Source organism: Flavobacterium sp. RSSB_23 (genome assembly GCF_051547145.1).
Lineage (GTDB): Bacteria > Bacteroidota > Bacteroidia > Flavobacteriales > Flavobacteriaceae > Flavobacterium.
Map to the genome: position 1 here is coordinate 1 of NZ_JBPTTO010000011.1, position 94,231 is coordinate 94,231.

The window sequence follows — 94,231 nt, forward strand, 5'->3', positions numbered from 1 at the left end:
CTATCGGTGGTGGTAAAACACGAATGTTTATTAAAGCAACATCACAATTGGTAGGATTCAGTTTTTCACACAATTGGTATTGAATAGAATAATCATCTGCTGGTGTGCCTGCTGGAACGCTAACTATCCCTGTGGCAACATCTAAAACAGGGACTGGAGCGCCTGGACGAACTGGTATTGCTGTATTTAAAATAGTTGGTGTTACCAAAGATAAATCAACAACTTTACCATTAAAAGTATCATTTATAAAATACGCATTTACCACATTCGGATTTCCTACATACCCATTAATTGGTCCTAAAGTATCATCATTGGCAATTAAAGTTGCTGCAACTACGGTAATAGTAACAACAGCATCATCACAATTGGATGGATTTAATTTTTCGCAAATTTGATAATTAATAGCATAGGTTCCTGCTGGTGTCCCAACTGGAACACTTACAATTCCATTGGCTAAATTCAGAACTGGAACTAAAGCTCCTGGAGTGTTTGGAGTCGCACCTGAAATTTGAGTTAAATTTACTTTGCTAATGGCAAATGAGCTTCCGTTTAAAGTATCATTTGTCAATACATCTATCAAATTTGGATTCCCATTGGCACCGTTTACAGGACTTGTAGAATCATTAACCGCATCAATAACTGGTGCTACAACTGGAATTATAATAATAGCTTTATCGCAATTGGATGGGTTTAATTTTTCGCAAATTTGATATTCAATTGTGTATGTACCTTCTGGTGTTCCAGCTGCTATGGTAACAAACCCATCATTTATATTTAAAGTTGGAACTGGACCTCCACCTATTGAAATAGCAGGAGTAATAAGTGTCATATTCACTTGCGAAATCAAGGCTGATGCTCCGTTCAATTTATCATTGGTCAACGCATTTATAGCTCTATATCTACCTACAAAACCATTAACATTTGGAACCACAACATCCGCAACAGCATCAATAATTGATTGTGTTACTTGAACAGTTTCCGTAGTAGTAGAACAATTAGAGAGGTTTGCTTTTTCACAAATAGTGTAACTTACGGTGTAAGTACCTGCTGGCGTATTTGGAGCAATCGTAATTAATCCGTTGCTAGTGTCCAAACTTATTTGTGAAGATGATGTTGAATTAACAGTTATATTGACAGTTGACAACAATGCTGGACTTCCGTTTAAGGTATCAGACCCTAAAACACTAGTTGTAGTTCCTCCTGAAGCGCCATTAATCGAAGTAAAAACTTCTGGATTGGCACAAATTCTATTATTAATTGTGAAATTAGTTCCTTGAGAAACACAAGTAGTAGCGCTAATTTTTCGGACTGTAATTGTTTTTACACCATTGGTTAACCCACTAAAAGTACTACTAGCTTGATAACTAGCCCCTCCATTTATTGAATACTCAAAACCAGTTCCTTCCGCTGGAGAAGTGATAGTAATTATTCCTGTAGCATTGGTACAACTTGGTTGTTGTGTAACACTTCCTATAGGTTTTACTGGTTGAGCAGAAATGTTTAAAACTACAGTATTGGACAAAGTCTCACAACCAGAAGCGCCTTGTTTAATAGAAACTCTCAAATATCTTGTGGTAGTTGTATTTAAAATTGGAGTAGTATAATTTGCTGTAGTACCGCCAGTTCCACTTGTCACATTAGTAAATGGTCCACTTATAGCAGTTGCAGTTTGCCACTGGTAGGTTAGGGTTCCTAAACCTGCATTACCTGAAGCCACTACATTAAATGAATAACTATTACCAACACAAATTGCTCCATCTTGCGGCTGAGTCGAAATAACTGGATCAGCTACAACAGTAACTGTAGCAGGATTGGAAATTAGTGTTGTGCAACCATTTCCACTTGCACTCACTACTACTCTGTAATAAGAAGTCGCTGTTAAGGCCGGCGTACTATAATTGGCACTTGTAGCTCCAGAAATATCGGTATAAGTTCCCCCTAAAGAAGCGCTGGATTGCCATTGATAAGTTAATGATGGAGTCCCATTTGTGGCAACAACAGATAAATTATAAGAACCGCCTGTACAAATTGTACCATCTGATGGTTGGGTTGTGATAGATGGGTCTGGAATAACTTCCACTTTTACAGCATTGGATGTTAAAGTACAATTTGGTGTTGCCGAAGTAACAATACATCTATAATAAGTAGTACTTAATAATGCTGGAGAGGAATAGGTATTTGATGTTGCCCCTCCTATTGAAGACCAACCAGAAGTTCCATTTGTAGAGCTTTCCCATTGATAGGTAAAGGTCGCAGTTCCTCCATTAGCGGAAGCCGTTACCGAAACCGTTGCAGAACCACCCGTACATATTGGCGCTGGCGCAACAGGTTGAACTGAAATATCACCAACGAAAACAGTTGCTTCAGTAGAAGTTAAAGTATTACATCCCGAGCCTGAATTAGTAATAACGACTCTAAAATAACTCGTAGCTGAGAGACTTGAAGTAGTAAAGGTGTTAGAAGTGGCACCACTAATGTTAGTGTAAGATCCTCCTAAAGAGGTTGCCGATTGCCATTGATAAGAGAAAATTCCTGAACCTCCTGTTGCAACTACCGAAAGTGTTGCTGTTCCATTTTTACATATAGTTGTGTTAGCTGTAGGTTGTGTTACAATTATTGGATCAGGAATAACGAGAACTGCAACTTCAGATGAAGTTATGGTGTTACAACCATTTCCAGAAGCCGAGATATTTACTCTGTAATAGGTGGTTTGTGTTAATGAAGTAATACTCAAATTAGGATTTGTAGCACCAGAAATATTTGTAAATCCAGAACCCGAAGTAGTACTTGATTGCCATTGATAAGTTAATGAAGGCGTTCCATTTGAAGCTTGAACACTTAAATTGAAATTTCCTCCAGTACAGATCGTTCCCCCTACAGGTTGCGTATCGATTGTTGGGTCTGGAACTACAGTAACCTTTACTCCATTCGAAAACAAATCACAAGAAGTGGTGCTTAAAGTTATTTTACATCTAAACCAAGTACTTATGTTTAAGTTATCAGTTACAAAATTTGACGTATTTATTCCTGTTCCAGAGGTTACATCCGTCCAAGAAGAACTACCATCAGGTGATGACTGCCATTGGTAAGTTAATGTTCCTGGGCCACCATTCAAAGATGCATTAGCTGATAGTGAGGCTACTCCTCCTACACAAATTGGTGCTGGTGTTGTAGGTTGAACCGAAATTTTAGCGACACTAACTTTAGCTGAATTTGAAATAGTTTGGCATCCGTTTTCGATTTGTGTAATGATAACTTTGTAATATGTATCAGTCGTTAAATTAGAAGTTGTGTAAGTTGAACTAGTTGCTCCTGCTATAGAAGAAAAGGTAACATTATCTGTGGATGACTCCCACAAATACTGAAGTGATCCAGCTAAAGGATCTCCCGTCGCAACAACAGACAATGTAGTATTGGTTCCATTACAAACAGTCGTATTAGCCGGTTGGCTAGTAATAATAGGATCTGCAACTATTGTAACTGTGGCTTCATTCGACACTATCGTATTACAACCATTACCCGATGCAGAAACAATTACTTGGTAATAAATTACGCCTGTTGTATTAATTGTTCCTGTATTATAACTATTTGATGTGGCTCCTGGAATATCCGTAAATCCCGAACCTGAAGTGGTACTAGACTGCCATTGATAGTTTAATGAAGGTGTTCCGTTAGTCGCCGTTACGCTCAGGCTATAATTACCTCCAACGCAAATCACTCCACTTACAGGCTGAACTGTGATAGTTGGATCAGGAACAACTGTTGCTGTTACCGCTGAAGAAGTTAAAATACAATTTGGATTAGTTGATGTCACCACACATCTAAATTGAGTAGTTGCATTTAAAGCATCGGAAGTAAAATTAGCAGTTATTGCAGACGCATTCGTCTCATTATTCCACACTGTTCCGTTGGTTGAACTTTGCCATTGGTAAGCATAAGTAGCACCAGGAACAACTGTTGTAGTTACTGATACAGAAACAACACCCCCAACGCAAATCGCAACTGGTGTAGATGGTTGAACAGAAATTTTAGCAACACTTACTTTGGCATTAGTGGATTGTACACGACAACCACTTGGGCTTTGTGTAATTATCACTCGATAAAAAGTATCCGAAGAAAGAACGGGGGTAGTATAAGTGTCACTAGTAGCTCCAGTAATATTAGAAAAATTGGATCCATTAGTAGAACTCTGCCATTGATAAATTAAGGGACCTGTGCTACTGTCTCCTGTAGCTGTTACTGCCAAGGTCGTAGTAGTACTATCACAAATTGTAACGTTATCTGGCTGGTCTGTAATGATTGGATCAGGAACTACGGTTACCACAGCTTCATTAGAGGTAACAGGATTACAACCAAAACCATCAGCTCCAACAATTACTCGATAATAACGAGTTTCTACAGTATTTATCACACCTGTATTATATGTTCTTCCTCGAGCTCCCGATATGTCTGTAAATCCTAAACCTGAGGTTGAACTCACTTGCCATTGATAAGTAAGACTAGGTGTTCCACCCGTAGCATTTACACTTAAATTTTCCGAACCACCCACACATATTGCTCTACCCACTGGTTGGGTTGTTATAGTTGGGTCTGGAACAACAGTCACTCGAGCTGCATTAGTAAACAAAGAACAAGCAGTTTCGGTTGAAGTTATTTTACATCTAAACCAAGTGGTCACTGTTAAATTATCTGTTACATAATTTGGTGTATTTATTCCACTACCAACACTTACATCTGCCCAAGAATTGTTACCATTTGGAGAAGATTGCCATTGATAATTTAAAGTACCTGTTCCTCCGTTTAATGAAGCTGCAGCGGTCAAAGTTTCAAAACCTCCTACACAAATAGTGGGTGGATTAGTAGGTTGCTCTACAATTGTAGCTACATAAACAGGAACCGAGTTAGAAATTACTTCACAACCACTTGCGGCTTGAGTAATTTTTACCCTATAAAACTTATTATCAGTTAATGAAACCGTGGTATAAGAAGCACTATTGGCTCCTGAAATATCACTAAAACTAGTATTGTTAGAAGATTCCTGCCATTGGTACAACAAAGTTCCAGTTCCGCCAGAAGCCACCACATTCATTGTATGTGTATTCCCTGAGCAAATGGTACTCCCTAAAGGTTGAGTAGTTACAATAGGATCATTTACAATATTTAATGTTGCGACATTCGAATATATTGTCGAACAGCTATTACTTACCTGAACTCTGTAATAATAAGTGCCAACTGCTAAATTATTAGGTGCAACATATTGATTAGTATTTTGACCGCTTATGGCATTCCAATTTACATTATCCGATGAAGACTGCCATTCATAAGTATAAGGAACTGCTCCACCAGAAGCTGTTGTTGTAAAAGTAGTTGTACCCCCTAAACATATAGTTTGATTAGGAGTAATAGCAGTAGTTACTAAATCAGATATTCTCTCAACGTTTACTTCTGAAGAATTACTCCCACAAGCATTGGAAATTGTCCATCGCAGGCGATAAACACCAACTGTTATTCCAGTTATTGTTGATGTAGGACTTGTTGGATCTGTGATAATTGCTCCTCCAGGATTAATTACAAAGCTCCACAAACCAGTTCCTTCGACAGGAACATTTGCAGACATAGTTGCAGTTGTTGTGTTACAAATGGTCTGATTACTACCCGCATTTGCTAAAGTTGCTTCAGGATCAATTGTAACTCTCAAATTATCTACACTTGGATTGCAAGCGCCATTTTCAATTTCCCAAGAAAAAAAATACTCCCCTACATCTAAGCCTAAAACTTGAGTAGTTGGTGAATTAGGATTTACAAATACGGGATTTGTAGGACCTCCTTTTGATTTCCAAGTACCTATTCCTACCACTGGAGTATTCGCATTCATAAACAAGGACGTTGCTTTACACACCTTTATTTCTGGTCCTGCATCGGCAACTGTTGGTTGAGCATCGATAATGATATCAACATAATCTACCAGAGAACATGGGGAATTTGTAGCTGTCCACGCTAAAATATAGGTCCCTGGTCCACTAGGAGTAAAATTAGCGTTTGGATTCGAATCATCACTGAAAGTACCTGCTGGTCCACTATAAATAGACCATTTACCAGTTCCAACAGTTATAGTGTTTCCTCCAAGTTGCAAAAACGGTACAATCTCGCACACACGCTGATTTGGTCCGGCATCAGGTGTTGTCGGAGCGGTAAACACTTTTACAGCTACCTGATCTCGCTCTATAGGGCAAACTGTTCCATTACTTATACTCCATTCAAAAACATAGTCCCCTGCAACAAGATTTGAAACTATTGGGTTGGGCAATATAACAGAACTAAAAACAGCCGTACTTGGGCCCGAAATTTGCGTCCAATTACCAACACCAAACACTGGTGTATTGGCGGCTAAAACAGTTGAACTACCACATACTTGATTTTGGTCTGGACCTGCATCTGGATTGGTTGGAGTTTCATTGTTTTCTACTCTTACTTGATCGGTATTGCTACAACCAGCATCTGAAATAGTCCATTGAAAAACATATACTCCCGAAGGTGCATTTGTATAAGTTGCATTTGGTGCTGTATCACTTGGTACAAAAGTTCCTGTAGTTGGTCCCGATAAAATTGACCATTTTCCATTTCCGATAGCCGGAATATTTCCGTTTAACTGAATAATACCATTATTACATAAAACTTGATCTGGACCCGCATCTGCTGATGAAGGTTCTCCAACTATTATTACACTAACATCATCTATTGATTCTGGACAAGAACCAACTGCTGGAATTGTATATCTAAATATGGTTTCTCCTTTGCTTAAATTGGTAGCCGAAGCCGAGTTAACACCTGTAGAAGTTATGGTTGGGTTTCCTGGTCCACTAACAACGGACCATGTACCTATTGTTCCAATAGTACCCGTTAAAGGCACTGCTCCAACATCACAACTAACTACATCATTACCCGCATTAGATATATCTCTAACAATAACTTGAACTGTATCAAAATTATCTGGGCATAATCCGGCTGATACAGTCCATCTAAAAATATACGTTCCAGAAATTAAATTTTCAATAACAGTGGTGGGAGAATTAAAATCTGAAAATGTTGGGTTATTTGGTCCACTTACTAAACTCCAAGTACCAAGACCAATTCTTGGTTTAATTGCATTCATAATTACGGGCGAATTATCACATTTCTCTTGATCAAATCCTGCAAAAGCAATTGAAGGCTTATCTTCAACCGTAACTTGCATACTAGATACTGAGGTGCCACAATTTCCATTCGTAATTGTCCATGAAAAAACCCAAGTCCCAACAGGTAAATTTTCAACGACTGTTTTTGGATTAGTCGGCTCTTTAATAATAATAGTTCTATTAGCTGAAACCAAAGTCCATACACCTTGGCCAACTAATGGTACGTTCGCATCTAAAGTAGTTGTAGCTGAACAAATAGTTTGATTTGGACCTGCTATCGAAGGTGTAACGTCATTGGTAACATTAATTATTACTGTATCTTTTGTTGGTTCACAGCTACCACTTACAATCGCCCATTCGAATTCATAGACTCCATCTATTACATTCGTTACAGTAGTATTAAATGAATTAGGGTTATCTATAATAACTGTTGGTCCTTTAATTTGTCTCCAAAAACCTGCTCCTGGAAAAGGATCAGTAGCTTTCAAATTAAATGTACTGGTCCCACTAGGATAACACACATCATCTTCGGCTATGGCTATAGGCCCCTGTTTATCATTTGTAGTTATTAAAACTTCATCATAAAGACTAGCACAAGAGTTACTAACTGTCCATCTCAAAGTATATACTGTACCTGGGTCATAGCCAATAAAAATGGCTTTTGGATTTTCAATGTCACTTATATTAAAACTCCCATTTATTGGTGAGATCACGGTCCATTTTCCTTTCTCATTTAATTTTGGAATAGATCCATCTAACTGAATAGGAGAACCATAACAAACGGTTTGATCGTTACCAGCTATAGGTATATCAGGGTCAATTTCTGAAACTAAAACTCTTGCTAGGCCAATTGTCTCGATACATTGTGGCCCTCCTAAAATAGCCCATTCAAAAGTATATTCTCCATTTATTAATCCGGAAACTTCTGTTGAAGCATCAAATGGATCTGCAATTATTGCCTGATTAGGTCCTGAAGCTTGTGTCCACTTTCCTACTCCCGACTTGGGGATATTACCCGCCAAAACTGCGGTAGTTGCTGAACAATCTAAAACTTCTGCAGTACCAGCATTTACTAAGGATGGCTCAATTGACACTACAACTTTGATATCATCACTAACACTTGAACATAAATTTCCTGTGGGAGCCGTTTTTACAACCCTAAAATCATATGCTCCACCAGTAATTAGTCCTTCTATTTTCAATACATTCCCTGAAAACTTAACTAAACTTGTTGGATAACTTGGAAAATTGGGATTGACTGGACCATTAACTATTTGCCAACTTGTTTCTCCATCACCCGATTGATTGATTGGTATATTAACTTGAGTAATGTTACATCCTAAATTTAAATCCGGTCCTGCACTAATTGTTGGAGTATTCGCAAAAACAATTTTATAAACTGCACTAGACAAACAGCCCGTAATACTATTGGATATAGTATATCTAAAAGAATAGGTTCCTACTCCTAACAAACCAGAAACATTGGTAGAAGAACTATTTGGCGTAGCTATTACAGCCAAAGAAGGGCCACTTACTTGTGTCCATGAAACAGTTTCGTTAATAAAATTAGGAACTTTACCTGTTAGTAATGCGGTAGTTCTTTTGTCACAATAAGTCAACGTTACATCATCTAAAGGTGTAATATCAGCAGTAGGAGCTGGAACTGTAATAGCTACTTCATCAAAGCCATTGGCACAAGGCCCTGAAACGGTCCATCTAAAAACATATGTTCCTTGTTTAAGCCCATTTACATCCGTTGAACTGCTATTTGGATTACTAAATAAAGGTACTGAGGGTCCGCTAACTACTGTCCAAGTTCCCTGTTGTCCTCCTAATCCATTTCCTCCAAAAGAACCTGATAAACTTGTGCTTTGAGTACTGGAATAGCATTTTGATAGATTTTGATCTGATCCAGCAGTCACTGGGCTAATCCCTCCTGGTGATGTAATTACGACTTCATCATACGAATTACACCCACTTGCGATATTTGTAATTGTCCAGCGTAAAGTAGTCGATCCAGCTGAAGTGCCTGAAATAGAATAAGAAGAATTTGGTGAAAAAACATTGGAGATAGCGATACCTGCTCCATTATTTCCAACAATAGACCATTCGCCATTTTCACCAACTCCTTGAGTATTCGCTGTCAAAGAATAATTTCCGGGACAATGTGTTACATCAGCTCCTGCATTAGCAATAGTAATTGGTCTAACAACAACTGTAACGTCATCACTTACTGTAGATTTATCTGTACAAAGAGCGCTCAAACGAAAAACATAAGTGTTTCCAGCTGTGAAGCCAGTTACAGTAGTTTGCAAATTTAAAGGAGTTGTAATACTTACCGATGGCCCACTGATTTGTTTCCATCCAAGAAACGTAAAGCCAGGAAGCCCATTGTCATTTCCTTGTAAAGTCAGCGTTTCATTTGAACAAATTGTTTGAGAAACATTAGCATTTACAGTACAGTTTTGAGCTTGCAATGAAAATTGAAACAAAATAAAAAGTAATCCAAGAAGGGAAGTTTTTGTAAAAAAATTCATAGTGCCAAATTTTTAGTTACAATTCTAAAAATAAATTTAACACTTTTTTTTTACAAAACACAATAAATCACTTATAATCAGTTATTTAAACGATTAACTTCACGAATTTTCAATATTTCTTAAAAGTCCATTCCATTTGGTTCGCTTCAGAGGAGAATTTTTGAATACTGCATTAAAAGTTTCTGATGTGATTTCTTCCCAGTCTTTTTTGGACCATCCGAGCATTTCAGGATTGGGGTTAAACAAAGGTTCTTGATGGGGTTTCGAGAATCGATTCCAAGGACATACGTCTTGACAAACATCACATCCAAAAATCCAATCCTCAAATTTACCTCTGAATTCTGTTGGAATATTATCCTTTAATTCAATCGTAAAATAAGAAATACATTTACTCCCGTCTACTACGTAAGGAGCAACAATAGCTTGAGTAGGACATGCGTCAAGACAAGCAGTACAAGTACCACAATGATCTGTAGTTGTATGATCATACACTAAATCAAGATCAACAATCAACTCCGCAATAAAATAAAATGAGCCGACCTTTTGTGTTATTAAATTACTGTTTTTCCCAATCCATCCTAAACCGCTTTTCGCAGCCCAAGCTTTATCTAGAACAGGTGCCGAATCAACGAATGCTCTTCCTGAAACTTCACCAATTTCAGTTTGAATCGAAAACAATAACTCCTTTAATTTGTCTTTAATTACAAAATGATAATCTTGCCCAAAAGCGTATTTTGAAATCTTATAAGAATCTGGATTTTGTACTTCAGAAGGATAATAGTTCAATAACAAAGATATTACGCTCTTTGCACCATCAACTAAAAGGGTAGGGTCGAGTCTTTTGTCAAAATGGTTCTCCATATAACTCATTTGACCATTCATTTGATGATTCAACCACTTTTCCAATCTTGGTGCTTCACTTTCTAAAAAACCAGCTTTAGATATACCACAAGATAAAAAGCCGAGTCTTTTGGATTCGGCTTTTATAAATTGAGTATATTTTTCTTTGTTATTAATCATTACTAAAACAATCCTCCTTGAACATTCATTCTAACTTTACCTAGATGTTGATAGGCTTTTTCAGTTACTTCTCTTCCACGTGGTGTTCTCATAATAAACCCTTCTTGAATTAAAAAAGGCTCATATACCTCTTCAATAGTTTCACTACTCTCAGATACAGCAGTTGCTAAAGTAGTTAAGCCTACAGGACCACCTTTGAATTTATCGATAATTGTGGTTAGGATTTTATTATCCATTTCATCCAGCCCGTGTGCATCAACATTAAGTGCTTTAAGCGCAAAACGAGCAATTTCTATGTCTATTGTACCATTACCTTTAATCTGAGCAAAATCACGAACTCTACGCAACAAAGCATTCGCAATTCGTGGTGTTCCTCTACTTCTCCCTGCAATTTCAATTGCGGCTTCCATAGTAATAGGCATTTTAAATATCGATGAACTGCGTTCAACGATAGTAGTAAGCAACTCAGTCGAATAATATTGTAAACGAGATGAAATACCAAAACGAGCACGCATTGGTGCGGTCAAAAGACCAGAGCGTGTTGTCGCGCCAATCAATGTAAAAGGATTCAAATTGATTTGAACGGTCCTTGCATTAGGTCCAGATTCAATCATAATATCAATTTTAAAGTCTTCCATCGCCGAATAAAGGTATTCTTCAACAATAGGACTTAACCGATGAATCTCATCGATAAATAAAACATCACGTTCCTCTAAATTGGTCAATAACCCAGCTAAATCACCTGGCTTGTCTAGAACAGGTCCAGAAGTAATTTTGATACCTACTTGTAGTTCATTTGCCAAAATATTAGCCAAAGTAGTTTTTCCTAAACCTGGTGGTCCATGAAAAAGAGTGTGATCTAATGCTTCTTTCCTTTGATTAGCAGCAGCCACAAAAACTTTAAGATTCTCTAAAACTTGATCTTGACCAGCAAAGTCATCAAAACTAAGAGGTCTTAATCTTTTCTCAATATCAAGTTCATCAGAATTATAATTACTATTGGTTGGGTCTAAATGTTCATTCATTCGATAAAGGTAAAAAAAGGGACTGCAATAAAAAAGCCTTTCTTAACGAAAGGCTTTATATGAATTTTGAAATTAATGATGAAGTACTTCTTCACCTTCTTTCATAGGAACATTTTGAGGAACAAAATCTACATCATGACCTGGCTTACTGTAATCATAAGGCCATCTGTGTACTTCCGGAATTTCACCTGGCCAGTTACCGTGTATGTGTTCTACAGGTGCAGTCCACTCAAGAGTGTTAGATTTCCATGGGTTTTGTTCTGCTTTTTTGCCGTAAAAAATACTTACAAAGAAGTTATACAAAAATACCAATTGAAATGCACCACCAATTAAAGCGAAAGTAGTAATCAATACATTCACATTTTGTAAATCATCAAAAAGTGGGAAGTTAGTATTAGTATAATAACGTCTTGGTAGACCAGCTAAACCAATAAAGTGCATTGGGAAGAAAACACCATAAGCACAAACCGCTGTTACCCAAAAGTGAACGTAGCCTAAATTTTTATTTAACATTCTTCCAAACATTCTTGGAAACCAGTGATAAACCCCAGCAAACATACCATAAAGTGCAGAAATACCCATTACCAAGTGGAAGTGAGCTACCACAAAGTAAGTATCGTGTACATTAATATCTAGTGTACTATCACCAAGGATAATTCCAGTTAAACCACCAGTAATGAATGTAGAAACCAAACCAATTGAAAACAACATAGCTGGGTTCAATTGCAAGTTACCTTTCCATAAAGTAGTAATATAGTTAAATGCTTTTACAGCAGATGGAATTGCAATCAATAAGGTTGTGAATGTAAACACAGAACCTAAGAAAGGATTCATTCCTGAAATAAACATATGGTGACCCCATACAATTGTTGACAAGAACGCAATTGCTAGTATAGACATAATCATCGCACGGTAACCAAAGATTGGTTTACGAGAATTAGTTGCAATAATTTCAGAAGTGATACCCAAAGCAGGTAACAATACAATGTAAACCTCTGGGTGTCCTAAGAACCAGAACAAGTGCTCAAAAAGTACTGGAGAACCACCTTGATAATGTAAAACTTCACCAGCAATATAAATATCAGATAAGAAGAAAGAAGTACCAAAACTTCTGTCAAAAATTAATAATAAAGCTGCAGAAAGTAAAACAGGGAAAGAAATAATACCAATAATAGCAGTAACAAAGAAAGCCCAAATAGTAAGTGGCAATCTAGTCATTGACATCCCTTTTGTTCTCAAGTTAATTACAGTAACTACATAATTCAATGAACCCATCAAAGATGAAGCAATGAAAATAGCCATTGAAACCAACCACAATGTCATACCTGTACCAGATCCTGGTATTGCCTGAGGTAAGGCACTTAATGGAGGATAGATTGTCCAACCTGAAGAAGCTGGTCCAGCTTCAACGAAAAGAGAACAAATCATAATTACACTTGATAAGAAAAATAGCCAATATGAAATCATATTCATAAATCCTGAAGCCATATCTCTTGCTCCAATTTGAAGTGGAATCAATAAATTACTAAATGTACCACTCAAACCAGCCGTCAATACAAAGAATACCATAATGGTTCCATGAATTGTAACTAAAGCCAAATAAATATCATTAGCCATAACTCCTTCTGGAGCGAATTTATCACCTAATAAAATATTGAAAATTTTAAAAGATTCTTCTGGCCAAGCCAATTGCATTCTAAAAAGCAATGACATTCCAACACCAATAATTCCCATAACAATACCTGTAATCAAGTACTGCTTTGCAATCATTTTATGGTCAATACTAAAAATGTATTTAGTAATGAATGTATCCTTATGGTGGTGTTCGTGTTCGTGATCGTGTCCGTGATCGTGACCTTCTGCTGACATATATATACTTTTAAATATTCTTAAATAATTATTTCATTTCTACTTTCATAGCAGCTGGCTCATTTGCAACTTTAGAACTATCACTAGGAGTAGCACCTTCTGCAGCTGGAGCTTCTTTAGAAGCTTTAAATTCTTTAGCTAAAGCTACTTTATCGCTTAACCATTTTTTATAATCTTCTGGAGAATCAACAATAACTTTCATTTGCATATTATAGTGAGACGCTCCACATATTTTATTACAAAGTAATAAGTAGTCAAATGTATAAGGATCAAGAGCTGTACCGCCTTTAGCAACTAATTCAGCACTCTTTTTTGCACGCAAATCATTAATTCTTGCAACTTTTTCTACCATAAATGGTAATTCTCTATATTCTGCTGTAGTGTAAATAGGAGTAAAAGCAAATTCTGTAACCATACCAGGAACACAATTCATTTGAGCTCTAAAATGAGGCATATAAGCTGAATGCAATACATCTTGTGAACGCATTTTAAAATGAACTTTTTTTCCTTTTGGAATATGTATTTCTGTAGCTAAGAAATCATCTTGTGCATTTTTGTCAGATAAATCAACACCAACTGAATTTACACCATCAATCAAACGAACGTTAGCTTTACCAAGTACTTGATCAGCTCCTGCATATCTAGCTGTCCATTTAAATTGCTGAGCATATAACTCAATAACTACAGTATCCTCTTCATCATCAATGAACATAATGTTAGTCCAAGCATACAAACCGTATAGAATCAAACCAGCCAAAACAACAGCAGGGATTACACTCCAAATAGCTTCTAATTTATTGTTATCAGCAAAATAAAGAGCTTTTTTATCTTTATTACCACGGTATTTGAATGCAAAATAGTGCAATAAAACTTGAGTAATTGCCTGAACAGTAAAGATTAAAACCCAAGTAATATTCATCAAACTATCTACTGTAGCTCCGTGCTCAGAAGCAGGAGTATGCAAAGGTAAATCACCCCATTTTAATAAACCAAATATTGTGAATACATAAATGAAAGCTAAAAAGCCAAACATTAAATATCCTTGAACATTGTTATCATTATCGGTTGCTATTTGAGAATCATCAGATTTTGAACCTACTTGCGTAAGATCAAATATCTTAGTCAATTGCCAAAGTGCAACAGCTAATAAAACTAAAACTATAATTACCAACAAACTTGTCATCTGTTTTTCTGTTTAAAATATTAATAATGGAAGTGCTTACTTTCCTCAATGAAAGGATTTCTTTTTGGCAATAAAGGTGCTTTTGTAAGTGCAGTAAATACAACATAAATAAACAACCCAAGGAAAAATAGAACTGATGCAATTTCAGGAATTCCAATGAACCATTGATCTCCTACAGTACCAGGCATAATCATATTGAAGAAATCAATATAGTGACCTAAAAGTATCACTGTACCAGCCATAACCAATACCCATGTAATTCGTTTAAAATCAGTATTAATTAAAATTAAAACTGGGAATAAGAAGTTCATAGCTACTGCACCAAAGAATGGTAAATTAAATTCTTGAATTCTAGTAACAAAATAGGTAACCTCTTCAGGAATATTAGCATACCAAATCAACATAAATTGAGAGAACCATAAGTAAGTCCAAAATACACTGATACCAAACATAAATTTAGCTAAATCATGAATATGACTAGTATTTACGTGCTCCAAGTAACCTTTAGATTTCAAATATAAAGTAACCATACAAATAGTAGTAATACCACTTACAAAGAAACTAGCAAAAACATACCATGCGAATAAAGTACTGAACCAGTGAGGATCAATAGACATAATCCAATCCCAAGACATAATAGACTCAGTAACAATAAAGAAAACTAAAAAGCCCGCTGACATTTTGAAATTCTTTTTGTAGAAAGAATTATCATCAGCCTCATCTTGTGCTAAACAGTTTTTTCTTGAAAAATATCTATAAGCATTCCATCCTAACAAGAAGATACCTGCTCTGATTATCCAGAATGGAAAATTCAAATAACCAGATTTAGTTTGTATCAACTTATCGTGAGCAACAACTTCAGGGTCTAACCAAATGAATAAATGATTAAAGTGAAGACCACACAAAACCAATATAATAAAGAAAATAACAGAACCAAATGGCAAATAAGCAGTTATTCCTTGCATTACTCTGAATAAAACAGGAGACCATCCTGCTTGTGCTACTTGTTGAATAGCATAAAAAGCAAGTGTTCCTAAAGATAAAAGCATGAAAAAGATACAAGCAACATACACTGCAGCCCATGGCTTATTGCTTAATTGATGTAAAACATGCTCTAAATGTTCTTTGTGTTCAGCGTCTTCCTTTACATTATGACCAGCTTTTTCAGCTTTTTCAGAATGAGAAGAAGCAGATGCATGTTCATTATGAGCTACAGCTGGAGCAGTATGAGAAGACTCTCCATGGCTTCCGTGTGAATCAGCAGCAAGAAGTGCTTCAACTTCTTGAATATCTTTTGGTGCACTATAAAAACCATAACCAATACCTAATAACCCTACCGCCATTAGAATAAGAGAAAAAGTTTTTAATCTACTTGAAAATGTATACATATCTATTACGATCAGTTTGTTCAACAATTATAATTCGCTTTTTAGTTTAAGAACATAGTCTACAACTAACCAACGCTCATGGGCACTCAATTGATTTGCGTGTGACCCCATAGAATTCAATCCATAAGTAATTACATGGAAAACACTTCCCTCAGTAATTGGACGGTCAGCATAACTAGGTACACCAAGAAACTTTTCTCTTTCAACTAATTTTCCTTTACCATTTCCAGTAGCTCCATGACAACTGATACAATAAATTTCAAAAAGCTCTTTTCCTTTTTCAGAATTTCTTTCTAATGAATCCAAAGGAGACTTCAAATTCGCCTTAGCTAATTCATAACCAGCAGTAGAATTCTCATATTCGTAAACATCAAATCCTCTTTTAATAGTTCCTTTAGCAGGCAATTGACCTTCCTTACCATCTTTAAAAGCATTTGATTCGGAGTAGGTTTCATAACCTACTGATTCATACATATTTGGAAAATATTGGTAATTAGGAGCCAATTTATCGTGACAAGATGAAACTAGCAGAGCAAAACCAGCCAAAAGTGTTATTTTATATATACTTTTCATAGCTAAAATTAATTCTTTTCTATTACATTTACTTCTACCGCACCTGTACTTTTGAAGAAAGAAACCAACTCTTCTTCATTGTTATTTACAGCAACTTCCATCAAAAAATGGTCATCAGTAGTTCTTACATCTGGATTTTCTGCTTCTTTAAAAGGCCATAATCTACTTCTCATATAGAAAGTAATAACCATTAAGTGAGCAGCAAAGAAAACAGTCTCTTCAAACATAATTGGAACAAATGAAGGCATATTTTCAATGTAACTAAAACTTGGCTTACCTCCAATATCTTGAGGCCAATCTTGGATCATAATATAATTCATCATCCAAGTTGCAAATGAAATACCACACAAACCATAGATAAAAGCACAAATAGCTAATCTAGTTGGTGCAAGTCCCATTGCTTTATCTAATCCGTGAACCGGAAAAGGGGTAAAAACATCTTCAATATGATAATGTGCTGCACGTGTTTTCTTAACAGCATCCATTAATACATCATCGTCGTTGTATATAGCGTATATTACTTTATTACTCATGGTGTACATCTTTATTTGCTTCTCTTTCTCTTTTGTAGTTATCTCCACTTCCTTTTAATATTGTTTTTACTTCAGCCTGAGCAATAACAGGGAAAGTTCTAGAATACAATAAAAACAATACAAAGAAGAATCCAATAGTTCCTATAAAAATACCAATATCAACAAAGGTTGGCGAAAACATCGTCCAAGAAGATGGTAAATAATCTCTGTGCAAAGAAGTCACAATGATCACAAAACGCTCAAACCACATTCCAATATTTACCACAATCGAAATGATAAATGAGAACATTATACTTGTGCGCAATTTTTTAAACCACATAAATTGAGGAGAAAATACGTTACATGTCATCATCGCCCAATATGCCCACCAGTAAGGACCAGTCGCTCTATTCAAGAAAGCGTATTGTTCATATTCTACTCCAGAGTACCAAGCTATAAATAACTCAGTTATGTAAGCAACACCAACTATAGAACCTGTAATCATAATTACGATATTCATAAGCTCGATATGCTGTATCGTGATGTAAGATTCTAAGTTAGAAACTTTTCTCATAATAATCAACAAAGTGTTAACCATTGCAAATCCAGAGAATACAGCACCAGCTACGAAATATGGAGGAAAAATAGTTGTATGCCAACCTGGAATAACAGAAGTAGCAAAGTCCATCGATACAATAGTATGCACAGAAAGTACAAGAGGAGTAGCCAAACCAGCTAAAACTAATGAAACTTCTTCAAAACGTTGCCAATCTTTTGCTCTACCGCTCCAACCGAAACTTAAAATAGAATATACTCTTTTATTAAATGGAGTAATTGCTCTATCACGTAACATAGCAAAATCTGGTAACAAACCTGTCCACCAAAAAACTAAGGAAACAGATAAATAAGTTGAAATTGCAAATACGTCCCATAATAATGGTGAGTTGAAGTTAACCCAAAGAGAACCAAATTGATTTGGAACTGGAAGTACCCAATAAGCTAACCATGGACGACCCATGTGGATAATTGGAAACAAACCTGCTTGAATAACAGAGAAAATGGTCATTGCTTCCGCTGAACGGTTAATAGCCATTCTCCATCTTTGACGGAAAAGTAAAAGTACCGCTGAGATTAGAGTACCAGCGTGACCGATACCTACCCACCAAACAAAGTTAGTGATATCCCAAGCCCAACCTACTGTTTTGTTTAATCCCCAAGTTCCGATACCGGTGGATACTGTGTAAATAATACAACCCAATCCCCAAAGGAAAGCGGTTAATGCGATTGTAAACACAATCCACCAATGCTTATTGGCTTTACCTTCAACAGGTGCAGCTACATCTACAGTTACATCGTGATAAGACTTATCACCTATAACTAAGGGTTTTCTAATGGTTGCTTCGTAATGAGACGACATAATCCTTTATATTGATTCTTAATTAATTTTTTTACTAGATATTTCTAACTTTAACTTGGTAAACCACATTTGGTTTTGTCCCAACATGCTCTAACAAATGGTATGATCTTTCGTCAGCAGCTAATTTAGTTACTGCAGCATTAGTATCATTAACATCTCCAAATATCATTGCTCCAGAAGAACAAGCATTTGAACAAGCAGTTTGGAATTCACCGTCTTTGATTTCTCTACCTTCTCTTTTCGCTTTAAGAATAGTTGCTTGTGTCATTTGAATACACATAGAACATTTCTCCATAACTCCACGAGAACGAACGTTAACATCTGGGTTCAATACCATTCTACCCAAATCATCATTCATATGGTAATCGAATTCACTGTTTTTGTTATACAAGAACCAGTTAAAACGACGCACTTTATAAGGACAGTTATTAGCACAGTAACGAGTTCCTACGCAACGGTTATATGCCATTTGATTTTGACCTTGACGTCCGTGAGAAGTCGCTGCTACAGGACAAACTGTTTCACATGGTGCGTGATTACAGTGCTGACACATAACAGGCTGGAAAGAAACTTGTGGATTATCCGCCGCTTTTTCCATTTGTCTAAATCCTCCTAAAGAACCTTTTGTTTCTTCATCACCAAGAACAAATCCTGTTAAATCTAAACCATCTAATTCTTCCTTTTTCTTGTTATCATCTTCAAAAGTACTTTCTGATGAATAATATCTATCAATACGCAACCAATGCATATCTCTACTTCTTCTTACTTCATCTTTACCAACAACTGGTACATTATTTTCAGCATGACAAGCAATTACACATGCCCCACAACCAGTACAAGCATTCAAATCAATTGAAAGGTTGAAATGATGACCAATCGAACGATCGAAAGAATCCCACAACCCAACAGAAGTAGCCTCTACTTCTTTATGATCTAAAGATACCATCGGTTTCTCGTTCCAAATTTCGGCATCTTTAGTATTGAAAATTTCTAAAGTTGTTTCTTTAATAATATCTCCACGACCCATTAATGTTTTTTGACCTTGTACACAAGCAAACTCATGTTCTCCAGAAGCCAATTCTAGGGTTACGTTTTGTAAATCATTAAAATCTTTATATAATGAGTAAGCATTAATACCTACTTGCATTTCTTCTTTAAGAGCAGCTTTACGACCATATCCTAAAGCCATACCTACAGTACCAACAGCTTGACCAGGTTGAACAATCACAGGAACATTTTCTAAAGTAACCCCATTAGAAGTTAATTTTACATATGAACCATTCAATCCACCATTAGCAACTATTTCATTAGTAAGTCCTAACTTTTTTGCATCTGCATTAGATACTGTAATGTAGTTATCCCAAGAAACTCTTGTTATTGGATCTGGAAACTCTTGTAACCAAGGATTGTTTGCTTGTTGACCATCACCCATTCCTGTTTTGGTATACAATACCAACTCAAGACCTTTTGAACTAGATGAACTAGCTAAGGCATTAGCTGCGCCAACATAATTTGCAGTACCAGCCGAAACAGTTGAAATAGCTCCTACATAAACACCATCATGTAATACTTTATTCCAAGAAGAACCAGCAATAATTCCTGATGATACTGATTTTAAATAATCATAATAAGTACCAGCAACACCATTTAAAGACAACAATACATCTTGAAATTGCTTAGTATTGAATAAAGGACGAATGGTTGGTTGAGTAATACTATAAGTACCTTCCGTTAATTCCAAATCACCCCAAGACTCTAAGTAATGAGGTACTGGAGCTGCAATAGTAGCTAATAAAGCGGTTTCATCCTCTTTTATTGTTAAAGCAACTGAAGTCGTTACTTTCTTTAAACCATTAGTAAATGATTTACTATCTGCTAGTGTATACACCGGATTAACTCCACTCATAATCAAAGTATGAACAGCACCAGCATTCATATCTTTTATTAACTGAGCAACAGCAGCGTTAGAACCTTTTCTAATTAAACGAGCACCAGAGGTAACAAACGCTTCACTAGACAAAGATTGATTGATAGCTAAAACTAACAATTGAGCATTAACATCCTGGATTCCTGACACTAAAACACCTTTAGATCCAGCAGATTTTAATTGCTGAGCTGCTTTTGTAACTTCAGCTTTGAATTTATCATCTAATTTTACTGAAACATTATTTCCAGTAACAACATTATATATATGAACTAAAGCTTGTTTTTGATTAGCTACAGACATTGGCACACGCTTATCAGCAGCAGCACCAGATAATGTCATATTCGCTTCAAATTGAAAATGACGAGACATTTTTCCTGCTTTAGGGATTCTTCCTTGTGCATAACCAGCATCAAATCCACCACCTTGCCAATCACCTAAGAAATCAGCTCCAACAGAAACAATCAAAGAAGCTTTTGAGAAATCATAGTCGACTAAAGCTCTTTTCCCATAAACAGTTTGAAATGCATCTAAAGCTTCAGAAGAAGATACAGCATCATAAACGACATGTTTAGCATTTGGATTTTTAGCAATAAATTCAGCAATTAATTTTTCAGTAGAAGGACTCGCCAAAGTATTTGTTAAAAACACAACTTGACCTGCTTTAGCTTTTGCTTCTGCAATACTTGATTTTAATTTTGAATCAACTGTTGACCAAGAAACAGCATTACCTGCAACTTTTGGTTCTTTTAAACGCATATTGTCATACAATGACAATATAGATGCGTGTATTCTAGCATTGGCAGAAAACTTAGCTCCCGCAATGGTATTATTATCAATTTTAATAGGTCGCCCTTCACGAGTTTTTACTAATAAATTAGCAAAATCAAAACCATCAAAAACAGTTGTAGCATAATAATCCGCTACACCAGGAATGATTTCCTCAGGTTGCAACACATAAGGTATTGATTTGTTAACTGGTCCTTCACAGGCTGCTAATGTGGCAGCTGCTGTACTAAAACCAACGTACTTTAAAAAATCACGACGTGAAGTAGAAGAAGATAATTTATCACTATTACCCAAAAATTCATCGGTAGGAATCTCTTCAACAAACTCGTTATTCTTAAGCGCCTCAACAATAGAACTATTTCCGTCTAGCTCTTCAACACTTTTCCAGTATTTTTTGTTTGATGACATATTATATATAAATATTAAATCTTAATAATTTCTTTTAATAGTGGCATTTACCACACTCTAAACCTCCCATTTGAGCAGCTGTCAATTTCTCAACACCGTACTTTTTAGAAAGTTGTTCGTGAATTTTGGTATAATATTCATTACCCTCTGTCTTAACATCAGTTTTTCTATGACAATCAATACACCATCCCATAGTCAAAGGAGCGAATTGCTTTTGAATTTCATACGTTTCAACAGGGCCGTGACAAGTTTGACATTCAATACCAGCAACAGTTACGTGTTGAGAGTGATTAAAGTACACAAAATCTGGCAAATTATGAATACGAACCCACTTAACTGGTTGCGTTTTACCAGTATATGATTGAGTTGTTTTATCCCAACCTACAGCGGCATATAATTTTTGAATTTGCTCATCATAGAAAGCTTTGCTGTATTCTGGTGTAGCAGTAGTTTCAGCCACTTCAGAAATGTTTTTATGACAGTTCATACAAACATTCAAAGATGGAATACCAGCATTTTTACTTACTCTTGCAGCAGAGTGACAGTACTTACAATTAATTTCATTATCACCAGCATGTATTTTGTGTGAGTAATGAATAGGCTGAATAGGAGCATAATCTTGATCAACTCCAACCTGCATTAAGTAACCATATACAAAATAAGCACTACTTAACAACAATAGTATTGCAGTAACTAAAACTAAAAATTGATTTTTTGCAAACGCTTTCCAAATTGGCAATGAAGGAGTTTTTGGTTCTACTTCAATACCATTCGCTTTTGCAACTTTCCTTAAAACGTTGTTTACCAAAAACAACAAAACAACCAACATTGCCATTACTAATGCCAAAGCACCAAGAATAACATTGTTACTTATTCCGCTATCACTAGCTTTAGCAGCATCTACAGCTGGAGCACCAGCAGCCGCAGCTGGAGCTTCTGCTTTAGGTTCAGATGTATAAGCTATAATATTATCAATATCTCCTTCTGACAATTGAGGAAATGCAGTCATTACCGCTTTATTATTTTCTTCAAATACTTTTACAGCAGCTGCATCACCAGATTTAATTAAATCAGAGCTATTCTTAACCCACTTGTAAATCCAAGCCATTTCATACTTAGAAGCAACACCTCTTAACGCCGGTCCTGTTGCTTTAGCATCTAATTTATGACAAGCAGCACAATTGGCATTAAAAAGCTCTTTCCCTTTAACAGCATCACCTCCAGAAGTTGCAGCAGGAGCAGCAGTAGCATCTGCAGGAGCAGGATCTTGTGCAAACAAACTCAAGGATACAGTCAGCATTAATGCTAAACTCAAACATAATTTCCTTGTAATCGAACTATGGTTACCCATCTTTTTCATATAGTTATAGTAATTATCTACAATATTGTCGTGAATTCATCAGAACTAAACCATGATAAAAATCACTTTTTTTAAAATATTCGACAAAAATACACTTTAAGAACTATTCACAAAACCTTAAAATAGTCTTAATTTCAATTTATATTGATTCTAAATAAATATTTTATTCTGAATATATTCATTAAGTAGTACTTTTGCGTAAAAACCAATTAGTTATGAAAAATACATCAATCAAGGCATCTATAATATTAACATTTTTAATTACTACATCGTTAGCGAAACTACAAGCTCAAAATAAAAATACTATAAGCAATCAAGATCCAAAAGTAGAGCAATTATTAAATGAGAAAAGAAAATCAAACACCTCGTTATCAATAAATAATAGGTATAAAATTCAGATTTTTAGTGGAACTAGCGAACTTGCAAAAAAATCGCTAAATGAATTCAAACTAGAAAACAAAAACACGGAAGCAACTATAATATTTCAAACTCCAAATTACAAGGTATGGGTTGGGAACTATAGAACCAGAATGGAAGCAGAAAGAAATCTAATGGAATTTCAAAAAAAATATAAAAACATATTATTGATTAAACCTTCAAAATAACAAATAAGAAAAATACAACTATTGAAAACAAAAAACGCCTCAAATAATTGAGGCGTTTTTGTTTGTATAACGTAATACTATTTAAGCTTCTTTTTAATCGCAACTTCATGATAAGCTTCAATAATATCTCTTTCTTCAATATCATTAAATCCTTTTACCTGAATACCACAATCATATCCTTTAGCCACTTCTTTTACGTCATCTTTAAAGCGTTTTAATGCCAAAAGCTCTCCTTCAAAGATAACTACACCCTCTCTAACAATTCTAATCTTAGCATTCTTGGTAATTTTACCATCCATCACCATACTACCAGCGATAGAACCTACTTTAGATATTTTGAAAATTTCTCTAATTTCTGCTGTACCTAGAACTTCTTCTTTCATCTCAGGAGCCAACATACCTTCCATCGCATCTTTTAAGTCGTCAATTGCGGCATAAATGATAGAGTAGTAACGAATGTCAATTTCTTCCTTATCAGCAAGCTGTCTTGCATTTCCAGCAGGACGAACGTTAAATCCAATAATAATTGCATCGGATGCAGAAGCCAACATTACATCTGTTTCAGTAATAGCTCCAACCCCTTTATGTATAATATTAATTTGAATTTCATCTGTAGACAATTTAGAGAACGAATCTGATAATGCTTCAACTGAACCATCCACATCTCCTTTAAGAATAATATTAAGCTCTTTAAATTGACCCAAAGCAATTCTTCGTCCAATCTCATCAAGAGTAATATGACGTTGTGTTCTTACCGATTGTTCACGCATTAATTGAGAACGTTTAGCAGCAATTTGTTTTGCCTCTTTTTCGTCTTCAAAAACATTAAACTTATCACCTGCTGTTGCAGCACCATCTAATCCTAAAACAGAAACCGGTGTAGAAGGACCTGCTTCTTTAACTACATGTCCACGTTCATCGTGCATCGCTTTAATTTTACCGTGATGCTTACCTGCCAACATATAATCTCCTACTCTTAACGTACCGTGTTGTACCAGGATAGTTGAAACATACCCCTTTCCTTTATCCAAAAAGGCTTCAACAACCGTTCCTTGAGCAGATTTATTTGGATTAGATTTTAAATCTAAAATTTCAGCTTCCAATAATACTTTCTCCAGTAATTCTTTCACACCAGTACCTACTTTAGCAGAAATGTCATGAGATTGAATTTTCCCCCCCCAGTCTTCCACCAAAAGGTTCATACCAGCCAATCTTTCTTTTACTTTATCTGGATTAGCATTTGGTTTATCAATTTTATTGATAGCAAATATAATTGGAACACCTGCAGCTTGAGCGTGAGAAATTGCCTCTTTCGTTTGTGGCATGATATCATCATCTGCTGCAATAACAATAATTGCGATATCCGTAACTTGAGCTCCACGTGCACGCATCGCGGTAAAAGCTTCGTGACCTGGTGTATCTAAGAAAGCAATTTTTTGTCCGTTATCTAAAGTCACCCCATAAGCTCCAATGTGCTGTGTGATACCTCCAGATTCTCCTGCAATTACATTTTCTTTACGAATATAATCCAGTAAAGATGTTTTTCCGTGATCGACGTGACCCATTACGGTAACAATAGGAGCACGTGTTACTAAATCTTCTTCTTTATCTTCAACTACTTGAATCGCTTCTTCAATATCAACAGTGATAAATTCTACTTCATATCCAAATTCATCACAAACAATAGTCAAAGTCTCAGCATCCAAACGTTGATTCATGGTTACCATGATTCCAAGAGACATACAAGTACCAATTACTTTAGTAATTGGCACATCCATCATGATAGCAATTTCACCAACAGTAACAAACTCAGTTACCTTGATTGTTTTGCTTCCTTCATCTAATGCTCTTTGTTCATCATCTGTTTTCTGACGATGCGTCTCTCTTTTCTCTCTTCTATATTTTGCCGCTTTGGATTTCCCTCCTTTACCTTGAAGTTTTTCAAGAGTTTCACGAATTTGATTTTTAACTTCTTCCTCTGTAGGCTCAACTTTGGCCACAATTGCGGGACGATTTCCTTTAACAAATCCAGGCCTTGCACTTCTATTCGCATTGAATCCACCACCTGTATTAGGAGTGATTTTATTTGGATTTGGAGTTCCCGGTGCTGTAGGAGGTTTTGGCGCACCAGGTTTTGGCGCTATCCTCTTACGTTTATTCTTATTAGCATTATTAGCTCCTGCCGCTCCTGGAGCACCAGGTTTGTTTGGAGTAATTTTTGGATCTTCTTTTTTCTTTTTAGGCTTATTAAATTGAGATAAATCAATAATTTGACCTGTAAGTGTAGTTCCTGACAACTTTTGGTATTGAGTTGTAATAGTTTCCTCAACTGGTTCGTCTGAAACAGGAGTAACAGGCGTTGAAGCAGTTTTCTCTACAACCGGAGCTACTTCTTTAACAACTTCTTTTTCTTTAATACCAGCAATTGGCTTCGCAACTGGCTGGTCTGTTGAAGGTTTTTCTGGAGAAATAGGTTTAGTTTCAACTACAGGTTCAGTTGCTTTTACAGCTGGAACTTCTGGCTTTTCGATAGCTACAGTTGGATTAGAAACAGGAGCAACTTTTTTCGGATTAAGATCAATTTTACCAACTTGAACAGGACCTGTAACTACAGCTCTAGCTTTGATAATTTCTTGTTGTCTTAAACGTTCTTCGTCTGCTTTGCGTTTGTTTTCGATTTCCTTTTCACGCTCAATGCGCAACGCTTCTTTTTCCTTTCTTTTTTCCTCACCTACTTCTTTCGACGCCTCTTTATTCCCTTTGTCACCAGCAAACTGACCGCACAAGACATTGTATACATCTTCAGAAATCTTTGTGTTTGGATTTGACTCAATAGCAATCCCTTTATCCTTAAGATAATCCACAGCTCTTTCTAAAGAAATATTCAATTCCCTTAAAACTTTGTTTATTCTTATTATTCTCTCTTCAGACATAAAACCTTTTTATTATTATCTTTTTTTGTTGTGTTGTTAGAAGAATATAGATTTAACTATCGAATTCTTCTTTCAAAATTCTCATTACATCTAAAATTGTTTCTTCTTCTAGATCTGTTCTTCTAACTAAATCTTCTACTTCTTGTTTCAAAATACTTTTTGCAGTATCTAAACCAATTTTCGCAAATTCTTCTATTACCCAGTCTTCTATTTCATCTGAAAACTCAGTCAATTCAACATCGTCCTCATCAGCTGTAGCACCAGCAATATCACCTTCACGAATTACATCTAATTCATAACCCGTAAGCATTCCTGCCAATTTAATATTGTGTCCACCACGTCCGATAGCTTTAGAAACTTCTTCTAATTTCAAAAACACTTCAGCGCGTTTGGTCTCTTCGTTAATTTTAATCGAAGATACTTTAGCAGGACTTAATGCTCTTGTAATATACAATTGAATATTATTTGTATAATTGATTACATCAATATTCTCATTACCTAACTCTCTTACAATTCCATGGATACGAGATCCTTTCATTCCCACACAAGCACCTACTGGATCAATTCTATCATCATAAGAATCAACCGCTACTTTTGCTTTCTCACCTGGAATTCTCACCACATTCTTAACCATAATCAAACCATCAAAAACCTCTGGAATTTCTTGCTCAAACAATTTTTCCAAAAACTTCTCAGAAGTCCTAGACATAATAATTTGTGGCTTATTACCTTTTAGCTCTACGCTTTCAATAATCCCGCGTACGTTATCTCCTTTTCTGAAGAAATCTGAAGGAATTTGTTTCTCTTTTGGCAAAACAATTTCATTCCCTTCATCATCAACCAAAATTACAACTCTTGGACGCACATGGTGTACTTCGGCAGTGTAAATATCACCAATAATGTCTTTAAATTGTTTATAAAGATTGGTATTATCGTGTTCGTGTATCTTTGAAATCAAATTTTGACGCAAAGCAAGAATTGCTCTCCTTCCTAAATCAATCAATTTAACCTCTTCAGATACTTCTTCACCAATTTCAAAGTCGGCTTCAATCTTACGAGCTTCTGTTAAAGTAATTTCTTCATTTTCGAAATCCAAATCCTCATCAGCAACAATAACTCTCCTTCTCCAAATCTCCATATCTCCTTTATCAGGATTTATAATTATATCGAAGTTATCATCTGAACCATATTTCTTTTTCAATGCATTTCTAAATACATCTTCTAAAATTGCCATAAGCGTTACACGATCAATAAGTTTATCATCTTTAAACTCTGAAAATGAATCGATTAATGCTAAATTTTCCATGCGAATTCTTTAATTAAAATGTTACTGTAACAATTGCTTCTTTAATATCTGCGTAAGGCAACTGAAGTTCTTTCTGAACGGTTTCCTTTCCTTTTCCCACTTTTTTAGGCTCTCTTGCTTTCCATGACAAAATTATAAAAACATCGTTAGCTTCAACTAATTCTGCCTCAATAATTTCTGTTCCTGTTTTAACAATTAATGTTCTCCCAACATTTTTTTTATACTGACGAATCAATTTTAATGGAGAACCAACTCCAACCGAGGCAACTTCTAAAGAAAAATCTTGCTCTTCACGATCTAAGTTACTCTCAATAGCTCGGCTAATGTCAATACAATCTTGCAATGCCACACCATTATCACCATCTAGCGAAACGATTATTTTAAATGCATCAGTTATAGTCAAATCAATCAAAAAAACAGATGGCCTTTCTGACAAAGCTTCTTCAACTAGCGCATTTACTTTTTCTTTAAATGTCATATTTTTATAACTATTTTATAAAAAGAGGGGACATTAGTCCCCTCATTACTTAACTTTTAATAAATAACGGTGCAAATATAGTGTTTTTTTACAAATCATTTTATTTGATTGCAGTAAAAAAAAATCTTATCTTTACTATAACCTTTTAAATAAAGGAATTTCTCACATTTAAAACCCCAAACCAATCATGAAACGGATTTTAGTCCCAACCGATTTTTCAATTTATGCCGAAAACGCATTAAAAGCCGCCGCTCAATTAGCCAAAAAACACAAAGCAGAAATTCTATTACTTCACATGTTAGAACTCCCTAACCAAATGAGTGATGCTATTTCTACCGGAAAAAGTATTCCAGAAGTAATGTTTTTCATTCAAAAAGCAAAAGAAACATTTACAGAAATTTTTGACCGCCCTTATCTTGATGGGATTGAGGTAACCGAGTTTATTCAATTTGAAAAAGCATTTGATGGTGTTCTTAAATTTACTCAAAAAAACAATGTCGACCTTATTGTAATGGGTTCACATGGAGCTTCAGGTGTGGAAGAAATTTTTATTGGCTCCAATACAGAAAAGGTAGTTCGCTTATCTGAAATTCCTGTTTTAGTAATCAAAAAAGACGAGGGTGAATTTGACCCGAAAGAAATAGTTTTCGCATCGGATTTCTCTAACGAGAGTAAAAAATCATTTGAAAAAATGAAAGATTTCGCGAGCAAATTGAACGCAAAAATCAACCTTGTAACCATTTGTACTCCGAACAGTTTCAAGACTACACTTGAATCAACAGCAATTATGGATGCCTATGCAAAAGAATTTCAGTTAAACAACTTTTCTATCAATATACACAATGATACTAATGTAGAAAAAGGTGTTTTAAATTTTGCTAATTCAAAAGGAGCGGATTTAATTGGATTCAGCACTCATGGTCGTACTGGCTTATCCCATTTCTTTAACGGAAGCATTACAGAAGACCTTGTTAATCATTCTGAAAAACCCGTGATTACTTTTAAACTTTAAAATAGCTCAAAAAAAAAGCCTCTCAATTGAGAGGCTTTTTTTGTTGGTCTACTAGGACTCGAACCTAGAAAGACTGCACCAAAAACAGTTGTGTTACCATTACACCATAGACCAGCAGTGCGTTTTAGCGAGTGCAAATTTAGTACAAATTTTAAGTTGTACAAATTTTTAAAGCAATTTTCTTCAAAAAAAATGAAAATAATTTTCAAAAAAGAAACCAAACAAAACGAACAACCTAATTATCAGAAACTTGTAATCACGAATTACTTTTGCAGAAAATAATGTTAATGCTTGTTACGTTAAATAAAAAAACATTTTCTTTGTAATTGAAATCAAAACCTCAAAATATTCATGAATAACACCTCATTTAATTTCAATAAATGGAATACAATCTTAGGCTGGATTGCATTTGGAATTGCTTTAATTACCTACTCTCTTACTGTTGAACCTACCATGAGTTTTTGGGATTGTGGTGAGTATATAGCAACTGCCGCAAAACTAGAAGTTGGCCATCCTCCAGGAGCTCCATTATTCCAGATGATGGGTGCCTTTTTTGCAATGTTTGCAACAGACAACCAACACATTGCCCTAATGGTAAATATGTTATCTGTATTTTCAAGTGCTTTTACAATACTTTTTATGTTTTGGTCTAGCTCAATGATTTTGAAAAAGATTATCGAACGTGTATCTGAAATTAATCGTAACAATACTATAGTGATTTTAGGTAGCTCATTTGTTGGAGCACTTGCCTACACCTTTTCTGATAGCTTTTGGTACAATGCAGTAGAAGCAGAAGTTTATGCAATGGCATCTTTACTAATTGCCCTATTGTTTTGGCTAGGTTTACGTTGGGAACAAGATATGGATAAACCAAAAGGAAATAAATGGCTACTTATAATATCACTTGTTATTGGATTGTCGTTTGGAGTTCACTTTATGGCATTACTTACAATTCCAGCAATAGGTTTTTTATACTATTTTAAGCATTACGAAAAAGTAACAATCAAAAATTTCATAATAGCCAATGTGATTGTAGTGTCCATATTACTGTTCATTTTCAAATTACTACTACCACTAACAATGGCTTTCTTTGGAAAAACAGAGGTGTTTATGGTTAATTCTCTTGGACTACCGTTTGATTCAGGAACTTTGTTTGTCGCTCTCTTATTTGTTTTATTCTTTTATTTTGGATTAAAATATACGCGCCAAAAAGGACTTGTTTTCTACAATACCATAATCCTTTGCATTTTATTTATTTTAATAGGCTTTTCTACTTGGATGATGTTGCCAATTAGAGCTAATGCAAATGTTGTAATTAACGAAAACAAACCTTCGGATGCAAGAGAGGTATTAGCATATTACAATAGAGAACAATATGGCGCAAGCCCTTTATTTTATGGCTCACAGTACACCGAAGCTTTTGCAGGACTTGACCCAAATAACCCTTATTTAGACAAAGCACCAAACTACGAAAGAGATTATAAAAGCGGAAAATATGTTATTGTAAACAACTTCAAGAATGCCGAACAAAATAGTGATGATAATCACAAAACTATTTTGCCTCGTATGAGAAGTACAGACCATATAGAAAACTATATCAACTTCACCAATCCGCCAGCTTTTAAACTCAATCCCAACTATCCTTACGAAGAGGATTTATTAAAATATGGAATTGACCCAAGTCAGCTAAGCGAAGAAGATTTAAATAAAGCTACCGCTCAAGTTCGTAATGAAATCGAAAAAATTGTAACTGAATTTAGAACCGCATACGCTCAAAAACAAATTGACAATAGTGGATACATCAAATTTTTAAAAAGCTATGGCGATTATCTAATCGTAGAAAAACCAACAACGGTAGACAACTTTAGCTTTATGTTCGAATACCAATTTGGCTATATGTATTGGAGGTATTTAATGTGGAATTTTGTTGGAAGACAAAACGATGTGCAAGGAAAATATGATAATGTAGATGGAAATTGGATCAGTGGAATAAAATTTATGGATGCAATACATCTAGGGTCTCAAGACGACTTACCTTCTGACGTTTTGAACAACAAAGGCCGCAATACCTATTACTTTATACCATTTATATTAGGTTTAATTGGATTGATGTATCACGCCAACAAAGACCTGAAAAGCTTTTATGTCCTTTTAGTTCTTTTCCTATTTACAGGTTTTGCACTTAAAATATATTTAAATGAGCGCCCGTTTGAACCAAGAGAAAGGGATTATGCTTTAGTAGGCTCATTTTATGTTTTTGCCATCTGGATTGGATTTGGAGTATATGCACTTTATGAAAGTTTACAAAAATATCTAGCTCCAAAAATAGCCGGACCAATACTTATTGCAGGTAGCTTACTTGCTGCACCTGTTTTAATGGCGTCTCAAAACTGGGACGACCATGATCGCTCAAATAAATATACCGCGGTTGCAATGGCAAAAGCTTACTTAAATTCATGTGATAAAAATGCCATTTTATTTACCATAGGAGATAATGACACTTTCCCTTTGTGGTATGCACAGGAAATTGAAAAAGTTAGAACTGATATCAGAATTGTAAATACTAGTCTCTTTATGACCGATTGGTATATAGATCAAATGAAGAGAAAAGCTTACGAATCAGAACCAATACCCGTTTCATTTAACCATGAAGACTATGTTGGTGATAAATTAGACTATGTAGCACACATCCCAAAAATCGAAACCAGATGGGATATCAAAGACCTAATTACTTTTATCAAAAATCCAAAATCGATTGTAGAAATGGAAAATGGTCAATCTATTCATTTTTACCCTACAAACAAAATCAGACTAAGCATTGATAAAGAAACAATAATTAAGAACAAAGTAGTCTCTCCAAAACAATACGACTCTATTGTTCCTTATATTGATATAGACATAAAAGGTCGTGCATTATACAAAAACCGATTAATGATGCTAGACTTAATCGCTAACAACAACTGGAAAAGACCAATTTATTTTAGCGGTGGCGCATATGACGATGAAGACTTTTTGTGGATGAAAAACTATCTGCAATTAGACGGAATGACTTACAAACTAGTTCCTATCAAAACTGAAATACCAAAAGACGCAAGTCCTCTTGAAATGGGCGGAATTGATACTGACAAAATGTATGCTAATGTTATGAAATGGGATTGGGGCAATAGTGAGAGTTTATCTATTTATCACGACCCAGAAACCAGAAAAAACAGCATAACCTATCGTTCTTATTTGTCAAGATTAATGAATCAGTTGATTTTGGAAGGCAAAAAAGAAAAAGCTAAGAACATCATAACATTAGCTATGAACAAGATGCCATTAGAGCAATTTGGATATTACTCACTTCTTGAACCTTTTGCTAAAGGATATTATGATTTAGGTGAAAATGCTAAAGCTCAAGACTTACTTTCAAAATTAATCTTGAAGTACAAAGAAAACCTGAAATACTATAGCTCTTTAACACCATCAGACCAAACAAGTCTAGCTATTGATATTATTACAGATATCGAACGATACAGAAGCTTGCTATTAGTAATGAAAGAAAGTGGTGATGTAGCGTTTTATAACAAAAACAAAGCTCAATTCAACACCTATGTAAGTATCTTCGAAAGATTCGGAAGAGAAAAAGAATAATACAAAAAACACTTTTTAATAAATGTAGCATAACTAGTTTATGCTACATTTTTTTTATCTTTAAAGTAGAAAAAACAAGAGTATGTCATTTTATTGGATTAAAACAAATGCAATTATCAAAAGGTATTTCTCTAATTATATATGGGACATTCCTAATAAAGAAAATCGTATTTATTTGACCTTTGATGATGGTCCAACCCCCGGAGTAACTGAATGGGTTCTTGAATTATTAAAGAAAGAGAACATCAAAGCAACTTTTTTTTGTATTGGAAAAAACATTGAAGCACAACCCAATATATTTAATTCCTTAGTTAAGGAGGGTCATATTATTGGTAATCACACAATGAATCATTTAAATGGTTGGAAAAACCTAGATGAAAATTATTTAGAGAACACCAAGCAATGCGAAACTATAATTAAAAAGCACCAAGACAAAAAACCGTGTCTTTTTCGACCACCTTATGGCCGTATTAAAAGAAAACAAGCAATACAACTCAAAAAGCTAGGGTATAAAATAATTATGTGGGACGTACTTAGTGCAGATTTTGATACACAAATTACTCCTGAAAAATGCTTGAAAAATGTAATTTCCTCGGTAAAATCAGGAAGTATCATTGTCTTTCATGATAGTTTAAAAGCATCAAAAAATCTAAAATATACACTCCCAAAAGCAATACAACACTTAAAACAAAATGGATTTATATTTGAAACCATATCCTAATCGTTTCAAATATAAATCCATTAATCTATTCGTTAAGAAAACAAAGAACTTTTAGAGCAAAAACTATATCTGTTCTTGAACCAAACCAATGATTGTATTTGCATCTAGTTCACCAGACTGCCTCCACATCATCACGCCTTCTTTATAAATCATTAGAGTTGGTAATCCTTTGATTCGCAAAACTTCGGCTAATTCTTGATTTTTATCAACATCAATTCGAATTACCTTGGCCTTATCACCAAGTGCTGCAGCCACATCTTTAATAACTGGATGCATCGAAACTGAAGATTCGTTCCAATCTGTGTAAAAATCTATTAACACAGGAACTTGAGCGTTTATAAGTTCTCCAAATTTTGACATAAAACCAAAATATTTAATTTATAATACTTTTTAATGAGATATTACGATACAAATATAGCATTTTTAACTAATTATGCTCTATTATCTCCTTTTTTTAGTTGAATAACAGTTATTTCCGGCATAATACCAACTCTCCCAGGATACGCATGAAATCCAAAACCACGGTTAACATAAACGTATCTACCTAAATTTTCGTATAGTCCAGCCCATTGTTTATAAACATATTGTGCTAAACTCCATTTAAAATAACCTGGAATTTCTATACCAAACTGCATGCCATGTGTATGCCCTGATAATGTTAGATGATAATGATTTGGATTGTTTTTTACAACATGTTCCCAGTGGCTAGGATCATGACTCATAAGAATTTTAAAATCATTCTTTGTCAATCCCGCTCCAGCTTTATCCAAATCACCCGCTTGCTTGAAATTATGTCCCCAATTTTCGACACCAACTAAAGCAATCTTTTGTCCCTCTTTTTCAATGAAGGTATGCTCATTGAGCAACAAATTAAATCCTATTTGACCATAAAGTTCTTTGATTGCTTCAAAATTCTTAGCTTTCTCTTCTTTGGTTTTCCAAGTAACATACTCACCATAATCATGATTTCCTAGTACAGCATATTTCCCAAAAGGATGGTTTTCGATTTTGTTAAAAGTAGTAATCCAAGGATGCATCTCTTTTGCATGTGTATTAACAATATCACCCGTAAACAATATCAAATCCGTTTTTTGTTGATTGATCAAATCGATTGCGTAATCAATTTTATCTGGATTATCAAAACTCCCACTGTGCACATCCGATATTTGAGTAATAGTAAATCCGTCGAAAGCATCTGGTAAATCAGGAAAAAAAATTGCTTGCTTGATTACTTTAAAATTGTATTTACCTTCAAAAATCCCATAAATCAATGATAAAAATGGAATTGCCGCCAAACCTAGACCAACTTGACTCACAAATTTTCTTCGAGAAGGCAAAAAAGTTGCTTCGTTATTATAATCTACAAAATGATTAACAACACCAATTAAAATTCTAAAAACATCTTCACCTAACAAAATAAGAGTAATCAAAATTTTTGGAACATAAACCAACAACATTAACCCCATTGTTCTTAAAGACGACGGTGTTTGTCCAACTGAACGATCAAATTGAGTAAATCCGTAAACAATATATAGGAGCAAAACAATGCTAAGTACTGCATATGCCCATAAAAAAGTCTTGTTCTTTAGTATTGTTTTGAATGCCTGAAAAGCATAGGTTTCTATTATAGCAAAAACCAGTAAAAAAACGAGTAAACGAAAAATCATGTGTTTTTTAATTTAGCACAAATTAACAAAGAAAGTAATCGCAATGACTTGTCTGAGTCAATTTTTAACTTATGTTTTAGAAAAAAATAAGCAACGCTAGCTCATATTTTACTTTCGAAACCCTTGAAGTAATTATTTTGAACAAAAGCAAGAGTTTGAAGATATGCAATGAACAAAATCAAATTGCTTTGTTTATTTTTACCCTTTCAAATTTTAGATTCAAAATACATGTCAACTCAAAAACGACTTTTCCTTTTAGATGCCTACGCCTTAATTTTTCGTGGCTACTATGCTTTTATCAAAAATCCTAGAATCAACTCAAAGGGAATGGATACCTCGGCGATTATGGGATTTATGAACTCCTTGATGGACGTTATCCGAAGAGAAAAACCCGATCACTTGGCAGTAGCATTCGACAAAGGTGGTAGTGATTATCGCTATGAAATGTATCAAGAATATAAAGCCCATCGTGACGAAACTCCTGAAGCGATAAAAATTGCAGTTCCCTACATTCAGGAATTGTTAAAGGCAATGCATATTCCAATTATTGAAAAAGCAGGTTTTGAGGCCGATGACCTTATTGGCACCTTAGCCAAACAAGCCGAAAAAGAAGGCTACCAAGTATTTATGGTTACACCTGATAAAGATTTTGCACAATTGGTCTCAGAAAATATTTTCATGTACAAACCCGCTCGAATGGGGAATGACATTGAAATATGGGGAATTCCAGAGGTTTTGGCTAAATTTGAAATTGAACGACCAGAACAAGTAATAGACTTTTTGGGAATGATGGGAGATTCTGCGGATAATATTCCAGGACTACCTGGAGTTGGGGAAAAAACCGCAAAGAAATTTTTAGCCGAATATGGAACCTTAGAAAACTTGTTGGCCAATACGCATCAACTTAAAGGGGCGATGAAAGAAAAGATTGAAGCCAATAAAGAATTAGGAATTTTATCGAAAAAACTAGCCACTATCCTACTCGATTGTCCTGTTACTTTTGATGCACAAGATTATGAATTATCTAAACCAGATGTAGAAAAAACGGATGCTTTGTTTCAAGAATTGGAATTCCGTCAAATGAAAACACAATTCGACAAACTCTTTGGCACAGGAAAAGAATATGACGAAATAGATGGAAATGGGGATGGAAACGAAACGAATCCAGTCACTTCAAAAAAAACAGCATCAAAAAAGACCGCTGAAAACCAAATGGATTTGTTTGGATTCTCTGATGATGAGAATAGCAATGAAAATGGTTTAAATAAGTTTTACCAAACACTCGAAGACACTCCTCATTTCTACCAAATCATTCAAGGAGATTTTCCAGTAAAATTATTACTTCAAAATTTATTACAACAAACTTCAGTATGTTTTGACACTGAAACGACAGGAATCGATGCTTTGAATGCCGAGCTTGTTGGTTTGTCTTTTTCATGGGAGAAAGGCAAAGGATTTTACGTTCCTTTTCCCGAAAATCAAGAAGAAGCTCAAGAATTAATTGAAAAATTTAGTCCTTTTTTCGAAAATGAAACCATCGAAAAAATTGGTCAAAATATGAAATATGATTTAAAAATTCTATCCAATTACAACATTCAAGTCAAAGGAAAACTGTTTGATACCATGATTGCGCATTATTTGATTAATCCAGATATGCGACACAACATGGATATTTTATCTGAAACCTATCTAAAATACAGTCCAAAATCTATCGAAACTTTAATTGGCAAAAAAGGAAAGAACCAATTATCGATGCGTCAAGTAGAATTGGAGGCAATTAAAGAATATGCCACCGAAGATGCTGACATCACTTTTCAATTAAAAGAGCATTTCCAACCAATTTTAGAAAAGGTTGGTACCAAAAAATTATTTGATGAAATTGAAATTCCTTTGGTACAAGTATTGGCTGATATGGAAAAAGAAGGCATCAATTTAGATGTTGATTTCCTAAAAAACATGTCGATTGATATGCAAAAAGAGATTGATGCTTTCGAACAACAAATTTATGAAACGGCGGGTGAGAAATTTAATTTGGCATCCCCAAAACAGCTAGGCGATATTTTATTCGATAAGCTAAAAATTGGAGGAACGAAACAAAAGAAAACCAAAACAGGACAATATGCTACTGGTGAAGAAGTTTTATCTTACTTAGCCAATGAACACCAAATTGTTCGCGATATACTTGAATGGCGCCAAATGGTAAAACTGCAAAGTACGTACATAGATGCCCTACCCAACCAAGTAGATAAAAAAACAGGACGAGTGCATACCGATTATATGCAAACTGTGGCAGCAACTGGTCGTTTGAGTTCTAATAATCCTAATCTACAAAACATTCCTATTCGTACTGAAAGAGGACGACAAATAAGAAAAGCATTTATCGCACGTGATGAAAATTACACGCTACTTTCTGCCGATTATTCTCAGATTGAATTACGCATTATCGCCGCTTTGTGTGGGGAAGAAAATATGATTAAAGCCTTTCAAAACAAAGAAGACATCCATAAAAGTACGGCCGCCAAAGTATTCAATGTTCCTTTAGAAGAAGTAACCAAAGAACAACGTAGTCATGCTAAAACGGTCAACTTCGGAATTATCTATGGTGTATCGGCTTTTGGATTAAGCAATCAAACCAATTTATCTAGAAAAGAAAGTGCCGATTTGATTGAAGCCTATTACAAAACCTATCCAAGATTAAAATCATTCATACAAGAACAGGTTGATTTTGCCAGAGAAAACGGCTATGTAGAAACCATTTCAGGCAGAAGACGTTATTTGAAAGATATCAATTCAGCGAATGCCATTGTTCGTGGAGGAGCAGAACGAAACGCTGTCAATGCACCTATACAAGGTTCCGCAGCCGATATCATCAAAATTGCTATGATTAATATTCATAAAAAACTCACTGATGAAAATTGGCAGTCCAAAATGTTATTACAAGTTCATGACGAATTGGTTTTTGATGTTCACCATTCTGAACTCGAAAAAATACAACCCATGATCAAACACGAAATGGAGAATGCCTTCAAAATGGCAGTTCCATTGGATGTTGAAGTTGGATTGGGAAAAAATTGGCTGGAAGCGCATTAGAATAAAAAAAGGCTCGCAACTACTTTGTTACGAGCCTTTTTTCTATGATTTTAAGAGATTAGTTTAATCGAGTAGATTCTCTTTCTTTCAACTTAGTTTTAATTACTTTGGTTTGATATGGCAAATGCTCTTCTTTAGATTCTAGACGATCAATTAATAATTGAGCGGCTACTTCACCAATTTCAACACCATGCTGACTTACTGTGGTCAAACTTGGAGATAAACGTCTTGAAGCTAGAATTCCATCAGCAAAACCAATAATCGACAACTCCTCAGGAATTCGTAATCCTTTCTTCAAACCAAACTTCAAAGCAGCAACGGATTCATCTTCAGCTAAAGCAAAAACACCATCAATAGTATTATTGGCATAAATCGCTTCTACTTTTTCATTAAGTCCTTCACTAGAATCGGTTCTCAAAATGATATTCTCATTGACAGGTAAATTATTGTTTTTCAAAGCTTGCAAATAGCCCTCTAAACGCAATTTACCAATACTCAAATTGTCAATAGTAGAAATAAGAGCAATATTTTTACACCCTGAATCAATTAAATATTGGGTAGAATCTAAAGCAGAATCAAAGTCATCAACAATCACTTTATCACAATCCAACTCGTCTGTGGTTCTATCAAACAGAACTATTGGAGTTCCTTCACTTATAATTTCTTTAAAGTGATTGTATTCGTGTTGCTTTTGTGCTTCTTCAGAAATGGATAAAACAAACCCATCAATTGTACCATTACTTAACATTTCTAAAGTATGGGCTTCTTTTTCTAACGATTCATTAGAAATACACATAATTACATTGTATCCATTTTCGTCAGCAACTTTCTCAATACCACTAAACACTTTAGCAAAAAAGGAATTTAGAATATTAGGGATAATAACACCGATTGTTTTTGTTTTACGGTTTTTTAAATTCAAACCAATAACATTAGGCTTGTAATTTTTAAGCTTTGCGTACTCTTTAATTTTAATTTTAGTTTGTTCGCTTATCTCTGGGCTATCATTTAATGCTTTGGACACTGTAGAAACCGAAACATTGAGTTCTTTGGCAATTTGTTTAAGGGTTGCTTTTGCTTTCATATGATAGAAATGTAGTTCGAAATTTGAATGAAGTTAAAAATAATGAATAATTTTAAATTATATGCATTAAACAAGCGAAGATAGTGATTATATTTATTTTATATATACTAAAACCACCTGATTTTTCGCAAAAAAAAGAAATTCAAGGTTTTATATTTTTACCGGTAGGTTACACAAAATCAATAAGTGAGAAATCAACCAAAAGAATATACAATTGATTATCAACATAGAAAGCAACAAAAAATAATCATTTGAGGTATTTGTATTTAAAATAATTAATTGTACTTTTGCAACCCCTTTATTGGGGATGGAATGTTTAATTAAAATATATTATTGTGAACGCATTAAGCTACAAGACAATCTCAACAACAAAAGCCAATTCTACTAAAGAATGGATCGTTGTAGATGCAGACGGTCATAACTTAGGACGTCTTGCTTCAAAAGTCGCTATGATTTTGAGAGGTAAGTACAAGCCAAGTTATACACCACACGTGGACTGTGGAGATAACGTAATTGTTATCAACGCAGAGAAAATTAACCTTACAGGAAACAAAATGGATGACAAAATTTACATGCGTCATACAGGTTACCCAGGAGGACAAAGAACTTTAACTGCTAAAGTTTTGCAATCTAAAAACCCAGCGTTATTAGTTGAAAAAGCAGTAAAAGGGATGTTACCTAAAAACAAATTAGGAGCAGAACTTTTTAGAAATTTAAATGTTGTTGTAGGAGCTGAGCACAAACAAGGAGCTCAAAAACCTAGAACTGTTAACCTAAACGATCTTAAGTAATGGGAGTTATTCACAAAATCGGTAGAAGAAAAACCGCTGTTGCACGTGTTTATGTTTCAGAAGGAACAGGAGTAATCACTGTAAACAAAAAAGAATTCGCAACTTACTTCCCAACTGCTACTTTACAGTACAAAGTAATGCAACCAATGTCTATGACAGAAAATGCATCAAACTTTGATGTAAAAGTAAACGTTTATGGAGGTGGTGTAACTGGTCAAGCAGAAGCTGTAAGAATGGCAATCGCTCGCGCAATGTGTGAAGTAAATGCTGAAAACAGAGGAGTATTGAAACCAGAAGGTTTATTAACAAGAGACCCAAGAATGGTTGAACGTAAGAAATTCGGTCAGAAGAAAGCTCGTAAGAGATTCCAATTCTCTAAACGTTAATATTGCCTGTCTTGTGCAATACGTACAAGACTTCGTTTATTTATTGAATTTAAAAACAATGTTGTTGTTGTCCCGATGCGTCGGGAAATTAGTTTAGCATCTAAATGTAAGTAGCCGATTTATCGCCATTCTTACATTGCTATATTCAACAGAACGTAAACTAGTACAAAAAATGTCAAACAAAGTAGAAGTAAAAGAATTACTAGAAGCAGGTGTTCATTTTGGACACATGACTAGAAAATGGGATCCAAATATGGCTCCTTATATTTATATGGAGCGTAATGGAATCCACATTATCAATCTATATAAAACTGCAGCAAAAATTGAAGAGGCTAATGAAGCATTGAAAAAAATCGCTGCATCAGGTAGAAAAATATTATTTGTTGCTACCAAAAAACAAGCAAAAGACATCGTAGCTGAAAAAGCAAAAGCTGCAAACATGCCTTACATCACTGAAAGATGGCCTGGTGGAATGTTAACAAACTTTGTTACTATCCGTAAAGCTGTTAAAAAAATGTCTTCTATCGACAAGATGAAAAAAGACGGAACTTTTAACACACTTTCTAAAAAAGAGCGTTTGCAAGTAGATCGTCTTCGTGCTAAATTAGAGAAAAACCTAGGTTCAATCGCTGATATGTCTAGACTACCTGCAGCATTGTTCGTAGTAGATATCAAAGCGGAACACATCGCAATAAAAGAAGCTCAAAAATTAAACATTCCAGTTTTTGCAATGGTTGATACTAACTCTGATCCACGTGAAGTAGATTATGTTATCCCTGCAAATGATGATGCTTCTAAATCAATTGACAAAATTTTATCTTTAGTTACTACTGCTGTAATCGAAGGCCTTTCTGATAGAGGTGCTGAGAAAGAAGTTGAAGCTGCTCCTGCTACCGAAGAAGTAGCTCCTGAAGCTCCAGCAACTGAAGAATAAATCAAATTTTAAATTCCAAAACTTAAATTCCAAAATCCAAAATCAGAAAATTAACTTTCTGATAAAGTTGGAATTTGGGATTTGAGAATTGGAATTTTTACTTTTAACATTTAAATACAAAATATTATGGCAACAATTACTGCTGCAGACGTAAATAAATTAAGAACAATCACAGGTGCAGGTATGATGGACTGCAAAAAAGCCTTGGTTGAAGCAGAAGGAGATTTTGATTTAGCTATCGAAAACTTACGTAAAAAAGGACAAAAAGTAGCGGCTAACCGTTCTGATAGAGAATCTACAGAAGGAGCTGTTATCGCTGTTGTAAATGCTGAAAAAACTGCTGGTGTTGTAGTTTCATTAAACTGTGAAACTGACTTCGTAGGTAAAAACGAATCTTTCGTAAAATTAGCTCAAGATTTAGCTGCTTTAGCTTTAAACTTCAATACTAAAGAAGAATTATTAGCTGCTGATTTCAACGGAATTACTGTTGCTGAAAAATTAATTGAGCAAACAGGAGTTATTGGAGAGAAAATCGAAATTGGTGCTTTCGAAAGATTAGAAGGTGCTTTCATCGGTTCTTACATCCACGCTGGTAACAAAATCGCTACTTTAACTGCTTTATCTAAAAACATTGAAGGTGCTGACGAAGTTGCTAAAAATATTTCTATGCAAGCTGCTGCAATGGCACCTATAGCTCTTAACGAAGACGGTGTTGATGCTGAAACTATCGCTAAAGAAATTGAAATCGCAAAAGACTTATTACGTCAAGAAGGTAAGCCAGAAGCTATGTTAGACAATATCGCTAAAGGTAAATTAGCTCGTTTCTTTAAAGACAACACTTTAGTAAACCAAGATTACATTAAAGATAACAAATTAAGCGTTGCTGCTTATGCTAAATCTTTAGATAAAGATCTTATTGTAACTGGTTTCAAAAGAGCTGCTTTAGGATAATAAACTGTTGATTTTACTTCTTGTAATTTCAAATAAAAGTCCCAACTTTAATAAAGTTGGGACTTTTTATTTACAGCTATATATGATTTAATTCCAATAAAAAAACAGTAGTAAAATAATCACTACTGTTTTTTTTATTTATCCGATGATGTTATTTTCTATCGTCGCTTTCTACTGGAATCATCGTTGCTTTACTCAACTCCTCTTTCTCAACCATTGCAAACAACTTAAACACCAACAAAGAACCTACAACTCCTAAAATCGACATAAAAACCCAATTCGTTTCATATCCAGAGTTTTGAATAATTTCCATTCCTGTTTTAGCACTCAAAATGTGCGCAAAGCTGTAACTCATCGTAAAAGCAGCCATATATTTTCCTTCCCTTTGCTCATAAGATCTTTCCATAGCAAATGAATTAGCAAAAGGAAAGGTAAGCATTACTCCACAAGTCATAAAAAGCATCATAGGAATCAACATACCTTCCCATGGATACAATAAGAACAAAAAGCTTGTAGCCATTAAAACTAATCCAATAAAGATTACTCTATGATTGTTTATTTTATTTCTACTTACATAATTCACAATTGGAAGTTCAAAAAGCAAAATCAATAAACCGTTCAAACTTAACAACAATCCACTATCAAACTCCGACATATTGAATTGTTCTTTGTGATACAAAGGCAAAGTTGTAAATATTTGAAAGAATAAAATTCCAGTAATCAAGCAAATAACCAAATGCAACATAAATGGTTTATCTTTCATAACTGATATATTTTTTGGCAAAGCTCTTTCTGCAGCAGTTTTAATCGGCAATTGTTTTTCTCTTACAAAGATCATAAAAACAATAATGGCTAAAATACAAGTAGCACCATCTGCATAAAAAATGTACTCATAACCTGATTGCATAATAATCAAACCGCCTAAAACAGGACCAAAAAGAAATCCTAAATTCACAGCCGCTCTAGTCAAGGAGTAAGCACTTGCTCTATTTTCTTTAGTAGTAAATGTTTTTAGGCACACTAACATAGCTGGTCTGAACATATCAGCAATTGTGGTAAGAACAAGTATTCCAAGGCACAATTCTTCAAAAGTAGTAGCATAATGGAGCAAAATAAAAACAATCCCACTAGCAAACAAACTAAAAACCATCACTTTGTAAAATCCTATCTTATCAGACAGCTTTCCACTAAGCCAAGTCCCAACTATAGAACCAATTCCGAAGAAAACCATCACCCAACCAATCTGGCTGTAACTGAAATGTAAATTTTCTTTCATGTACTTTGACAGAAAAGGAATAACCATTGTACCTGCTCTGTTGATAAATGTAATTAAAGTCAAAATCCAAACTTCTCTTGGAAAATCTTTAAAATTGTCGAGGTATTTTTTTATCATAATTAATTATTTTTGGGGCAAAAAATATTTTTATAGAAGCAAAAATAGATTTTTTTTTGACCACAACAACAAAGAAATGTTAAATTATAATGGAGACATCTAAAAAAAATAGTATTACTATTTTTAATAAATAAAAATTAAAAAAAACGAATAAAAGTTTCATTTTTTAATATAGATTTGCAATCGAACCCCAAATTAAAAAAGCATGAAAGAAAAATTTTACTTTGTCGCAGCGCTTCTTATTTTTTCTTACTCTTCGTATTCACAACTTTATGGAGGAATAGAAATTGGTAGTAAAGGTGTAAAAATGACTGTTCTTGAAGTAGAAAACTTGAAGAAAAACAACTATGACGTAAAAGAGTTTTGGACGGAAAACGTTGGTATCGCAACTGGTATCTCGATAGATGGTACATTATTCAAAGAAGACATAGAAAGAGCAGTAGCTGTAGTTTTGTTGAACTACAACAAAATGCTAACTGAGTACAAAATAGAAGATAAAAATATTTTCATAGTAGCTTCTTCAGGAGTTGGACTTGCAACAAATACTGCTGAACTTACAGACAAAATCAAAGCGTTGACCAAGAAGAACGTTGAAGTTATCTCTTCTTCATTGGAAGCAAAACTACTTTTAAAAGGTTGTATTCCTCCAAAAAATTATTTGAGTTCAGTAATTGTAGACATTGGAGGTGGTAACACAAAAGGTGGTTATGCAAAAGAAATCAATTCTTCTGGGGTATTCTTCCCTATCTCTGCCGATATCGGAACAGTTACTTTAACCGAGCTTATCAACAAAAAATGTAAGCAAAAAACTGTTTTCGAGTTTAACGAAGAAATGTTCAACTACTTACCTACATTACGTGAAACTTTCACAAAAATGTACACTAACCGTCCAGAATCACAACAAAAAAACAATGTATATATTTCTGGTGGTGCAGCATGGGCTATGTACACTTTGTTGAATGGAAATGTAGCAGAAGAAAACTTTACTCCTGTTACTTATGATGACATTTTAACGATTAAAGCTATTGCAGAAAACAACTACCAACGTTTTGTTTTGGATGCTGAAAACAATGCTGAAAAGAAAAAAGTATTAAAAACCTACCAACAAAAAAACTTAATTGCAGCTTTTAACCTTTTGGAAACCTGTCTTGAAGTAATTCCAGATATGAAAAACAAAAAGATTTATTTTGCAAAACAAGGTCAAATTGCTTGGTTAGTAAGTTATGTATTCGATAATGCTAGAGGAGTAAAACAGATTTACTAAAAAAGTATTTAATCAATTTAGAAAAATCCCATTCGTTTGTCGAATGGGATTTTTTATTTAACAACTGTTCGTATTCGGAAACAGAAACCAAATCAAAATAAAATGCTATTTTTGAGAAACTAAAGACTATGTTTCAAACTCGAAAAGATTTTGTTTTTGTTATTCTTGCTGGTATTTTTATCACCAATGCAGTCACTGCCGAATTGATTGGAGGTAAGTTAATCCAAATCGGCCCTTTTGTAATGAGTATTGGTATTTTGCCTTGGCCAATAGTATTCTTGACCACCGATTTAATCAATGAATATTTTGGAGAGAAAGGCGTTCGTAAACTTTCCTTTATTACGGCCTGCCTTATTGCGTATTCGTTTATCATTTTACTGCTAGCGATGAGTATTCCCGCAGCCAAAGGAATTAGCCCAGTAAACGATGATCAATTTAAAGCCGTTTTTGGACAAAGTATGTGGATTATCGTGGGAAGTATCATTGCTTTTCTCGTTTCACAGCTCATCGATGTAACTGTATTTTGGTTTTTTAAAAACAGAACTGGCGATACTAAAATTTGGCTGAGAACCACAGGCTCAACTCTGGTTTCACAACTTTTTGATTCCTTTATTGTATTGGGCATAGCATTTTGGCTTCCTGGAAAAATTGATTTCGAAACTTTTTTAAGTTCTGCTCTTATAGGTTATACTTTCAAACTTTCTATTGCCATTCTTTTAACACCAGTAATATATGCTGGACATCATTTAATTAAGAAATTTTTATCCGACGCAGATGAACGAATTAATTCATAATAAACAACGATGCGGGTGGTGTAACTCAAGTGAAGTTTACCAAAACTACCACGATGAAGAATGGGGAAAGCCTGTATATGATGATGCCACCTTATTTGAATTTTTACTCTTAGAAACTTTTCAAGCTGGCCTAAGTTGGATTACCATCTTAAATAAAAGAGACAATTTCCGTAAAGCATTTGACGATTTTGATTATAAAAAAATCGCCCAATATTCTGATGATAAAATTCAAGAATTATTACAAGACGCAGGTATCATTCGTAACAAACTGAAAGTATATTCCGCTGTAACCAACGCTCAAAATTTCATTAAAATCCAAGAAGAATTTGGAAGTTTCTCTACTTATATTTGGGCTTTTGTAGACCATAAACCTATAGACAATTTCCCTAAAAGCTTGAAAGACGTTCCAGCTACTTCAGCGCTTTCGGATGCAATTAGTAAGGATTTAAAAAAAAGAGGATTCAAGTTTGTAGGCTCAACAGTTATCTACGCTCATATGCAAGCCACAGGAATGGTGAATGATCATGTTGAAAATTGTTGGACGAGAAAAACTTAAATACATTTATTTACCCTTTCAAAATACTCATAAAATCGGCTCGTTCTATTTCTACGCAACCCAAACTGGCTAAATGATCATTATACACTTGACAATCTAAAAGACGGTAGTTATTAATTTTAAGGTGGTTGACTATAGCAATGAATGCCACTTTAGAAGCATTGGAAACCAAAGAAAACATACTTTCCCCACAAAAAATATGTCCTAAATCTACGCCATACAATCCTCCTACCAATTGATCATCTTGCCAAACCTCAACAGATTTTGCAATACCTAATTCGTGCAATTTACAATAAGCCTCAATCATATCATTTGTAATCCAAGTTCCTGTTTGCCCATCGCGTTTTACTTGTTGGCAATGAGCAATAACCGCTCTAAAATCTTGGTTAAAAGTGACTTTAAAGATATTTCGATTCAAAATGTTTCGCATACTTTTTGACACCACCAAATCCTCTAGAAAAAGTACCATTCTTGGATTGGGCGACCACCAAATAATAGGCTGCTCCTCTTCAAACCAAGGGAAAATTCCACTTGAATAAGCCAACTGTAAACGCTCTGGAGATAAGTCACCTCCAATAGCCAATATCCCATCAGCATTTGCCTCAGAAACAGGTGGAAAAAATAAGTTTTTAGATAAATGATACATCTTTTACGTTCAATAATTTAATTAAAAATGCCATAAAAAAAATTCCAAATCCCAACACAACTTAATGCTTTGGAATTTGGAATTTAGAATTTGAAATTTATTCTTTTAGAAAGGTAAATCGTCTGCTTCTTCCTCATTAAAATTCGTTGCTGGAGCAAAAGTTTCTGCCGCTGGCATTGGTGGTGCTTGAGCAGGAGCTGCTGCTGCAACTGGAGCTTGTTTTTCAATTCTCCATCCTACAATAGTATTAAAGTGTTTTACTTCGCCTTGAGGACTCACCCATTCTCTCCCTCTTAAATTGATAGAAACTTTAACTGGCTCCCCAACTGCATAACTATTCAATAAATCGGTTTTGTCTTGCTGAAATTCAATCGAAATATGTTGTGGGTATTGCTCATCAGTAGTTACTACAACTTCTCTCTTTTTAAAAGAAGCACTTACTTGTTGCACAGGGTTGATTACTTTTACTCTTCCTAAAACTTCCATAATACTTAAAATTTACTTTTTGGCTAATAATAACTTCCAAGCCTCTATAGCTTTTCCGTTAACTAAATACTCTTTTGCTTTTTGAAATTTCTTATCCATATCGTCGGCACTGAGGACCGCTTTGACATCAAAATTTTCTTTTACAAATATAGTAATTTCTTCTTCTGTTGGAATTTTTTCTATGTTTCCTAATTTACCTAAGTCATTCCCGTCAAAATAAGCACTTTCTCTAATAAAATCAGGGATAGCATCTACTCCAACACCCAAGGTATTTAAAGGTTTTTCAACTTCAAAAAGACCTTCGTTCGATCTAGAATACCAATTTCCGCCTAATCTTGAAACCAAATCAATTTTGTGTTGATCAATCGCTCCATTACTATCCAAAATCGACTCATCGATGTGCAACTTTACTACTTCGCACAAAATTAAATTCCCCGCTCCGCCTTCTGTCCCCAAAGCAATAATTTGAGTGACTTTGCATTCAAACTGCACAGGAGACTCTTTTACGCGATAGGGCTTTACGATAGTTGAAGGAATGGGAGTAAATCCCGATTTTAAAAATTCATTCACACCTTCTGGATATTCAGTACTCGACAAAGAAGTTTGCTGCACCATATCATAATTCACTACATTTATAACCACTTCTCGAGTAGCTTCAGCATTTTGCAACGTATGTTTTATTGTATTATCTCGAACTCGACGAGCTGGAGAAAAAACCAAAATGGGAGGATTGGCACTGAATACATTAAAAAAACTAAAAGGAGATAAATTAGGCACTCCATTACTGTCTATTGTACTTGCAAAAGCAATGGGTCTTGGACCAACTGAACTTTGCAAATAACCTTGTAGCTGAGCGGTAGGAATACTTTTGGGATCTATAGTTACCATAAATTGAAGTTAAAGCGCTATTTTGTTTTCACAAAAGTAAAATACAACCATCATAAATTCGTTATATTTATAGTTAAAAAAAGAAACTTATGCACTTTTCGAATAAAAGAAACACCACTCGATGGATCATTATCGCTTCATCGTTCTGTTTGGTTTCTTTAATTTTGTGGAATACTTATACCTTTTTTCAAATATTTAAAAATGAAGAACGGTTAAAAATGAATCTTTGGGCTCAAGCTCAAAAAACATTAATCAATGCCGATGAAAACACAGATGTAGATTTGCCGCTACTCATTTTTAGCAATAACACTTCCATTCCTATTATGCTTACCGAGAAAGACAGCATTATAAATGCCGTCAATATCGATACTACTATTATTAAAAACACTGAAAAATCAAGACTCTTTTTAAGCAAACTAAAAGGCGAAAACGAACCTATTAACATTGTTTATGCCCCTGGAAGAATTCAAAAGTTGTATTATGGCAACTCCTCGCTTTTGAATCAATTAAAATATTATCCTATTGCTTTGTTACTTATCATCGTGTTGTTTGCTGGTCTAGTTTATAATTATTACAAAAGCACCAAAATGGCAACCCAAAACAAACTTTGGGCAGGAATGGCTAAGGAAACTGCCCATCAAATTGGCACGCCATTATCCTCATTGATTGGCTGGATTGAGCTTTTAAAAACCGAAGACATCCCAGAAAGTACGACCAAAGAAATCGAGAAAGACATCGAACGCCTTCAAACCATTACAGATAGATTTTCAAAAATTGGTTCAGAACCCAAACTAGAGCAAATGGATATCGTATCCGAAACGCTACTTTCTTATGACTATTTGCAATCACGCTTTTCGAAACAAATTGCATTCTCTCATTCTGCTCCGCAAAAAAGTATAATGATACCGCTAAATGCTACTTTGCATAGCTGGACCATAGAAAATATGGTTAAAAATGCCATTGATGCGATGAAAGGGAAAGGCAAATTACATTTAGCCATTGAAGAGGAAAACGACAGTGTAAAAATTACCATCACAGATACAGGAAGCGGCATTCCAAAAAATCAATTTAAAAAAATCTTTGAGCCTGGCTATACGACCAAAAAAAGAGGATGGGGATTAGGCTTGTCTTTAACCAAACGCATTGTTGAAGATTATCACAAAGGAAAAATCAAAGTATTACAGTCAGAAGTAGGAAAAGGTACCGCTATGCAGCTCATTTTTGTAAAATACTGATATTATTGTTTTTATGATTAATTTTTAATTAATTTTAGAAGATTAACTTATAAAAAATAATCTTATGGAATTTTTGTATTTTCTTTTGATTGGTGCCATTTCAGGATGGCTAGGCGGACAACTTTGGAAAGGTAGTGGCTTTGGTTTATTTGGCAATATCATTATGGGTATTGTTGGGAGTATCGTAGGCGGCTGGTTAGCAGGAAAATTTGGAATTGGCGGCGGAGGTCTCCTTTGGCAAATTATAATAGCTGCTGGAGGCGCTTGGGTACTACTTTTCGTCATCAGTTTATTTAAAAAATAATTTCTTAGTTCATATAAAAAAGGGGATTTCAAATTGAAATCCCCTTTTTTGTTTCTGACATCCAAAGATTAATTTACAGGCAAACCGAACCAAGTTACTTTGTTAAACATCGATTTTCGAGCCAGTTTCCCTTTACTCAAATACTCGTTTACAAATTTTTCCTGTTCTTCTATTTGCAATAATAATTCGGTTAAGTTTTTACGAAACGCCGACAACGTTGCTCTATTGCTATCGTTAAGAGTGCCAATAGCATCCAAATCTTTTTGACATTTTACTACTTTTGCTTTGGGTGCTGCAATCATTTCCCTAATTGTATCATCGGGCAAAGTTGGTTTAAACTTTTTATTTCTATAAAAAATAAAATCGTTGAACATTGCTGTTGCAGCATTACTTTCTTCTACAATCAAATTCAATTTTTCTACTGCTTGATTGTTTCTTTTTCCAGACAATTCGTTCTTTTTATTTTCCAAATAGTCTTTTATTAACTTCGTTGACACACCATTCGCTTCCACTCTGCTAATACATTCAAATAGCTTAATCTCTTCAGTCTTTTGTTTTAACTTCTCTATTTCATCAGCAAAATTAAAAACTGGTTTAGCTGGATTGGCTACAACTTTTCCAGAAATAAATTCAGCATTACTAATAGGATATCGGGACAATTGCCATAAATAATCAAAAGGCATATGGGTTTCCAACATTGCTTTCGGTGGTGTTTTGAAATAAAAGTTATTGAGCTTTTTATTGAAAACACCATTGTTTACGGAACCTGCACCCCAAGTTGGGTCAAACAACCACCACTTGCCCTCACTCTTAACCGCACACCAAGCGTGAGACAATGCCGCCACTTTACCAAATTGTTTGGTATATCCTTCAATGATTTCACTTTCAAAGCCTAACTGACTCACAATCGCATTAAACAATTCGGCATAATGAATACATACCCCTTTTCTGGTGGTTAGCGTTTTATCTATTTTCTGTTCCGAAGTGTCGCTAAATTCGATATTCTCCATATTGGCCACATCATAACTAATGTTGGACGCCACCCAAAAAAAACTAGCTCTTAACTTCTCGTTTTCTGACTTAAAATTAGTTGCAATATAATCGGCAATACTTTTTGAGTTCTTGGTAGACGATTTCGGAATCTTTGCCATTTTTGCGTCTATCAGAACAAAATTATCTTTCGTTTGTCCAATGGTTAGTAAGGCACAAAAAAAGAGGCAATAAGAAAAAACGATTTTCATATATGTAAGAGTTATTTGTTAGAGGCCATATATGGTATCGCCTTCTACTTATCGGTGTTTGTTTGCAACAAACTTTTTGTTAATGGCGATTTCATAGTTGAGAATTGGTATAAAAAAAACACGAACAGCATTCAAAGATTGCTATTCGTGTTTAAATATATGAAAAAAAGATTTTATAAATTCTGTTGAATCTTTGTTGCCAAAGTTTCGAATTCCTCTTTTGTCAAAGCGACTTTATTTTGAAAACGCATTTCGTTCATTTCATTAATCGGAATCAAATGAACGTGTGCGTGAGGTACTTCTAGTCCAATTACAGCCATACCTATTCGTTCACAAGGCACTGTTTTTTCTAGAGCAGCGGCTACTTTCTTGGAGAAACGCATCAATCCTAGATACAATTGCTCATCCATATCAAAAAGCTTGTCAATTTCTTGCTTAGGAATACAAAGCGTATGACCAGCTGCATTCGGATTAACATCCAAAAAAGCTAAAAATTGCTCCTCTTCTGCTACTTTATAGCAAGGAATTTCGGCATTTACAATTTTGGTAAAAATACTACTCATCACTATTGTTTTTTAGTCGCGAGAAATTTCAATGATTTCAAACTTCAATACTCCGTTAGGCACAGTAATTTCAGCAACTTCGCCTACTTTTTTACCCAACAAACCTTTCCCGATAGGAGAAGTCACCGATATTTTTCCGGTTTTCAAATCCGCTTCACTTTCGGCTACCAAGGTATATTTCATTTCCATACCATTCCCTTGATTCTTAATCTTTACATTAGAATGAACCAAAACTTTAGAAACATCCAATTGGGATTCGTCAATCAATCTAGCATTAGCATAAACTTCTTCAAGCTTAGAAATACGCATTTCCAACAAACCTTGAGCTTCTTTGGCCGCATCATATTCTGCATTCTCAGACAAATCTCCTTTGTCTCTCGCATCAGCAATGTCCTGCGAAGCTTTAGGACGCATCACTCCTTTCAGGTAATCCAATTCGTCTTTTAACTTTTTTAATCCTTCTGCTGTATAATAAGATACTTTACTCATAACTTTTTGCGTTAATAATTAAGTGGTTTTTTCTTGTTTCCTTGCACATAAAACCAATGCAATACTATTGGTTTTCTTACGTTTCACATTACAATACCTGACTGATATAAAATAGAAAAAATCCCATCAGGACGGGATTTCTTTCCGCAAATATACTATAATTTTTTTTATGCTATAATTAAATGTTAACCATAACCAATCCAAAGTTAAATAAATTAAATTTGTTTCACTAATCTTTGATGCTATTTTAAAATGATAAAAAAACTGCTTTTCCTATTCGCAATTGTCCTACTATCAAGCTGTAGCGATAATGGTGTATCCAATAAAAACCCCTACATTCCGAATTATTCCTTTACCGTAGACATCAACACTAGTTTACCCGCCTACTCCAACTTAAAATTTCCGAGTAATGCGGTTTTTTACGCAGGAGCGGGAGCTCGTGGACTTATTGTTTTCAATACTGGAAGCGGTTACAATGCATTCGATGCCGCTTGCCCGAATCAAGCACTAAGCAGTTGCTCAACCCTAACCATCAAAGGCATCAACGCCATTTGTCCTTGCGACAGCAAAGAATACAGCTTATTTTCTGGCTTAAGCGACCTACAATATCCCCTAAAACAATACCGCATAGAAGTTATCGGAAGCGTGATTCGAGTGTATAATTAATAGTTGGGCGTGCCACCTCACAACAAAGGGGGCAACTCATCTTGCTGGTGAGTTGCCCCCTTTGTCGTGAACTGTCGGGCTATCCGCGCTACTTCGGTAGCCAGCTCCTATCCCTCACGCGGGTAAAACTACTCATCCTCTTTGAACAAAAAAATCCAGTGTCATAACAACACTGGATTTTAAAAATAATTAAACTAAAAATTAAAATTTCAAATTCAATCCTGCTAAGAAATTAATTCCTGCTTGTGGATAATACGAAGGATAGATGTCATACATATACCCGTTAGACACATACTTTTTATCCAAAAAATTATTCACTAATCCACTTAACACAATTTCTTTGAAGATTGTTTTAGGCTTGAACGTGTAACTCACATTGAAGTCATTCACAAAATAATCAGCCAGTTTTGCAGCAGGCAACTCGATATTGTTCATAAATTGCTCTCCGACAAATTTTTGCAACAAAGACAAATGCAAGGCTTTAAAAGGCGAAAACACCAATACATTCCCCACAATTACCGATGGAGAATAAGCAATATCTGTTGTTCCAAAATTTGTACCTGTAATATTCAAATCCACATTTTTATTGGCACTTAAAGTAAAGTTAGGACGTACCATCCATTGTTCAGAAAGAGCAATAGTAGCATCAACCTCAAGACCTAAACGGTAACTTTTTTCACTATTTGAACGAATAGGAGCGCCCACATCATCTATTTTTCCAGTCAAAATCAACTGGTTTTTATATGCCATATAATAGATGTTGGTGTTCAATTGTATTTTTTTGTTGTTCAAACGCCATCCCAATTCAAAGTCATCTAAGGTTTCAGGTCGTACGCCTCCATTTTCATAATCGGTGCGATTCGGTTCGCGGTTGGCTCTTGCATACGAAAAATACATCGTGTTCGCCTCGTCGAACTTATAATTCAAACCAGCTTTAGGATTAAAAAAGCGAAAGGTATCATTGACCAAACCAGTTTCTGGGCTATCGGCTTTGTACTGTACGTGACGGTATTGCAAATCTCCAAACAAGCTCAATTGTTCTGTTACTTGATAATTGGCTTTGGCAAAAAAGTTCCCATCAGTTTTCGTAGCAAAATCTTCATAATATCGGTCTCCCAATTCACTTTGAGAAGCGTAACGCGCCCAAATTACTTTCCCAAAATGAAGGCCTTCATACTTATTATATCCTCCACCCAAAATTAATTGTAACGCATCGGTAGTATAATTGGCAGAAAAAGTAGTGCCATAAAAATCATTGTCTAACCATTTTTGGCGCACCAAATCAGTTTTGTCAATCGTTGTTCCATTAATGACAATCGGATTCAAACCATAACTAGAAAACTTAGCCTCTTCTTTGTAATTTTCGTAATAGCCTTTCCCTTTTGTATAATGCAAAGCAAAATTAGAACTCCAATTATCCGACCATCTTTCGTTCCAGTGCAATTGCGAATGGTCTTGTTGGTAATTATCGGTTTCATTATCATAAAAACGAGTAATTCCTGCTTCATCTGTATACATTCCAGCCGAATTAAAGGTTCGATCGCTATTTAGTGTAGCGCCATCAATCCCGTTCCAAGCTTGGTATGTTTTTTCTTTTCCTCCAAAAACCAAGGCTTTTAGCAAAGTAGTTTTCCCTACATAAGTTCCTTGCAAGAAATACGATTTTAAGTCTGAACTAGCGCGGTCAATGTATCCGTCAGATTGTAAAACAGATAAACGTCCTTCGATTTCAAAATGGTCGTTTAGTAAACCGGTACTGAATTTAACCGTGTTTTTCAAAGTACTAAAACTTCCTACTGAGCTGGCAATTTCAGCACTTGCTTCTTTGGTATACGAATCAGTTAGCATATTCAAACTCGCTCCAAAAGCTCCTGAACCATTGGTAGAAGTCCCCACACCACGTTGCAATTGAATACTTTCTACTGAAGAAACAAAATCAGGCATATTCACCCAATAGGTACCGTGACTTTCAGAATCATTGTACGGAATTCCATTGATGGTTACGTTTATACGAGTAGCATCACTACCACGCACGCGTATCCCTGAGTAGCCAATTCCGTTACCAGCATCAGAAGTAGTAACTACTGAAGGCATGTAATTCATGAGAGTTGGAATGTCCTGGCCTAAATTGCGGAACTGGATTTGTTTTTTGGTCAAATTGCTAAAAGAAACCGGCGTTTTAGAAGTCACACGCACTGCCGAAACCAAAACATCATCCAATTGATTGACTTTGGTCGTGTCTTTTACTTGTGCAAAAGTGATACTAGAGAATAGAAAAAAGAGAATAGAAAAAAGACGTAAAGGAACTGTCTTTGTACTTTTTGAATAAATTAAAGTGTTCATCCGTAAATAGTTTTACGAATAAAAGGGGGAATTATTCTTTTGTTTTTAAATTAATAAATGATTTGTTTCTATGACAAGACAATAGCGTGCACTCTACAATTTTGTCATTTTTTCCCTTGGCAGCATTACCCGCCCAGGTTCTTTGGGTATGATCTCAGCTCGTTATTTAGAGCACCCCTTTGAGACGGGGCAAATATAAATCATTTGTTTGAAGTTCCAAGTTTAAAGTTTAAAGTTTTTGAAACTACTAAAAATCGGGCTTCCTTCTAGATTGTTTTATATCTGACAAACTCTTTTTATCCTTAATGCGCTTTCTTATGGCCGATTTTGGAATTTTGGTAGCTTTTCTTTCTTTGGCTACAAACAAACCTGCTCGGATTATCGCCAAAAAACGCTTAATCACAATGGCTTTGTTTTTGAGTTGACTTCGGTCTTCATCACAATGCAAAATCAACAGTTGTTCAGACGTTAATCTATTGGCTAATTTGTTTTCAAGTACTATTTTCTCTTCCTCGGTTAATGCTTGAGATTGTTTCAAATCAAAAGTTAAAACCACTTTAGAAGCAACTTTGTTAACATTTTGTCCTCCAGCACCACTACTTCTAACGGCTTTAAATTGTAACTCTTTTACGATTTGATCTATTTCCATACTATAAATTTTGATGGAACTGGTGCGCTGGTTTAAGTAAGTCGTTTACATTTTTAACTGGATTGAAAGTCACCATTGGAACCTCAACAAAAATCGTTATCCATTTAGCCATAGCTCCATTCCACAAACCTGGCAATTCATATGATTTAATAGTTTCATTGCCCAATTTTCTCTCCAAAATAAATCCACTAAGCGGATCAACATAACGAGTCAAATCAAATTTTTCGTTTTGAAAATTCTTAATTCCACATACCAAATCTACAGGGTTAAAATGAGTAGCACTTTCTAATATAAGTTGCTGCTTTTCATTTTTTAAATCAACTTGAGACGATTCAACAATTTGCAAAGTCGTTCTCCCTTTACCATCAATTACCCAAAATGGGCCACCACCTGGTTCGCCCTCATTAATAACCATTCCGCAAACACGAATAGGACGATCTAAAACACGAGTTAATTCTTTTACTTTATTATCAAAAGTAAACTTAGAAAATCCTTTGACCAATTCGATATTAAGTTCATTTTGAACAAAATGAACAATTTCATCGACTTCAACTTCACCTACTTGCTGCGCATAAATAGCTCTTAAATAGGAGAAAACACGTTGTTGGAATCCTATCAAAATACCTGCTAACCCTTTTTTGTATAAAGCAATAGCCTCAATATGATTTTGAATTACATTATCAATGTTTTTGATAAAAACAATGTCAGCATCCAAAGCATTGAGATTTTGAATCAAAGCGCCGTGACCGCCAGGACGGAACAAAAGTTCTTTATTTTGATTTCGAGCCAAACGATTATTGGTATCCACTGTAATAGAATCGGTTGATTTATCTTGATAAGAATATCCAACATCTATAAGTGTATTGGACTCTGATTCGATTTTGATTTTAAATTCTTGCTCTAATTTATCAAACAACAATTGATGGGATTCCGTAATAGTAAAATGCAAATGCCCTTTTTGTTGAACAGCTGCATAAGCCACACATTCGTTGAGATGCTCCTCAAATGGAGTTGCTACGTGATCTGAATATTTATGAAAAGGCAAAACACCCTTGGGTTTACTCCCAAAATCGAAATAATCAGGATATAACAAATACGTTATGAAATAATAATTTTTTTTGTCTGCTGGCCAAAACTTAAAGTCGGCAAAATCAGTCTTAAGCCTCTTATCTATCGCTTCAAAAAAGGAGAACTTATCCATCCCAACAATAAAAAGCGAGAGCTCCAAATCGCGTTTTCTGTTGATATAGGCATTAATACTCTCTGTTTCGTAATGATAATCTCTTAAGAATTCATTCAAAAATTTAAACATTCGTGTTGCAGCTCCCGAGGCTGGCACTAACTTCATCAGTTTCAAACTTGCCTTGTTCTCATCAAAAAAAGCTGCTTTTTCAACAAAATCTTCAGTTGCTAGGCGCAAAATACCGTCATTTACTGTTGCTGGTCTATCAAGAATTGCCTTCGGAATTCCGTTTTGATAAAATTCTAATTGTTCACGTACTCTTTCCAGTGGAATACCGTGTTCATAAATTTGAACAAAATTACGAGAATCAATACCCATTTTTTTGGCAACATTCAAATCATTCAAAACGGAAACGGCTTTTTTCAAACGTGTTTCTTTATCACCAGACAGCGTAATGAAAGGCTTTTTATTATCGATTAGCGATTGTCTAAAAGCGGAAAAAATAGAATCTCGCCCTTCTGGACTGTCCCTTAAACCGTCATCTTCCCACGGCACATCGATATCTGTTAGAAAAAAAAGATCATATTGATGAGTGCGAGCCGCCTTATCCAATAACGAGTCACAAAAATTATAATACAGTTCAGAAAACACTTTGGTCACCATCAGATTGGTATCACAAAACAAATAAGTATTTGCTATAGCTGCGCTCTCGTTTTCTAATTTGGTTTGACCATAGGCAATTGGCAACATATCGTCTATATCACAAACGCCACGACCACTATCTAATTTTTCTTGTAAATAGTCGCGTGCAAATTCGGGTACCCAAACTGTTTTATAATACTCCGCTAATTGCTTCGCCAAAGTCGTTTTGCCTGTAGATTCAGGTCCAAAAATGGCAATTCGTATTATTTCTGAAGCTCCTGTTTTTGTGTTTTGTCTAAGATTTTCTTCCATTCTAAATAACCGTAAAAGGCAATAATTGTGAATATAACGTATTGAAGGCTGGTAAAAGTGTAGCCTTTTGCAAAATAAAGTGGAATAGAGATGAAATCACCTATTATCCAAAAAATCCAATTCTCTATTTTTCGTTTGGCCATTAACCACATACCAACAAAAAATATAGCCGTCAATAAGGTATCAACATAAGAATACCAATTAGTAAATTTACCAAAATAAAGATACACAACTATGACGAAAATAATTGTACTACAAAAAATAAAAAGTCCATATATTTTATCTTTGTTTGTAGTCCGTGAAATCGGAAATTCTACTTCATCCCCTTTTTTGCGTGTCCAATGGTACCAACCGTAAAGACTCATCACAAAATAATACACATTGATCATCGAATCGCCTAATAACTCCCATTGCCAAAGCAAATAGGCATAAATTGAAGTACTAACCAAACCCGTTGGAAATACCAAAATATTATCTTTTTTGGCAAACCAAACACTGGCTAAACCAAAAAAAATGGCAATGAGTTCCAGACTAACCATCAGTGTGGAATAGTCTTTATATTGTGCAAAAAAATAATCAATCATTGTTTATAGTGAAGTGTTTGTTTTCAAAAAAAGAAGGATTTTTTTCAAAAGCAGTTCCGATAACTACCAAATCAGCTCCTGCATCATACGCATTTTGTATACCCAACAAAGAGGTAATGCCTCCGCCAACAACTAGTGGAATAGTGGTGTTTTTAGCAACTTCTTGAATCATTTCTAATGGAACCGATTGTTTTGCGCCACTTCCTGCTTCGAGATAAATGAGCTGATGCCCTAGCATTTCGCCTGCCATCGCGGTATTACAAACCGCCTCGACATCGATTCGTGATATGGGTGTAGTTTTACTCACGCGAGCTACTGCCGTTTCGTTACCGCTTTCTATTAAAAGATAACTGGTAGGAATAATTTCTAAGTCGGTTTTTTTGAGAATTGGCGCTGCTTTTACCTGATGTTCGATTAAAAAATCGGGATTGCGACCCGATAGCAAGGACAAAAACAAAATACCATCAGCGTGAATAGAAATTTGAGAAGGATTGCCAGGAAAAAGCACAATAGGCAACTCACAACTGCTTTTAATCTTTAGAATTAACTCGTCAATAATATTATGAGTTACGTGGCTTCCACCAATAAAAACGTGCGTAGCTGGAGAGTTTATCACTTTTTGAATTAAAGCAGGAACCGTATTCAAATCAATTTTATCGGGGTCGAGAAGAATGGCAAGGAGCTTGCGTTTTTCTTTTTTTGCCAATAGAATATCTTGATAAATGTTTTTCATAATAATCATCTTACAGCTATTTGCTGAGTTGACACAAAACTACTGAAAGAATACATACTATTACTCGTTTTTTTCAAAAGCATAAACTAAAGTAAATGAATCGAACTCATCAAAACAAATAGTAAACCATTGCTTCTTTTTTTCAAAATCCAAAATGGCAGTGGTTTCCTTTTGGTCTAACTCAAATGGACTGACTTTGATGTGGTTTTTAAAACTAATGCCTTTCTCGTTGCATATTTTGAAAATGGCTTCTTTGGCGCCCCATTTCACGGTTAACTTCCGAATATAATCCTCTGTTGAGAAGCTTTGCAGTCGAGATAACTCAGCAGTATCGACAAATTTATCGGCGATGCGAAGGATTTTTTCTCGTTGCAGTTCGATATCAATCCCGACGGTTTGAGTGCTTATGATAATGGCCGCGAATTCGTGTGAATGCGTAATGGAAATGTATTTGTTATCGTTCAAATGAGGCTTGCCTGAAGCATCATAAAACAAATCAAAGTCGGTATATCCAGCTTCGGCTAGTAATTTTCGAACACTCAAAAAGGCGCGCTGATGCAATTGCGACTTCATTCCGTTGAGTCGTTGAGTGCTAATCGTGTTCAAGTGTACTTGTTCGTATAAATCCGAGAACGTCTCGGTGATGTGCCAGACGTAGAGTGTGGTTTCTTGAGTATACTGGATAGTTTTGAATAACGGCATTTGTAAATAAGGTGTCGTTTATAGTTTGGTTTTTGAATACAATTCTCTTGTTGTTTAGCACATTGCCTAGCCCTGATGGGAACGGCATCCTTGTATGGCGGGGTTCGCCATACAAGATATAGTGGACAGCAGGATTAGCTCCTTATAGTTGACCAACTTTGTATGTGCAATTGACAAGGCATTTAAAATTCTAACGCTTAAGGAATTAAACAATTCACAAATCTTATAGAAATTCGTTTATTTCTAAACTTATTACGTAAATTTGCAAAAAATTTCAATATACAAATATACTATAAATGAGTACAGCAACTATGCCTTATGTGGCTTACAAAGTGAAAGACATTTCCTTAGCAGCTTGGGGAAGAAAAGAAATTGAATTAGCAGAAGCTGAAATGCCAGGATTGATGGCGCTTCGTGCAGAATACAAAGACGAACAACCTTTGAAGGGAGCTCGTATTGCAGGATGTTTACACATGACGATTCAAACTGCAGTTTTGATTGAGACTTTGATTGCGCTTGGAGCTGAAGTGACTTGGAGTTCTTGTAACATTTTTTCTACTCAAGATCAGGCTGCTGCTGCTATTGCTGCTGCTGGAATTCAGGTGTATGCTTGGAAAGGTCTTGACGAAGAGTCTTTTGACTGGTGTATTGAGCAAACGTTGTTCTTTGGTGAAGACAGAAAACCATTGAATATGATTTTGGATGACGGTGGAGATTTGACTAATATGGTTATTGATCGTTACCCAGAATTGGTTGCTGGAATCAAAGGATTGTCTGAAGAAACTACTACTGGTGTTCACAGATTATACGAAAGAGTAAAAGCGGGAACATTACCAATGCCAGCGATCAACGTAAACGACTCTGTTACTAAATCTAAATTTGACAACAAATACGGTTGTAAAGAATCTGCAGTTGATGCAGTTCGTCGTGCTACCGATATTATGTTGGCTGGAAAAAGAGTAATCGTTTGTGGTTACGGAGACGTAGGAAAAGGAACAGCTGCTTCTTTTAGAGGTGCTGGATCTATTGTAACGGTTACTGAAATTGATCCAATTTGTGCTTTACAAGCTGCAATGGACGGTTTTGAAGTTAAAAAATTAGATACTGTTATCGCTACAGCTGATATCATTATTACTACAACTGGAAACAAAGACATCGTTTTGGGTTCTCATTTTGAAAAAATGAAAGACAAAACTATCGTTTGTAACATCGGACACTTTGATAACGAAATTGATATGGCTTGGTTGAACAAAAACCACGGCGCTTCAAAAATCGAAATCAAACCACAAGTTGACAAATATACTATCAACGGTAATGACATCATCATTTTGGCAGAAGGTCGTTTGGTAAACCTTGGTTGTGCTACAGGTCACCCAAGTTTTGTAATGAGTAACTCATTCACCAACCAAACTTTGGCTCAAATCGAATTGTGGAAAAACAGTGTTGCTTACAAAAATGAAGTATACATGTTACCAAAACATTTAGATGAAAAAGTTGCAATGTTACACTTAGCTAAATTAGGTGTTGAATTAGAAACTTTACGTCCTGATCAAGCAGAATATATTGGTGTTGAAGTTCAAGGTCCATTTAAACCTGAATATTACAGATATTAGTATTAAGATTTTAGTACAAAGAACTAAGACAAAACCCTTACAGCCCCGAAGTTTCGGGATGTAAGGGTTTGTTTTTTTTTGGGCAATTTAAACTCCAATTCGTTTGTTAAAGTAATTTTTTAAAAAACCAATTTGAACACAAAACATAACTGTAGAAGCTACAATAGCATACATCGAAATTGTAGAAATTGTAAATCCTTTCAATAATCTAGTATTGAATAACTTTTCGTAATTAATAAAATTCAACCAGCTTTCGGGTGTCGTTTCACCATAAATAGAAAGATAAATTGTCAACAAACAAGTAAATCCAAAAACAGCTATAAATATTGATTTTGGAATTAAAGGTTTATACAAAGTAACCTCACTTACTTTTGTTGCCGCAACTTGAGCCATTACTTTTGAAGTAAAATCTATAGAAGGTGATTCTAAAGTTAGATCACTCATCATTTTATCTACTAATTTTTCTAAGTCTTTATTTTCGCTTGCTTCCATAACATTCAATTATTTCGGGTTCTAAACGCATTTTTAAAATAGACGCAATTTTTTTTCTGCTTCTGTAAAGTTTCACTTTAACATTATTGGCAGTACAATCTATAATCTTTGAAATTTCCTCCAAAGATTGTTCTTCAAAATAAAACAAGATCAATAAAAAAGCCTCTTCGCTCGGCAACAAATGAATGCAATCCTGAATCATTTTATTTCGATCTCTTTCATCGATAGCATCCAAAACATTTTCTAAGTTTTCAATTTGTTTCTCAGAAAAATCATCTATCGGAATCGTATCCTGCACTCTTTTGTTCTTTTTGAGTTGATCTAAGCAAGTATTATAAGCTACTTTGTAAATCCAAGTTGAAAATTTTGAATCCCCTTTAAAGTTGTTCAAGGATTTAAACACTTTTACAAAAGTATCCTGAGCGGCTTCCTCGGCCTCTTCCCTATTTTTAAGCATTTTCAAAGACAACGAAAAGACCAAATCCTTATATTGATCAACCAATACAGCAAATGCACTCGAGTCACCTCCGATGATTTTAGTAATATAGTATTGCTCGTTAAAACTGTTCATATTTACATCAGACGACAAGTCATTACTATAGGTTACAATAAAACGCAAAAAATATTTTTTCAAAAAATGTGTAACCTAATCTTAAATAGCATCGTCATAGCTAACAAATACATTAATCAATTTAAAAAAATAAAAATTATGAACGCAGAAATTTTAATTCCAATCAGCTTGTTCTTAGCAATTTTCGGTATTATTTACCTTTATCTATCAACAAGAAACAAAGAACGTTTGGCACTTATCGAAAAAGGTGTTGATGCAAGCATTTTTATGGGCAGAGACAAAAGTTCAACCTCATTTTCAAAAATAATACTTTTAAACTTAGCCTTATTACTTATGGGTATAGGCATAGGTGTTTTTATAGCATTGTTGCTTTCAACATATACCTCATTAAATGAAGGCGCATTGTATCCTGCAACTATTTTCACTATGGCTGGTGTCGCATTATTTATTGGTTTTACAATGACAAAAAAACTTGACCAACAGTAAATTATCATTTCTACTTTAGGATAGTATAATTATGAATAACTTGTCTTCTGGACAACGTAACTTGTGAGTAAACTATCCTAAAACATATATAGCACAAAGAAACCCTCGCAGAAAACTGAACTAAATTCAGTTGTACTGTGAGGTTTTTTGGTTTGATATAACTATTTAAACTCAAAATTTCTATTCATAGACAAGTATTGAATATTTTAAAGTAAAATTTTACCCCTTTTAATGTTTAAACTATAATATTTGTATTTTTATGATTAAAATAAATATGTCAATAAGTAAATGAAAAAATTTTTGTTTGTCACCTTATTATTATTCTTTGTTCAGATAATCTCAGCTCAGGGAACCGACCGAAGTGAGTACCAAGAACAACTATATACAGTAGCAATAAAGTCTTATAAAAATGGAGATAATATAGAAGCAATTAAAACTTTTGCAATCATTCAGAATATTAATCCAAAAGCTGACATAAGCAAAAAAGCATCACAAAAGTCAGATTCTTTAAAAACTATTTTAAGAGATAACAAAATCAATTCATTGATTGGAAACTGGAAATGGATCCTAAAAGAAGGAAATTGGGCTATTAGAGAGGACAACCTAGGCGGAAAAATGATTACCATAACCAAAGATGAAATCCTTTTTTATGAAATTTATAGGACTTCAAAAAAATGGGACTTAATAAAAACTGAAAAAATAAAATTCTCTGATAATCCAGAATCCTACTCATTTACAGAGCTATTATATTCAAATAATGAAATTTGGGACTATAGTCATGACTCAAATACTGGAGAATTAGTAACTACTTATATTGGTGAAAAAATTGGAGATAATTATACTGAACTCGTATGTGGAAATCCAAAATTATACTATTTTAAATTACAAAACTAGAAATGTTAAAATAGTAAATAATATCAATAAGATACTAAACAAAAAAATCACTCTACACAAAAAACTGAAGTTAAACAGAAAGAACTCATCAACCATCAAGCACTCAAAACTTTAACAAAAGAAGAACGTTTGTATCTTGTTCTAATTTAGTATTTTAGAAGGCAACAAAAAATGAGTTCGCTAACTTATTGGTCTTCAAAATATGAAACAAAAAAAAGAGCACTTCCGATTCGATTTTTACAATTTGAAAAAGCGTTTATTCGAGTCACATTGGCTGATGCATTTCTTACTAGTAGTGATATTTGCAATACCACAACATCATTTTTCCCAAAATAAAAAACCAAAAGTAGCTTTAGTGCTTAGTGGCGGCGGAGCCAAAGGAATTGCCCATATTCCAGTGATTCAAGCCCTCGATTCGTTGGGTATCGTTCCTGATTTAGTTATAGGAACGAGCATGGGAAGTGTTGTAGGAGGACTATACGCTATGGGTTATTCTGGAGACAGTATCGCCAAAATTGCAAATAGTGCTCGTTGGGACGAATTGTTAGGAGGAAAAGTTTCCCTAAACAATGTTAGCGTAGAGGAAATGAGTGAATTCAGTCGCTACTTGATTGACATTGATGTAAAAAATTACAAACCTGTCATTAAATCCTCCTTATTAAATGATCAAAATCTTAGAGAATTTATATCATTAATTACCTATCCCGCTTATAACGTTTCTAATTTCGACAAATTACCGATTCCATATCGAGCTGTAGCTACTGATATTTTGAATGGAAAAACAGTCATTCTTGGCGAAGGCTCCATCGGCTTAGCAATGAGGGCTAGTATGTCTATTCCTGGTGTATTCAAACCAGTTCCCTACCAAAACACCATTTTGGTAGATGGCGGAATGTTAGACAATTTCCCCACAGATATTGCCAAAAATATGGGCGCAGACATTATCATTGGGAGTGATGTGGGAGACGATAAAGTAACCATTGAAAAACTAGAAAATCTTTCGACGCTTATTTTTCAATCAACTATGTTAACAAGTAATTTAAAGAATGAAAAAAACAAAAAGCTTTGCGATATTCTATTTAGTCATTATCCTAATTTAACTTATTCTACAGGCGATTTCAACGCGAGTAAAGAAATCTACAAAGAAGGAAAAATTGCTACAAACCAAAATATCCCAGCCTTGGTAGCATTAGCCGAAAAACTAAAAGCTTTTCCTTCAACAAAACCGCAACTGCCTATAATTGATCGCACATTTGTTTTGGATACAATTGTATACAAAGACTTTAGCAAGGCTAATCTTGAATTGGTTAAAAAACGTGCTGGTATAGAAACAAACAACAAGTATACAATTGAAGACATTGCTGAAGGCATTAGAAAAGCGATGGGAACTAATTTATTCAATCAAATCAATTACACCACATTTTCGAAAGACAACAAAACATATCTTCAACTCAATGCTTCTGAATACTACAGAAGTCAAATGAAAGCCTCGCTACATTTTGACACTTTTAGAGGCTTTGGCGCGATTATTAATTATACTGGAAGGAATTTATTAGGAGAGTCTTCCCGAATTCTAGTAACTGGTGATATTGCGCAACAACCAAGGATAAGATTGCAATATCAAAAAATATTTGGTCAAGAAAAAAATTGGTGGTGGCGCTCAGAAGCCTATGGTCAACGGGTTACTCAAGATGTTTTCATACAACGTAAAAAAGCAGACAATCTCCAATTTAACGCCTTCCAATTTGACAACCAAATCAATAGGAACATCAATTCTTTAAAAAGCTATTTTGGCTTCGGACTCAACTATCATTATACCCATTTACGTCCAAAAACAGATCCAGGATTTAATACTGTCTTTACTTTAAGCAGTTACTATTTGAACCAAATAGAAATGAATGCTCATTATTATATAGACAATCTAAATAAAGTGTTTTTTGCCTCAACTGGAAATAAGTTATATATTGAATTATCTCGGTCGCTCCGCCAAGATGTTGACATAAACAATTCTAACAATAGCACTCAAAACTATAGCGGAAGCCTGAATCCCTTTACTAAATTCAATTTAAGCTACGAAAACAGAATTCCTATTAAGAACAAAGTACTTATTATGGAAGCTAACGCAGGGTTATTATTTGAAGACAAGTTACAATCCAATCAAATTTCTGCTGCTCAGTTTGGGTATGCATCTAAATACTTTATTGGAGGCTATACACCAAATCCTTTGAAAAACAGCGTAACATTTGCAGGTTTACAAGAAAACGAACTCAATGTCAGTCAATTCATAAAAGTAAACCTAAGTCTACAAACCAATCTTACCTCAAAAATATATTTAATCCCACACGTTGATGTTGCAGCAGTGGGCTTTCAAGACTTCAATGATTTCAAAAGAAATTTTTATGCACCAAAAGGCAAGTGGCAAGATCAAGATGCCACAAGCATGCTGCTGTCTAGCGGAGCTACCATTTCGTACAACACCTTTTTAGGTCCAATTATTTTTGACACCTCTTGGGTCAACAATAACAAGATAAAATTGTTTTTCAGCATTGGATTATTATTCAATCCATCTTAAAAAAGAAAAAGCCTGTCAATTCTTGATTGACAGGCTTTTTAATAATTATAATCCTATTTCTTATGCTTCAAATGGAAGTACAGAAACGTATGATTTATTATCTTTTTTCTTTTGGAACTTCACAACTCCATCAACTTTTGCGTGTAAAGTATGATCTTTACTAATGTAAACATTAGCACCTGGATTGTGTTTAGAACCTCTTTGTCTTACGATGATGTTCCCAGCAATAGCAGCTTGACCACCAAAAATCTTAACGCCTAAACGTTTTGATTCTGATTCTCTACCATTCTTAGAACTACCGACACCTTTCTTGTGAGCCATGACGTATTGGTTTTAATATTGTTATTATTCTTTTGTATCTTCTTTTTTAGCTTTTGGAGCTTTTTTTACTTTAGGAGCTGGCGCTTCTTCAGTTGTAGCTTCAACAGCTGCTTTTTTTGGAGCTGCTTTTTTAGCTGTTCCACCTGCAGTAATACCTTCAATTACAATTTGAGTAAGATATTGTCTGTGACCATTTCTTTTTTTGTATCCTTTTCTTCTTTTCTTTTTGAAAACGATAACTTTATCTCCTTTTAAGTGTTGTAACACTTTAGCTTCTACTGAAGCACCTTCTATAGCTGGGGCGCCTAAAGTTACATTTCCATTATCATCTAATAAAAGAACTTTGTCAAAAGAAACTTTTGAACCTTCTTCATTAGCCAAACGGTGAACATAAACCTTTAAGTCTTTGCTTACTTTAAATTGTTGCCCTGCTATCTCTACGATTGCATACATACCAAATTGATTTATTGATTTTTAAGGTTGCAAATATACAACTAAATATTAATCCTGCAATCTAATGCTTAAAAAATATTTCTAACCCTATTACCCTCTGATTTTTAAGCTGTTTACAAGGTTATAACTAATGTTAAAATCGTGTAAAAACAAGATTATATTTACAATAAAGCCTAAAATGAAGTACATTTGATGTAACATTTTTTATGGAACCTAAACTAATGCGAGAACAAAACTTTAATAAACCTTATGAAAAAAACAATAATGGCTTTGAGTAGCGTATTGATGCTTGGAGGCGTTGCCTCAGCTCAAAAAGTAGCTTTTGAAGAGTACGACCTTGACAATGGTATGCACGTTATATTACATCAAGACCCATCGGCTCCTGTAGCAATCACTTCAGTAATGTATCACGTAGGATCAAAAGACGAAAAACCAGATCGAACTGGTTTTGCTCACTTCTTCGAACATTTATTATTTGAAGGAACTGAAAACATCAAACGCGGAGAATGGTTCAAGATTGTAACTGCCAACGGAGGCGTGAACAACGCCAATACATCAGACGATAGAACCTATTATTACGAAGTTTTTCCTTCTAATAATTTAGAACTAGCTCTTTGGATGGAATCCGAAAGACTATTGCACCCAGTCATCAACAAAATTGGTGTGGACACGCAAAACGAAGTAGTGAAAGAGGAAAAAAGAACCCGAATGGACAATCAACCTTATGGCCGATTCCAAGCGGTAGTAAAAGAAAACCTATTCAAAAAACACCCTTACCGTTGGGCAACAATTGGCTCTATGGAACATTTAGACGCTGCCACTTTAGAAGAATTTCAAGCGTTCAACAAGAAATTCTACATTCCTAATAATGCTGTTTTAGTTGTAGCAGGAGATTTCAAAAAAGACCAAGCCAAAAAATGGATTGCACAATATTTTGGTTCTATCCCAAAAGGAGCTCCTATCAAAAGAGAACAATTCATCGAAGAACCTATAACCGAAACTATAAAAGCCAAATTTGAAGACAGCAACATTCAAATTCCAGCAATTGTAGCGGCTTACAGAACGCCTTCAATGAAAACAAGAGATGCACGCGTTTTAGACCTTATCTCTTCTTATTTAAGCGATGGTAAAAGCTCTAAATTATACAAGAAAATTGTAGACGACAAAAAAATCGCACTACAAGTAGGCGCTTTTAGCAACAGTCAAGAAGATTACGGAATGTATATTTTGTATGGTTTACCAATGGGCAAAAACACCGCTACAGACATTTTAAAAGAAATTGACGAAGAAATAACAAAATTACAAACCGAATTAATCTCTGAGAAAGATTACCAAAAATTACAAAACAAGTTCGACAATAATTTTGTAAGCTCTAACTCTTCTATTGAAGGAATCGCCGAGAATTTGGCTAGCTATTATTTATTGTATGGCGATATCAACCTAATCAATACAGAAATAGAAATGATTCACTCCATCACAAGAGAAGAAATTAGAGACGTTGCCAAAAAGTATTTAAATCCTAATCAACGTTTAGTTTTAGATTACGTACCAGCTGCTGAAAAGGCCAAATAACAAGATATGAACATTATGAAAAATATAAGCATCCTCTTAACCCTATTCTTTGTAACAGGAATTATGCAAGCGCAAAACAGACCACAACCCAAACCAGGACCTTCTCCAATGGTTCAAATCAAAAAGCCACAAAGCTTTGTCCTAAAAAATGGACTAAAAGTTATGGTCGTAGAGAATCATAAACTTCCACGTGTTTCTTTTAACCTTACGCTAGACAATCCTCCTTTTGCCGAAGGCAACAAAAAAGGAGTTGATGATTTGACTAGTAGCCTAGTAGGTAACGGAAGTCAAAAAACTCCAAAAGATGTATTCAATGAAGAAATTGATTTCTTAGGCGCCAACATCAACTTCTCTTCGCAAGGCGCTTCCGCAAGTGCACTATCTAAATATTCTGGACGCGTTTTAGAATTATTAGCTGAAGGCGCTTTGTTTCCGCTTTTCACACAAGAAGAATTCGACAAAGACAAAGCGAAAATGATTGAAGGATTAAAAGCCAACGAGAAAAGTGTAGCCGCAATTTCTAGCCGAGTTGTTGATGTACTAGCTTTTGGAAAAAATCATCCTTCTGGTGAATATGTTTCTGAAGAAACTTTAAAAAACGTAACACTTGCAGATGTTCAAAGCAACTACGCTGCTCGATTTGTACCAGAAAATGCCTATTTGGTAATCATTGGAGACGTAAAATTCAAAGAAACCAAAGCCGCTGTTGAAAAGCTATTTGGCGCTTGGGAGAAAAAAACCATTACCAAAGAAAGCTATACCGCTAATCCAAACGTAGACAAATTACAAATCAACTTGGTAGACGTACCAAATGCTGTACAATCCGAAATTTCATTGGTCAACACTTTGAATTTAAAAATGAACGACCCTGATTTTTTCCCAGCAGTGATTGCTAATCAAATTTTGGGTGGTGATTTCAATTCGTATTTGAATATGAATTTGAGAGAAAAACACGCTTGGACTTATGGTGCGCGTTCTGAAATTGGAAGCGGAAAATATGTAACCAAATTTGTAGCTACTTCTGCCGTTCGTAATGCCGTTACTGACAGCGCCGTAGTAGAATTCATCAAAGAAATCAAAAAAATCAGAACCGAAAAAGTAGATGCCGAAGTATTGAAAAACGTAAAAGCAGGATACATTGGTCGTTTTGTAATGCAAGTTCAAAAACCACAAGCTGTGGCGCGCTATGCTTTGAACATTGAAACAGAACAATTGCCAGCCGATTTTTACGAAAAATACATCCAAACCATCAATGCCGTAACACCAGAGGACATTCTTCGTGTGGCTAATAAATACTTCTTATTAGACAACACCAGAATTGTAATCGTAGGTAAAGCAAGCGAAGTAACACCTGGTTTAGAAAAACTAAAATTGCCGTTGTTCTTTTTTGACAAATATGGTAATCCTGTAGAAAAACCAGTAACCAAAAAAGAAATTCCAGCTGGAGTTACTGCCAAAAGCGTTCTAGAAAACTACATCAAAGCTATTGGTGGAGACAAAGCTGTGGCTACTGTAAAAACCATTGCTATGACTGGTTCTACAACCATTCCACAAGCACCTTCTCCATTAAGCTTTACTTCTAAAATTGACAGCAAAGGGAAAATGATGATTGAATTAGCGATGGGACCTATGAGCTTGATGAAACAAGTAGTAAACGAAAAAGGAGCCTATGCTATTCAACAAGGACAACGCAGAGATTTCACTGGCAAAGACTTAGATGCTATGAAAGCTAGCGCAACGACATTTGTTGAAACAACTTTGTTAAAAAAAGCAGACATCACCCTTTCAGGCATCGAAACCATCAATGGTAAAGATGCTTACGGAATCAAAGACGGTAAAACAACTTATTTCTATGACACCACAACTGGTCTAAAAGTAGCCGACTCAAAAGTTTTAGAACAAGGAGGTCAAAGTATGACACAAACAATCACTTATAGCGATTATAGAGACGTAAAAGGCGTAAAAGTTCCTTTCAACATCATCCAAAATGTAGGTTTTGAATTAGACATTAAAATGTCTGATGTAAAAATCAACGAAGGCGTAACCGATGCCGACTTTCAATAATCACAACTTAAATTAAAACAAAAAGACTGCCGATGAAAGCAGTCTTTTTTCGTTTACACTATTTTGGGCGTGACCCCATTTACCAAAAGAGGCATATAACTAGCGTGCTATACGCCTCTTTTGGCAACTGCGGTCGGGCTATACACGCTACTTCGGTAGCAAGCTGCTATCCCTCACGCAAACCCGTAACAAAACACCTATTTTCTGGCCGATAAATACACCCCAACCAAAACAATAAAAGCTCCAAAAAGCTGTACAGGCGTTAATAACTCTTGGTCTAACATCCCCCAAAAGAAAGCTACCACTGGAATCAAATACGTAACCGAAGTCGCAAAAACGGGCGACGAAATCTGAATCAGTTTAAAGAAAATAATATTGGCAATACCCGTTCCCAACACTCCCAAAATCAAAATATACAACACCGATTCTTGAACAGCCGCTCCGTGCGTCATAGCGAAAAAATCAGTACTATATAATACAGCCAACGCCGGAAAAAGCAAAACCAAAAAATTACCTGTTGTAATACTCAACGGAGGCAAATCCGATAAATATTTTTTAATCAAATTGACATTTGTAGCATAGCAAATCGAAGCAATCAATACTAAAAAAGCATAATAATAATTTTGATTGGGATGATGCACCGCGCCATTCCAAATCAACAAAGCACTACCGACTAAACCAATCAAGACTCCAAAAATTTGATTGCGTCTAAAATCCAACCTAAAGAAAAGTGCTCCAATCAACAAGGTATTCAAAGGCGTTAAGGAATTAAGAATAGAACTTATAGAACTATCTATTTGCGTTTGCGCAATAGCAAACAAATACGCAGGAATAAAGGTGCCAAACAAAGAAGTCAAAGCAATATACTTCCACTGATGGTGAGGAATTTTTACTAAACTTCTAAAACCAATCAGCAACAAAAACAGCGCTGCAAAAATAATACGCAACGACCCCAACTGAAAAGCCGTTAGGCCTACCAATCCTTTTTTGATTAATATGAAAGAACTGCCCCATATAAGAGATAAAAGCAGCAAATAGCCCCATTTGATTTGTTTTGATAGCATCTGTTTTATTTTGGCTCAAAATTGTAATTATTTTGGGAATATCTAGGTGTTTTTTTGATTAATTTTGACCCCAAATACATTTTAAACTCATCTAAATCAATACCAATGAATAGTAAAAAAACGATTATAGCTATTGCAATTGCAAGTATCGTTATGATAAGTTGCAAAAAAGAAACAGAAACAGCTAAACCAGAAGCCGCTACTACTGAAGCTCCAGCAGTTAAAAAACCAATTGCTGCCGCTAATGTACAAACCGCAAGTTTTGCTATCGAAGGAATGACTTGTGCCGTAGGTTGCGCAAAAACCATCGAAAAAAAATTAGCAGAATCTGAAGGAGTTGAGAAAGCAACTGTTGATTTTGATAAAAAATTAGCAACAGTAACTTTTGACAAAAGCGTTCAAAACCCAACGTCGTTAACTCAAGTAATTGAAGGCGTAGCTGATGGAAAAACGTATAAAGTAGTACAACCTAAATCATAGGTAGAAAAACTCTTAAGCAAAAAAGCATTCGCCAAAAACGAATGCTTTTTTTATATTTATTTTCTAAACTAAAACTAGACAATCTATTATTTACAATGTACAACTAACGAATGCTATCGTGGGCATGTGTTGGTATATTATCATTCCATAAAGTCAAAATATCCGTTGCTACTGCTGCACCACTTCCTGCCGCGATTGCCAATTGACTTCTCCAACCCGCTAGTGTACCAATAACATAAATCCCTTCCGAAACTTTGTGGTCTGTGTTTCGCAATTGTATGCGTTGTTTTTCGGGTAATGCTTTTTTATGAGGCTCAACAAAGTGCATCAAACCTTCAATCGCAAAAGTATTTGCAGAACCGATACCTACAACAAGGTTTCGGGTTGTATAAGAATTCTTATTAGTGAATACTTTAAATTCAGGGTAGTCCCCCTCTATTTTCAATACTTTTTCTTCAGGAATCTGAGTAATGTGCGGATAAACAGTTGCTAAATGTATGTTGCTTTGCTTTAATAATTCACTGCCTAAAGTTCCAGGTGAAATTCCATAGGCATTATTAAACAAGGCTTCTTGCAAAGAAGAGGATTTTTGGTGCGTAAAAATGCCAATTTTCTTATTTGACATAAATGACTTGTTTTGAGCTGAACCCAATACTAAAGCACAAGACATTCCAGAAACACCTCCTCCAATAATTAGAACATCAAACATCTAAATATTGTCGTTCATTTTTTCTTCAATTTTTTTAGATATTCTAAAAATAAGAAGGATTAAAATCGCACAAAATGAGGCTCCAACTCCAATAAGTGCAACACCACTGTTGCCTTTGAATGGCTCTGAAAAGTCTAATAAAGTAACATTAAATACGATTAAAGCAACAGCTAAGAAAATTAAAACAGTAGTAAAGATTTTCATGGTATTCATCAATTAATTTTTTAATACCTTATAACTTTTGATTCAATCAATAGGGCATTAAAACTATTCAAGGGGGTAAATTTATAAAATTTTACTTTAGGCAAACAAACCTTTAACATTAGCAGCAAATAATTTAACAGCAATAGCCAAAAGCACCACACCAAAAGTTTTTCGCACTACTCCAAGTCCATTTTTTCCCAACATTTTTTCGATTTTACCTGAAGATTTCAAAACAATATAAACCAAAATAATATTCAAAATGATTCCAATTAAAATGTTGATAGTATGAAATTGAGAACGAAGAGATAACAGTGTCGTCATCGTTCCTGCACCAGCAATTAAAGGAAAAGCAATCGGGACAATAGAAGCAGAATTCGCCTCTTCATCTCTATAAAGATGTATGCCAAGAATCATTTCTAATGCCAAGAAGAACAAGACAAACGAACCAGCAACTGCAAATGAATGAACATCAATTCCTATTAGGCTCAAGAACTCTTTACCAATAAAAAGAAAGACAATCATTATTAAGCCAGCAACAAGTGAAGCTTTTTCAGACTCAATATGGCCGTGTTTGGCTCTAAGATTAATGATGATTGGAATCGAACCCACAATATCAATAACTGCAAATAGTACCATTCCTACAGTTGCCACTTCTCTTAAGTTGAATTCTAACATACTTTTTTTGTTGGCAAAGGTAAAACTTTGAGCATATTTTTAATAGTTTGCTGCAATAAATCGAGGTTTTTTAATATTTTTTTATCAAATAACACGCTAAGTTCATCTATTTTCATCAGATTTGATAGTTATTAAAAATAGCTCAAAATCGAATCTTTCCTCTTTTTTATTGATTACAACCGTTAAAGAAGACGCAAACTTTAATAGACTCCACAAGATTGACTAACTTTGCAGCAAAATTAAAAGTAGCACATATCCATGTTTCAACTAGGAAAAACCATCGTATCCGAAGATATACTCGAAAAAGAATTTGTATGTAATTTATCTGCTTGCAAAGGCGCTTGTTGTGTTGACGGTGATGCTGGTGCACCTTTGAGTATTGAGGAAACTAAAATCCTTGAAACCATCTATCCTAAAGTAAAACCATTTTTGCGCAAACAAGGAATCGAAGCAATAGAAGCGCAAGGCACCTGGATAAAAGGAACGGATGGCGATTTAGAAACACCATTAATCGAAAATAAAGATTGTGCTTATGTTATTTTTGATGGCGCTACAGCACTTTGCGGTATCGAACAAGCCTACAACCAAGGAATAGTTGACTGGAAAAAACCAGTTTCTTGCCATTTATACCCAATAAGAGTAAAAGATTTTAGTGATTTCGCTGCCGTCAATTATGACAAATGGGATATTTGCGACGATGCCTGCTCGCTTGGAAAAGAATTAGAAGTTCCGGTGTATAAATTTGTTAAAGAAGCACTCATTAGAAGGTTTGGAGAAGACTGGTATATGGAGCTCGAAAAAGTAGCAAATGATTTAAAAAAATAAATCTAAAAAATATCATTTTTCACTTGCACAGCAGTTTAAAAATCCTATATTTTACGGCACTTTAGCCGAATTTATACTTTGCAAACAACTACAAATCAGTAAGTTAAAAATTCATAGTTTATTATTTTGAAAATGGCCCTTTGTTAAAAACTAGGGGCGATTGTGAATAAGTTTGACTTTTTAAACACACAATATTTCACAATCTTTGTAATCCCCAGATGGATTAAAATTCTCTTAAAAAATCAAAAAAAAAGAATCAATAAAAATGTCACAATTAGAACCAATTTTACAAGAAAATAAAAATCGTTTCGTGATTTTTCCTATCAAGCATCATGATATTTGGGAATGGTATAAGAAAATGGAAGCTAGTTTTTGGACTGCAGAAGAAATTGACTTATCACAAGACCTTAATGATTGGAACAACAGGCTAAATGAGGATGAAAAATACTTTATCAAACACATTTTAGCTTTTTTTGCTGCTTCTGATGGAATTGTAAATGAAAATTTGGCTGAGAACTTTGTAAACGAAGTACAATATGCAGAAGCTAAATTTTTCTATGGTTTTCAAATTATGATGGAAAACATTCATAGCGAAACCTACTCTTTATTAATTGATACTTATGTAAAAGATGAATCAGAGAAAAACGAGTTGTTTACCGCTATTGAAGTATTTCCTGCCATCAAGAAAAAAGCTGATTGGGCGTTAAAATGGATTGAATCTGATTCATTTGCAGAGCGATTGATTGCTTTTGCCGCTGTTGAAGGGATTTTCTTTTCAGGAAGTTTTTGTTCTATTTTTTGGTTGAAAAAGCGTGGTTTAATGCCAGGATTGACTTTTTCTAACGAGTTGATTTCTCGTGATGAAGGAGTTCACTGTGATTTCGCGGTACATTTACATAATCATCATTTGATTAATAAAGTTCCTAAAGAACGAATAAGAGAAATTTTAGTTGACGCATTAAATATTGAAAGAGAGTTTATCACTGAATCACTTCCAGTAAGTTTGATTGGAATGAATGCAGGATTAATGACGCAATATTTAGAATTCGTAACCGACCGTTTGTTGGTTGAATTAGGTTGCGAAAGAGAATACAATACCACAAATCCTTTTGATTTCATGGACATGATTTCATTACAAGGAAAAACCAATTTCTTTGAGAAAAAAGTAGCAGAATATCAGAAAGCGGGCGTAATGAACACAGATAGTGACGCGCAGAAGATTTCATTCGACGCTGATTTTTAAAAAAGTTAAGTAGTATCGTTTAGTAATTAGAAGTAACTAGTTCTTTTTATTACCTATTAAATTTTGTCCTTCAATTGGGCACAGATTTTTATGGTGATAAGGAATCATTTGCCTCTAACGAATCAATACATTCTAGGGATTAGTTTCCCAATTCAATTATTACAAATACCCTAAAATAGCAAAGGGATTTGCTGTTTTTTAAAACCAAAACTTATGTACGTAGTAAAAAGAGATGGCCATAAAGAGCCTGTAATGTTCGACAAAATCACAGATAGAATTAAAAAACTATGCTATGGTTTGAATGATTTAGTAGATGCTGTAAAAGTGGCTATGAGAGTAATCGAAGGCCTTTATGACGGCGTATCTACTTCTGAATTAGACAACTTAGCAGCCGAAACAGCTGCATCTATGACCATTGCGCATCCTGATTATGCCCAATTAGCCGCTCGTATTGCTATTTCTAACTTACATAAAAACACTAACAAATCGTTCTCTGAAACGATGAATGAAATGTATCACTATGTGAATCCTAGAAACGGACAAGAAGCTCCACTACTTTCTGATGAAGTTCATAAAGTAATCATGGAAAATGCCGAATTCTTAAATTCACATATCATTTATAACCGTGATTTTAATTATGACTATTTTGGTTTTAAAACTTTAGAGCGTTCTTATTTATTAAAAATTAATGGCAAAATCGTAGAGCGTCCACAACACATGTTAATGCGTGTGGCTGTTGGTATTCATTTGAACGATTTAGAATCGGTTATTGAAACCTACGACTTAATGTCTAAAAAATTCTTTACGCACGCAACGCCAACTTTATTTAATGCTGGAACACCAAAACCACAAATGTCCTCTTGTTTCCTTTTAGCAATGCAAGACGACAGTATTGATGGAATTTATGATACGTTGAAACAAACGGCTAAAATTTCGCAATCTGCTGGAGGAATTGGACTTTCTATTCACAATGTAAGAGCAACAGGTTCTTATATCAGAGGTACCAACGGAACATCAAACGGAATTGTTCCTATGTTGCGTGTATTCAACGATACTGCTCGTTATGTAGACCAAGGTGGAGGAAAACGTAAAGGTAGTTTTGCAATCTATATCGAAACTTGGCATGCTGACATCTTTGAATTTTTGGATTTAAAGAAAAACACAGGAAAAGAAGAAATGCGTGCCAGAGATTTATTCTTTGCCATGTGGACTTCAGATTTATTCATGAAACGTGTACAAGAAGATGGGAATTGGACTTTAATGTGCCCAAATGAGTGTCCAGGTTTATATGATGTATACGGAGAAGAGTTCGAAACGATGTATACTGATTATGAAAATCGTGGCAAAGGAAGAAAAACAATAAAAGCTCGCGAATTATGGGAGAAAATTCTTGAATCTCAAATCGAGACAGGAACACCATACATGCTCTATAAAGATGCTGCAAATCGCAAATCGAATCAAAAAAACCTTGGTACGATTCGTTCCTCTAACTTGTGTACCGAAATTATGGAGTACACTTCAAAAGATGAAATTGCGGTATGTAACCTTGCTTCTATTTCGTTACCAATGTTTGTTGAAAACGGAAAATTCAATCATGAATTAATGTTCAAAGTAACCAAACGTGTAACCAGAAATTTAAATAAAGTAATCGACAGAAATTACTACCCAGTAAAAGAAGCTCAAAATTCAAATATGCGTCACCGTCCAGTTGGATTGGGAGTACAAGGATTAGCAGATGCTTTCATCTTACTTAGAATGCCTTTTACAAGCGATGAAGCAAAGAAATTGAATCAAGAAATTTTTGAAACACTCTACTTTGCAGCAGTTACTGCTTCTATGGAAATGGCTAAAGAGGAAGGTCCTTATTCGACCTTTGAAGGTTCTCCAATTTCTCAAGGAGAGTTCCAACACAACCTTTGGGGATTGAAAGACGAAGAATTATCCGGAAGATGGGATTGGGCGTCTTTAAGAAAAGAAGTTATGCAACACGGTGTTAGAAATTCACTATTGGTTGCGCCTATGCCAACAGCATCTACTTCTCAAATTCTAGGAAACAACGAAGCGTTTGAACCTTACACTTCTAATATTTACACTAGACGTGTACTTTCTGGAGAGTTTATTGTAGTAAACAAACATTTATTGCATGACTTGGTAGAGCGTGGTTTATGGAATGAAACATTGAAACAAGAAATCATGAGAAATAATGGTTCGGTGCAAAATATTGACGCCATTCCTCAAGATTTAAAAGATTTGTACAAAACAGTTTGGGAGATGTCTATGAAAGACATTATCGATATGTCTCGTCAAAGAGGTTATTTTATTGACCAATCACAATCATTAAACTTGTTCATGCAAGATGCTAATTACTCAAAATTAACTTCTATGCATTTCTATGCATGGCAATCAGGATTAAAAACCGGAATGTACTATTTGAGAACCAAAGCAGCTGTAGATGCTATTAAGTTCACTTTGAATAATGATAAAAAAGAAGAGGCAATTCCAGAAAGTAAACCTAAAGCAAGACCCCTTGAAGCGGTTGAAATCGAAACAGTAGAAATGACTCCTGAAGAATACAGAGCCATGATTGAATTGGCCAAAAACGCAGGGCCAGACGATTGTGAAATGTGTGGGTCTTAATTAAGTTAAAGAGGTTGCCGAAAATGGCAACCTCTTTTTTTTATTTTACTTTTTCAAAAAATCTTAAAATAATACCAATCCCTACGAACATTAATTTATTTGCTTAAATTTGTTATCATAAAAAATAGCCAATCATGGAGATTAAGGATTTTTCAAAATATAGTAATGCTGAAAAAATTGTTTTCGCAGAACAATTATGGGATAGTATTACTAAAAACGAATTAGAAATCTCTGATGAAATACAAAAAGAGTTGGATATTCGACTTCAAAATTTAGAAGATGACAAATCTGAATTGTATTCATGGGAGGCCGTAAAAGCGCATTTGAAAACGATTAGATAATGTGTGATATTCATTTTACAAAAGAAGCATTATTTGATATTGAGGCTGCTTTTCTTCACACCTCTCGCTCTCCAAAAAACTGGTCAAAAAGACTTGGTTTAAAGTAAAACCTTTTAACAATCCAATCCCTTTGAGTTTATTATATTTTACTGACCGAAGTAATGTCCTCCTTGAAGATGTTGTCTTTAATGAAGCAGTTTCACAACAAATCCATCAATTTTTAAAGGAGTATCAATTTCGAAAAGTACTCGAACAATATGATTTACCTGTAGCCAATAAAATGTTACTTTATGGCAAAACAGGTTGTGGAAAAACGATGACTGCCAAAGCCATTGCTAAAAAATTAGACAAAAAACTCATTATTGTCAACCTTTCTAGAATTGTTTCGTCTAAATTAGGAGAAACCTCCAAAAATATCGAAGGTTTATTTAAAGAAGTACAGTACGAAAGTGCGGTGTTGTTTTTTGACGAGTTCGATTCTTTAGGACAAATAAGGGATTACGACAACAAAGACAATACAGAGATGAAACGCGTGGTCAATTCCATTATTCAGTTGATTGATAGTTTTCCGAGTCACTCTGTTTTAATTGCTGCTACTAATCAAATTCAAATGATAGACGAGGCCTTAGTGCGTCGCTTTGAATTACAACTTGAGTTTACAGCACCCAACTCAGCCGTTTTAGATAGGTATTATGATACGTTGCTTCAAAAGTATCCACTTCAATTTCAAAAAATGGAACGCTTGTACGACATTACTTTTGCTGAAGCAAAAAACCATTTACTACAATCAGTGAAAAATAATGTGATTCAAGACGCTATTGCGAATCATCCTCAGGATTTATCCGAATAGAAATATAAAACCAATCGTATTTGTATATTTGACAACTAATCATGCACAAAATAAAATGAACTGGGAACAACTATTATCATTAAAACGTCAAGGCGACACAGGAAAGCGTTTGCGAATCGAACAAGATGAAACTCGTTTGGGGTTTGAAGTAGATTATGACCGTATCATTTTTTCATCTGCCTTCAGAAGTTTGCAAGACAAAACTCAGGTGATTCCATTATCTAAAACCGATTTTGTGCATACTCGTTTAACACATAGCCTCGAGGTTTCTGTGGTAGGACGTTCTTTGGGAAGATTGGTTGGAAAAAAAATAATCGAAAAATATCCTTATTTACAAGACATTCATGGTTATCAAATGAATGATTTTGGTGCCATTGTTGCTGCTGCTTCTCTCGCACACGACATTGGCAATCCACCGTTTGGGCATTCTGGTGAAAAAGCAATTGGAGAGTATTTTTCAATTGGCAAAGGACAACACTATAAAAATCAATTGACTCCTAAGCAATGGCAAGATTTGGTCGATTTTGAAGGAAATGCTAATGGTTTTTCAGTATTGAATAGCTCTCGTCCAGGAGTCGAAGGAGGGATTCGATTATCATTTGCCACTTTGGGTGCTTTTATGAAATATCCCAAAGAGAGTTTACCAAAGAAGCCTACCAAAAATATTGCCGATAAAAAATATGGTTTCTTTCAAACCGATAAAGATTTTTTTCAAGAAATAGCCCAAGAAATGGGGATGATTCCCAACAAAAACAATCCAGATATTGGCTTCGAAAGACATCCACTGGCGTATTTGGTCGAAGCTGCCGATGATATTTGCTATACAATTATTGATTTTGAAGACGGCATCAATTTGGGATTAATTTCAGAAGATTTTGCATTAGAATATTTAATCAAATTGGTAAAAGACAGCATTGACACTTCTAAATACAAGACATTAGAAACCAAAGAGGATAGAATTAGTTACTTACGCGCCTTGGCAATAGGAAGCTTAATAAATGATGCCGTAAAAGTCTTTATCGAAAATGAAACCAGTATTTTGGAAGGAAATTTCCCTTTTGCTTTAATGGATAAAAGCAAATACAAAGCACAAATGGATGATATCATCAAAATTAGTGTCAAGAATATTTATCAGAGCAGAGAAGTAATTGAAAAAGAATTGGTGGGTTATCAAATCATTCAGACGCTATTGGATAAATTTATTGTTGCTTTCAATAATAAATTTGAAGGTAAGGCTTCCAATTACGACCAACTAATTTTAAAAATGCTTCCAGAAAAACACCATCTCGAAAAAGAAAATCTATACGAACGTTTACTACACATCTGTCATTATATTTCCATGTTGACAGATGGGAATGCATTACGCCTTTATGAAACTTTACAAGGGGCTAAAAAGTAAAAATTAAAACTCATAAACAATACCTACTCCTAAAACTTGTTTTAATTGTACTTTCGGACCCTCAGTGATTTGAACACCATTTTCTTCTCTTTTAGATTTAATATCATCGTCATAAATTAATTGCGAACCAATATTAGCTTTGACATATTTATTGACTACAAGTTCTAACTGAAGATTCCAGTCTATGTCAACATTTCCGAATCTATTAATATAATCTGAATACAAACTCAACCTGTTATCTAAATGGATGTTTTTAAAAATTTCCTTTTTAATTTGGTATGAAAAAAGAAAACCCAACTCTGATCTCGATCGTTTACCATTTTTTACAAGAACTCCATTTGTATCATAAATAGCTTCATCAACTCCAAAAGCACCTTGATCCGCTAATCTTTGATCTAAAACTAAAGTCGTTTTTGATGTAAATGGAGAGATGTAATAAGAGTAATTCTTTTTTTTATCAATCTTTTCAGCACCCAAACCTATAAATACATATGCAGGTGCAAAAGCTCTAGAAATAGCCACTTCTTTATTTGGATAAGAATAACCATCTGTGAATTGCGTATTAAAATTAAATTTTGCCGAATAATACCAATTGGTCAAAGTGTCTTTTCTGTAACCAAAGGTGGAGTTAATCAAGACGGCATCATCTGTTTTTCGCAATTCAATTCCATCTTGTTTATTGAGACCATAGCGAAAAATCAATTCATTTTGCCATTTATAATTTTCTCTGGTATAGACCCTCGTAAAATTTCCTTTTACTAATCCTGAAATAGAGCTTGTACCCCCTGCATTCCAGTTTACAAAAGCAATTTGAGTGATATCAAAACCTAGTTTATTTTTTTTTATCCAGTTTGAAATCCCTAATGTATTTACAGAAGTTTTTCTAATAGTTGGTGCTTTTATAGGTGGCAATGACGTTGGAATTACAAAAGGCCGGAAAGTAGGCCCAGCAGTAGGAGTCAATAGGACAATAGAATCGCTTGTAGCTTCTGGAATTGGTGTGGTTTCTTGTGCAAAAGTTTGAAAAGAAAAACTAAAGAAAAATAATAAAAGTGGTATTGATAAAAATTTCATTATTGGCGTTTTATAAATGCAAATTAACTGATTTTGAAGGTTGAAAAAAACTGCTTCAAGCTTTTAACGTCAATTTTACATGCGTATTGTAATTCGTTTAAAGTGGCTTGTTCAATAAAAGTATCCGGGATTCCAAGTGTTTTAATTGTTTTCTGATAATTATGAAAAGCAGAAAACTCAAGTATGGCTGAACCAAAACCTCCTGTTACCACCCCATCTTCTATCGTAATTATCGTTTCAAATTGTTCAAAAATAGTATGCAGAAGTATTTCGTCTAATGGTTTTACAAAGCCAAAATGATAATGAGCAAAAAACGCCTTATTGTCTAAATCTTCAATTGCTTTTGTTACATTATTTCCAATAGTCCCGGTTGAAAGCACAGCAATTTTTGTGCCTTTATTTTGACAATTTGCTTTTCCGATAATAATTTTTTTGTAAGGCGACTTCCAATCAACAAATTCACCTCTACCTCTAGGATAACGAATGGCTATGGGCTGGTCGATTCCTAATTGTACAGTATATAAGATGTTCTGCAACTCTATTTCGTTCAACGGGGCATAAATCATCAAATTTGGAATGCATCTCAAATAGGCTAAGTCAAAAACACCGTGATGTGTAGCGCCATCTTCGCCAACCAATCCCGCTCTATCTAAACAAAAAACAACAGGCAGTTTTTGCAGCGCTACATCATGAATAAGCTGATCATAAGCCCTTTGCAAAAAAGTAGAATAGATATTACAATAAACTATCATCCCTTGAGTCGCCATTCCTGCCGCTAATGTAACGGCATGTTGCTCAGCAATGCCCACATCAAATGCGCGTTTTGGGAGCACATCCATCATAAATTTTAGAGAACTACCAGATGGCATAGCGGGTGTTATTCCAATGATTTTATCATTTTTTTGAGCTAAATCCAACAAGGTTAAACCAAAAACATCTTGGTATTTTGGAGGTAAGTTAGCTTCTGATTTTGGGAGTAAATCTCCAGTGGTAGCGTCAAATTTCCCAGGCGCGTGGTACTGAACCTGATTTTCTTCAGCTTGTTGTAGTCCTTTACCTTTGGTGGTAATAACATGAAGGAATTTAGGTCCTTTCACGTTTTTTAAGCGTTTTAATTCTTTAATAACTGTTGCAAGATCATGCCCATCAATTGGCCCTGAATAATCAAAATTCAGGGATTTAATCATATTATTTTGTCGATGGTTTTTACCATCTTTTACAGCTGTAAGATACTCTTTTAAGGCACCAACACTAGGGTCGATCCCTATGGCATTGTCGTTTAAAATAACCAACAAATTCGCATTAGTCACACCAGCATGATTAAGTCCTTCAAAGGCCATTCCTGAAGCGATTGAAGCATCGCCAATTACGGCTATATGTTGTTTTTCGAAATCTCCTTTTAAGTTGGAAGCAATCGCCATTCCCAGTGCTGCTGAAATTGAGGTCGATGAGTGACCTACGCCAAAGGCATCATAAATACTCTCACTTCTTTTTGGAAATCCCGAAAGACCATTGAGCTGACGGTTGGTATGAAAACTATTTTTTCTTTCTGTTAAAATTTTATGTCCATAGGCTTGATGTCCTACATCCCAAATCAATAAATCATTTGGAGTATCAAACACATAATGCAAAGCAATAGTCAATTCAACTACACCGAGACTGGCGCCAAGATGCCCTTCTTTTACGGCTACGACATTAATAATAAAATCGCGTAATTCTTGCGCCAAAAGAGGCAGTTGCGCTTCATTGAGTAAGCGTAAATCGATGGGGGAATTTATGTTTGAAAGTAAATTATCTGACATAAAGCAAAGGTACAATTTGAAATTGTATTTTTACATTCTATAAAAAAGTTGTTTTACAAAGAATTTAATTTACGAATTTTCGGTCTAGACTATGATACAACCTTTCACCGACGAATATTTTATGAAAAAAGCTTTGCAAGAAGCTGAAATGGCTTTTGAAAAAGGCGAAATTCCTGTGGGAGCCGTTATTGTTGTGGCTGACAAAGTCATTGCCCGAACTCACAATTTGACTGAGCTGCTCAACGACGTAACGGCTCATGCAGAGATGCAAGCCATAACCGCAGCGGCCAATTTCTTGGGTGGAAAGTATTTAAAAGATTGCACATTGTATGTAACATTAGAGCCTTGCCAAATGTGTGCTGGAGCTCTGTATTGGAGCCAAATTACTAAAATTGTTTTTGGGGCTAGTGATACGCACCGTGGGTATGAAAAAATGGGCACTCAATTGCATCCCAAAACTACTGTAGTTCGCGGTGTTTTGGCAGATGAAGCGGCGGATTTAATGAAGCGGTTTTTTGCGGAGAAAAGAAAATAAATTTATAAATAAATTCTTCTTTTTCTTACTATATTTACTTAATTGCTATTTAAACAAAAAAGTAATGGGTAAATTTTAAATCTCAATTTTATGATGGACACTAAAATTAAAACAACTATTGTTATTGGTATTTCTATTGTGATTACAGCCTTTATATTAGGACAATCATTTAAAAATAGAAATGAAAATTTAGATTCAATTTCAGTAATTGGTCTTGGAGCTAAAGATTTTGTTTCAGACGAAATTTTATGGTCTGGAAGTTTTACAGCGAGTAGCTCAGATATTAAAACAGCCTATAATAAAATCATTTCGGATCAAAAAATAGTAGCTGATTTTTTTATAACAAAAGGATTTAAACCGAAGGAGTTTTCGTTTGGAGCGGTAAATTTTCAAAAGAAGTTTAGAGAAGTGAAAATTCAAAATGCAAATGGCGAATACATTAATACTGAACAAGTTTTTGATGGTTATGAAGCCACCCAAAGTATTACTTTTTTAGCAAAAAAGAACCCTGATTTGATGAAACGGATTGAAGATGTTTCGAGTAAAACTTCTGAATTGATTAATTCAGGGATAGAACTTACTTCAAATTCTATTCAATATACATATTCCAATTTACCAAGTTTAAAACAAAGTTTAATCGAAAAAGCGACTAAAGATGCAAATGAACGCGCCATCAAAATTGTAAAAACAGCTGAAGGTAGTTTAGGCAAATTAAAGAGTGCGAGTATGGGAGTTTTTCAAATTACGGGTCAGGGATCTACAGCAGAGGACAGCTATGGCGGTAACAATGATACTTTTAGTAAAAATAAGACTGCTCGAATTACGGTGAGATTAGAATACATTTTGAACTAATAGTAATATTTTTAGACACAAAAAAACCGTCTCGTTAATGAAAACGAGACGGTTTTGTTTGTTTTAGTCTGTAATAACATTTCCTTTTTTGTCGTAGAAATGATATTCTAAATACGTGTAAGCGTCACGAGGTATAATTTTCACCCATTTTTTGTGTTCAAAAAACCATTTTGAACGCAATGATGGAAAACCTTTACTGAGGTATGCAGCCACAAAAGGATGTACATTGAGTACTACTTTTTTGTGGGTTTTTAGGAGTCTTTCTAGATCTGAAGTGATTTTGTCAATGATTAAGATTGGCGCTTCTATTTCGCCATGTTCATTGTTAGGATCTTCTTCTCTGGTCTTGATATTGACTTCTGGTCTTACTCTTTGTCTAGTGATTTGAACTAATCCAAATTTACTAGGAGGCAAGATCTTGTGTTTGGCTTTATCATCGCTCATCTCTTCTCTTAGGAAGTCGAATAAAACTTTGCGATTTTCGGGATTGGCCATATCGATAAAATCAACTACTATGATTCCGCCCATATCTCTCAAACGCAATTGTCTTGCGATTTCGGCAGCGGCTATCATGTTAACTTCCATTGCGGTGTCTTCTTGATTGGTAGCTTTGTTCGAACGGTTACCACTATTTACGTCTATAACGTGAAGAGCTTCGGTATGTTCGATGATTAAATAAGCTCCTTTACTCATGGAAACGGTTTTTCCGAAGGAAGTCTTGATTTGTCTCTCTATATTGTATTTCTCGAATATTGGAGTGTCTTTCGATTGATAAAACTTTACAATTGATTGTTTGGACGGTGCAATTTCTTGCAAGTAATCCTTTGTTTGTTGGTACAACTCTTCATCATCTATTTGAATACCACTAAAGGTATCATTAAACACGTCTCGAAGAATAGAGGAGGCTCTATTGAGCTCGCCTAACACTTTTGACGGATGATGAGCAGTTGGTAATTTCTTACACATTGCAGTCCATCTGCTTAGCAGGTTCTGCAAATCTTTTTCTAATTCGGCTGTATTTTTGCCTTCGGCTACTGTGCGAACAATAACGCCAAAGCCTTTTGGTTTGATGGATTGTACAAGTTTTTTGAGTCGGTCTTTTTCTTTTTTGTCTTCTATTTTTTGAGAAATAGAAACGCGATCAGAAAAAGGAACAAGCACTATAAAACGTCCAGCCAAGGATAGTTCTGCACTAATTCTTGGTCCTTTGGTAGATATAGGCTCTTTTACTACTTGCACTAATACGGATTGATTGGCATTCAAAACATCAGTAATGGTGCCGTCTTTATCAATCTCTTTTTCAAACTGAAAGTTTTTTAGGGAGAAATCTTTTATTTTACCTGCGCTTACAAGTTTTATGAATTTCAGTTGAGAAGCAAGATTAGGACCTAAGTCATGATAATGCAAAAAGGCGTCTTTTTCGTAGCCTACATTGACAAAAGCAGCATTTAAGCCTGCAACTGGTTTTCGTATTTTGGCAATAAAAATATCACCTACTTGAAAGTTGCTGGTTTCTTGTTCTTTATGTAATTCAATTAGTTTTCCATCTTTTAATAAGGCAAAATCTACGGCTTCTGAACTAGAACGAATAATAAGTTCTTTATTCACGCTGTACATTTTTATCCATACGTTAAAGTTTTCAGTTTCGGCTTTCAGTTTTCAGTTTTACAACTCATAACTCATAACTTATAACTCATAACTGAATTGTAAGGATGGATTAAACAATATTTAACAGGTTTGACCCGGATGAAGTTTCAGTCGGCAGTTTTCAGAGAGCAATATGCAGTTTAAGCTGCAATCTGAAGTCTGAAATCTAATGTCTGAAATTCAAATTTCAATGAACTTTTAAAAAGAAAAAAGTAGTTTAAAACTACTTTTTCTTTTTATGACGGTTAGCTCTCGCTCTTTTTTTACGTTTGTGCGTCGCTACCTTATGTCTCTTTCTTTTTTTACCACTTGGCATATCCTGAAGATTTTATGATTAATTAATAGATTATTTTGCTTCGTTATTTGTTTTCACACCTTCTACAAACACTTTAGCTGGTTTAAAAGCTGGAATGTTGTGAGCTGGAATTTTAATAGTGGTATTTTTAGAAATATTTCTTCCTGTTTTTTCAGCTCTAGTTTTAACGATAAAGCTTCCGAAACCTCTTAGATACACATTGTCTCCAGTTTCTAATGAAGTTTTAACTTCATTCATAAAAGTCTCAACTGTTGCTTGAACATCTCCTTTTTCAAGACCTAATTTTTCTGAAATCTTCGCTACGATATCTGCTTTCGTCATTTTCTTTCCTTTTTAATATGTTGTACTATTTTTTTTGAGGTTGCAAATATACGAATTTAAAAAACAATAAATCAACCTAATTCGTTAAAATTTAATTACATAAACTTTTACTTTTGCTTACATATAATTAATAAATGAATTTTACTAACTTACTTATTGAGTGGTATTTACAAAACAAACGTGATTTACCATGGCGAAATACTACAAATCCTTACCCAATTTGGCTCTCAGAAATCATTCTTCAACAGACGCGTGTTGCTCAAGGAATGCCTTATTTTTACTTCTTTTTAGAATCTTTTCCTACAGTAAAAGAATTAGCATTAGCTGACGAACAACAAGTACTCAAACTTTGGCAAGGATTAGGATATTATTCGCGTGCCCGCAACTTACATCAAACCGCACAATATATAGTTACAGAATTGGATGGCGTTTTCCCAAATTCATATACTGGTCTTTTACAATTAAAAGGTATTGGTGAATACACAGCAGCTGCCATTGCTTCGTTTGCTTATAATGAACCCGTGCCTGTAATAGATGGAAACGTATTCCGGGTAGTATCGCGTTACTTCGGAATAGAATCGGATATAAGCGCAGGAAAAACCAAAAAAGAATTCACCGCCATGGCAGCCGAATTATTACCCAAAGAACAGCCCGCACTTTTCAACCAGGCGATAATGGAGTTTGGGGCGTTGCAATGTGTGCCTAAAAATCCAGATTGCGAAAATTGCATTTTCAATTCTAGTTGTGTTGCCTTGCAAAAAGGACTCGTTGGACAATTGCCTTTCAAATCAAAAAAAATAAAAACCAGAAAACGATACTTTAATTATATAGTACTACAAGACAAAAAAGGCAATACCAAAATACAACAAAGAACCGATAAAGGCATTTGGCACAATCTTTATGAATTTCCATTGTTAGAAACCACACAAGAGGAAGGATTTGAAACTATAGCTCCATTAATTCAAAACAATGTTGACTTTGGAGCTTCTGTTATAAGTATTCAAGAAGTAAATCCTATAAGTATACTTCATAAATTATCGCATCAGCATTTGTATATCAAGTTTTGGAAAGTAACCACAAACAATACCTTAACAAACGGAGTAACCCCCGAACAATTGAGAACTTTCCCTTTTCCAATAGTGATACATAATTTCATCGAAGAAGATGCTGCAAAAAAGTTTTAAAAAAAATGTATCTTTGATTGAAATACCATTAAGCTATGAACGGAACATTAAATAAAGTGATGCTGATAGGACATCTTGGCGACGACATTAAGATGCATTATTTTGAAGGAGGCAACTGCATTGGCCGCTTTCAATTAGCAACCAATGAAGTATACATTAATAAATCGACCAATGAAAAAATCACTTCTACCGAATGGCATAATTTGGTAGTAAGAAACAAAGCCGCCGAAATATGCGAAAAATACCTCTCAAAAGGCGATAAAATATATGTAGAAGGACGCATTAAATCCAGACAATGGCAAGCCGAAGACGGTACTATGAAATCGACAACTGAAATTCAGGTTACCGAATTTACTTTTTTGACCACAAAAAAGGACCACGAGAACAAAAGCAATCCTATTCAAGAATCACCAAAAAATACTAACTTTGACGCCTCAAATGGCGGTTTGCCAATAAACGATTTGCCATTTTAAAGCAAATCGCAATCAAATACACAATGAAAAGAAAAGTTAGTTTATTCATAGTACTCACTATAGGTTTATTCTCTGCCGTAGGGTGCAAAGACGATGTATTACCAAAACCTTCAGGCTACTTGCGATTGGATTACCCAGAAGCAAGATATGTTGACTACGGCAACCAATGTCCGTTTACATTTGAAATAAATGACAAAGCAATTATAAAAGGAAAAAACGATTGTAGCTTAACCATTACCTACCCAAAAATGAAAGCTACAATTTATTTGACCTACAAACCCGTAGCGAACAATATGAACCAATTGCTACGCGATGCCCAAAAACTAACCTTTGAGCACGTAATAAAAGCCGACGATATTATAGAACAACCCTATTTAAATCCTGAAAGGAAAGTCTACGGAATGTTTTATCAAGTAGATGGTAATGCAGCAACCAATTCGCAGTTTTACGCCACCGATAGCACTCGCCATTTTGTGACGGCTTCGGTATATTTCTACGCAAAACCCAATTTTGACTCTATTATGCCAGCGGCTAGCTACATCAAAAATGACATGCAGCACATCATAGAAACCTTAAAGTGGAAGTAATTTTTTTTAGGAGCACAACCAATTGGTTTTTTAATAACGAATCCTCCTGCTGTCCGTTGTATCTTTCCTGCCGAACACCGGCAGCAAAGGATGCCACTACCATCAGGGCTAGCTACAACTAGTTGTTTTCACACATGTAAATTTTACTTTTTAGACAACACTTTTTTTACCATTTCGTCTTGTTTCAAAACAATTTGATAAAAATAGTCTTCCCCATATAACTGTCTGGCAAATTCGGCAATTATATACTGATTAATTGCTCCCCTACTCTTTTCTAGTTGTAGAACCAAACCATTTTTGTCGAGATACTTTTGAAACAAATCAAAATACTTATCAGAATTGTATTTTGACTGAAACTCCTGAAAACTTAGCCCCTTAAATGCTTTTCTATCTCGGTCCAATTCTTCAAACACAAAATGCCCCACCATACCCGATTGTTCTAATAAAGAAGCACTTTCCTCTCCTTTTTCGGTACTAATTGGCACAAAAACATCAGGAACAATTCCGCCGCCGCCATAGACTAATTTCCCTTTTTTAGTTTTGAACTTCAAAGTATCGGCTACCTTAATGCTGTCTTTGTGGTACAATTCGCCATTCAAAAAACGGTGTTCTGATTCTTTAAAATAATCGGTATTGCCTTTAGCATAAGGTTTTTGAATAGAACGTCCTGAAGGAGTGTAGTATCTAGCCACGGTCAAACGCACGGCAGAACCATCTTTAAAATCCATTTCGCGTTGTACTAATCCTTTACCAAAAGAACGACGTCCTACTATAGTTCCTCTATCGTTGTCTTGTATTGCTCCAGCTAGAATTTCACTTGCAGAAGCACTATTTTCGTTAATTAAAACGAACAATCTGCCCGATTCAAAATTCCCTTTTTCCGTAGCAAAGGTTTTTTCTATTGTTCCGCTTTTACTTTTGGTAAAAACAATCAAGTCGTTATCTTTTAAAAAATGGTCGGCTATCGCAATAGCTTCTTCCATATACCCTCCACCATTGTCACGCAAATCCAAGACTAGTGTTTGCGCACCTTGCTTTTTCAACTGTGCCAATCCCGAATTAAATTCAGCAAAAGTAGTTTCAGAAAAACGGTTAATTTTGATATAACCCACTGTAGGATTCAACATCAAAGACACGTCAACACTTTTCAGTGGAATTACCGCTCTTTTTATTTTGAATTTCAGCTTCTGACGTGTAGTTTTTCGGTAAACCGTCACTTCAATATCTGAACCAACGGCACCTTTTAGTTTTGCAAAAAGACTATCACTAGGCAAATGACGCCCGAATAATTTGGTTTTTCCTGCGTATAGCAATCGGTCACCCGCTTGTATTCCTGCTTTTGCCGAAGGCCCATTAACAATAGGCTTTATGACCGCAACAGTGTCTTTGTACATGTAAAAATTAATGCCAATACCTACAAAATCACCTTTCATACTCTCAGCAACCTGCGTTTGAACGCTTGGTGGAATATAAACAGAATGAGGGTCTAACTTTGCCAAAATATTATCTACTGTTAAATTCACAATAGAATCCGTATTGACATCGTCTACATATTCGTTATTAATAAAGTCAATCAAAGAATTCAACTTTGATTTGGACGCATTAGAAGCTACCAAACCAGGGTCTCTCGAAACATTCAGCCATCCACCAATACCTACGCCAAGCGCTAAAGTAGCACTCAACAGTATGGGCAAATATTTGTTTTCGAATTTCATTTAGTCGTCTAAATTGGGAATATGAATTACCTCAACACCTGCTTTGATTAAAAATTGTATTCCAGAATCATCACGATATCCGTTTTGATACACCACTCTCTTAATTCCGGATTGGTGAATCAACTTACTGCATTCTTTGCAGGGAGAAAGTGTGATGTACAAGGTAGCACCTTCGCAAGATTGTGTTGACCTAGCTACTTTGAGAATAGCATTCGCTTCGGCATGCAGTACATCCCAACGCGTTAATCCTTCGTCGTCCTCACAACAATTTTCAAATCCTGAAGGCGTTCCATTGTAACCATCCGAAATAATCATTCGGTCTTTTACAATGATGGCTCCCACCTGCTTGCGTTTGCAATACGACAACAAACTCCATTCTCTCGCAATTCGCAAGTAGGCTTTGTCGTATTTATTTAGTTTTATTTCGTTCATTTTTATCGTAACCAAAATTCACTTTCAATAATCATTGGAAGCACTACACCGATTATAAAAGAAGACATGACCAAAGTCCAATCTCTTTTGGAAAATCTAAATACCGTTTGTACAATATAAGACAGTACCAAAACTACAAAAACTACCGCAATCTGCGCCGCTTCTATTCCTAAAGCGAACTCGCACAGCGGTAATAATTTGGAATTGGCCGTTCCGCCTAAAATTGTCTTGAAATAGTTAGAAAACCCTAAACCATGAATGATTCCAAAGAACAAAGTGATAAAAAACACCAGATTAATACTCTCTTTTTTGCTGGACTTCCCAGCGGTAAACAAATTAAACAAAGCGGTAATCAAAATCGTAATAGGAATCAACAACTCGACTACATTTACTTTGATAGCTACAATTCCGTACACCGACAAAAACAAGGCCATCGTATGACCAACTGTAAACAAAGTAACCAATAACAAGATGCGTTTCCAATCGTTAAACGAATAAGGAACTGCCAAAGCGATTAAAAATAAAACATGGTCATAAGCATGAATATCTAAAACGTGGCGTAAACCGATTTGAAAATAAATCCAAAATTCTGACATAGGTAATTATATAAATTTGATTAAGGGTTTGTAAACTTACGACAATTTTTGAAAAGGAGTTGTTCGAAAACTTGCCACTAATTCACTAATTTTTATTGAAAATAAAGTTTGAATGCTGCTAATTTTCCACCACTCTCGGGATTACGGCTGAATAAAGAATTTGATACTGCTATTTTTAAAGTACAATAGTGGATTATTTCAACCTGGCATTCCTACTTTTTTTAAAAAAATTCGTATCTTTAATACAACCATAAAAACAACTATTATGTCAATTTCTGATTTATTTGATAACGAATTCAAAAGTCGCAACAAAGGTCATTTTTCTGCTATTGTACGTGTAGCTTTAGCAGACGGAAATGCAACACCAGAAGAACAAGCTTTTTTGGACAAACTGGCTTCTCGCTTGGAAATTTCTGCCGAGGAATACCGCGAAATTTTAAAAAACCCATTGAATTATGACATTAATCCTCCTTATTTGTATGTGGAGCGTTTAGAAAGATTGTATGATTTGGGTCGTATGGTTCACGTAGACCATCATTTGGGCGATAAACAAGAACGACTGTTGGTGCGTTTTGGTTTAGCGCTAGGCTTTACTCCAGGAAATGTAGGTTATATTGTCAACAAAGCTTTGACACTCCTTGACAAGAAAGTAGACTTAGATACTTTTATTTTTGAAATGAAGAATATGAATAAGTAGTGATTAGTCCTTAGTAGTTAGTTCTTAGTAAAAAATATTTTTAAAACAGAAAACCGGTGCTTTTTTACAGCTACCGGTTTTTTATGTTCAC

Annotated in this window: 79 protein-coding genes and 1 tRNA gene; 34 read left to right on the forward strand and 46 right to left on the reverse strand. The window is 34.9% G+C overall.

Going from position 1 to position 94,231, the window contains the following annotated elements:
- From ACSVH9_RS13960 to ACSVH9_RS14010, 11 genes are all read right to left on the reverse strand, one after another.
- The coding region (locus ACSVH9_RS13960; protein ID WP_438064250.1) for a PKD domain-containing protein at positions 1-9,712 on the reverse strand (9,712 nt) is incomplete at its 3' end.
- A gap of 99 nt (positions 9,713-9,811) precedes the next feature.
- Positions 9,812-10,732: a tRNA epoxyqueuosine(34) reductase QueG gene (gene queG / locus ACSVH9_RS13965; protein ID WP_438064251.1), complete on the reverse strand. Its 921-nt coding sequence runs from the start codon at positions 10,730-10,732 to the stop codon at positions 9,812-9,814.
- 2 nt (positions 10,733-10,734) lie between these two features.
- Positions 10,735-11,757: a Holliday junction branch migration DNA helicase RuvB gene (ruvB, locus tag ACSVH9_RS13970; protein ID WP_438064252.1), complete on the reverse strand. Its 1,023-nt coding sequence runs from the start codon at positions 11,755-11,757 to the stop codon at positions 10,735-10,737.
- Between the two features lie 72 nt (positions 11,758-11,829).
- The gene (locus tag ACSVH9_RS13975; RefSeq protein ID WP_315146332.1) at positions 11,830-13,626 is read right to left on the reverse strand and encodes a cytochrome c oxidase subunit I; all 1,797 of its coding nucleotides are present in this window, start codon (positions 13,624-13,626) and stop codon (positions 11,830-11,832) included.
- A 28-nt stretch (positions 13,627-13,654) separates the two neighbouring features.
- Positions 13,655-14,809: a cytochrome c oxidase subunit II gene (locus tag ACSVH9_RS13980; RefSeq protein ID WP_438064253.1), complete on the reverse strand. Its 1,155-nt coding sequence runs from the start codon at positions 14,807-14,809 to the stop codon at positions 13,655-13,657.
- A gap of 20 nt (positions 14,810-14,829) precedes the next feature.
- A complete protein-coding gene (locus tag ACSVH9_RS13985) occupies positions 14,830-16,197 on the reverse strand; it encodes a quinol:cytochrome C oxidoreductase (protein ID WP_438064254.1) in 1,368 nt (455 codons plus the stop codon).
- Positions 16,198-16,224: 27 nt separating this feature from the next.
- A complete protein-coding gene (locus tag ACSVH9_RS13990; protein WP_438064255.1) occupies positions 16,225-16,770 on the reverse strand; it encodes a c-type cytochrome in 546 nt (181 codons plus the stop codon).
- An 8-nt stretch (positions 16,771-16,778) separates the two neighbouring features.
- The gene (locus ACSVH9_RS13995) at positions 16,779-17,303 is read right to left on the reverse strand and encodes a DUF3341 domain-containing protein (protein ID WP_438064256.1); all 525 of its coding nucleotides are present in this window, start codon (positions 17,301-17,303) and stop codon (positions 16,779-16,781) included.
- A complete protein-coding gene (nrfD, locus tag ACSVH9_RS14000; RefSeq protein WP_159690109.1) occupies positions 17,296-18,699 on the reverse strand; it encodes an NrfD/PsrC family molybdoenzyme membrane anchor subunit in 1,404 nt (467 codons plus the stop codon). The genes ACSVH9_RS13995 and nrfD overlap by 8 nt, the downstream gene beginning before the upstream one ends.
- A 34-nt stretch (positions 18,700-18,733) precedes the next feature.
- Complete coding sequence (locus tag ACSVH9_RS14005) at positions 18,734-21,820, reverse strand: TAT-variant-translocated molybdopterin oxidoreductase (protein WP_438064257.1); 3,087 nt, start codon at positions 21,818-21,820, stop codon at positions 18,734-18,736.
- 34 nt (positions 21,821-21,854) lie between these two features.
- Positions 21,855-23,180 (reverse strand): c-type cytochrome, encoded by a 1,326-nt coding sequence (locus ACSVH9_RS14010; protein WP_438064258.1) that lies wholly within the window; start codon positions 23,178-23,180, stop codon positions 21,855-21,857.
- 215 nt (positions 23,181-23,395) lie between these two features.
- Between ACSVH9_RS14010 and ACSVH9_RS14015 the strand changes: the two genes are divergently transcribed.
- Positions 23,396-23,785 carry an SPOR domain-containing protein gene (locus ACSVH9_RS14015; RefSeq protein ID WP_438064259.1) on the forward strand — a complete coding sequence of 130 codons (390 nt, stop codon included), beginning with the start codon at positions 23,396-23,398 and terminating at the stop codon, positions 23,783-23,785.
- A 77-nt stretch (positions 23,786-23,862) separates the two neighbouring features.
- On the opposite strand, the gene infB is transcribed toward ACSVH9_RS14015, so the two are convergent.
- Genes infB through rimP form a run of 3 tightly spaced genes read right to left on the reverse strand, consistent with a single transcriptional unit; the run spans position 23,863 to position 28,502 of the window.
- Positions 23,863-26,718: a translation initiation factor IF-2 gene (gene infB / locus ACSVH9_RS14020; RefSeq protein WP_438064260.1), complete on the reverse strand. Its 2,856-nt coding sequence runs from the start codon at positions 26,716-26,718 to the stop codon at positions 23,863-23,865.
- Positions 26,719-26,770: 52 nt separating this feature from the next.
- Positions 26,771-28,024 (reverse strand): transcription termination factor NusA, encoded by a 1,254-nt coding sequence (gene nusA, locus ACSVH9_RS14025; protein ID WP_159690096.1) that lies wholly within the window; start codon positions 28,022-28,024, stop codon positions 26,771-26,773.
- A gap of 13 nt (positions 28,025-28,037) precedes the next feature.
- Entirely contained in the window at positions 28,038-28,502 is a 465-nt protein-coding gene (rimP, locus tag ACSVH9_RS14030; RefSeq protein ID WP_438064261.1) for a ribosome assembly cofactor RimP, read from the reverse strand.
- Positions 28,503-28,689: 187 nt separating this feature from the next.
- Between rimP and ACSVH9_RS14035 the strand changes: the two genes are divergently transcribed.
- Positions 28,690-29,514 (forward strand): universal stress protein, encoded by an 825-nt coding sequence (locus tag ACSVH9_RS14035; protein WP_438064262.1) that lies wholly within the window; start codon positions 28,690-28,692, stop codon positions 29,512-29,514.
- 43 nt (positions 29,515-29,557) lie between these two features.
- Here the strand turns inward: ACSVH9_RS14035 and ACSVH9_RS14040 are convergent.
- Positions 29,558-29,628: transfer RNA gene (locus ACSVH9_RS14040), tRNA-Gln, on the reverse strand.
- Positions 29,629-29,865: 237 nt separating this feature from the next.
- Between ACSVH9_RS14040 and ACSVH9_RS14045 the strand changes: the two genes are divergently transcribed.
- On the forward strand, positions 29,866-33,147 hold the full coding sequence (locus ACSVH9_RS14045; RefSeq protein WP_438064263.1) for a glycosyltransferase family 117 protein: 3,282 nt from the start codon (positions 29,866-29,868) through the stop codon (positions 33,145-33,147).
- A gap of 82 nt (positions 33,148-33,229) precedes the next feature.
- Positions 33,230-33,868, forward strand: coding sequence for a polysaccharide deacetylase family protein (locus ACSVH9_RS14050; RefSeq protein ID WP_438064264.1), 639 nt, complete (start codon positions 33,230-33,232; stop codon positions 33,866-33,868).
- A 63-nt stretch (positions 33,869-33,931) separates the two neighbouring features.
- Here the strand turns inward: ACSVH9_RS14050 and ACSVH9_RS14055 are convergent, their stop codons facing one another.
- Both ACSVH9_RS14055 and ACSVH9_RS14060 read right to left on the reverse strand, forming a co-directional pair.
- Positions 33,932-34,228: a thioredoxin family protein gene (locus tag ACSVH9_RS14055; protein ID WP_159690082.1), complete on the reverse strand. Its 297-nt coding sequence runs from the start codon at positions 34,226-34,228 to the stop codon at positions 33,932-33,934.
- Positions 34,229-34,299: 71 nt separating this feature from the next.
- Positions 34,300-35,535, reverse strand: a complete 1,236-nt coding sequence (locus ACSVH9_RS14060; protein ID WP_438064265.1) for a metallophosphoesterase — start codon at positions 35,533-35,535, stop codon at positions 34,300-34,302.
- A gap of 228 nt (positions 35,536-35,763) precedes the next feature.
- Between ACSVH9_RS14060 and polA the strand changes: the two genes are divergently transcribed.
- Positions 35,764-38,625 (forward strand): DNA polymerase I, encoded by a 2,862-nt coding sequence (gene polA, locus ACSVH9_RS14065; protein WP_438064266.1) that lies wholly within the window; start codon positions 35,764-35,766, stop codon positions 38,623-38,625.
- A gap of 58 nt (positions 38,626-38,683) precedes the next feature.
- Here polA and ACSVH9_RS14070 read toward each other — a convergent pair whose 3' ends face one another.
- Positions 38,684-39,709, reverse strand: a complete 1,026-nt coding sequence (locus ACSVH9_RS14070) for a LacI family DNA-binding transcriptional regulator (RefSeq protein WP_438064267.1) — start codon at positions 39,707-39,709, stop codon at positions 38,684-38,686.
- A gap of 335 nt (positions 39,710-40,044) precedes the next feature.
- On the opposite strand from ACSVH9_RS14070, the gene rplM reads away from it, so the two are divergent.
- From rplM to tsf, 4 genes are all read left to right on the forward strand, one after another.
- Positions 40,045-40,500 (forward strand): 50S ribosomal protein L13, encoded by a 456-nt coding sequence (gene rplM, locus ACSVH9_RS14075; RefSeq protein ID WP_064715636.1) that lies wholly within the window; start codon positions 40,045-40,047, stop codon positions 40,498-40,500.
- Positions 40,500-40,886 carry a 30S ribosomal protein S9 gene (gene rpsI / locus ACSVH9_RS14080; protein ID WP_024980376.1) on the forward strand — a complete coding sequence of 129 codons (387 nt, stop codon included), beginning with the start codon at positions 40,500-40,502 and terminating at the stop codon, positions 40,884-40,886. Before rplM ends, rpsI begins: the two co-directional genes overlap by 1 nt.
- Positions 40,887-41,058: 172 nt before the next feature.
- On the forward strand, positions 41,059-41,820 hold the full coding sequence (gene rpsB, locus ACSVH9_RS14085) for a 30S ribosomal protein S2 (protein WP_064715635.1): 762 nt from the start codon (positions 41,059-41,061) through the stop codon (positions 41,818-41,820).
- Between the two features lie 126 nt (positions 41,821-41,946).
- Positions 41,947-42,771, forward strand: a complete 825-nt coding sequence (tsf, locus tag ACSVH9_RS14090) for a translation elongation factor Ts (RefSeq protein WP_159690071.1) — start codon at positions 41,947-41,949, stop codon at positions 42,769-42,771.
- A 151-nt stretch (positions 42,772-42,922) separates the two neighbouring features.
- On the opposite strand, the gene ACSVH9_RS14095 is transcribed toward tsf, so the two are convergent.
- Positions 42,923-44,164, reverse strand: coding sequence for an MFS transporter (locus tag ACSVH9_RS14095; RefSeq protein ID WP_438064268.1), 1,242 nt, complete (start codon positions 44,162-44,164; stop codon positions 42,923-42,925).
- A 205-nt stretch (positions 44,165-44,369) separates the two neighbouring features.
- Between ACSVH9_RS14095 and ACSVH9_RS14100 the strand changes: the two genes are divergently transcribed.
- The 3 genes from ACSVH9_RS14100 to ACSVH9_RS14110 all read left to right on the forward strand — a co-directional run bounded on the left by ACSVH9_RS14100 (position 44,370) and on the right by ACSVH9_RS14110 (position 46,778).
- Entirely contained in the window at positions 44,370-45,428 is a 1,059-nt protein-coding gene (locus ACSVH9_RS14100) for a Ppx/GppA phosphatase family protein (RefSeq protein WP_438064269.1), read from the forward strand.
- 128 nt (positions 45,429-45,556) lie between these two features.
- Positions 45,557-46,222, forward strand: a complete 666-nt coding sequence (locus ACSVH9_RS14105) for a queuosine precursor transporter (protein ID WP_438064270.1) — start codon at positions 45,557-45,559, stop codon at positions 46,220-46,222.
- Positions 46,203-46,778 (forward strand): DNA-3-methyladenine glycosylase I, encoded by a 576-nt coding sequence (locus ACSVH9_RS14110; protein ID WP_438064271.1) that lies wholly within the window; start codon positions 46,203-46,205, stop codon positions 46,776-46,778. Before ACSVH9_RS14105 ends, ACSVH9_RS14110 begins: the two co-directional genes overlap by 20 nt.
- 10 nt (positions 46,779-46,788) lie before the next feature.
- Here ACSVH9_RS14110 and aat read toward each other — a convergent pair whose 3' ends face one another.
- The 3 genes from aat to ACSVH9_RS14125 form a co-directional block, all read right to left on the reverse strand.
- Positions 46,789-47,424, reverse strand: a complete 636-nt coding sequence (gene aat / locus ACSVH9_RS14115; protein WP_438064272.1) for a leucyl/phenylalanyl-tRNA--protein transferase — start codon at positions 47,422-47,424, stop codon at positions 46,789-46,791.
- A 105-nt stretch (positions 47,425-47,529) separates the two neighbouring features.
- Entirely contained in the window at positions 47,530-47,910 is a 381-nt protein-coding gene (locus ACSVH9_RS14120; RefSeq protein WP_064715629.1) for a DUF3127 domain-containing protein, read from the reverse strand.
- Between the two features lie 12 nt (positions 47,911-47,922).
- The gene (locus ACSVH9_RS14125) at positions 47,923-48,798 is read right to left on the reverse strand and encodes a flavin reductase (protein ID WP_438064273.1); all 876 of its coding nucleotides are present in this window, start codon (positions 48,796-48,798) and stop codon (positions 47,923-47,925) included.
- Between the two features lie 89 nt (positions 48,799-48,887).
- On the opposite strand from ACSVH9_RS14125, the gene ACSVH9_RS14130 reads away from it, so the two are divergent.
- Together ACSVH9_RS14130 and ACSVH9_RS14135 are read left to right on the forward strand one after the other, a co-directional pair.
- Positions 48,888-50,033 (forward strand): sensor histidine kinase, encoded by a 1,146-nt coding sequence (locus tag ACSVH9_RS14130; protein ID WP_438064274.1) that lies wholly within the window; start codon positions 48,888-48,890, stop codon positions 50,031-50,033.
- Between the two features lie 64 nt (positions 50,034-50,097).
- Entirely contained in the window at positions 50,098-50,337 is a 240-nt protein-coding gene (locus ACSVH9_RS14135) for a GlsB/YeaQ/YmgE family stress response membrane protein (RefSeq protein ID WP_438064275.1), read from the forward strand.
- Between the two features lie 68 nt (positions 50,338-50,405).
- Here ACSVH9_RS14135 and ACSVH9_RS14140 read toward each other — a convergent pair whose 3' ends face one another.
- From ACSVH9_RS14140 to greA, 3 genes are all read right to left on the reverse strand, one after another.
- Positions 50,406-51,578 carry a transglutaminase domain-containing protein gene (locus ACSVH9_RS14140; RefSeq protein WP_438064276.1) on the reverse strand — a complete coding sequence of 391 codons (1,173 nt, stop codon included), beginning with the start codon at positions 51,576-51,578 and terminating at the stop codon, positions 50,406-50,408.
- 173 nt (positions 51,579-51,751) lie between these two features.
- On the reverse strand, positions 51,752-52,141 hold the full coding sequence (locus ACSVH9_RS14145; RefSeq protein ID WP_438064277.1) for an HIT family protein: 390 nt from the start codon (positions 52,139-52,141) through the stop codon (positions 51,752-51,754).
- Between the two features lie 12 nt (positions 52,142-52,153).
- The gene (gene greA / locus ACSVH9_RS14150) at positions 52,154-52,630 is read right to left on the reverse strand and encodes a transcription elongation factor GreA (protein WP_342690055.1); all 477 of its coding nucleotides are present in this window, start codon (positions 52,628-52,630) and stop codon (positions 52,154-52,156) included.
- A gap of 252 nt (positions 52,631-52,882) precedes the next feature.
- Here greA and ACSVH9_RS14155 point away from each other — a divergent pair, with 252 nt between their 5' ends.
- Positions 52,883-53,296 (forward strand): Rieske (2Fe-2S) protein, encoded by a 414-nt coding sequence (locus ACSVH9_RS14155; protein ID WP_438064278.1) that lies wholly within the window; start codon positions 52,883-52,885, stop codon positions 53,294-53,296.
- A 201-nt stretch (positions 53,297-53,497) separates the two neighbouring features.
- Here ACSVH9_RS14155 and ACSVH9_RS14160 read toward each other — a convergent pair whose 3' ends face one another.
- The 6 genes from ACSVH9_RS14160 to ACSVH9_RS14185 form a co-directional block, all read right to left on the reverse strand.
- A complete protein-coding gene (locus ACSVH9_RS14160; protein ID WP_438064279.1) occupies positions 53,498-55,639 on the reverse strand; it encodes a TonB-dependent receptor in 2,142 nt (713 codons plus the stop codon).
- A gap of 247 nt (positions 55,640-55,886) precedes the next feature.
- The gene (gene arfB / locus ACSVH9_RS14165) at positions 55,887-56,288 is read right to left on the reverse strand and encodes an alternative ribosome rescue aminoacyl-tRNA hydrolase ArfB (protein ID WP_438064280.1); all 402 of its coding nucleotides are present in this window, start codon (positions 56,286-56,288) and stop codon (positions 55,887-55,889) included.
- Between the two features lies 1 nt (position 56,289).
- The gene (locus ACSVH9_RS14170; protein ID WP_438064281.1) at positions 56,290-58,425 is read right to left on the reverse strand and encodes a DUF4301 family protein; all 2,136 of its coding nucleotides are present in this window, start codon (positions 58,423-58,425) and stop codon (positions 56,290-56,292) included.
- A complete protein-coding gene (pnuC, locus tag ACSVH9_RS14175; protein ID WP_438064282.1) occupies positions 58,377-59,009 on the reverse strand; it encodes a nicotinamide riboside transporter PnuC in 633 nt (210 codons plus the stop codon). The genes ACSVH9_RS14170 and pnuC overlap by 49 nt, the downstream gene beginning before the upstream one ends.
- The gene (locus ACSVH9_RS14180) at positions 59,002-59,742 is read right to left on the reverse strand and encodes a geranylgeranylglyceryl/heptaprenylglyceryl phosphate synthase (RefSeq protein WP_438064283.1); all 741 of its coding nucleotides are present in this window, start codon (positions 59,740-59,742) and stop codon (positions 59,002-59,004) included. Before ACSVH9_RS14180 ends, pnuC begins: the two co-directional genes overlap by 8 nt.
- 60 nt (positions 59,743-59,802) lie before the next feature.
- Entirely contained in the window at positions 59,803-60,444 is a 642-nt protein-coding gene (locus tag ACSVH9_RS14185; protein WP_438064284.1) for a 4'-phosphopantetheinyl transferase family protein, read from the reverse strand.
- Between the two features lie 296 nt (positions 60,445-60,740).
- Here ACSVH9_RS14185 and ahcY point away from each other — a divergent pair, with 296 nt between their 5' ends.
- On the forward strand, positions 60,741-62,057 hold the full coding sequence (ahcY, locus tag ACSVH9_RS14190; protein ID WP_438064285.1) for an adenosylhomocysteinase: 1,317 nt from the start codon (positions 60,741-60,743) through the stop codon (positions 62,055-62,057).
- Positions 62,058-62,144: 87 nt separating this feature from the next.
- Here the strand turns inward: ahcY and ACSVH9_RS14195 are convergent, their stop codons facing one another.
- Both ACSVH9_RS14195 and ACSVH9_RS14200 read right to left on the reverse strand, forming a co-directional pair.
- The gene (locus ACSVH9_RS14195) at positions 62,145-62,549 is read right to left on the reverse strand and encodes a hypothetical protein (RefSeq protein WP_438064286.1); all 405 of its coding nucleotides are present in this window, start codon (positions 62,547-62,549) and stop codon (positions 62,145-62,147) included.
- The gene (locus tag ACSVH9_RS14200; RefSeq protein WP_438064287.1) at positions 62,530-63,183 is read right to left on the reverse strand and encodes an RNA polymerase sigma factor; all 654 of its coding nucleotides are present in this window, start codon (positions 63,181-63,183) and stop codon (positions 62,530-62,532) included. Before ACSVH9_RS14200 ends, ACSVH9_RS14195 begins: the two co-directional genes overlap by 20 nt.
- Before the next feature lie 75 nt (positions 63,184-63,258).
- Here ACSVH9_RS14200 and ACSVH9_RS14205 point away from each other — a divergent pair, with 75 nt between their 5' ends.
- The 3 genes from ACSVH9_RS14205 to ACSVH9_RS14215 all read left to right on the forward strand — a co-directional run bounded on the left by ACSVH9_RS14205 (position 63,259) and on the right by ACSVH9_RS14215 (position 67,072).
- On the forward strand, positions 63,259-63,606 hold the full coding sequence (locus tag ACSVH9_RS14205) for a DUF6249 domain-containing protein (RefSeq protein ID WP_064714280.1): 348 nt from the start codon (positions 63,259-63,261) through the stop codon (positions 63,604-63,606).
- Between the two features lie 288 nt (positions 63,607-63,894).
- On the forward strand, positions 63,895-64,500 hold the full coding sequence (locus tag ACSVH9_RS14210; protein WP_438064288.1) for a hypothetical protein: 606 nt from the start codon (positions 63,895-63,897) through the stop codon (positions 64,498-64,500).
- 202 nt (positions 64,501-64,702) lie between these two features.
- Positions 64,703-67,072, forward strand: coding sequence for a patatin-like phospholipase family protein (locus tag ACSVH9_RS14215; protein WP_438064289.1), 2,370 nt, complete (start codon positions 64,703-64,705; stop codon positions 67,070-67,072).
- Between the two features lie 60 nt (positions 67,073-67,132).
- Here the strand turns inward: ACSVH9_RS14215 and rpmA are convergent, their stop codons facing one another.
- A complete protein-coding gene (gene rpmA, locus ACSVH9_RS14220) occupies positions 67,133-67,393 on the reverse strand; it encodes a 50S ribosomal protein L27 (protein WP_159687546.1) in 261 nt (86 codons plus the stop codon).
- Positions 67,394-67,417: 24 nt separating this feature from the next.
- A complete protein-coding gene (gene rplU, locus ACSVH9_RS14225) occupies positions 67,418-67,846 on the reverse strand; it encodes a 50S ribosomal protein L21 (protein WP_024981940.1) in 429 nt (142 codons plus the stop codon).
- 249 nt (positions 67,847-68,095) lie between these two features.
- Between rplU and ACSVH9_RS14230 the strand changes: the two genes are divergently transcribed.
- Positions 68,096-69,418: a M16 family metallopeptidase gene (locus ACSVH9_RS14230; RefSeq protein ID WP_438064290.1), complete on the forward strand. Its 1,323-nt coding sequence runs from the start codon at positions 68,096-68,098 to the stop codon at positions 69,416-69,418.
- A 15-nt stretch (positions 69,419-69,433) separates the two neighbouring features.
- Positions 69,434-71,482, forward strand: a complete 2,049-nt coding sequence (locus ACSVH9_RS14235) for a M16 family metallopeptidase (RefSeq protein ID WP_438064308.1) — start codon at positions 69,434-69,436, stop codon at positions 71,480-71,482.
- 197 nt (positions 71,483-71,679) lie between these two features.
- Here the strand turns inward: ACSVH9_RS14235 and ACSVH9_RS14240 are convergent, their stop codons facing one another.
- Positions 71,680-72,546, reverse strand: coding sequence for a DMT family transporter (locus tag ACSVH9_RS14240; RefSeq protein WP_438064291.1), 867 nt, complete (start codon positions 72,544-72,546; stop codon positions 71,680-71,682).
- A gap of 105 nt (positions 72,547-72,651) precedes the next feature.
- Between ACSVH9_RS14240 and ACSVH9_RS14245 the strand changes: the two genes are divergently transcribed.
- Positions 72,652-73,026 (forward strand): heavy-metal-associated domain-containing protein, encoded by a 375-nt coding sequence (locus tag ACSVH9_RS14245; RefSeq protein ID WP_438064292.1) that lies wholly within the window; start codon positions 72,652-72,654, stop codon positions 73,024-73,026.
- Between the two features lie 103 nt (positions 73,027-73,129).
- On the opposite strand, the gene ACSVH9_RS14250 is transcribed toward ACSVH9_RS14245, so the two are convergent.
- The 3 genes from ACSVH9_RS14250 to ACSVH9_RS14260 all read right to left on the reverse strand — a co-directional run bounded on the left by ACSVH9_RS14250 (position 73,130) and on the right by ACSVH9_RS14260 (position 74,614).
- Positions 73,130-73,735, reverse strand: coding sequence for an FAD-dependent oxidoreductase (locus ACSVH9_RS14250; RefSeq protein ID WP_438064293.1), 606 nt, complete (start codon positions 73,733-73,735; stop codon positions 73,130-73,132).
- Positions 73,736-73,939 (reverse strand): hypothetical protein, encoded by a 204-nt coding sequence (locus ACSVH9_RS14255; RefSeq protein ID WP_438064309.1) that lies wholly within the window; start codon positions 73,937-73,939, stop codon positions 73,736-73,738.
- Between the two features lie 96 nt (positions 73,940-74,035).
- Positions 74,036-74,614 carry a MarC family protein gene (locus ACSVH9_RS14260; RefSeq protein WP_159687534.1) on the reverse strand — a complete coding sequence of 193 codons (579 nt, stop codon included), beginning with the start codon at positions 74,612-74,614 and terminating at the stop codon, positions 74,036-74,038.
- A gap of 258 nt (positions 74,615-74,872) precedes the next feature.
- Between ACSVH9_RS14260 and ACSVH9_RS14265 the strand changes: the two genes are divergently transcribed.
- The 6 genes from ACSVH9_RS14265 to ACSVH9_RS14290 all read left to right on the forward strand — a co-directional run bounded on the left by ACSVH9_RS14265 (position 74,873) and on the right by ACSVH9_RS14290 (position 81,909).
- Entirely contained in the window at positions 74,873-75,439 is a 567-nt protein-coding gene (locus tag ACSVH9_RS14265; protein WP_438064294.1) for a DUF3109 family protein, read from the forward strand.
- Between the two features lie 265 nt (positions 75,440-75,704).
- Positions 75,705-76,682 (forward strand): ribonucleotide-diphosphate reductase subunit beta, encoded by a 978-nt coding sequence (locus tag ACSVH9_RS14270; RefSeq protein WP_159687528.1) that lies wholly within the window; start codon positions 75,705-75,707, stop codon positions 76,680-76,682.
- Between the two features lie 213 nt (positions 76,683-76,895).
- Positions 76,896-79,319, forward strand: a complete 2,424-nt coding sequence (locus tag ACSVH9_RS14275) for a ribonucleoside-diphosphate reductase subunit alpha (RefSeq protein WP_438064295.1) — start codon at positions 76,896-76,898, stop codon at positions 79,317-79,319.
- Positions 79,320-79,453: 134 nt separating this feature from the next.
- Positions 79,454-79,660: an addiction module protein gene (locus ACSVH9_RS14280; RefSeq protein ID WP_438064296.1), complete on the forward strand. Its 207-nt coding sequence runs from the start codon at positions 79,454-79,456 to the stop codon at positions 79,658-79,660.
- 130 nt (positions 79,661-79,790) lie between these two features.
- Complete coding sequence (locus ACSVH9_RS14285; RefSeq protein ID WP_438064297.1) at positions 79,791-80,510, forward strand: AAA family ATPase; 720 nt, start codon at positions 79,791-79,793, stop codon at positions 80,508-80,510.
- 55 nt (positions 80,511-80,565) lie between these two features.
- Positions 80,566-81,909 carry a deoxyguanosinetriphosphate triphosphohydrolase gene (locus ACSVH9_RS14290; RefSeq protein ID WP_438064298.1) on the forward strand — a complete coding sequence of 448 codons (1,344 nt, stop codon included), beginning with the start codon at positions 80,566-80,568 and terminating at the stop codon, positions 81,907-81,909.
- Between the two features lie 3 nt (positions 81,910-81,912).
- Here ACSVH9_RS14290 and ACSVH9_RS14295 read toward each other — a convergent pair whose 3' ends face one another.
- Entirely contained in the window at positions 81,913-82,983 is a 1,071-nt protein-coding gene (locus tag ACSVH9_RS14295) for a DUF3078 domain-containing protein (RefSeq protein WP_438064299.1), read from the reverse strand.
- Between the two features lie 23 nt (positions 82,984-83,006).
- A complete protein-coding gene (locus ACSVH9_RS14300; RefSeq protein WP_438064300.1) occupies positions 83,007-84,785 on the reverse strand; it encodes a 1-deoxy-D-xylulose-5-phosphate synthase in 1,779 nt (592 codons plus the stop codon).
- Positions 84,786-84,876: 91 nt separating this feature from the next.
- Here ACSVH9_RS14300 and ACSVH9_RS14305 point away from each other — a divergent pair, with 91 nt between their 5' ends.
- Positions 84,877-85,320, forward strand: a complete 444-nt coding sequence (locus ACSVH9_RS14305) for a nucleoside deaminase (protein ID WP_438064301.1) — start codon at positions 84,877-84,879, stop codon at positions 85,318-85,320.
- Between the two features lie 90 nt (positions 85,321-85,410).
- Positions 85,411-86,172, forward strand: a complete 762-nt coding sequence (locus ACSVH9_RS14310; protein ID WP_438064302.1) for an SIMPL domain-containing protein — start codon at positions 85,411-85,413, stop codon at positions 86,170-86,172.
- A 63-nt stretch (positions 86,173-86,235) separates the two neighbouring features.
- Here the strand turns inward: ACSVH9_RS14310 and ACSVH9_RS14315 are convergent, their stop codons facing one another.
- Positions 86,236-87,780: an Rne/Rng family ribonuclease gene (locus tag ACSVH9_RS14315; RefSeq protein WP_438064303.1), complete on the reverse strand. Its 1,545-nt coding sequence runs from the start codon at positions 87,778-87,780 to the stop codon at positions 86,236-86,238.
- 385 nt (positions 87,781-88,165) lie between these two features.
- A complete protein-coding gene (locus ACSVH9_RS14320; protein ID WP_024981932.1) occupies positions 88,166-88,456 on the reverse strand; it encodes an HU family DNA-binding protein in 291 nt (96 codons plus the stop codon).
- 134 nt (positions 88,457-88,590) lie between these two features.
- Between ACSVH9_RS14320 and mutY the strand changes: the two genes are divergently transcribed.
- From mutY to gldD, 3 genes are read left to right on the forward strand one after another with little or no spacing between them, the layout of a single operon-like run.
- Complete coding sequence (gene mutY / locus ACSVH9_RS14325; RefSeq protein ID WP_438064304.1) at positions 88,591-89,640, forward strand: A/G-specific adenine glycosylase; 1,050 nt, start codon at positions 88,591-88,593, stop codon at positions 89,638-89,640.
- A gap of 35 nt (positions 89,641-89,675) precedes the next feature.
- Positions 89,676-90,113, forward strand: coding sequence for a single-stranded DNA-binding protein (locus ACSVH9_RS14330; RefSeq protein ID WP_438064305.1), 438 nt, complete (start codon positions 89,676-89,678; stop codon positions 90,111-90,113).
- A gap of 23 nt (positions 90,114-90,136) precedes the next feature.
- The gene (gene gldD, locus ACSVH9_RS14335; protein ID WP_438064306.1) at positions 90,137-90,700 is read left to right on the forward strand and encodes a gliding motility lipoprotein GldD; all 564 of its coding nucleotides are present in this window, start codon (positions 90,137-90,139) and stop codon (positions 90,698-90,700) included.
- A 143-nt stretch (positions 90,701-90,843) separates the two neighbouring features.
- Here gldD and ACSVH9_RS14340 read toward each other — a convergent pair whose 3' ends face one another.
- From ACSVH9_RS14340 to ACSVH9_RS14350, 3 genes are read right to left on the reverse strand one after another with little or no spacing between them, the layout of a single operon-like run.
- Positions 90,844-92,415: a S41 family peptidase gene (locus ACSVH9_RS14340; protein WP_438064307.1), complete on the reverse strand. Its 1,572-nt coding sequence runs from the start codon at positions 92,413-92,415 to the stop codon at positions 90,844-90,846.
- Positions 92,416-92,847: a deoxycytidylate deaminase gene (locus tag ACSVH9_RS14345; protein WP_024981917.1), complete on the reverse strand. Its 432-nt coding sequence runs from the start codon at positions 92,845-92,847 to the stop codon at positions 92,416-92,418. It lies immediately after the preceding gene.
- A 2-nt stretch (positions 92,848-92,849) separates the two neighbouring features.
- The gene (locus ACSVH9_RS14350; protein ID WP_024981916.1) at positions 92,850-93,443 is read right to left on the reverse strand and encodes a HupE/UreJ family protein; all 594 of its coding nucleotides are present in this window, start codon (positions 93,441-93,443) and stop codon (positions 92,850-92,852) included.
- A 265-nt stretch (positions 93,444-93,708) separates the two neighbouring features.
- On the opposite strand from ACSVH9_RS14350, the gene ACSVH9_RS14355 reads away from it, so the two are divergent.
- A complete protein-coding gene (locus ACSVH9_RS14355; RefSeq protein WP_024981915.1) occupies positions 93,709-94,140 on the forward strand; it encodes a TerB family tellurite resistance protein in 432 nt (143 codons plus the stop codon).
- Positions 94,141-94,231 lie beyond the last annotated feature (91 nt).

Excerpts from the sequence above, each read along its gene's own strand:
- queG (WP_438064251.1), bottom strand. The coding sequence starts at position 10,732 with ATGATTAATAACAAAGAAAAATATACTCAATTTATAAAAGCCGAATCC.
- ruvB (WP_438064252.1), bottom strand. The coding sequence starts at position 11,757 with ATGAATGAACATTTAGACCCAACCAATAGTAATTATAATTCTGATGAA.
- ACSVH9_RS13975 (WP_315146332.1), bottom strand. The coding sequence starts at position 13,626 with ATGTCAGCAGAAGGTCACGATCACGGACACGATCACGAACACGAACAC.
- ACSVH9_RS13980 (WP_438064253.1), bottom strand. The coding sequence starts at position 14,809 with ATGACAAGTTTGTTGGTAATTATAGTTTTAGTTTTATTAGCTGTTGCA.
- ACSVH9_RS13985 (WP_438064254.1), bottom strand. The coding sequence starts at position 16,197 with ATGTATACATTTTCAAGTAGATTAAAAACTTTTTCTCTTATTCTAATG.
- ACSVH9_RS13990 (WP_438064255.1), bottom strand. The coding sequence starts at position 16,770 with ATGAAAAGTATATATAAAATAACACTTTTGGCTGGTTTTGCTCTGCTA.
- ACSVH9_RS13995 (WP_438064256.1), bottom strand. The coding sequence starts at position 17,303 with ATGAGTAATAAAGTAATATACGCTATATACAACGACGATGATGTATTA.
- nrfD (WP_159690109.1), bottom strand. The coding sequence starts at position 18,699 with ATGTCGTCTCATTACGAAGCAACCATTAGAAAACCCTTAGTTATAGGT.
- ACSVH9_RS14005 (WP_438064257.1), bottom strand. The coding sequence starts at position 21,820 with ATGTCATCAAACAAAAAATACTGGAAAAGTGTTGAAGAGCTAGACGGA.
- ACSVH9_RS14010 (WP_438064258.1), bottom strand. The coding sequence starts at position 23,180 with ATGAAAAAGATGGGTAACCATAGTTCGATTACAAGGAAATTATGTTTG.
- ACSVH9_RS14015 (WP_438064259.1), top strand. The coding sequence starts at position 23,396 with ATGAAAAATACATCAATCAAGGCATCTATAATATTAACATTTTTAATT.
- infB (WP_438064260.1), bottom strand. The coding sequence starts at position 26,718 with ATGTCTGAAGAGAGAATAATAAGAATAAACAAAGTTTTAAGGGAATTG.
- nusA (WP_159690096.1), bottom strand. The coding sequence starts at position 28,024 with ATGGAAAATTTAGCATTAATCGATTCATTTTCAGAGTTTAAAGATGAT.
- rimP (WP_438064261.1), bottom strand. The coding sequence starts at position 28,502 with ATGACATTTAAAGAAAAAGTAAATGCGCTAGTTGAAGAAGCTTTGTCA.
- ACSVH9_RS14035 (WP_438064262.1), top strand. The coding sequence starts at position 28,690 with ATGAAACGGATTTTAGTCCCAACCGATTTTTCAATTTATGCCGAAAAC.
- ACSVH9_RS14045 (WP_438064263.1), top strand. The coding sequence starts at position 29,866 with ATGAATAACACCTCATTTAATTTCAATAAATGGAATACAATCTTAGGC.
- ACSVH9_RS14050 (WP_438064264.1), top strand. The coding sequence starts at position 33,230 with ATGTCATTTTATTGGATTAAAACAAATGCAATTATCAAAAGGTATTTC.
- ACSVH9_RS14055 (WP_159690082.1), bottom strand. The coding sequence starts at position 34,228 with ATGTCAAAATTTGGAGAACTTATAAACGCTCAAGTTCCTGTGTTAATA.
- ACSVH9_RS14060 (WP_438064265.1), bottom strand. The coding sequence starts at position 35,535 with ATGATTTTTCGTTTACTCGTTTTTTTACTGGTTTTTGCTATAATAGAA.
- polA (WP_438064266.1), top strand. The coding sequence starts at position 35,764 with ATGTCAACTCAAAAACGACTTTTCCTTTTAGATGCCTACGCCTTAATT.
- ACSVH9_RS14070 (WP_438064267.1), bottom strand. The coding sequence starts at position 39,709 with ATGAAAGCAAAAGCAACCCTTAAACAAATTGCCAAAGAACTCAATGTT.
- rpsI (WP_024980376.1), top strand. The coding sequence starts at position 40,500 with ATGGGAGTTATTCACAAAATCGGTAGAAGAAAAACCGCTGTTGCACGT.
- rpsB (WP_064715635.1), top strand. The coding sequence starts at position 41,059 with ATGTCAAACAAAGTAGAAGTAAAAGAATTACTAGAAGCAGGTGTTCAT.
- tsf (WP_159690071.1), top strand. The coding sequence starts at position 41,947 with ATGGCAACAATTACTGCTGCAGACGTAAATAAATTAAGAACAATCACA.
- ACSVH9_RS14095 (WP_438064268.1), bottom strand. The coding sequence starts at position 44,164 with ATGATAAAAAAATACCTCGACAATTTTAAAGATTTTCCAAGAGAAGTT.
- ACSVH9_RS14100 (WP_438064269.1), top strand. The coding sequence starts at position 44,370 with ATGAAAGAAAAATTTTACTTTGTCGCAGCGCTTCTTATTTTTTCTTAC.
- ACSVH9_RS14105 (WP_438064270.1), top strand. The coding sequence starts at position 45,557 with ATGTTTCAAACTCGAAAAGATTTTGTTTTTGTTATTCTTGCTGGTATT.
- ACSVH9_RS14110 (WP_438064271.1), top strand. The coding sequence starts at position 46,203 with ATGAACGAATTAATTCATAATAAACAACGATGCGGGTGGTGTAACTCA.
- aat (WP_438064272.1), bottom strand. The coding sequence starts at position 47,424 with ATGTATCATTTATCTAAAAACTTATTTTTTCCACCTGTTTCTGAGGCA.
- ACSVH9_RS14120 (WP_064715629.1), bottom strand. The coding sequence starts at position 47,910 with ATGGAAGTTTTAGGAAGAGTAAAAGTAATCAACCCTGTGCAACAAGTA.
- ACSVH9_RS14125 (WP_438064273.1), bottom strand. The coding sequence starts at position 48,798 with ATGGTAACTATAGATCCCAAAAGTATTCCTACCGCTCAGCTACAAGGT.
- ACSVH9_RS14130 (WP_438064274.1), top strand. The coding sequence starts at position 48,888 with ATGCACTTTTCGAATAAAAGAAACACCACTCGATGGATCATTATCGCT.
- ACSVH9_RS14135 (WP_438064275.1), top strand. The coding sequence starts at position 50,098 with ATGGAATTTTTGTATTTTCTTTTGATTGGTGCCATTTCAGGATGGCTA.
- ACSVH9_RS14140 (WP_438064276.1), bottom strand. The coding sequence starts at position 51,578 with ATGAAAATCGTTTTTTCTTATTGCCTCTTTTTTTGTGCCTTACTAACC.
- ACSVH9_RS14145 (WP_438064277.1), bottom strand. The coding sequence starts at position 52,141 with ATGAGTAGTATTTTTACCAAAATTGTAAATGCCGAAATTCCTTGCTAT.
- greA (WP_342690055.1), bottom strand. The coding sequence starts at position 52,630 with ATGAGTAAAGTATCTTATTATACAGCAGAAGGATTAAAAAAGTTAAAA.
- ACSVH9_RS14155 (WP_438064278.1), top strand. The coding sequence starts at position 52,883 with ATGATAAAAAAACTGCTTTTCCTATTCGCAATTGTCCTACTATCAAGC.
- ACSVH9_RS14160 (WP_438064279.1), bottom strand. The coding sequence starts at position 55,639 with ATGAACACTTTAATTTATTCAAAAAGTACAAAGACAGTTCCTTTACGT.
- arfB (WP_438064280.1), bottom strand. The coding sequence starts at position 56,288 with ATGGAAATAGATCAAATCGTAAAAGAGTTACAATTTAAAGCCGTTAGA.
- ACSVH9_RS14170 (WP_438064281.1), bottom strand. The coding sequence starts at position 58,425 with ATGGAAGAAAATCTTAGACAAAACACAAAAACAGGAGCTTCAGAAATA.
- pnuC (WP_438064282.1), bottom strand. The coding sequence starts at position 59,009 with ATGATTGATTATTTTTTTGCACAATATAAAGACTATTCCACACTGATG.
- ACSVH9_RS14180 (WP_438064283.1), bottom strand. The coding sequence starts at position 59,742 with ATGAAAAACATTTATCAAGATATTCTATTGGCAAAAAAAGAAAAACGC.
- ACSVH9_RS14185 (WP_438064284.1), bottom strand. The coding sequence starts at position 60,444 with ATGCCGTTATTCAAAACTATCCAGTATACTCAAGAAACCACACTCTAC.
- ahcY (WP_438064285.1), top strand. The coding sequence starts at position 60,741 with ATGAGTACAGCAACTATGCCTTATGTGGCTTACAAAGTGAAAGACATT.
- ACSVH9_RS14195 (WP_438064286.1), bottom strand. The coding sequence starts at position 62,549 with ATGGAAGCAAGCGAAAATAAAGACTTAGAAAAATTAGTAGATAAAATG.
- ACSVH9_RS14205 (WP_064714280.1), top strand. The coding sequence starts at position 63,259 with ATGAACGCAGAAATTTTAATTCCAATCAGCTTGTTCTTAGCAATTTTC.
- ACSVH9_RS14210 (WP_438064288.1), top strand. The coding sequence starts at position 63,895 with ATGAAAAAATTTTTGTTTGTCACCTTATTATTATTCTTTGTTCAGATA.
- ACSVH9_RS14215 (WP_438064289.1), top strand. The coding sequence starts at position 64,703 with ATGAAACAAAAAAAAGAGCACTTCCGATTCGATTTTTACAATTTGAAA.
- rpmA (WP_159687546.1), bottom strand. The coding sequence starts at position 67,393 with ATGGCTCACAAGAAAGGTGTCGGTAGTTCTAAGAATGGTAGAGAATCA.
- rplU (WP_024981940.1), bottom strand. The coding sequence starts at position 67,846 with ATGTATGCAATCGTAGAGATAGCAGGGCAACAATTTAAAGTAAGCAAA.
- ACSVH9_RS14230 (WP_438064290.1), top strand. The coding sequence starts at position 68,096 with ATGAAAAAAACAATAATGGCTTTGAGTAGCGTATTGATGCTTGGAGGC.
- ACSVH9_RS14235 (WP_438064308.1), top strand. The coding sequence starts at position 69,434 with ATGAAAAATATAAGCATCCTCTTAACCCTATTCTTTGTAACAGGAATT.
- ACSVH9_RS14240 (WP_438064291.1), bottom strand. The coding sequence starts at position 72,546 with ATGCTATCAAAACAAATCAAATGGGGCTATTTGCTGCTTTTATCTCTT.
- ACSVH9_RS14245 (WP_438064292.1), top strand. The coding sequence starts at position 72,652 with ATGAATAGTAAAAAAACGATTATAGCTATTGCAATTGCAAGTATCGTT.
- ACSVH9_RS14250 (WP_438064293.1), bottom strand. The coding sequence starts at position 73,735 with ATGTTTGATGTTCTAATTATTGGAGGAGGTGTTTCTGGAATGTCTTGT.
- ACSVH9_RS14255 (WP_438064309.1), bottom strand. The coding sequence starts at position 73,939 with ATGAAAATCTTTACTACTGTTTTAATTTTCTTAGCTGTTGCTTTAATC.
- ACSVH9_RS14260 (WP_159687534.1), bottom strand. The coding sequence starts at position 74,614 with ATGTTAGAATTCAACTTAAGAGAAGTGGCAACTGTAGGAATGGTACTA.
- ACSVH9_RS14265 (WP_438064294.1), top strand. The coding sequence starts at position 74,873 with ATGTTTCAACTAGGAAAAACCATCGTATCCGAAGATATACTCGAAAAA.
- ACSVH9_RS14270 (WP_159687528.1), top strand. The coding sequence starts at position 75,705 with ATGTCACAATTAGAACCAATTTTACAAGAAAATAAAAATCGTTTCGTG.
- ACSVH9_RS14275 (WP_438064295.1), top strand. The coding sequence starts at position 76,896 with ATGTACGTAGTAAAAAGAGATGGCCATAAAGAGCCTGTAATGTTCGAC.
- ACSVH9_RS14280 (WP_438064296.1), top strand. The coding sequence starts at position 79,454 with ATGGAGATTAAGGATTTTTCAAAATATAGTAATGCTGAAAAAATTGTT.
- ACSVH9_RS14290 (WP_438064298.1), top strand. The coding sequence starts at position 80,566 with ATGAACTGGGAACAACTATTATCATTAAAACGTCAAGGCGACACAGGA.
- ACSVH9_RS14295 (WP_438064299.1), bottom strand. The coding sequence starts at position 82,983 with ATGAAATTTTTATCAATACCACTTTTATTATTTTTCTTTAGTTTTTCT.
- ACSVH9_RS14300 (WP_438064300.1), bottom strand. The coding sequence starts at position 84,785 with ATGTCAGATAATTTACTTTCAAACATAAATTCCCCCATCGATTTACGC.
- ACSVH9_RS14305 (WP_438064301.1), top strand. The coding sequence starts at position 84,877 with ATGATACAACCTTTCACCGACGAATATTTTATGAAAAAAGCTTTGCAA.
- ACSVH9_RS14310 (WP_438064302.1), top strand. The coding sequence starts at position 85,411 with ATGATGGACACTAAAATTAAAACAACTATTGTTATTGGTATTTCTATT.
- ACSVH9_RS14320 (WP_024981932.1), bottom strand. The coding sequence starts at position 88,456 with ATGACGAAAGCAGATATCGTAGCGAAGATTTCAGAAAAATTAGGTCTT.
- mutY (WP_438064304.1), top strand. The coding sequence starts at position 88,591 with ATGAATTTTACTAACTTACTTATTGAGTGGTATTTACAAAACAAACGT.
- ACSVH9_RS14330 (WP_438064305.1), top strand. The coding sequence starts at position 89,676 with ATGAACGGAACATTAAATAAAGTGATGCTGATAGGACATCTTGGCGAC.
- gldD (WP_438064306.1), top strand. The coding sequence starts at position 90,137 with ATGAAAAGAAAAGTTAGTTTATTCATAGTACTCACTATAGGTTTATTC.
- ACSVH9_RS14340 (WP_438064307.1), bottom strand. The coding sequence starts at position 92,415 with ATGAAATTCGAAAACAAATATTTGCCCATACTGTTGAGTGCTACTTTA.
- ACSVH9_RS14345 (WP_024981917.1), bottom strand. The coding sequence starts at position 92,847 with ATGAACGAAATAAAACTAAATAAATACGACAAAGCCTACTTGCGAATT.
- ACSVH9_RS14350 (WP_024981916.1), bottom strand. The coding sequence starts at position 93,443 with ATGTCAGAATTTTGGATTTATTTTCAAATCGGTTTACGCCACGTTTTA.
- ACSVH9_RS14355 (WP_024981915.1), top strand. The coding sequence starts at position 93,709 with ATGTCAATTTCTGATTTATTTGATAACGAATTCAAAAGTCGCAACAAA.